The organism is Cohaesibacter sp. CAU 1516 (assembly GCF_005771485.1).
In the GTDB taxonomy this organism is placed as follows: domain Bacteria; phylum Pseudomonadota; class Alphaproteobacteria; order Rhizobiales; family Cohaesibacteraceae; genus Cohaesibacter; species Cohaesibacter intestini.
In genome coordinates, this window is sequence record NZ_VANT01000007.1 from 115,343 (window position 1) to 230,685 (window position 115,343).

A 115,343-nucleotide genomic window follows, 5' to 3' on the forward strand; every position below is an offset into this window, starting at 1 on the left:
GAACAGAAGGTCATGAGTTCTGCCGTTCCGATACTGCATTTGGAAGAGGTCGTTATTGATTTTCGCGGACGGAAAAAGACCTTTTCTACATCCAAGCTGCCACTATACGACGACCAGAACTGCATTATTGGTCTTGTCGGAATCTGTCGTGAGATCACAAATCAAAGGCAAATGTGATTGAGTTGCGCAGTCTAGCCCCATTATCGATGCGGACATGCGCAAGTCATTCTGTCAGTTGAGCGGCTACCTGCGTCGCTTACGGCCCATTGGGTCCAGACAAGCCTCGATGGATGCCGTTGCTATCGAGACGGAAGCAAGACTGCGGGGTGCCGCGTCGATAAACCCAACCGGCAGACGATCTTGATCAGGTGCCCTTGATCAGGCGCTTTGGCGAAGACTTCCAGCAGAGAGGTCGCCATTTTGAGACAAGAGTTCAATGAGGTGCTCTTGGGACAAGGGTTTTGAATAATAGAAGCCCTGGACCATATTGACCTGCAATTCGCGCAACAGCTTGAGTTCTTGCTCGGTTTCCACTCCTTCAACAATGCAGTCCAGTTCAATGTCTCTGGCAAGGTTGAGCAGCGATTTGACTATCGTGAAGTTACGGGCCTCGCGATTAAGATTGCTGACAAAGCTCTTGTCGATCTTGATCTTGGTCAGCGGCAGATGATGCAGGCGTGACAACGAGGAATGTCCAACCCCGAAATCATCCAGCGAGACGCCGCATCCAAGGTGTCGGAAGAGGCGCAAGTGCTCCTCGACCTTAGACGAATCTGTACCAAATGCGGTCTCGGTCACTTCCAGATTGATGCGTTGGGGTGCAATATCACTGCGAACAATCCGCTGATAGATCCACATCAGCAGGTCCTCATCCGAGACATCCTTGGCTGACAGGTTGACCGAAAGCTGCAAGGCGCTTGGCCAGTCTCTTGCCGCAGCAAGGCTCTTTTCGACAACGATTTTGGTGATATCGGCAACACAGCCGGATGTTTCGGCAACGGGAATGAACTCGGATGGCATTACGTTGCCCAGAGAGACGCTGTTCCATCGGGCAAGCGCTTCGACTGCGATGATGCGATCATGGACGATGTCGACAATGGGCTGGAAGACTGGCGTGATCTCGTCAGAGAGTCCTTCAGATTTCAACGCATGTTGAATCTGCGTGGTGCGCCGCTGTTGGCAATGCAGATATTCGGAGAAGATGGTGCATGTGCCGCGCTCGTTTCGCTTGCCTTGATACAGGGCGAAATCCGCCTTCTCGATGACATCTTGAAAGCTGTCCATGTCTGGATCGAAATGGGCAATCCCGACCGTTGCAGAAATGGCGACTTCACTGTTGTCGATATCGAATGGGCGTTGCATGACCGCGCAGATCTGCTCTCCGATAAGGTGGGAATCCCCATCGGAACAAGGCTCGCTGACAATGAACGAGAATTCATCCCCGCCAACGCGGAAAAAGTCCGTTCCGGGGAACTGAGACGCCAGAGTTTGAAGCCGCAGTCCGACCTGTTTGAGCAATAAGTCGCCCACCATGTGGCCATACATGTCATTGATTGGCTTGAAACCGTCCAGATCGATGGCTCCCACGGCGATGGAATTTCTGCTCTGACAAGCCTCCATGCATTGGCGCTCAAGGGCATTATAGAAGGCCCGACGATTGGCCAGATCGGTCAGGCTATCCCGGTTGGCCAACCGTTTGTTGACTTCAATCAGTTGCTTGGAACGGACTTCCTCTTCGACCATGTGGCAGAAATGGCGATAGCTCTGGCGCATCACGAACAACATGCCGGTGCAAACCAGAGTCACATTGACCGCTGCAGCTCTAAAAAAGACCGTGTCGGAAAAGAGAAAGAAACCCACAAAGGTACCATTCACCACAATGGAAACAATGAGCGCAGCCTGAGGCACAGAACCCAGGCAGAAGATGCAAGATATCACCGTCACGGCCATGTAGAAAGAGACGTGCGCCTTGTCCAGGACATCGCCATACTCAAATAGCATCAACGACCAGGTTGTGAAGGCAACGGAGATAATGACAGACAGTCTGATCACCGCTTGTACGCGCGAAATAGCCTGCTTCTTTGAGAGGGAAGCGGGATCAAGACGCAGCCAGTCAATGCTGCGAAAGACAACGATCACCGTGGCGATAACAAGCGGGTAAAGGGTCAACCAGTCAGGTGCAATGGACATATGAGTGATAGCAAGTGCCCAGCTGCTGATCAGGAGGATACCATACATCATGGGCAACTGCCCTGACAGCACCGTCAATTGCGCGCGCAACATGGCCAGATCCTTGTCTCCGGCAAGAAACCAGCTCTTAAGCTTCTGAATGGTGTTTGGCTTGGCCTGAGCCATACAATAGTCTCCGATCGGCGTTCTTTGTGGCGAAGCCTATCTGAGAAGATGAAATATTCGGTAAAGTTGGTATTCTCGGTCAATACCATACTAATCTACAGCTTCTGCGTCCAAGCGCCAGCCATTCGCACCAGCCTGACTTCCATCCCGAAGTGAACAGGCAATCCGCCTGCATACACCAGTATGCCATCAATTGCCTCGGCAGCATTTTCAGCGATCAGACGCTAGGTGGGAGACATTTGGCAGTCAAACACGCTGTGCGCCGTAAACTCTGATCGTGGGTAACCAGCCCCTTCGCTCGCGTGCAGCAGAGACCGGTTGCCGACTTTCCGTTGCTTCTACTCTTTTGCGTTCAGCGCCGCTTGATGGGCCTCTGCCAAGCTTTGATCCTCTGTGAAGGCATGTTGAAAGCTCGGCCGAGCAATGATGCGGTCGCGATAGCTGACAAAAGCAGGCCTTTCTGGCAAAAGACCGAACATCATTGTCCAATGAAAGGCCGATGCCCACTGTATGTCTGCGATACTGAAACGGTCCCCCAGAAGATAGGGGCCGTGCGACAGCGCCATTTCCACGACATCAAGCATCTGGTCATAAGTGCCATAGACAGACATTGTCTCCGGTCCGGGATCCCTTGATTGCGCTTTGTCAACCAGAGCAGGCTCAAAGCAGGCCGCATAAAAGAGCATCCAGCGCAAATAGCGCCCCCGATCCGTGTCGGAAATGGCCGGAGCGAGACCTGCCTGCGGGAACAGATCCCCCAGATAGATTGCAATAGCGATCTGCTCGGTAATGATCGTCTCACCATGCTTGATGGCAGGCACTTTGCCCAACGGATTTATCTTGAGATAGCCTGGCTCGCGGTGCTCGCCTGCCTTGAGGTTCATCACATGCAGCTTGTAGGGCGCGCCGAGTTCATCAAGAATGATACGGGTGGTGCTTGAGCGTGTCTGCGGGCAATGGAAAAGGGTCAAGCTTCTTTCGTCGGTCATATCGTGGTCTCGTTTTCTCTTGGTTTGAATGGTTTCTAGAAATCGAGAGGAAAATACGTCCGACTACCTGTCAAAAACTGTCAGGTATATTTAAGATAATTGGAGAAAAGGAGTTTTTCCATGCGCGCCAGCCGTCTCTTGAATATCCTGACCACGCTGCAGGCCTCTGGACACGTTACGGCAACAAGGCTGGCCGAGGAAAACGAGGTCTCGCTCAGAACCATCTATCGTGACATTGATGCACTGTCTGCCGCTGGTATTCCTGTTTATAGCGAGCGGGGGCCCGAGGGCGGCTACAAGCTGCTTGAAGGCTATCGCGTCCGTCTCAACGGGATGTCCTCGGAAGAGGCCGAGGCGCTCGCTTTTTCCGGCATGGCAGGCCCTGCTGCCATCCTTGGTCTTGGGTCCATATTGGCCGCCGCTCAAAACAAACTGATGGTGGCCTTACCGGAAAGCCTGCGCGAAGGGGCCGACCAAATGCGACAGCGTTTCCATCTGGATACGTCCGCTTGGCATCAAGAAACCGAAGAGCCTTTGAATATTCGCGAGATAGCCGCCGCCGTTTGGCGCAGCACGGTCATTCGGATGACCTATCGCAGTTGGCATGCCGAAAAGGACCGCACCGTCTGCCCTGTTGGCCTGATCTTGAAAAATGGCGCATGGTATGTGGCAGCGATGACAGAAGACATCGTTAAAACCTACCGGGTCAGCCGCATTTTGAAACTGGAGACAACATCACAAACCTTCACCCGTCCGCGCAATTTCAATCTGGAAGCCTATTGGCAAGAAAACGAAAAGCGCTTGGAAAGGGAGTTGCATCCGCATCAAGCCAAACTGCGTGTCTCCGCGCTTGGCCTACGCATTCTGAAAGGCATCAGCCCCTCCTACGTGCGTGAGCATATGGATATATCTCCCCCTGATGCCAAGGACTACCGAACAGTGAGCTTGCCGAGCAGTCGCCCGGAGCAGGCTGTCCACGAATTCTTGCGTCTTGGTGCCGAAATTGAGGTGCTGGAGCCCAGCGAATTACGACAAGCAATGGCGATTGTCGCAAGAGATATGGCAGCTCTTTATGAGGAATGACGGCCCAATCCGGTCACTCACAAGCGAATTCGGTCCTCAGATCCGCTTCCCATGCCCGCCATTCAAACAAAGCGCGGTGTTGAGCGCAAGCAGATCTCGGCAAACCTCAAGGCGAAAGCACGCCGCATTCACTTAAGACGATGTCGGCGCGTTCGCTCAAGGACACCTTTGGCAACACACTCACAGTGTGGCCTAAATCATCCAGCATTCGCGAGATGCGGTGATATTCCTGAACCGCCATATCAAAGTCATGTCTGCGCTCTGCATCACCGACGAAAAGCTCTTGCCATGGCGGTGCTATGAATACACGCTGCGCATAGGGTCGATAGTTGCCAAGGGTTTCCTTTGCTTTTTGGCCTCCGGAATGCTCCAGGGCGACGGCAGCATCGATCAATCCCCGATCGAAGAAAACAAGACCATCAAAGTGCCGAGCGGCTTCTAGGTCGGATATTGCCAGCGCAACAGCGCGCCGCGCAAATGCTTGCATATCCACCCATGGCAAAGCTCTGCCGTCTCCAGCCAGTTCATCCGCAACGATGCGTCGACCAGGCTCGGATATGGTCGCAAGTCCACGTTCAGCCAAAACGCTCAGAAGGGTTGATTTCCCTCCACCTGAACAGCCTGTCAGCAGGATGAATCTATCGCTCAACAATCTTGCCTTTCCATGCTCTGGGATTTGTCTTTCTTGCTGCACAGATCAGCAATGCTGCCTTCTCCACGCAAGCCATCAAGAGCGATGCGGATTTTGCTTCTGCGAAAGACTGCATACGGCCTGTCAAGTTGGGCTGTTGCTTCGGATCATTAAGGCAACGCCCGCAAGGAGTTGTTCAACCCGTTCTTGGCGTAACTTGTAAAATACCCAGTTTTTTACCTTCTTGCTCTCCACAAGCCCCGCCTCTTGCAGAATTCTCATGTGATTGGTCACTGTTGGCTGTTTGAGACCGATCTTTTCAGTAATGAAGCCGACGCAAACACCGTCATTGATCAAGTCACCATCGACCTGCGGCGGGAAATGGCGCTCAGGCTCTGCCAGCCAATGAAGGATGCGCAGGCGGTTCTCGTTTGCGACAGCACTGAGGTCACGTGCTATTGACTTTTGGTCACAATCTAAATAGTCATTCATCTATATACTCTGTTGGCTATGTAGGATTCTTATGTCATTAATCAAACAAACTTTCAACTTTATCCATTGCGATGTTTTCGCCAGCGAGCCGTATTCGGGCAACAGTCTTGCTGTGTTTCCCGAAAGCGAGGGGCTGAGCGGCGATCAAATGTTGACCATCACCCAAGAGCTGCGCCACTTTGAATCGATCTTTTTGAAACAAACGAATGGTCGGATATGCCCCCAAGTGTTTGATTTGTTCAAAGAACTTCTATTTGCAGGTCATCCCATCATTGGGGCGGCCTGTATATTGCACAAACAATCGGGCACGGATTCCGAACGGATCTGGACCCTTGAATTGCAAGCTGGGCGAAGTGTGCAAGTCACCACGGAATATCGAGATGGGCGCTATTTCGGCACTCTGGATCAAGGACGCCCCAAGATGTTGGGCACTGTTGAGGAGAGGGCGGAAATCGCTCAAGCCTTCAATCTTGGTGCGTTAGCCGATCTTCCTCTGGAGGTTATTTCCACTGGCCTGAAGTATTTGGTGGTGCCGGTTGACGGTGGATTGGCTGATGCGCACATTACGGTGCCGGATCTGGAGACAAAGCTGAACAGCTTCGGAGCGGAGTTTGCTTATCTCTTTGACGTGGGCACTTTTGAGGGGCGGCATTGGAACAATGACGGGATCATGGAAGATGTTGCAACTGGCAGTGCGGCAGGCGTCGTTGGTGCTTATGCTCTGAAGCATGGGCTTGCCCAACCAAGCGAAAGTGTCTTGCTTAAGCAAGGCCATTTTATGGGGCGGCCCAGTGCGCTCATCGTAACCCCATTTGGTACATCTGGAAATGTGGAACGGGTCACTGTCGCCGGAGAGGTCGCCTTTGTCGGACAGGGGGAGGTTATTGCACCATGAACCGGTTCGTCGTTCCCAACGCACTGTTTCCAGTCGTTTCAAGGAAAATGGTGCAATCGCTTGAGATCGGGAAAATAGGGGAGGGGCGGCATTGCCTCACATATAGTGTGTGCAGCGTTTCAAAGGACTAGACCGCCCTACGGCTTTGGAAGCTATGGTCTTGTTTTATTGGATGTAAATCTTGTTTTGAGTGCAGTTTTTTTGAACGAAATGTGAAGGTGCATGGCAAATTACTTGAAAAACAGTCGAGCCCATGGAGTGAATCCGCGACAAAGAAATCGCTAGCGACGCTTCGGGCGTCTTCGGACTGGTGTTTTTGCTTTTGGCTGTGTCTGCCCATCGCTTTCTTGGGCGAGCCGAAGAGACTTTAGCCTTGAGATTGTTTCTCTGGTCTTAAGGGTCTGAACCTCCAGGTCGCTCATGGGTTTCTTTGGGGGCTTCTGAATGGCGAAAAGACTTTCCTCCGCCTTGGATCTGGCAATGCTGATCATCCTATAGTCCTCGTTTGGGAAGATCGCACCTCTGGTGCAGTCTTCATCCTTGTTAGTCCGTCAGTTGTAGATTGACGGCTTGGCGTTTGCCGCAGGCGTTTTTTTGCAGGTCATAGGAAAGCTGCAAGCCGTCGATCAGGCTGTTCAAGCCTGCCTGCTCGATATCGGAGATATGAACGAGCGCTTCTTTCGAGCCGTTGTTCGGCGCGATAACACCCAAACCGGTCGTTGAGTTGTAGAATTTTACTGTGCCAATTGTCATGATTGATGCCCTTTTAAATCCGGCCCATATTTTGAGACAACCTGCAAAACACCCAAGAACGCAGGGATCTTGGGGTGGCAAGGTTTAAAAAATGGGAAAATTAAGCTGGACGGCAGAAAGAATTTCTGAAGCCGTCTTTCCGGATATACTGTATATATAGATATTATTTTATTTTGCAAGTCATGTAGATAAAAATGCATTTATCTTGACACGTCATGTTTGACTTGACCGATATGGGGAAGTTCTTTTTTTGGGGCAAAATACTACTTTTCGAATAGGCGACGCGATCGTGCGCGCCGCCGACTGACTTCTCTCATTTGCTCTGAATTCAGAAGCTACGGTTGTAACGCAGGTAACTATAGAGAGTGGTGGTATCGCCAAGACGCTCGACATCCAGATTGGCGCGGATTGAAGAGCCATCTGTCAGAGATACGGTATCAAGGCTCAGACTGCCGCCGCCACCACATTCGGAGGTATCCTCACGAGCCCATTTGTGCTGGCAAAGGACAGAGGGGCCGAAAGAGAGGGTTGCTGTTCGGCTGTCGGAAGACAGCGCGTTAAACGGGGTTTGAATTTGTGGTGTGAACTGAAGTCGGGCAATGGTCAAATTTTCCGTATTCAGATCCAAATCAGTGGTAGAACCAGAGGCGGTGGCGTCGAATTTGTCGCCGGATAGCCATACATGCGACAGGCTGGCGGAGACTTCCGGAATCAGGTTGAAGTCGTCATAACTGATCACACCAGACAAGGAACTGCCGATCAAAGCGGTTGTCGCCCAATAGGTGCCGTCAACATCTGTGGTGCCATTGCTCAGAGCCAAATCATTATGTTGGCGCCCGACTTGCACGAACATGTCGGCAAAGAAAGCCTGATGGATGCGTTTAACGGCATAGGCCCCGATATTGCCGCCGATGCTTGTCTGATCACCGGAGTAGGTACCGTCAACATCCGCTTTGCCCAGATCAACGCCAAGAAAATAGCCAAACAGCATATCTTCATCGATGCGATGTTCCCGCGCCAGACGACCCGATCCCATCAAGCTCTTTGAGCCGTCATCATCAAAAGAGAAGGTCAAGCCGCCGGAAACCACGAACCGCGCATGTGTCTCGCTGTCTTCATCTTCATAGATCGCCATCGCATGCGCGGCCATTGCCGACGGGGAGCTTCCGATCGAACCCTGATAGGCGAGTGGGCCAACATGGTTCAGTCCAGAAAGGCTTTTACCATTGACGTCGGCCGCGAACCGATTGCGCGCCTGAGACATGAAGCGGCTATTGATAAGGGATTGCTGGGTGAGGCTTGCAGTGACCTGATTTTCGATCACTGTTTCGGTGGAGGCTTTCTCGGTCTCACCCGCACTGCCGGGATTTACCAGAACTGAGACATAGGTTATGCCGCCAAAAATGTCCCACATATTTGTTCCGCCAGTAACGGCGGAACTGTTATATGTGACCGTCAGATCGCTATCGGCAATGCTGCAAGTGGTTGAGATTGCGCTTCGGAGTTTGCTGGCATCACCCCAAATCCAGTCAGTGGTATTTGTGCTGCCCGATGGGCAATCGTAACTGACTTTCCAGGCGTGCAAGGCCCAAGCGGGACTGCAGGCAAAAGAAAAGATGAGCCCCAAAATACATGCGATCACAGGAGCGGAAAAAGGTCTTCTTGAATTTGTCATTGATGCTGGCTTTGCTTGCAAATTGAGTCTTGACGATCAGCTTAAGATCTCGTTAACAATTCGCCATGTGACATTCTGGCTTTTCACAAGCAATTGAAATTAAAAGTAAATTTTAAGGCAATCTACTTATCCAATGGAACGCACTGAGGGTGCAGTGCTGAAATGCTGACATAAAAAACGTCGCTCAAAACTGGTCGGTAAGTATCATTTTTAACATTAGCTCCACCTAAGGATGGCAATCGTATTAACTGTGCGCTTTGATTGAATGCGCGAAGTACGAAGCGTCGGTTAAACTAATGAACCATGCCAGAATTCAAGAGCGAGCTAGTGGCTAATGATCAGGAGTAGTTGGATGAAGAATGTAATGGGGGCATGCGGTCACTTTATCAATAAATGGGCTCCGAGGCTGATTCCCAATACTTGGCTTCTGACATTGCTATGTGTGGCTTTGTCTTTTCATGCAGTTTACGCACAAGCGGATGAGTTGCCTAAGGCCGAAAAGGGTTGGGCATATTATTGCTCCGGTGAACGGTTGGATCCCTACTACGACAGCCCAAATGCGATCGTCATACTAAAATTGCGCATGGAAGACGTGCGGCATGACAAGAAAGCAATGCTCTATTGTGAGACCGACAAAGTGGATGAACGCTTCATTCTTGAGAGTTTGTTCTTGCCGGGAGACCGGCGAATTAGAGGCGCTATTTTGTTTAAGGTGCCAGTGATCATTGATGGTAAGGCTTACCAATTTGAAATGGTAACTGGATCAGGGCCAATGGCGAATTACCAACAGCAGGGAAAACTGAAAAGCTTCAATTTGAAGAAAAAAATTTGTGGCATTGCAAGCAAAGCCAATGAGTTAGGTTTATTCGTTGCAACATATAATGAAAACAGAATGGGATGCAATCGGATACCATTTACAGCATTTGGCTTTGTAAATTCAAAAGATAATCCTGTCGAGATTAGCTGCTTCGGTGATGGTAAGTGCTCTCACTATTTCTTTTATCGAGAATGGAGGTTTTATGTGCGAAAAGTGCCCCGCGATTTGCTTCCAAAGTGGCGCGATCTTCAGCAGCAATTTGTCAAAGCTGTCGAAGAAAGGGTTGTTCTCTATCTAGCTCCTGATGGATGTATAGGCTCATTCAATTGCGAAACGCTGTCTGGTCTCGTCTACAAGAACGCGAGCAATTAAAGGCAAGACAGCGGTCGGCTCTCTGGAAGCCGTTTGTCGCATCTTAGAACAGCCTCCGATTTCAATGACTGCTTTGGCCTCAAACCAGCTATTTCAAAAAAAATGCGGCATCGGGGCGCCCCAAAAAACCAATAACCCAATATCGATCAAAGGATACGAAGCTTCGACGCAACGGCTGGAAATGGGTGCACTAAGCCCCACTTCAACGGGTAGGATTGACATGCGATCAGACGTGCTTAGGCCTTCGGTCGACGGATGAGGCATATTGACACCGGCAATTGCAACCCAAAACTGACCCTTGCAGCAGGTGCATCGAAGGTCTTTAAAGAAACACAAGTGCCAAGGGTCGACAACCGAGCTGCAAGACATCACAGCTTACACAGTCCGGCTTCAAAATTTTATCATAAACGCGCTTTACCAGTCCGTTGTCAGTCTTATGGTCTTCGAACCCTATCAAGGAGCTTTCCCATGGCAAAATCCGGCGGTGTCGATCGCAACCACGATCAGAGTTTTGGGCCGAAGATTGCCTTTTTCGTGCTCCATGCCGGTGTGGTGGCTATTTGCTTCTGGCTGGCCTTTGGCCGCTTTGACTGGGCCGATCCATTCAGGGCAAAAGTGCTGGCAGCCTGTGCTTTATTCTACTTTCTGCGCCACATCCTGACGCTGTTTGTCTTGCTCAAACGCCGGGTGCTGATGGCCGAGGTTTTGGGGCTGGTCGTTTTTATGGCTGTGTTTGAAATCGGCTTTCTACTGCTCGGTGCAGGTGCGCTCTCTGGCTCCGCAACGCCGTTTGGCTGGCTGGACTGGGTTGGCGTAGTCATGGTCCTCATCGGCTCGTGGCTCAATAGCGGGTCCGAAGTTCAGCGCTGGCTTTGGAAAAGGCAGCCAACATCCAAAGGCAAATGCTACACCGAGGGTCTTTTCGCTTATTCCATGCATATCAACTATTTCGGCGACAGCGTCCTGTTTTCCGGCTGGGCGATTCTCGCCGCATCTATCTTCGCATGGCCCGTTCCAATCTTTATAACCGCAGCTTTTGTCTGGTTTCACATTCCAGCGTTGGATGCCTATCTTGAAGAACGATACGGAAAAGATTTCGAAACATACGCCCAAAAAACCGCGAAATTCGTCCCATTCCTTTATTGAATTCCAAGATGGCAGGCATTCCAATTGCCAACAGCTTTTGGGGCTCGGAGCGGACTTTTGCCGAGCAGCGGCTTCTCCATCTCCGGGTGACCGTGGAGCTTGGTGAGGAAAGCTGCCGAGACGGCCTCACGCAGGCTATCTTCCCAGATTGAGCATTCGCCTCATCAAGACAAGCACGGCCCGCCATGCAACCCATCGGGTGTGTTTCGCCCCCTTCTTGCCACGTGCATCCTGATGGCCATTGGGGTGCATTCCCCGTTTGCAGGCAGAAGGGAAGGAAGGATGCAAACGCAACTGGTTGCTCGCCGTGCGGGTGCCAAATGTCTGGAAAATACGCACAAAAATTAGGTGCTTCAAACGGGGCTCGACGTTGATGCCATTGGCCCCTTTTTTGACTCATGGTTCAGACCATGTATCCTTTCCTCGTAAAGCTGCACTGCGGTTTAGAAAAAAAGTGAGTGAGGACAGGAGCTTAGATGAAAGCTCCGGAACCTGCCTGATTTGCGCCCCGGCTAACAGAGGAGAGATAAATGTTCAAAAGAATAATGGCACCGGTCGATTTGGCTCATGTCGAGAGGCTTGGCACAGCTCTCGACTGTGCTGCCGATTTGGCAAAACACTGGGGCGTGCCGATTGTGTATGTGGGGGTCACGTCGTCCGCTCCCAGCAAATTGGCGCACAACCCAAAAGAGTTCGGCCAGAAGCTTGACGCATTTGCTAAGGCGGAGGCTGCCAAGCACGGCGTCGAAACGTCGGCGCATACTGCGATCGCGCATGACCCGGCAACCGAGATTGACGATGCGCTGATGCGTGCCATCAGCGACACCGAGTCCGATCTCGTCGTCATGGCTAGCCACGTGCCGAACGTCATGGACTATATCTGGCCGTCGAACGGCGGCAGTCTAGCGGAACATGCAAAATGCTCAGTGATGGTGGTGCGGCCATGACGCAGAGGATCAAATATCAAGAAATAAAGGGGAAGCCGAAATATGTCAGATAATACGAGCTTAGAGGAAACCTCGGGGATCCCCGCGCCAGAGGGCGCGTCTGATCTCATTGACACCGATTATGAGATCGGTCAGGACAATATCGAAACAAACATTGGCCCCTTTGGGCTGGACATTCACAACCCGGTCTTTCTGATTTCGGGGTTGAGTGTCGTGGCCTTTGTTGTCTATGCGTTGCTGGCCCCGCAGCAGGCGGCTGACTTCTTTGGCTGGCTCCGACCGGCACTGACATCCACCTTTGACGGCTTTTTCCTGTCGGCGGCGAACATTTTCGTTTTGTTCTGCCTCGCTTTGATTGTGTTGCCCGTCGGGTCCGTCCGTCTGGGTGGAGCCGACGCGGAACCCGATTACGGATATCTCGGCTGGTTTGCGATGCTCTTTGCTGCCGGTATGGGCATCGGGCTGATGTTCTTCGGTGTTTTGGAGCCGGCCTACTATTTCGGCACCCCTTGGGGGGACGCGCCATTGGGTGCCGTGCGCCCATTCACCGAGGATGGCACTCTGATACCGGAAAATGTGGAAGCTGCGAAGCGTATGGCGCTGGCCGCGACCTCATTCCACTGGGCATTGCACCCATGGGCCATCTATGCCGTCGTGGCGCTCGCATTGGCGTTGTTCAGCTTTAACAAAGGTCTGCCGCTTTCCATGCGCTCGGCCTTTTACCCGATCCTGGGGGAACGTGTCTGGGGCTGGTGGGGCCATGTGATCGACATCATCGCGGTCTTTGCCACACTCTTCGGTCTTGCGACCTCTCTTGGCCTGGGCGCACAACAGGCCAATGCCGGGCTGGAGTTTGTCTATGGTATTCCGAGCAGTGTAACCGTTCAGGTTATCCTCATCATCGGCATCACCTCCATTGCACTGGTCTCTGTCCTGCGAGGGCTTGACGGCGGGGTCAAGATTCTGTCCGAGATCAACATGGTGGTGGCAATCGCGCTCCTGCTTTTCGTTCTGTTCACCGCAGGGGCCGTTGGCATCTTTACCGATTTTGCTAAAACGCTCGTTGCCTATACAGAAGAGGTTGTGCCGCTATCCAATCCCTTCGGGCGTTCGGATGATGGTTTCCGCGAAGGCTGGACTGCCTTCTATTGGGCCTGGTGGATTTCCTGGTCACCATTCGTGGGCATGTTCATTGCCCGTGTTTCGCGTGGTCGGACGGTCCGTGAATTCGTCATCTGCGTGCTGATTATCCCGTCGATTGTCTGCATCTTCTGGATGTCTGTGTTTGGCGGAACTGCGATCAACGACATGATTGCTAATCTCGGCGACAGCGCGGTGAAGGCCAACGTGATCGATGCCTACAAACCGGAATTGTCACTGTTTGCAATGCTGGAAAGCCTTCCGCTTGCGGCAATCACCTCAACGGTCGGTATCGTGCTGGTGATCGTGTTCTTCGTCACCTCGTCGGATTCAGGCTCACTGGTGATCGACACGATCACGGCAGGTGGCAAGATCGATGCACCGGTGCCACAACGGGTCTTCTGGTGTACCTTCGAAGGGTTGGTCGCCATCGTCCTCTTGATCGGTGGCGGCTTGGGGTCGTTGCAGGCGATGGTCATTTCGACAGGTCTGCCCTTCACACTCGTTCTGCTGTTGATGTGTTGGTGTATCTTCAAAGGCCTCAGGCAGGAATATAAACACGTCTGATCTATTGAGCATTGAACAGGCGCGGTACCGCGCCTGTTCGCTTTTCTCCATCTCCCAAAATTGCCTTGTATGCATTGCTGAAGTGCCAGACATCTCGCAGTCCTCGCGGGTGCTGCCATCAACGCAGCGGAGAAACGCGGTCCGAGAGTCTATTGATCAATATCTGGGGCGACATGGCTGTTTTCAACAGGAGGCTAGAAATCTCCCATCCCGAAGGGACCGCCATGCAGGCGTGGCCTCGACAGGATTGAAGCACCCTTGTTGCCGTCGGATTTTGCCGGTCTTTTCAAGACGCTGCGATGGGCAATCAAGAGATCCTCTCTCCATCACGTGGACAAGCTCCCTTTTGCGTGTGGTAGAAATTTACAAGCAATAATAGAAACTCTCCCGATCATAAAAGAAATTTCCGCATTGACACTATTGGCTTATCAGTCCATTTTTACGTTGCGCAAACGGTAAACCACGAGTGAGCAAACGTTATCTCACCGCGATTTTTGCAATGCGCCGAAAGGTAGAGACCGTGGCTTCAGAAACAAGTCCAACCCCAGCAACGGTGATCCAACATGTCACCATCCGAGACGTCGCTGCGAAAGCCGGTGTCAGTGTGACGACTGCGTCGCGGGCACTGAATGGGACAGGGCGGATGTCGGAAGACACACGCTTGCGGGTGCAACAGATTGCCAAAGACCTGGACTATCGCCCGAACACCATGGCGCGAGGCCTCGTTCAGCAGCGGTCCTTCACCCTTGGTCTGCTCACCGATGACACCTATGGGCGATTTACCCTTCCGGTTGCTGCTGGTCTATCCTCGGCCATGACGGATCGAGGTGTATCGGTGTTTCTGAGCGCAGGCGAAAAAGAGCCAAAACGGATGCAGCTCAATTTGCGCGCCATGGAAGAGAAGAGGGTTGACGGTCTGGTGATCACCGGCAAGCGCATCGATCGCGCGTTGCCGGTTGACGTTTCTCGGCTCGGGATGCCGGTCGTCTATGTCTATTCCAAATGCCCGGACGGTTCGATCGGGTTCGTGCCTGATGATTTCAACGCCGCCAGAATCGCGACCCAACATTTGATCTCACTGGGACGACGCAAGATTGCGCATATCACTGGCATGTCGTCTTTTGAAGCTGCGCATCTGCGCGGTGCAGGATGGAAGGCCGCCCTTGAGGAGGCCGGGCTTGCGCCCCACTGCGAAGCCATCTTCGGCAACTGGACCGAAGAGCATGGTTACGAAACGGCTTACAGACTTTTTGAAACCGCTGCGGATCGACCCGATGCGATTTTTTGCGGAAACGACCAGATTGCAAGAGGCGTTGTCGATGCCTTTTCGCATATGGGGATCAAGGTCCCCGATGATGTAGCCATTGTCGGCTTCGACAATTGGGAAGTTTTTGCCAAAGCAACGCGCCCGCCGCTGACGACGGTGGATATGGGGCTCACCCGTTTGGGCAAGAGTGCAGGGTTAGCACTGCTCGACATGATTGAAGGCAAGCAAATCGATTCCGGTTTGAGAAAGCTGCCTTGTAGTCTGGTCGTGCGACAGTCCTGTGGAGGAACGGGGTCCGAGTAATCGGACAAGCAGACCCTGCAACGCTGATGACACGCCATGCAGGGTGAGGAACACACAAATTGCGCAAACGTTGTCTCAATAATCTGCTCAGCGAGGCAACTAACGAGGAGGAAGACAAGTGACTCTTAAAGCATTACTCGGTGGTGTTGCCATTGCCGCGCTCGCACTGCCCGGCCTGGCGCAGGCAGAAACCTTTTCTCTCTGGGTCCGTTCCGACGGATCGGAATTCATGCCAAAGCTCGTGGAAGCCTTCAACGCCAAGGGAGAAGACAAGGCCGAACTGCAAATCGTGCCCGTCAACGAACTGGTGCAGAAATATGCCATCGCTGCGGCTGGCGGATCCCAGCCGGACGCCCTGTCTCTCGATCTGATCTATACGCCGTCTTTTGCGATGGCCGGTCAGCTCAAGGACATGACCGCGTTTGCCAAAGGTCTGCCCTATTATGACAAGCTGTCCAAGGCGCATCTCAGCGTCGGCACCTACGACGGCAAGATCTACGGCATGCCTTTCTCGGCCGATGCCTCGGTTCTGATCTGGAACAAAAATCTCTTCAAGAAAGCCGGCCTTGATCCAGAAAAAGCGCCGACCAACTGGGAGGAAATCCGCAAGGATGCCGAAGCGGTTGCCGCGCTCGGTGATGAAACATACGGCTTCTATTTCTCCGGCAATTGCGGCGGCTGTAACATCTTCACCTTCACACCGTTGGTCTGGGCCTCGGGGGGCAATCTGTTCGAGGATCAGGGTGGAACCGCAACGGTGAAAACGCCGCAAATGAAAGACGCGATCGAGTTTTACCGTGGCATGGTCAAGGACGGACTGGTGCCTGCCGGATCACAGACCGATGCTGGTGTGAACTTCTTCGCAGCCTTTGCGGGCGGCAATATCGGCCTTGCTCCATCCGGGTCTTTTGCAATCGGCGCGCTCAACAACCAATATCCTGATCTTAAATATGGCGTGACCTATCTGCCGGGTAAAGACGGCGACTGGTCCTCCTTTGCCGGGGGTGACAACATCGTCGTATCAGCCGCGACCGACGATGAAAAAATGCCAGCCATTCAGGCCTTTATTGAATTTGCCTACTCGCCGGAAGGTCAGACGATACTTGCCAAAAATGGCTCGCTTCCGGTTCGCGCCGACGTTGCCGAGGTAGCACTTGACGGGCTTGATGCGCGGTATCTGATTGCCGCCAAGGCAATGGATCGTGGCCGGACACCCTACAGCCCGGTCTTCAACGACCTGATCAACTCTCAGAACGGGCCATGGGTTACCATGCTCAACAAGGCCTTCTTTGCTGACAGCAGCGAAGACGTCGATGAAGCCATGGACGACGCACAAGAAGAAATGCAGTCCATCATCGATAGCTCCCGGTAAGATCCTCCAAATCTACCGCTTGCAGCAACCGCCGACTGGGCTCCAGCTCCAGTCGGCGGGACTTGCAGACAACTGTTCTTAAGGATCAATCCATGACCGACAGTCTTACGGCAGGGCCAGAGACAGCTGTGCCCAAGGGACGCAAACGGCGCAGACTGGCCCAATGGAACGGGTTTTTGTTCGTGCTTCCGGCGTTGCTCCTCGTCATTATTTTCTTTCTTGTCCCGCTTGGCATGGCCGCCTGGATGTCCCTGCACAAATGGCCCTTGATGGGCTTTCCGCGCTGGATTGGCTTTGATAATTACGAACGCCTTCTGACCGACAAGAGTTTCTGGTCATCACTTTGGTTCACCATTCAATATACAGTGGTGATCACCATCGGTCTGCTGGGTGTCGCCATGGGGCTGGCACTGATCGTTCAGGGGCAGGGCAAGGCCGTTTCCCTGTACCGGACAATCTTCTTTCTGCCCGTCGTCACAGGCTTTGCCTCGGCTGCTTTGTTGTGGGTTTGGTTGTCAAATGTCGACACCGGTCTGTTTTCCCCCTTGGCCCAAAACATCGGTCTGACCACTGACAGGGTGAATATTCTCGCCAATTTCACCCCTGCCTTCTGGTCGGTGATTGCCATGGTCATCTGGAAGATGGCGGGTTTCTTCATGGTCATCCTGATGAGTGGCCTGCAATCCATTCCGACAGATTACATCGAGGCGGCCCGCATTGATGGCGCCAAGTGGCCACAAAGGTTCCGCTACATCATCATGCCGCTGATCCGCAAACCCTTTGCCCTTGCGCTGATCCTGTGCATCTCGGGGTCCATGCTGGCCTTTGACCAATTCTACATCATTCTCAATGGTGGACCGCAAAACAGCACGGTGACCGCGGTTTACAAGATCTTCAACGAGAGCTTCATTTCCTTCCGCCTTGGTTACGGAGCCGCCCTTTCGATGGTGTTGCTGTTGATCCTGTTGGTTCTCAGCATCATCCAACTGACCCTCCTGAGCGACAAGGAGGCAAAGAAATGAATGCAATGACCATGCAGCACAAACAGGCTCAAAAGGATGCTCCGGCACCCCGCAAAGGGCGCTATCGTTATCACAAGCTGCTGTTCCACGTCACAGCCACGCTGGTGTCGCTGCTGTTTCTCGCACCGCTTGTCTGGGTGGTGCTATCAAGCTTTCGCTCCCCGGTGGAGGCAACCACCCCGCCTTTGCCGCCATGGCCTCGGGATGGTTTCAGCATCGATAGCTATGACAGGCTGGAAAATTTCGGACAGTCGGTTCTTCATTATGCGGGCAACTCGCTGTTTGTGTCTGTCGGGACTTCCGTGCTGACCATCGTGGTTGCTCTGCTCGCGGGCTATGGCTTCTCGCGCTATCGGTTTCCCCTCAAAAACTTCATTTTTGTGCTGATCCTGTCGACGATGATGATCCCGTTTCAGTCAATCCTGACGCCCCTGTTCCTGTTGCTGGCAAAGCTTGGACTTCAGAACACCCTCATCGGGCTGGTCCTGATCTATACAACGCTGCAATTGCCTTTTTCCGTTTTCATGATGCGCAATGCGTTTGATGCGGTGCCAAAGGAAATCGAGGAAGCGGCCCGCGTGGATGGCGTGAAGGGCTGGCGGATGCTGGTTCAGGTGATGGGGCCTCTGGTTCTGCCCGGCATCGTCACCGTGGGATTGTTCGCCTTCCTCAATGCATGGAACGAGTTTCTTGCCGCGCTGGTGCTGCTCACTGACCAGAGCAAGTTCACCATGCCGGTTCTCATGACCGCCGTGCGCTATGGGCGTTTCGGCTCTGTCGACTGGGGGGCTGTTCAGGCTGGTGTCACCCTGATGATGATCCCCTGCATGATCCTCTTTCTCATTCTTCAAAGATCCTACATCCGGGGTCTTACGGCTGGCGCCGTCAAATAGGTTTCTTCCTGAGCAAGGACAAGAAAATGAAAACACAACAAACCAACACGACCACGGGCGTCATCCCTCCCAAGGCGAAATTCCGTCCGCTTGCGGTCAATCAGATTGACGTTGGGGGCTTTTTCGGCCCCAAGATTGACGTGATCGCCACCACAACAGCGAAGATCCTTTTGGATCGCTGCATGAAAGCCCGGATGTTGGAGCAGGTCGACCCGGATCTGCCCAATCCCGGCATTGTTATTCCGTTCCAGCACAACAACACCGTCACCACGCAAATGTTCTGGGACTCAGATTTCGGCAAGAGCATCGAGACAGCGGCTTACGCGCTCAATCGCCATCGCGATGCCGAACTGGAAGCACAGGTCGACGCCATTATTGACGCCTACGGCCGTTTGCAGGATGAGGACGGGTATCTCAATTCCTGGTATCAACGCATTGAACCGGGCAAGCGATGGACCAACCTTCGGGATCGGCATGAGCTTTACAATGCGGGCCATCTGATGGAGGGGGCAATCGCCTATTATCATGCGACGGGCAAACGCAAATTTCTCGATATCATGTGTCGCTATGCAAACTGTATCGACGCGACCTTTGGCCCTGAGGCGAGCAAAAAACGTGGCTATCCGGGGCATCCCGAACTGGAACTGGCTCTGGTCAAGCTCGGGCGCGTGACCGGTGAACAGCGCTATCTGGATCTGGCGAAATTCTTTGTCGATGTTCGCGGCGAGGAGCCGAACTATTTTGATGCTGAAGCCTATGCTCGGGGCGAAAGCCCAGAGGACTTTCATTTCTCGACACTGGAATATTGTCAGGCGCACAAGCCCGTGCGCGAGCAGCGCGAAGTGGTTGGCCACGCCGTGCGCGCCGCCTATCTCTATGCGGGCATGGCCGACGTGGCGACCGAATTTTCCGACGATAGTCTTGATCCGGCACTGAATGCTCTCTGGGAGCATTTGACCGAGCGAAATCTCTATGTCACAGGCGGCTTTGGGCCATCGAAAGACAATGAAGGGCTGACCTTCGATTATGATCTGCCCAACGATTCCGCCTATGCCGAAACCTGTGCTGCGGTGGCTCTTGTCTTCTGGGCCAGCCGCATGCTTGGCCGAGAGCCTGATGCGCGCTATTCCGACGTCATGGAGCGGGCGCTTTACAACAATGTGCTGGCCGGTCTGTCTGACAATGGCAGCCAGTTCTTCTACGACAACCCGCTGGAAAGCCATGGACACCATCATCGTTGGCAATGGCATCGTTGCCCCTGTTGCCCACCCAATGTGTCACGGCTTCTGGCCTCTATTGGCACCTATTTCTACGGGGTGTCCGATGATGAGATTGCCGTGCATCTCTATTGCCAAAACAAGACTGATCTTCAAGTCGCAGGCACGAGTCTGACCCTTACGCAAACCACAACCTATCCTGTCGATGGCCTTGTCGAGTTTGGCTTTCATCTCGACAAACCCACCCGCTTCACAGTGTCCCTGCGTGTTCCGGAATGGGCTGGCAGCCATTCTCTTTGCCTGAATGGTGCGCCAATCGAAGCCAAAGCGGACAAGGGCTATCTGCGGCTTGAGCGCATTTGGCAGACAGGCGACAAGCTGTCACTCGAGCTCGACATGCAGCCGCAAAAGCTCTTTGCCAACACACAGATCGCCCACGATCAGGGCCGTGTTGCCTTATTAAGGGGGCCGATCGTCTATTGTGTTGAAGGGGTAGATCATGACGCGCCTTTGAATTGCTATGTCGTCAAGGATACCGCTTCGATCCAAACCACCGGATCTGCATTTTGGCCCGACACGATGTTTCTCGATGTTGATGCGCTGGTTGAGTATCGCTTTGATGAAGCCCTCTACACCACCGCACCACCAGAGCGCAAATCCGCAAAACTCAACGCAATCCCCTATTATCTTTGGGATAATCGCGAGCCCGGCGAAATGCTTGTCTGGTTGCGTAGGGAGGCATGACCATGAATGAGCAAGTGAATCTGCATCACATACAGAAACAGGCTGGCGTGCGCCTGAAGCGGGTCAGCAAATCCTTCGGAACGGTTCAGGTCATCCGCGATGTGGATCTTGAAATTGAAGGCGGCGAATTCGTCGTCTTTGTCGGACCATCAGGATGCGGCAAATCCACGCTTCTGCGTTTGATTGCAGGGCTTGAGGAGGTGACGTGCGGGGATGTGTTGATCGCGGGCAAGGATGTGACGGAAGAAGATCCGTCTGATCGCGGGATTGCCATGGTCTTTCAGACATATGCTCTATATCCGCACATGACGGTCGCACAGAATATGGGCTTTGGCCTCAAGGTTGCCGGGCGTTCCAAATCGGACGTTGCGGCAAAGGTCCAGCAGGCTGCGGACGTGCTGCAACTGAACGACTATCTGGATCGACGACCGGGCCAGCTTTCGGGGGGACAGCGCCAACGCGTCGCCATCGGTCGCGCCATTGTCCGTGATCCGGATGTGTTTTTGTTCGACGAACCGCTCTCCAACCTCGATGCGGAGTTGCGCGTCGACATGCGCATTGAGATCGCCCGCCTTCACCAGAAACTGGGCAACACGATGATCTATGTGACCCATGACCAGACCGAAGCGATGACGCTGGCCGACAAGATCGTGGTTCTGCGTGATGGCCGCATCGAACAGGTTGGCTCGCCATCCGACTTGTATGACGATCCCGACAATATGTTTGTCGGAGGCTTTATCGGCAGTCCGAAGATGAATTTCCTCGACGGTATCATGCGCTCCGATGGCGTCGAAGTCGCAGGCATAGTGCTCGAAACGACCGCTTTGACCAACCGTCCCCCTGATGGGACACCCGTTTTTGTCGGCATTCGCCCAGAACATTGGCGTTTGTCGGAAGATGGCCAACCGCCAGTGCCCTTCCATGTCGGCTTCTCTGAATTCCTTGGCGGGGCAAGCTATCTCTACGGCAATATCGGTGAGAAGAGTTGCACAGTGAATGTGGAGAGAGGCGCCATCTCACCACGCGGTAGCATGCTGGGCCTCGGAGTGGACAAGAACCATATTTGTTTGTTTGATCAGGACGAACAGCGTATCCGTTAATGTCAGTTCTGCCACATCCGCCCAAGCGAATGTGGCAGGACCGAAAGCCCAAGACCTTTGCGTCTCACCCCTTCTGATCCCTTCAACGCGCCCTCACTGGAAGGCTGTGACAAACTTCTGGAGCGAACCAGAACGGCTCTTTGGATTTTCTCCCGGTGACTTGCTCAACCCGTTAACGCTGGGAAAACGGAGGGCCCAATAGGACAGACTGCAGGTCATCGAATTTCGCTCATTGCCATATTCCGGTGACAGTGGCAGCCTATCACCATCGAAACCGACATGCAGTCTCTGCATGCGGAGCGAACAGACAGGGCCATCATGACAGGGCAAAAAGCAACACAAAGGCAACGGAAGGCGACCCTTGCCCTTCTTGACGCAGTGGCCAAGGCACTTGATGCCGACATCGCCATTGAACTCTGGGATGGAACCAGAGTGTCTCTGGGCAGCAACCCGGCCCCTGACCTGATCATCCGGATTGCCGATCCGGGCGTTATCGCCTCGTTGCTGCGCCGCCCCGGCCTTGATCGCATCATCCGCCCCTATATCAAGGGTCTCATCGAGATCAAGGGTGGCACACTCTATGATGTGGGGCTGCTCTTCGCCTTCACCCCTTCGCGTAAACGCCTCAAGACAATATCAAAGAGCATCATCCTGTCTTTCCTCACTGCCTTCCTCTTCTCTCCCGGTGTCAAACTCGACGCCAGCCGGTCCTTTTCCGGAGACGAGAGTGACCATGGCAAAAGCCGACCCAAGAGCGACGAGACCGCGTTCATCCAGTTCCACTATGATGTCGGCAACGATTTCTACGAGCTGTTTCTTGATGAGCTGCGCCTCTATAGCTGCGCCTATTTCACCGATTGGAACAATTCGCTGGATCAGGCCCAGTGTGACAAGCTCGACATGATCTGCCGCAAGCTGCGCCTCAAACCGGGCGAACGGTTCCTCGATATTGGTTGCGGCTGGGGTGCCCTGATCTTCCATGCGGCCGAGACCTATGGCGTGCAGGCCCACGGCATCACCCTGTCCGAGGCCCAACTGGCCCATGTTCGTGAACAGATCAAGGCAAGGGGTCTTGAAGACCGCGTCAGTGTGGAGCTCAAGAATTATGTCGATCTGGAAGGCCCCTTTGACAAGATCGCCTCGGTTGGCATGATGGAGCATGTTGGGGAAGACAATCTCGACACCTATTGCGCCACCATCAACCGCCTTCTCGTCGACAAGGGGCTGTTTCTCAACCACGCCATATCCCGCAAGGCCAAGAAGGGGAAAAAGCGTTTTTCCTCGCGCCCCGAGCAGCGTGCGCTACAGAAATACATCTTTCCCGGTGGCGAACTGATCGATCTGGGCCGGACCATTGCCAGCCTTGAGCAAAACAAGTTCGAGGTGATGGATGTGGAAGGCTGGCGGGAGCATTATCAGCGAACCACAAAACTCTGGCTTGATCGACTGGAGGCCAACCGTGACAGGGCGGTGGCATTGGCGGGTGAGGAAGTCTATCGCATCTGGACCGCCTATCTGGCCGGGTCATCCCTTGCCTTCCTACGCGGCTCGGCCCGTCTCTATCAGGTACTTGTCAGCAAAAATCCCAAGGGCCCGGCTAATTTGCCGCCAAGCCGGGCCGATCTGTATCGTTGATCATGCGCAAGTCATTTGCGCTTATGCGCCTGATCTCTGGCTCAATCCGCTTTGCGAATGCCTCGGCGTCCTTCAGGCCATCAAGCCCTTACTGAGATTGCCCGCTTGGCTCGGTTGGCGTTGAAGTCGGTAATATTTTCCAGTCTGATGCGTAGCAGGAGGGGCTCGCCAGTATCAGGAGCGGCTCGCCAATGGTTGCCGTGAGCATAAACGCATAGACATTCACAGCCAACGCGTCCTCTAAAAGAGGTGTTTGACGCGCATCCAGGAATTGAGAATATGCTCTTCAAGGATGGAGCCAAGCCGGTCTCCGTCGCGTGCCTTCAAGGCATCTATCATATCCTGATGCTCGCTCACCGCATCGTCCCAGAAGTCAGTGTCCTGATTGCCCATGAAACGGATGCGCTTGAGGCGTGCCTGCAGATTCGCCTGCGTTTCAGACAATGCACCATTGCCAGCATACAATGACAGCTTCGAATGAAATTGCTGATTGAGCTTGTAATAGGGCATCCGGTCTCGTTTGTTCCAGAATTCAAGCATCTGCTCATGAATGGCGAGCAAATTGTCGATTTCTGCGTCCGATGCCTTCTGGCAAACGAGTCGCCCGGCGAGTTTCTCGATATGGGCCAGAAACTCGAGCATGTCCTGCACATCTTTGGCTGTGAACTCCCGAACAACGCACCCCTTGGAGCGTTGGGACACAACGAGTCCTTCTGCGGCAAGGGTGCGCAGCGCCTCGCGAAAGGGTGTGCGGGACACGCCCAATTCATTCGCCAGAGCAACTTCATCGATTCTCGAACCAGGTTTCAGATATCCCTCGATGATCATGTCGCGAATCTGGTTTGCCACTTGATCGTGTAATGCCAGCTTCTCAATGGCGACCGGTCTAGCCGAATGCACTGTCAGTTCTTGCAAAGCTTCCTCCAACGTAAGTTTGAGCAACCGGATTATAGCGAAAAAAAAATGAAAGGCGAGCCTTGCGTTACTCATACATTATGCATTATACATTACACAAGGGAGGAAATGGACGATCATCTCGGTGCCTGAAACTGGAAAGGCAAGATCCGTCCAAGGCTATGCAATCTGGCATTTGCCCTGTGTGACAACACAGGCTGTGGCGCGTTGCGATTAGGCGCATTCCCTTTGAAAGTTTAGGCAGACCGTCATCACAAGAGTCTCTGAAAGACTTGGTGTTGGCAGATCGCAAAGAAGGGCGAAACGCATGGACAAAGGATTGAGAGTGGCAATGGCGATCGGGGATGCTGGTGGCATCAGTCCCGAGCTGGCGGCAAAGATTGTTGCAGATCCCAGTGCCAATGCAGACGATCTGATGATCTTCGCTGACCGTCGCATTCTCGAACAGGGCGCCGCCATTGCTGGCGTCGAGATCAATATCCCCACTGTCACCATGGATCAGCTGGATGGCCCTCTGCCGGAAGGCAGCTTTCTGGTCGATTTGGCCAATTGTGACCCGGCCAGCATCAAGCAGGGTGAGGCCAGCTATGAAGGCGGTCTGGCATCGGTCCAGAATTTCCGCGCCGTGTTGCTGGCCGCCAATGCGGGCTATGCGGATATTGTTTTCTTCACGCCCTTCAACAAATCCGCCATGCGTCTGGCTCAGGCGGATTATGTCGACGAAATCGGCTTCATTGATGCGACGATCCATCCCAAGGAAAGCGGCCGTGAATTCAACGTGCTGGATGAAGTCTGGAATGCCCGGGTGACATCCCATATTCCGCTGAGCGCGGTTGCCAGCCGGATCACCGAGGACAGGGTCTTTGACAGCCTCTGCCTAACCGACAAAACCATGAAGGCTGCCGGCTACGAAGCCCCCAGGATTGGCGTTGCTGCCCTTAACCCCCATGCGGGCGACGGGCGCAATTTCGGCACCGAGGATGACGATATCATCCAGCCAGCCATCGAACGGGCGCAGGCCGCCAATATTCTGGCCACCGGGCCGGTGCCGTCAGACACGGTCTTTGTCCGGGCGACCCGCGGTGAGTTTGATGCGGTGATGACCATGTATCACGATCAGGGGCAGATCGCCATGAAACTGATCGGCTTTGATCGCGGGGTCACCCTCATCGCCAACTATCCGTTTCCAATCGTCACACCAGCGCATGGCACTGCCTATGACATAGCCGGCAAGGGCATTGCCGATCTTGGTGCAACGCGCAATGCGGTCAATCTTGGCCGGAAACTGGCTCTTATGGATCAGGGAGGATCCAGAAAAGCCAGTGGTGAGCCGCTATCCCAGCTTGTTTCCCAGGCACTTGATCCTGATCGGAAATGGGAAGCGGCGTAGAGAATTAACTTTTGAACCGCCGAACGCTGTTCGGTGTTGCAACCCAAGGGAGGAAGACCAATGAAACATTTTCTCGCGACTGCATCCGTGATTGCACTCGCCCTTGTGGGGGGGGCAGCCAATGCTGCCGAATTTCCCGCTGACACCATCGAAGTTGTCACCCATGCTGGCAATGGTGGCGGGACTGACGTCACAACCCGGATGATGATGATCAAGGCGCGCCGTGAACTGGGTGCGGACATGGTTGTCGTCAACAAAAAGGGTGGCGGCGGTGCTGTTGCCATGGATTATTATCTCGATCAGCCAGCGGACGGCAACTCGATTTTGACCTTCACGATCGGTCATTCGGCAACGATCGCCAAGAGCAAAACCAAGATGACCCTTGACGATATTCGTCCAATTGCCCGCGGGACTGACGATCCTCAGATCCTGATGGTCAAATGCGGTGCCTATGATAGTGCAGAAGCCTTTGTTGCGGCTCAGAAGGAAGCGCCCATCGCTTATGGTACGACGCATCTGGGCAACATCGATGACGTCTCCGCCTTCATGTTCACCATCAAGGGTGGCATGAAAACACCAAAAATCATTCCTTTCGACGGTGGTGCCGAGCTCGCAACCCAGCTGATCGCCGGGGCCGTTCAGTCTGCCGTTCTCAACTTGGCTGAGGCAAGTTCCCAGATCGAAGCTGGCGATATTTGTCCGCTTGTGGTTCTTGCCGACGAGCGCATGGCCGGTCTGCCAGATGTGACCACCGCCAAGGAAATGGGCATCGATGTCAGTTTCTCCACGGTGCGTGGTTTCGTCGTGCATAAGGATGTTCCGGATGATGTGGCAAAGAAAATCGAAGATTCTTTGCTGAAGGCAATGAAGAGCGGTGTCTATCAGGGCTATCTTGAATCGGTTGGCCTCGACAGCACCTCTGTTGCCGGTGCCGAAGTTTGGGGTAAACAGCTCAAAACAATGGATACCGACATGAGGACCGCCCTTAAGGAACTGGGTTTTATCGAGTAAACTGACAAGGGGCGCGATGATGCCTGTCCCCCAAGCCAAGTATCATCGCGCTCTGCTTCCCCGTTCCTGAACGGGCAGCTTCCGACATGCCGGTCAATCAGAGCAATGGCGCATCTGGACGCCCAACTGCGGTGTCTCCCTTTTGCTGTGCGCTGTGCCTTTTGGTTGCAGATAAAGTTCAAGAGGCTCCATCATGCAATCCGATCAAGGTCATCCCCGACCTTCACGTTACGGACTATCTCACTACGCTATTCCAACTGTTATCATCGCATTTTGTGCGTTGGCTTTCTGGCTTTCGACGCAATTCGATCGTGTTCCCCCCATTCTCAAACGCGGTATCCAGCCATCGGATTTCCCGCAGCTCATCATCGGCTTGATCATCCTGCTGTCTCTGTCCCTGTACATCTGGGACAAGGACAAGACGCCTGATCCCTTGTCGGGCATTGTCTGGAAGACGATTGCGTTGATGGTCGGCTTTGTGGCGATCGCTCAGATTGACCTGATGCTCGGGATCAGTCTGTTTGGCGGCTGTCTGACAATTCTGTGGGGTGAGCGTCGCCCTGCGATGATTGCGATTGTTGCAATCCTTGTCCCGCTCGGGGCGTTCTTCCTCTTTGATCTGGTCTTTGAGGTGCGGTTCCCGCGCGGCCTTCTGACGAACTTCTGGTACGGGTGATACTCATGGATGCTGCATTCAACGGTCTGCTAGCCTTGGCGGACGTCAATCTCCTGGGGCTCATTCTGCTCGCCACGCTGGGTGGCGTGTTGATCGGTGCATTACCCGGACTGAACGGGACCACTGGCGCCGCCTTGCTGCTGCCCTTTACCATCACGATGGAACCGATCGCGGCAATCGCCGTGCTGACGACGGTCTATTGTGCGGCCACATTTGCCGGTGCGATCACGGCCATTCTCATCAACACACCCGGCACCTCGGCCAGTGCCACGACCTGTCTGGATGGCTATCCTCTGGCCCAAAGGGGAGAGGCCGGGCGCGCTTTGGGAATGGCGGCGGTGTCCTCCACCATCGGTGGCGTGGTCTCCGTGATCTGTCTGATGTTGGCTGCCCCCCTTCTGGCCCGCGTCGCTTATAACTTTGCACCACCGGAATATTTCGCCCTGACCATGTTTGGCTTGTCCATGCTGGCAACCATTGGCAATGGCTCGCCGGTCAAGAATGTGCTGGCAGGGGCTACAGGGGTTCTGCTTGCCACCATTGGCATCGACCATTTGACGTCGATCGAACGCTTCACCTTTGGCCTTAACGAGTTGTCCGAAGGCATTGGCTTCGTCCCGATGATGATTGGCCTGTTCGGGATTTCGGAGCTGCTCTTCCAGGCTGAGAAGCTTCATGTCAAGCGTCGCCAGATCACCATGAAGGCCATTGAGCTGCCCACACGGGCCGACTATCGCAAGGTTTGGAAAGTCATTCTGCGCAGCACCGGTATCGGAACCTTCATTGGCATTCTGCCAGCCGAAGGGGCAACGGTGGCCTCGATGATTGGCTACAACGAAGCCAAGCGCTGGTCCAAGACCCCCGAGGAATTCGGCAAAGGCTCCATTGAAGGCATCGCTGGATCGGAAGCGGCAAACAATTCTGCCACCGGTGGAGCGATGGTGCCAACGCTGGCGCTCGGCATTCCGGGCAGCCCGACCGCTGCGGTTATTCTGGCTGGCCTGATGGTTCACGGTCTGCGTCCAGGGCCGACGCTCTTCACCGAGCAGGCTGACTTCGCCTTTGCCATCTTCTGGGCGATGCTTCTGGTCAATTGCCTGTTCTTCTTTGTCGGGCTCTGGGGTGCCAAGCTTTATGCACGCGTGACCCTGATCCCGATCAACATCCTCTGGCCGATTGTCTTCACTTTCTCGATCATCGGTGCCTATGCGCTTGATCAGTCCATGACAGATGTCTGGATCGCACTGGGCGCGGGCATCCTCGGTTTCTTCATGCGGCGCTACGGTTTCTCGGTCGTTCCGCTGGCTATCGGACTCATCCTTGGTGGCATGCTCGAAACCCGCTTCGGTCAATCAATGGTCATGCTGGACGAAAAATGGTGGCTGATCTTCTCGCGACCTTTGTCCCTGTTCTTCATTCTGCTGACCGCTTTGGCGCTCTTTGGCCCTGTGATTTTCGGTCGGAGGCGCAAGAAGAAGGCAGTTGCAGAGCCAATCGCCGAACCCGAAAGCACCACCTAACGAGGTGCCTTGGGCCTCGCCCAAGGCACACAACCAGACGCTTCAATCGCAAAGATCACGAGGATACTCATGGGCAGATACAGATGGACACGGGATAACTGGCCCATAGCGGCAGCGATGATCCCCTTTCCAAACAGGCTCGCCGACGGTCGGCTGGTTCAGGATATGCCTGCCGACCATTGGCAGGAGACGCTTGCCGAGGTGGCCGACGCAGGATTTTCAGAGCTGGACCCGACGGATTCCTGGTTGCGGATTGCCGATCTCGAACCCTCTCGGCTCGATGAGTTCCTCGGGGTTGCCCGATCTCTTAATCTCACGATCCCGGCCATTTCAACATCCCGTCGCAGTGTCATTGATCCGGTCAATGGTGACGATAATCTCGCCTATTGCCATCGGGTGATCGATACGGCGAGCAGCATCGGGGCAGGGGAGGTCAGCTTCGGCTTGTTTGGTCCCTTGACCGCAGCCCAGCAGAAGGCACTGTGGTTCTGGACCGTGGACGGCGAGAAGAATCCCGAAAATCCGGATATTTATGCGCTGGCCGTGGAGCGGATCCGGGAACTGGGAAAGCACGCGGCCGAGCAGGGCGTTGAGGTGTCTCTTGAGATGTATGAGGACACCTATATCGGGACGGCGGACGGGGCGGTCAGCTTCGTCGAAGCCGTCGATCTGCCCAATGTTGGCATCAACGCGGACATCGGCAATCTCATCCGCTTGCATCGGCCCATGGAGCATTGGCAGGACATGATGGCCAAGCTTGCGCCTTTTCTCAAATATTGGCACGTGAAGAACTATATTCGCGTCGAGGACCCGGTAACCGGTGCGTTTCTGTCCCATCCCGCACCGATGGAAGCAGGCACCATCAACTATCGTGCCGCGGTCAAGCTTGCATTGGAACACGGCTTCAAAAGCGCTTTCCTCTGTGAGCATTACGGTGGCGATGGCCTGACCATTGCCGCCCGCAACCGAGATTACCTTCGCAGCATTCTGCCCCGCACCTGAACGATCATCTGTCTGCTTCGCCACAACTGTCTGCTGACAGATGTGCTGCCTAACCGGATGACTGGCCATGCCAGATAAGACATTTGAGGAGGACAACCATGTCACTGACACAGGACCACCAAACCAAGAAGTTGATGAACGCGCCCGAAGACATCATTCCCGAAATGATTGAAGGCATGATTCTGGCACATCCCGATTTGTTGAAGCTTGAAGGGGCGACAGGGCGAGCGGTTGTCGCGGTCGATGGCCCACGCGATGGCAAGGTTGGTATCGTGGTGGGCGGTGGGTCAGGCCATGAGCCAGCATTTGCCGGCTATGTTGGTCGCGGGCTTGCCGATGCAGCGGCCGTGGGTAATGTCTTTGCCTCACCCTCACCGGAACATATCAAAGAGGCCGCCATGGCTGCGGATGGCGGAGCAGGGGTGGTTTTCCTTTATGGCAACTATACCGGTGATGTGCTCAATTTCGACATGGCTGCAGAGGAATGCGCAGAACTTGGCATTGACGCCCGCTCCGTTGCTGTGATCGATGATGTGGCCTCTGCGCCAAAGGAGAAAGCTGGTGAGCGTCGCGGCATAGCAGGTGATTTTTTTGTCTTCAAAATCGCCGGTGCCGCTGCCGATCAGGGCCGTTCACTTGATGAGGTGGTTGCCGCGGCAAACCGAGCCAACGCGGCGACCCTGTCGATGGGTGTGGCGCTTTCGGCCTGTTCCATGCCCCAGACCCTCAAGCCCAACTTCGACATCGGACCCGATGAGATGGAAATCGGCATGGGCGTCCATGGGGAGCCGGGGATGCGACGGGCAAAAGTCGGTCGGGCCGATGACGTGACCAATGAATTGATGGACCTGATCCTCAACGAAATGAAGCCAAAGGCAGGGGATGAAGTCGCAGTCCTTGTCAATGGCCTTGGTGCCACAGGGTTGATGGAGCTTTACGTGATCTATCGCCGGGTCGCCCAGATCCTGGCCGCTCAAGGGGTCACGATCCACTATTCATGGGTTGGCGAATATTGCACATCAATGGAAATGGCCGGGGCGTCCGTGACCTTGCTCAAACTGGATGAGGATCTGAAATCCCTTCTCGATCATCCTTGCCGGACCCCGGCTCTGACGGTTGGGGCGGCCCCACGTCCAATTGACGGAGCGAAGAGAACAGTGCGGACCTATGAGGGAACAAGCCGTGCCGATGCGGTCGATCGTGCATCACTCAAGTCGAGCGGTTCAATCTCGCCTAAAATTTTTCGTGTCATGATGCTGGCGGCCGGAGCCGCAATTGCACAAGAGCGGGATCGATTGAGTGAGTTGGACGGGGTCATTGGCGACGGAGACCACGGTGTGACCATGGATATCGGTTGGCGGGCCGTGATCAAGGCCCTTGATGTCGCGCCCGCAGACGACACCATCACACTGACATGCACAAAGGCAGCCAAGGCATTCCTTGATGCTGTCGGCGCATCCTCCGGTCCGCTCTATGCCGGTGCCTTCAACACCGCAGGCAAGACTGTGGTTGACCGGCTCAATCTGGATGGCGCCGCGATGGCCGCTTGGGTTGAAGGCATGCTCAACGGCATCCTCGGTCGGGGTGGTGCCAGTGCAGGCGACAAGACAATGATCGATGCATGGATGCCCGCCGCAGAAGCGGCCCGCAAGGCCGCAGGCACGACGGACGATCCGGCGATCGTGCTGAGGGCCGCATGCGATGGTGCCCGGATGGGGGCAGATGCAACGCGAGACATGGAGAGCCGGCGCGGTCGCTCCAAAAAACTCGGAATCCGGTCCGTTGGCCACATCGACCCTGGAGCAGAATCCGCCCATGTGATGCTCAAGGCAATGAGTGAGGCGCTTGAAAGCGCAGGCTAGATTCTGTTGACAGACCTGACTTGCAGGTCAGTAAAGGTCTGTATCGGGATGATTATGAAGTAACGATCCTGAACCGCTTGCTGTTAAGCGATGGGGAATGGATGATGTTCAACGCGTCACCCATTCCTATGAATCACAGACTGTTTGGCAGGTCTCGACTTGAGGCAGATATGCCAAGACAAAACAGACAGGAAAAAGCCAACTCGAAGAGTCTGTGTAGGATTTGAATGGCTTGGAGCCAACCATTTCTAGAATCGGGAAAGCGCCCTTCTGTCCTAAATTTAGCAGAATTATGGATATGTCTGAATAATATAAGGATATGGTAAATAAATATTTGAAATGAACATTATGCAGTATTGTCAAAAACAGTGTTAATCAGCCGAGATTTACGAACAATTAGGTAAAATACTTTAGTGTCTGGCGCATACTATTCGGACGGAGGAAGCGGATGTCCAAACCAGGCAAACAAGCAAAACATCAGTCGACCAACCGGTTGCATTCGGTTGGAACGAAAATTGGCGCTGGCATGGCGCTGCTCGCGGTTTTTGTGATCGCCATTGCCCTTGTGGGGGTACGCGGCATCGGATCTATCAGCGGCGCTCTTACCCAGACGACAGCGGCCACGGACATCCTCATTCATGTCAACACTGCGACCGGTTCGATCTCCGAGTTCATTCTCAATAAGCAACCGGATCGGATAGAGAATGCGGTCGAAAATCTCGACACAGCGCTTGGCCAGATCAGCTCCGAAAACAACCAAAGTGACGCTCAGATTGCCGCAGACATCAAGGCGATGAAAGAGGCAGTGCACCAATTGGGTAGCTCTCAGGCCGCCGTCGAGAAGGCATCCAGAGAACTCGTCGAAATCGTCGACAAACTCAACACCAGTTCCTCAAAGGCCGAACAAGCCAGTGCCGACGCCATCAATGCCGCTGAACGCGAAACGGGCAATGTCTTCGTCAATCTCGATCGTGCGCGCAAGATGCTCTACAGCGCCAGCAATGTGCGCTCCGCCGGTCTTGAGATTCATCAGGTGCTGACCGAGCAATTTTTCCTGACCCAGCAAGCCGTGGACAAAATCAAAGTGTCCTTCGAAGCTGTTCGCCCCTCCATCAAGTCGATGACGGATTTTGGCAGTGCCCCGAGCACTCAGAAACAGGTCAGCACCATCGTCACAGCCTTCTACAAGTTTGACAAGGCCGTGGCGCAGGATGGCCCATCAGCGGACTATTCCCTGCTCGTTGATAACGCCAAGATCATGGTCAAATACGCCTCTGAGCTGAACAATGTGCTGGCCGACGAAGTGGCCAAAGAGATGGCCATCAAGACCGAAAAAGACAATGACCGTTCCAAAGCCCGTGTGATTGGCGGCTTGGTGCACAATTTCTCGAATCTCATTCATTCAGCAACTCTGGCTGCGGATCGCTATCGGTTGGTACCGACCGAAGAGATGGCGGCCAAGGTTGAGGGAACGCTCAAAAAGGCCACCGGTTTTGCCAAAATTCTGGGCAAGAAAGGCCACGAAGACCTGCCCACGGGCCTTGAAAATCTGAAAGCGGCTTTCCAGTCCCTGCAGGATGCAACGGTCCAGTTTGACGAGACCACCAAGCGGGTTGTCGAAACCTCCCGGCTTGCAGCAGACCATGTCGAGCGCTACACCATCGAGGCGCAGAAGCTGGCAGAAACCCAAAGCAGCCGCAACATCACCCTGATGACAGCTGCAGGCGGGGTGGCAATTCTGCTCACCATCGCGGTCAGTTTTCTGTTGATCAAGCTGATTGCTCAGCCGATTATCAATATCACCGCCTCGATGTTGCGTCTGGCCGATGGCGATACGGACATTGATGTCAAACCGTCCAACCGGCGGGATGAAATCGGCACCATGCTGCATTCGGTGCGCATTTTCAGGGAAAACGCCCTTGAACGGGTGAAGCTGGAACAAGCCAAAGCTCAAGAGCAATCCGCCCAGATTGAACGGCAGAAGCATATCGAGGCGCTGATCAGCGGCTTCCATCGCTCCAGCCATGAACTGCTGGCCGCGGTCGGCTCCACGGCTGGCGATCTCAACAACACGGCGACTGCCCTGACTAATATTGCCAGAGATTCCACCAATCGCGCCGATGACACCCAAGGCTCGTCATCCGAGGTCAGCAACAATGTGCAGACTGTGGCCTCTGCTGCGGAAGAATTGTCGGCGTCGATCTCCGAGATCTCGGAACAGGTCAACAGAACGACCGAAGTGGTGAGACGGGCAGGCGAGCGCACGCAAGCCACCAATGAGAAGGTTGAAGGGCTCTCCTCGTCAGCCTTGCGTATCGGTGAGGTGGTCAGCCTTATTCAGGCCATCGCCGAGCAAACCAACCTACTCGCGCTCAATGCGACCATCGAGGCCGCACGTGCGGGCGAGGCTGGCAAGGGCTTTGCAGTCGTCGCCGCAGAAGTGAAAGAGCTGGCGAACCAGACCTCCAAGGCAACTGAGGAGATCTCCTCACAGATCAATGAAATCCAGTCTCTGACCGAAGAAACGGTCTCTGCGATTGCCGCCATCACCGAGACGATGGAGGAAGTTGACAAATATACCGCCACCATTGCCGCGTCGGTCAATCAACAGGGGGCAGCAACCAACGAGATTTCGTTGAGTGCCGGGCAGGCTGCAAGAGGCACGGCCAGCGTGTCGTCCAACATCACCGGCCTTGCTGAGGCGGTCAATGACACATCCCGTTCGGCGGATCAGGTTCTTCAGGCCTCAGCCGCTTTGGGTGAAAAAACCGAGACCTTGACGCAACAGGTAGAGACCTTCCTGAACGAGGTTGCCTCTGCATAGGCCTTGCCTGACGAAGTTACAGAACACTCAAAACACACAAACCGCGCAAAGCAATTTGCGCGGTTTGTTTTTGCCCGGATCGTCGAAACCAATCCAGCTCGGTGCACGGCAACTGACTACAAGATCCGGTCAGGATTTTGCTTCGTCTTTGTGAGAAGCGGGCGGCGAAGGGAACTCCTGGACCGAATTCTGAAATGGATTGATGCCTGAAGTGAGGATTGCGTCAGGACATGGAGCGAGCCTGTTGGCGCTTGCTGGAGTGAGAGCAAAAAAGGACCGCATTCTTGTCGGAATGCGGTCCTGATTGGTCTTCAGTTATGAAAGCCTGCTAGGAAGCCCTGCGCTCTGGGCCCTCATAACTTGTTTCATTGTTTACGCGCCTGTCGAGAGGCCCTTGTCGCAGACCGAGAATGAAGCTGGCGACTTCCTGCTGCAGGGTTGCTGCGTCTTTCGTCATCCGGTCGGCCGATTGCAGGACGAAGTCCGCTGCGTGGCCCGTTTCTTCTGCATTCTGGGACACATTGTTGATATTCTGCGCGACTTGCTCCGTGCCGGTATGGGCTTCTTCCACATTCCGGGCAATTTCTGCTGTCGCTGCATTTTGCTGTTCCGCAGCGGCGGCAACGGCAGCCGTGATTTCCTCCATCTCGCCAATCACTCGGGAGACATTGCCAAAGGTGGCGACAGCCTCTTGTGTTGCGGCTTGAATGGTTTGGATCTGAAGCGTGATGTCATCAATGGCCCTGGATGTTTGACCGGCAAGATCCTTGACTTCACCAGCTACGACGGCAAATCCCTTGCCGGCTTCGCCCGCTCTGGCCGCTTCGATGGTTGCATTCAAGGCGAGCATGTTTGTTTGCGCGGCAATGGCAGAAATGAGCTCCACCACTCGGCCGATCGTATCGGCTGCCACGGCCAGACTCTGGATTTTTTCCTCACCTTGCCGTGTCTCGTTGACGGCGTTGTTTGCCACGCGAGCGGAGCGTTCGATCTGGGTGCCGATTTCCTGAGAACTCGCGCTGAGCTCTTCCACTGCGGCGGAGACCGTTTGCACATTGACCGACGTTTCATGGCTGGCCGAAGCGACAATCGCGGCCCGCTCATTGGTGTTTGCGGCGCTATTGGTCATTTCAGTGGCCGTCGAGTTCATCTGATCGCCAGCCTCGGAGAGATTGGCGGCAATGATTTTCGTGGCATCTTCAAAGTGGGTCGTTTTCTCGGCAAAGTCATTGATGCGCATTTGCACACGCGAGATTGCACCATTCATTTGCCCCGCATAGGCATGAAAACTTCCATTCAGACCTTCGAGCTGGATACGGCGATAATATTTGTTCTGAGACAAGGCGTTCGAAGATGCCACCGCTTCACGCATGAAGGTATCAAAGCTATCAACCAGATAGTTCACCGATGTCATCAGAACACGAAGATCCCCAGCATCGAGATTCTCATTTGTCCGTTGCTCGAAATCACCATATCCAACACGCTTGGCGATGGTGGAGACATGGTTGATTGATTGGCTGGTTTTGTGGTTTTGCCACACACCAACCAGCAACAAGGCGCTAGAGAGGGCCAACAGGACCAATGAAAAAGCCGCTCCGCCCAGCCCGGTAATGAACGAACCGATTGCCGTCAGGTTCAGGCCCAAGGCAACCAGAACACTCCAACGCATTTTAGAGAGTGAGGATAAATTGATCATAGGTCGTCCTTTGCTCTTCCAGAATGCTGGCAAGATGGTTGCTGCTGTCCTGCAATCCGGCTTTCCGGTTGCTCTGGCGTGCTTCAAGTTCAAGCAAGTTGCCGTAAAGGGGTTCAATCACCTTGGTGAGAACTTCCCGGTTCGGTGCGCGACGGGCCGAATGATACCCGACCACGTCTCCATCTGCGCCAAAGGAAGGCGTGACATGCGCAAACACCCAATAATGGTCGCCATTGTTGGACATGTTCTTCACATAGGCGAAAATCTCGCGTTTGGCCTCAAGGGCACCCCACAAGAGTTTGAAAACAGCACGAGGCATTTCGGGATGGCGAACACAACTATGCGGTTTGCCGAGCAGCTCCTTGTTTCCATACCCGGCAATCGTTCGAAAGAGTTGATTACAATAGGTAATCCGTCCCTTTGTGTCAGTTTTACTGACCAGCATCTCGGCGGCGTCGAAATGACGCTCCACCCCCGTTGGTTTGATCTCTGATGCCATATTGACCCTCGCACGCATCGCAATAATATCTATGTAATAGTCATATAATTGAAAATTTAACAATCTAGAAATGCGTGTATTTACCAAGTGGAATTTCCACAACTTCTCCGTACAATTATGTATAGTTAAGGTTGTGTGAGTATAATCTTTGAAAGTATTTGTATATACTGGAAGGTATTGTCAAATAACACTGTTCAGCGAAGCTGCGTAAACGCGTTAAATATTCCGAAACCAACTGGATAGAAGGAAGGCGACTAGGCAAAAAGTATTAAGGCGACGTGCGCGCTTGGTAAGGTTGTACCGGCCCTGCCGCCAATTGGTCCACCAAACAGAGGATGCTGACAATCCGAATATCGCAACTGCCAGAGCCAGAAACTACCGCAACCGCATCGAGATGATTGAGCGGGTATCTCGGTTTTTTGCTTTTTGCATCGACCTCCTTCACCGGCACCGTTACACTGACGCTGGACGTCGATGAACACAAGCGCATGCATCAAGCAAAACAACCGGGCTTGCTGGGCGATGGTGCTCAAGCAAGAGACAAACTGAGCAACGGACATTCGCAACAATGTCAATTTCCAGTAGCCCAATCATTCCCTTTCGGTGGGACTTGTCGAAACGAGAACAGCTCGGGGACCTCGCCAATCATCCGAAGGCGGATATCCCGGACGGATATTATCAGGACGTGCGCGCGATATCCGCCAAGGTCATCGCATTTTCTGATGCGTGTGATCTGGTTTTTGTGGGCCGCTCACCTGAGCATCTGTTTGACTATCTCAATGGAAGCTTTCAGGATCTGGAGCAACGGCCCAGCCTGACATTGTTTCAATTTTCCAAAGCCCTTCAAAACCAGAGCTGGACGGCAAGGACCGGGCCGCCCGACTTCAAGCATCGGGAAGTGGTTGCGCTGCTTGATCACCTGATCGAGCTCAATATCGATCCGCTCAGCTTGACTGCCTCCAAACGAGCGCTGCGGTTTGTCGACTTTGTCAGCACGGGGGGCACGTTCCGAGACTTGCTTGCACTTTACAAAAGGCTCGCGGAACACCAGAAGGCAGACTGGAACATCGTTGAACGCAGGCTTGGTTTCATCGGCATCACAAACCGTAAAAAGAACTCGCCCAATACCTATCGCTGGCAGCAATCAGACGATTGGAAAGCGATGTCGGGCAAGGTCGGAGCAAAGAATGTCTCGGTGTCCTGGCCCTTCTGGGATCACTGCGCCAATCGATCTGAAAAGGTAACGCCATCCCATCACCGCGGCAGATGGTTGAAGCCGCAGGTCGAAACGCCCGAATATGGAGAGGCGATACAAAAGGCTTTGGCGCGTTCCGTCGACATTTACGAATTTGCCAACAGCGCTGAAGAGAGAAAGCTTCTCTCGCAGACTCTGTCATCGAGCCGCGAAATCCGTCATGCATGGCTGCGAAAACTGGCGCATGATCTGAAGTTCGGTTGATTGGAAGGGGGCACCGCGCCCTCAATCCACTGGTTCGTCAAGCAACATTCTCACCCGTTCGTCAATCTGATCGCACATTTGCGCACTGGAATAGCCCGCGCGGGCGCGAAACATGTAGCCTTGTCTCATATCAAACAACAATGCAGCCCGTTCCCGGCAAGGGAAGGTGGGTGACAAGGTGCCTTTCTCGACTTCTTTTTCAAACCGCGCGGTCAAGCGTGCTTCTGCATTCGTGATCGCAGCGCCGACCCGTTCAACCACCCCCTCGACATGCCCGGCAGAGGCAATGACGCTGGAGGCGAGAAAGCACCCCTTTGCGCCGCTTTGATGGCCAGTCGCTGAGTGGATGACCTCAGTCAGAAAGGCGCGCAGCGCCTTCTCGATATCATCTTCTTTCTCGATCGCGACGAGTGGAGCGCAAGCATCGGCCGCGCAATAGTGATCGATGGTTTTGAGATAGAGTGCGCGTTTGTCGCCAAAAGCCGCGTAGAGGCTGGGGCCCGTGATGCCCATCGCACCCGTCAGATCGCGCAAGGACGCGCCATCATAGCCCTTTTCCCAAAATACAGTCATGGCCTTCATCAAGGCCTCATCGCAGTCGAAGGTTCGCGGGCGACCAATTTTTTTTGTATCGTTCAATATATATTCCTTGACGATGATGTGGCTTTCGAATTATGTATTGATCAATATATATAGAAGGTGATCCGAAATGACTAGTAAAAAACTCACCGCCGGAGAGGTCTTTCCGGTGATCGATCTTCCTGTGCTTGACGGCAGTCGGCGCACATTGTCCAAACCTCGGCAGGGCTTTGACTGGATGCTGGTGCTGGTTTATCGCGGCAAGCATTGTCCAATCTGTACCACCTATCTCAGAGAGCTCAACGCGGTTCTGCCGGACTTGCATGCGCTAGGGGTGGATGTTGTTGCGGCCTCGGCGGATAGCAAGGAGCGAGCGATCGGCCACATGGCAGACGTGTCGCCCCAGTTTGACGTGGCCTATGAAATGACCATCACCCAGATGCAGGAGCTGGGGCTTTATGTCTCCGGTCCGCGCAACGGCATCGATGTCGAAGCGCCCTTTGCAGAGCCGGGCCTGTTCGTCATCGACGAAACTGGCCACACCCAAATCATCGACATTTCGAATGTTCCGTTTTCACGGCCCAGCCTGCCATTCATTGCCAAAGGCATTGGATTCCGGCGTGGTCCGATGAAAGACGCCCCCGTCAACGGCACATATGCCTGACTTTATAGGAGACATCATGACCGAGAAGACAAGCGCAGCCCTGCAGGACAAGGTGCAGGACCTGATGAAATATGGCGTCAGCGCCAACATGGAAGAGCTGGACAAAATCTACCACAAAGACATTGTGGTGATGGATCTGAGCATCGATGGACGACTGGTGACCCTTGAGAAACAGGGTTTCATGGCGCAACTGAAAGAAGCCTTCAAGGACAAGATACCGGAAGAGCATCTATGGGCCAAAATCCACAGCCTCACGGTCAATGGGGATCGCGGCCATGTTCTGATTTCGCGAAAAATTCCCGTCGGAGGGCCTAAAATGAAGATCGATCTGAGCATTGATTTTCTCTTCGAGGATGGCCGCTGGCAGGTAACCCGCGAAGTCAATTTCAGTCGCCCTGATACGGACGACCAAGTCGCGGCCTGACAATCTCAGGCTCGATCTTGCAAGCATATGACTGGCACTGGTCTCGGGCTGGCAGACATTCAGCCTGAGCCGTACCTGATCGCCGGTCCGTCCTGTGTGTATGGCGTCTTGATACAGGATGATCAACAGGCGTCAGGGTTTCAGACGCGGCGGGCATGGTCGCGATAGTGACTGGGTGTCATCCCGGCTTCCTTGACGAAACTGCGGGTGAAGTGGGAGGCATCACAAAAGCCGGTTTCCGTTGCAATCTCGGTGATGCTGGCCTCCGCGCGCCGCAGCAACATCCGGCTGTGGGACAAGCGCACTTTAAGGGCCGCTTCTGCCGGACTGAGACCCAGGGCCTCTGTGAAACGGCGCTCCAGCGTCCGGCGGCTCACCTTGAGCATTCGGGCAAGATCATCCATTCGCATCGGCGACGTCAGCCGCTGGCGCATCAGCAGCAGCGCCCGCCGCACCATCGGATCACTGGTGGCAAGCTCCAATGGCAAACCGGGTTGGGGCTTTTCCTCAGTCTGGGCCTCATCGATGATCATGATATGCAGGCTCTTTTGCGCCTCCGCCTTGCCCACATGGCGATCCACCAGAAAGGCAGCCAAATGGGCTGAGCTGACGCCGCCTGAGCAGGTCAGTCGATCCCGATCGACCACGAAAATCTGGTCGGATACCGGGGTCAGGCCACCAAACTGGTCGAGAAAATCCTCATGATGGAACCAGCTTACACAGCAGCGGTAGCCCTCCATCAGCCCGGCCTTGTGCAGAATGAAGGCACCGGTGCATATGCCGACCAGCGGAACCCCCTTGTCTCGTGCCTCACGCAGGAAAGCGAGATAGTCCGGCCCCAATTCTGCACCGGTCCCCAACAAGCCTCCCACTACGGCGATATAGTCATAGGCCTCCGGTTGCCGCAAGGGACCATCAGGTTGGACCTCGATTCCGGCGCTAGATCGCAACGCGCGACGGTCGGGGGATAGGATACGCCATTCACAGCGGATCGGGCGAGACCGGTCCCCTTCATCGGCGGCCAGACGCAAAACATCAACAAAGTTGGCAAAAGCCGACAGGGTGAAGCGCGGGGCTACGATCAGCCCGATACGCAAGCGAGGAATGACAGGACGGGATCCGGCATTGGACATGGCGCAGTCTTTTCATTTGGCAGATAGGGTTGGCGTAAAGATACAATAGCTTTGTCGCATTCATCCAATCAAGCCCATGGCCTGCGGATTTACCTTTTCTCAGTTGGCCTCAACACAATCACATGACAGCCAATCCGCGATCTCGACCCGCAATCCAAGGGCATGGCGCGGATTGCAACAACAGGGAGCCGCCGCACCATGACCCGATATTCCGCTTGGTCGGTTTTCAAGAATGCCTTGACAGGTCATAAGAACTGGCCCGAGCAATGGCCGGACAAAGAGCCGAAATCCAGCTACGACGTGGTGATTGTCGGTGCTGGTGGTCACGGTTTGGGCGCTGCCTATTATCTTGCCAAGGAACATGGCATCACCAACATTGCGGTCATTGACAAAGGCTGGCTTGGTGGCGGCAACACCGGACGCAACACCTCGATCATTCGCTCCAACTATCTCTATGACGAAAGCGCCAAGCTCTATGATCACGCGGTCGATCTGTGGGAAGATCTGAGCGAGGATCTGAATTACAACGTGATGTTCTCCCGCCGTGGCGTCCTGATGCTGGCCCATAATCAGCATGACATCCAGAGTTTCCAGCGGCATATCCATGCCAATCGCCTCAATGGCGTTGACAATCGCTGGGTCAGTGCCGAAGAAGCAAAACAGATTTGCCCGCCGCTCAATCTTGACCCCGATGCTCGCCATCCGGTGTTGGGCGCCGCTTTCCAGTCCCGTGCCGGCACAGCTCGTCATGACGCGGTGGCCTGGGGCTATGCCCGCGCGGCAGCCAAGCTTGGTGTCGACATCATCCAGAATTGCCCCGTCACCGCCATCCGCCGCGATGCCAATGGCGCGGTTGAAGGGGTGGAAACACCCAAAGGCTTCATCCGGGCGGGCCGGGTCGGCGTGTCGGTGGCAGGCACCACCACCCCCTTGATGGAAAGCGCGGGTGTTCGCCTGCCGCTTGAAAGCTTCCCGCTGCAGGCGCTGGTGTCCGAACCGGTCAAGCCGATCTTCCCTTGCGTGGTCATGTCAAACAGCGTGCATGCCTATATCAGCCAGTCCGACAAGGGGGAACTGGTCATCGGCTCAGGCACTGACCAATATACCAGCTACAGCCAACGCGGCGGCCTGCCGCTGATCGAACATACCATTGCGGCAATCTGCGAAATCTTCCCGGTCTTCAACCGCTTGCGGGTCATGCGCACATGGGCGGGCACCGTCGACGTGACGCCAGACCGCTCGCCAATCATCGGCAAGACGCCCGTCAAGGGTCTCTATGTCAATTGCGGCTGGGGCACCGGTGGCTTTAAGGCCACCCCCGGCTCGGCTCATCTCTTCGCCCATACGATTGCCAACGACGACCCGCACCCGATCAACGCCCCCTTCACGCTGGAGCGCTTCACCACCGGTCGCCTGATCGATGAAGCCGCCGCCGCCGCTGTGGCCCACTAAGGCGCATTGAGGACAAAACGATGCTGCATATTCATTGCCCCTATTGCAACGAAACCCTGCCAGAGGCCGAATTTGCCCATGCAGGGGAAGCCCATGTTGCGCGGCCGGAAACCCCCTCTGAGGTGAGTGACGAGGCATGGCGCGACTTTCTGTTCATCCGCGAAAATGTCCGTGGACTGACCTTTGAGCGCTGGCGCCATATTCATGGCTGCGGTCGCTTCTTCAATGCGGTGCGCCACACGGTCACCGATCGGTTCCTGACGACCTACAAGGCGGGTGAACCCCGCCCCGATCTCGACAAATTGCAGGAGGCGGACCAATGAGCGCCAGCCGCATTCCCGGCTATGGCCGGATTGACCCGGACCAGCCGATCGTCTTCACCTTTGATGGCAAATCCTATCGCGGTCGGGCAGGGGACAGCGTGGCCTCTGCGCTTCTGGCCAACGACGTCCATCTGATGGCCCGTTCCTTCAAATATCATCGCCCGCGCGGCGTGGTCACCGCAGGGTCCGAAGAGCCCAATGCGCTGATGTCGAGCAGCCGCGGCCCCGGTCGGACCGAACCGAACAGCCGCGCCACAATGCTTGAAATCTGGGATGGCCTGACCGTTGGCAGTCAGAATTGTTGGCCCAGTCTCGCCTTCGATGTTGGCGTGATCAATGACAAGATGGCGCGTTTCCTCGCGGCGGGCTTCTACTACAAAACCTTCATGAAACCGAAGTTTCTTTGGGAGCGGCTGTATGAACCTGTGATCCGGGCAGCTGCAGGGATTGGTGTGGCGCCCAAGGAAAAAGACCCCGATCATTATGCCTCCCGCAATTGGCATACTGATGTGCTGGTGGTTGGAGGAGGGCCAGCCGGTTTGGCCGCCGCCCGTAAGGCGGCTGAATCCGGGCTCGAGGTGATGCTGGTCGACGAGCATGCAGAACTTGGCGGCACACTGTTGAGCGAGCCTCAAGCCAAAATCAATGGCCAAGCTGCATGGGACTGGCTGGCAAAGGAACTCGAAGAACTTGCAGCCCTTGGCGTCAAGCTGATGAGCCGGACCACGGCGATTGGCTATTTCAACGACAATATGATGGGCCTCTGCCAGCGCCTGTCCGATCATCTGCAACAGCCCGACCCGGACCTGCCGCGCGAATGCATGTGGCGGGTGCGCGCCAGCCAGATCATTCTGGCGCAAGGGGCCATTGAGAAGCCTTTGGTCTTCCACGGTAATGATCGTCCCGGCGTGATGCTGGCCGGGGCTGCCCAGACCTATCTCAACCGATTTGGTGTGTTGGTGGGGCAAAAACCGGTCATCATGACCAGCCATGACAGCGCCTATTATGCGGCCTTTGATTTGGCAGATGCAGGCGCCGCCATTCAGGCGATCATCGATACGCGCGCCGAGATCCCTGCTGCGCTTGAAGCCCAAGCCGGGAGCCGCAATATCCGCCTGTGCAAAGGGCACGTCGTCACCGCCGTGGATGGCAAAAATCAGGTGGCTGGTGTGGCCTTCAACCCGCTGAAGGGTGACAGGGTCGGGGCCGCCGAACGCATTGCCTGCGATGCGGTTCTCATGTGCGGCGGCTGGACACCGTCTCTGCAACTCTTCTCCCATACGGGCGGCTCGATCCGCTGGGATGAGACCCGCGCTGTCTATCTGCCTGATCGAACCACACAGGACTGCCAGATCGCCGGGGCCTGTGGTGGCCATTGGGGTCTGCAAGCCGCTTTTGATGATGGCTTGGCCGCAGGGCAGCGTGCCGCCGGAGCGTTCGGTAAAGCCTCCGATAGCGACAGCCTGACCATCGAAGGCGACCGCATCGGCAGTGGCATCTCGCATCGCGAACTGCCCAACAATCTGGACAGCGTCAAGCAACGGGCTTTCGTCGATTTTCAGAGCGACGTCACCGCCAAGGATTTGCGTCTTGCGGTGCGTGAGGGGATGAAATCCGTCGAACATGTCAAGCGCTACACCACCGCTGGCATGGCGACCGATCAGGGCAAACTCTACAATCTCAACGGTTTGGCAATCATCGCCGATGCCCAGAACAAGAGCCAGCCTGAAATCGGTTTGACCACTTTCCGGCCGCCTTACACGCCGATCACATTTGGCACCTATGCAGGCCATCATGGTGGCAAGCATTTCGAAGTGACCCGCCGCACCCCCATCGACGGTTGGGCGGAGCAGAACGGAGCCATGTTCGAACCTGTCAGCCAGTGGCGTCGGGCATGGTATTTCCCCAAAGCGGGTGAAAGCATGGACGAAGCCGTGGCGCGGGAATGCAAGGCGACCCGCGCCTCGGTCGGCATGTTCGATGCCTCGACCCTTGGCAAGATCGAGGTCGTCGGTCCTGATGCGGTCGAGTTCATGAACCGGCTCTACACCAACCCATGGACCAAGCTGGCACCGGGCCGCTGTCGTTATGGCCTGTTGCTTGGCGATGACGGTTTTGTCCGCGACGATGGGGTCATCGGCCGGTTGGCCGAGGATCGCTTCCATGTCACCACCACAACCGGTGGGGCGGCCCGTGTGCTCAATATGATGGAAGATTATCTCCAGACCGAATGGGGCGACCTCAAGGTTTGGCTGACCTCGACGACTGAGCAATGGGCGACCATTGCCTTGAATGGCCCCAATGCCCGCAAGTTGCTCGCTCCGTTTGTCGAAGGTCTGGACATTGCCAACGAGGCCTTCCCGCACATGTCGGTGGGCGAATGCACGGTCGCCGGCTTCCCGGCGCGGCTCTTCCGCCTCAGCTTCACCGGCGAGTTGGGCTTTGAGGTCAATGTACCCGCCCAACATGGACTTGCCCTGTGGCAGACCCTGCATCAAGCCGGCAAGGCCCTTGATCTGTGCGTCTATGGCACTGAAACCATGCATGTCTTGAGGGCCGAAAAAGGCTTCATCATTGTCGGTCAGGATACCGATGGCACCGTCACTCCCTTTGATTTGGGTATGGGCTGGGCTGTCGCCAAGAAGAAACCGGACTTTGTCGGCATGCGCGGTCTGGCACGACCAGATCTTGTCGCCGAAGGCCGCAAGCAGTTGGTCGGCCTTCTGACCGATGACGCCGCAACCAAGCTCGAAGAGGGGGCACAGATCGTGCTGGATCCATCAGAGCCACTGCCCATGACCATGGTTGGCCATGTTACCTCCTCCTACCACAGCACCACAATCGGTCGTCCGATTGCCCTTGCTTTGTTGCAGGACGGGCGCAAGCGGATTGGCGAACAGGTCCATATCCCGATGCCGGACGGGGTGATCACCGCGACCGTCCGTGACACCCTTTTCTTTGACCCCGATGGCAGCCGCCAGAAAATGTAACAGGAGGCGATGATGCCCATTCTCCCGGACCCGTTACAGACGGGCAAATTGATCGAACAGGACGCACTCGCCATTGAAGTGCTGCCAGAGCTCCAAAGTCGCCTCTCCCTGCGTGTGGCAGGAGGAGACCGCGAAACGCTTGCGGCGGAGATCGACATCCCGCTGCCGGACCAGATCGGCCTTCAGGCGCCTCTGGATGGCGGTGCAATTGCCTGCCTTGGGCCAGATGAATGGATGATGACCCTGACGCGCGATCTTGCGGCCCTTGTGCAGACACGTGCAGGCACGGCCTCTGTGCCTCACGCACTTGTCGACATTTCATCGCGCGAGCTGACGCTGGTGATCTCCGGCTCTGATGCCAGGGAATTGCTGTCGGTCGGCTGCCCGCGCGATTTGCGCTCTTTCACTCCCGGCAAGGCCTGCCGAACCTTGTGCTTTGACGTTCCGGTCATTCTCTGGTGCGAAGCAAAGGATCGCTATCGCCTTGACGTCTGGCGCTCCTTTGCGCCCCATCTGGCGTCCCTGCTACTGCAGTCTGCCAGAGCAATAAAGGCTGAGAAAGATCTCTCGGTCTGATCTCGTTTCAAGGTCCCCACGAAACGAGAAAGCCGCCCTTCGGGGCGGCTTTGTTTTTGGCTCGGTGGTCAAGTTCAATCGCGCGGTGGGATGGTCCAGCCTTTTTTGACCGCCGGGCGGGCTTCGAACCGCTCGACATAGGCGACCACATTCTTGAAGTCATAAAAGCCAGTCACATCCGTCGCTTCATAGAATTTGACGATCGTTGCCAGCCATGGGGCAATGGCGATATCGGCGATCGAATAGGATCCGGCAATCCAGTCCTTGCCTTCCAGCTCTTTGTCGATGACTGCCAACAGACGCTTGGCTTCGTTGATATAGCGCTCGCGCGGGCGCGGATCCTCGATGTCCTTGCCAGCAAATTTGTAGAAAAAGCCCAACTGGCCAAGCATCGGCCCCAGACCGCCCATCTGGAACATCAGCCATTTGAGCACTTCAAGCCGGTTGCGTTCGTTGCTGCCAAAGAGCTTGCCGCTTTTCTCTGCGAGATAGATCAGGATCGCGCCGCTTTCAAACAGGCCAATCGGCTCGCCGTCCGGGCCGTTGGGATCGATGATCGCCGGGATCTTGTTGTTTGGATTGAGCGACAGGAAGGCGTCGCTTTTTACATCGGCGTCAGACAATGTGACTTTGTGGGCTTCGTAAGGCAGACCCATTTCCTCCAACGCGATGGAGACCTTCACGCCATTCGGTGTCGGGAAGGAATAAAGCTGGATGACATCGGGGTTGCTGGCGGGCCAACGCTTGGCAATAGGGAAAGCATCAAGGGATTTGGGATCGGACATGGGAGTGCTCCATACAGACAAAAGGGAAATCGGGCAAAGGAATGCGGACTCTGATGATATATTCAGAGACGACTGATTGGTCTATTCCCGAGATAAGTTTGCCGGAGTTGGAATGGGAGGGGGCTAAGTGATTTTATTTTGCAATTTTTCCCGCATGGGTAAAAAACTGTTTCAAATCAGGACAGCGTATGCACGCGCAGTCCAGCGCGCGCCCAAATGTTAAGGATTGGCTTCCGAGACCGTGCCGCAATCAGGTTGCAACAAGGGGAAGGTCGCAAAAACGATATCCCGTCAAACCCGCCCCTAGCGGGCGGGCTACAAATGGCAGGGCCTGTCAGAATAGAAAAGAGATCAGGCAGCCCGAGCGATCGGCTCGTTGCTTTCACTTCTTGTTTTCAAGGTCTTCATGGTAAGCGCCAGTAGGTCGAGATCAACCGTGTAGCTTTCGATCAACATATCGACAATCAGGCCTTGCTCAAAGCTCTCAAAGCCTGTCTCACCAATGGCTTTCTGAATGGCCGCCTCATCCAGTAGATGCGGCCTTACCTTATAGGAATGTACCATATCTTTCCCCAATTCCCGGCCTGCTATGCGGCCATGTTCCCGACACCATCTTTGAGCTATCCCCAACGATAAGCATGATGGGTGCGGAGCATTTGTCCCAAACTGTCCAGCCATCAGCGCCATCTCCCGGACGCAATCAAAAAGGCTGAAAACCACACTGTGGGCATGTTGATGCCATCCCCTTATGGTTAATGAGCATGGTTAACAAAGCGTAAATTTCTCCTGCTGTGCCTGTAAAAATACCGCTACAGACACGCAGCATGTCACTTGTTTCAGTTCGGGGTGAGGAGAGGGACCCATTGGGACGAATGGTATTGAATTCGCTTTTGTCCGAGGATCGTCCAGCCACAAGGAGTCGGTGTCACTTCCGGACATAAAAACCGGGCGTGATGCCATAGGCGTGGCGGAACTGCTTGATCAGATGGGCCTGATCACAATAGCCCAGATCGGATGCCACCCGGGCTGCATGCTGCCCCTGGCGCAGCCGGGTCTTGGCTTCTGCCAACCGCATGCTTCGATGCCATTTGGATGGCGTGGTGCCAACGGCTTTCGAGAACATCCGCAAAAAGGCGGTCTTGCTGAGATCAACCTCGTTGGCCAGAGCCTCAAGGCTCGGGGGGGTACTGAGATCGGCGCGTAGCCAGTTGAGCACATACTGCACGCGCCAGTCCTCGCTATGCGGGCTGGCTGCCAAACTGCGATCGGAATACCGGCTCGCACTGATCAACAGGATGCCATTGATCACCTCTTCCAGATCTCCCAGAGCATCATCACTCAGAACGGCATCAATGATCTTGGCGAAATATTCAAGTAGCTGCGGGTCATCGACGATCGCGCGGTCAAACACTATCTCACGGTCGGCATGGAGCGCTTGCTGAACATAAGCTTGATCCAGATAGATGCTACCGATCAACTCGGTGCCGGAGCCGGACTGTATTTGGCCCGGATTATACAGCGTCGTCGCATGCTGGGTCGCTTCCATGGCTCGGCCATCCAGCCTCAGCTTTTCATGCCCCTTGATGTTGCAGCTGAGAACAAACTCATCATGGGCGTGGGCGGCAAAGCTCTCATGCTCGGACCAGATTGCCGCTGCTTCATAGCGCGCCGTTTTGATCTGTTTGGTGATCATCAATGAAGACCTGGAAATAGTTATTTATACGAATGTGTCTTTGTTAACATGAGAGGGCATTTTCGTACAATATGACAAGACGCAGTTTCGCTACAGTCTCAAGCGTCTGCTGTTATTCGCGGTCGGACATTATGGTGCGCGCTTTGAAATTTCGATATTTCAATTGGTTATAGTGGGATCGGTGGCTGTTTTTAGAAGTAATGATGATGGTGGCCTCATCGGTTTGGTGCCTGATCTTGCCTTGAGTTGTTGCTGAGGGGACGCAACAATGACAAGGGGTTGGGTGCAATAGTCATTTCGAACCACGCCATTTTTCTGCCATCGGTTTCAAGACCGGTGGGCTGGCAAAGCACCATGCATGAGGCTTTGATAAGGGCGCTGCCCTTCTCAAAGATGAGAGAGACTGAGATCCGGGGTGGAAACGAGACCAGGGTTTAACCATGGTCGGCCGCTTTCGCGCGAAGGGCTTGCTGGTTCCGCATATTTGCCAGCACCTTGGCGTTCCATCTTGGAATAGTGGGGATTGCAGCGTCGGATTTGCTGGTTTTTGCGACGTGGCAATCCCCTTTTTTTGACCTGATACAGCTGCCGGGTCACACCTCCCAATCATAGCTTGCCGACAGACTTGTCCAGATGCGTCCTTGGATCGTTTGACTCGTAATCGTTAGTGTAATAAATCTTCGCGTGCTCATAGAACTAAAGTAGGATTCTGTGGGGCTCGCCCGAGTTCCGCCCCGAAATGGTCGGAGTTGCGCCCTGCGGCGTGTCTTGGCTTGTCCGGGTGGCCGGACCAGCATCAGATCTCATGCGCTTTCGACAAGCGGCAATCTGTTCCTGATGACCACCCCTTTGCTGACGCAGACACGCGCCAAAGATGAGCGCACCCTCCTTTCTGTGACACCACCGGAACCAAATAAATAGGTAAGAAATGTCTGAGACATCCGAAACATACGACACCGACTATGAAGTCGGGCAGGACAATATCAATGCCTTTGGCATGGATGTTCACAATCCGGTCTTCCTCATTTCCGCTATACTCATTCTTGCTTTTGTTGTTGGTACACTGGCTGCACCCACGGAAGCAAAACAGATTTTCGATGGCGCCAAGGGATGGTCGATCAACAATTTTGATTGGCTCTTCATGCTGGCGGGCAACGTGTTTGTGCTGTTCAGCCTGTTCCTGATCATTTCGCCGATGAGCAAGATCCGTATCGGCGGCAAGGATGCAAAGCCTGAATTCTCGGTGATGAGCTGGTTTGCCATGCTGTTCGCTGCCGGCATGGGTATCGGCTTGATGTTCTGGAGTGTTGCCGAGCCTGCTGCCTATTACACCGATTGGTGGGGTACGCCGCTCAATGCCGCAGCCAACACGCCTGAAGGGGCGCAGATGGCCATGGGGGCGACCATGTTCCACTGGGGCCTGCATCCATGGGCAATCTATGCTGTGGTGGGCCTGTCGCTCGCCTTCTTCACTTACAACAAGGATTTGCCACTGACCATTCGGTCTGCCTTCTACCCGTTGATCGGCGACCGCGCGTGGGGCTGGCCTGGCCATTTTGTCGACATTCTGGCCGTTGTTGCCACTTTGTTCGGTCTGGCGACCTCGCTGGGGCTGGGCGCGCAACAGGCCGCCAGTGGCCTGCATTTCCTGTTTGACATTCCAAACACCATCGTCACCCAGATCGTCATTGTCAGCGGTGTGACACTGGTAGCGCTTTGCTCGGTCACCTTGGGGCTGGACAAAGGGGTCAAGATCCTCAGCAACATCAATATGGGCATGGCGCTGCTGCTGTTGGTGTTTGTCTTCCTCTTCGGTCCAACTGTTGTCATCGTGACAAACATGTTCACCACCGGGTCAACCTACTTGGAAAACCTGATCCCGCTGAGCAACTGGATTGGCCGCTCCGATGACAAATTCTATCATGGCTGGACGGTCTTCTACTGGGCTTGGTGGATTTCCTGGTCACCTTTTGTCGGGATGTTCATCGCGCGCATTTCCAAGGGCCGCACGATCCGTCAGTTCCTCACTGCGGTGCTGCTGATCCCAACCCTGGTCACCCTTGTCTGGATGTCTGTCTTTGGGGGCAGCGCGCTTGACCAGATCCAGAATAATGTTGGTGAACTGGCCAACGGTCTGGGTGATGTGTCGCTCGCCATGTTCCACATGTTTGAAAATCTGCCTTTGACCGCAATGATTTCCTTCCTCGCCATTGTGCTGGTGTTGGTCTTCTTCGTCACCTCGTCTGACTCTGGCTCGCTGGTGATCGACAGTATCACGGCCGGTGGCAAAATCGATGCGCCAGTGCCACAGCGCGTCTTCTGGGCGCTGATCGAAGGCTGCATTGCTGCAGCTCTTCTTTACGGGGGCGGGGCCGATGCTTTGGGGGCCTTGCAGGCTGCCTCCATCTCTGCTGGCTTGCCGTTCATCATCGTGCTTCTGGTTATGTGCGTCAGCCTCTATATGGGCCTGCGCCATGAATGGAAGCATGCCGAAACCTGATCCCAGGGACCCGGTCTCTGGTCACTGATATTTGGCTCGCCGCGCTGATGCTCTTCCTGTCATCAGTGCGGCGAGTTTTTTGTATCTATGAGAAAAAATAATTTTCTTAATTATGCAAATATAGGAATTTACTTTTTTATATTCACTGCTATTCTGTGTTGAAACAGAGACAAAATGGACAGGCTGTCGTGCAAGGCACATCGCCAGAGCATGCAAGATTGTCTAGTTTAAGGGAGGATTGGTTATGTCTGCAATGAAACGCCTTGACGAGAAACTGGCGCGGATCGCAAAGGGAGCTTATCGGCCGGTCGACTTCATCATCGCAGATGCCAAGGATGCCGACATGGCCGCCGGGATCGCCGCCAATGGTCCCCGGCTCGATGATCAGGGCAAGCCAACAACCATGATGCGCCCGATGCAGGTCTATCGCGACGACATGATTGAGATGTGCCGTTCTGACCTCGTCGACATCATGCTCACATCCCAGTCTTCCTGCGAATATCTGACCCGCGAAGGGCATTTTTCCGGCAGCGAAATCACACCCGCTGTGCGTCTCAATGATGGCAGTGATATCTGGCTGATGCGGGGTGCCGATTACAAGCGTCTTCCATGCCAGCCTTTCCGCTCGGCGCGCCTGGACCGGGTCAAGCCAGTGGCGGATTTGGGCCTCTACGCCATCACCTTCTACAATGATCTGGAGAAAGACTATCGCACGCTGGAAAATTATGCCCGTTTCCGCGACGAAGCGTCGAGTGCTGGCGTGCGTCATTTCCTCGAAGTCTTCAATCCCCATTTCGACGTTGCCACCCCCGGCACTGACTTTGCCAGTTACAACAACGACGCCATTGTCCGCACCTTGGCTGGTGTGTCGAGCCTTGATCGCCCGATCTTTTTGAAAATGGCCTATAACGGCCCTCGGGCAATGGAGGAACTGGCCTCTTATGATCCGGGCAATCTGATCGTCGGCATCCTCGGTGGCGCTTTCTCGACCACCCGCGACACCCTCGAGATGATCAAACAGGCCGAGACCTATGGTGCACGGGTTGCCTTGTTCGGGCGGCGCATCTTCTTTGCGGAAAGCTCGACAGCCATCGTTCGCACCATGCGGTTGATGCTGGAGGAGGGGTTGACCTCGAAAGAGGCCACCAAGCTTTATTATGACGGGTTGCTGAAGGCTGGCATCAGCCCCAAACTTGCCCTTGAACAGGATATCGAACTGACGGATCCTGTCCTCAAGGCAGGCCTTTCCGATGCCACATAATCGTGCGATGGAACCGTTGGTTGACATCTTTCAGGCCTTGACCTCCGTTGCCCGCTCCGATGACAAGACCATGGCTCCGCTGGCCCAATGGGTGCTGGAACATCAGGATGTGTCGCGCCGACTGACCATTTCCGAGCTTGCTGCGCGCACGGAGGTCAGCGAGACAACCATCTTCCGCTTCTGCAAGCTGCTCGGTTTGACAGGCTACAAAGACTTGCGTCTGGCTCTGGCCGAAGGGCGTGGTTTGGCCCTTGGCTCTCAATTGGCTTCGCCTCAGGAAGAAGCCCATGCGCATTCCTACGGTGCCATTCTGCAAAAGGTGATCGAAGCCAATATCGAGCAATTGATGCGGACGCCGACAGTCCTCTCGCTTGATGCGCTGGAACAAGCCACCAACCGCCTGCTCAAGGCCAACCAGATCCAGATTGTCGGCTTTGGCAGCTCCGCCCCGATTGCCATTGATGCCTGTCGCCGGCTCCTGTCACTGGGGTTGCCTGCCATGGTGCATAGCGACCCGCATATTCTTGCGGTGGTGACCGCGCAGGGCAAACCCGGCACGGTTTTTCTGGGCATTTCCTGCTCAGGCCGGACCCGAGATCTGATTGATGCCTTCGAGACGGCAGGCGAGCGGGGGCTCGACCGGATTCTCATCACCAGCGATCCCGGATCTCCGGCCACCGAGGTTGCCGATCTGGTGTTGGTCTCAGCGGTGCGCAGAATGCCACCGGCGCTTGACATCATCGGCACCCGCGTGTCGCAACTGGCGATTATCGAGGCCATTTCTGTGGCCCTGTCAGAGCAAGACCCAGACGCCCACGCGATCCTCGAGGATACAAGGCAACTGGAGCGGGAAATCGCCAAGAAACGTACGGGTGAACAGACAAAATAGCGGTCGGAACGGTAGGCGGATTGGAAGCCTTCAGGCCATTATGCCTGATTTATGGGGAGGCAAGCGATGGAACGGCAGACACAGCGACAAGGGATCATTTGCGCTGGCAACTGGATCGTCGACATCGTGCATGAAATTGACCAATGGCCAAACAAGAGCGAACTGGCATTGATTGCGCGCGAGGATCGAGGCATCGGTGGTGGTGCCGCCAATGTCAGCTCGGCCTTGGCCCGCATGCAAGTCGGCTTTCCTCTGTTGCCATTCGGAGCGATAGGGAACGATGATCTGGGGGACTTTGTCGTTGAAAGCTGTCAGGCCCTCAATCTGCCGACCGACCGACTGATCCGTCGTGCCGACAAGCCAACGGCCCACACCCACGTCATGTCGGTGCCCGGCGACAGTCGCACCTTTTTCTATCAGGGCGGCGCCAATGACAGTCTGTCTGAAGCGGATTTCTCTGCCGGTTTCTTCGCTGGGTCGGACGCAAAAATCTTCTATCTGGGCTATCTGATGTTGCTTGAGCAGCTTGATGGAATGGAGGGCGACACCACCGGGGCCGCCCACATACTGGCCCGGGCCCGCGCCGCAGGATTGGTCACAGCAGTGGATCTGGTCTCTGCCAGCCGGGATGATTTTTCATGCATCGTGCGGCATGCTGCGCCCCATATCGACTATCTCATCATGAATGAGGTGGAAGCCTGCCGGGCGGGCGATCAGCCTCTCGAGGCGGGCGAGGTGCCATCGGATGCCACATTGCTGGCCGCAGCCGATAAAGTGATGGCGGTGGGCATTCACCGGGCAATCATCATCCATTGCCCCAAAAAGGCGGTCTGGATAGGCAGGGATGCGGAGCCGATCTTCCTCCGGCCCAAACCCCTGTCGCCAGACCAGATTCTCAGCCCGGTCGGGGCAGGGGATGCCTTTTGCGCCGGATTGCTCTACGGCATCCATCAGGGCTTTGCCCCCACCCGGACATTGGCCCTTGCCCATGTCACGGCGGTGTCCTCTATGAAAGGCATGACGGCAACGGAATCGATCCCCCCATTGCACAGTCTGCTGGCCGAACTGGCGTCGAATAGTGCAGAAGACTTTTCGCTCGTTTGACCGCAATTGTTGGATGGCAGGGTGCATGGATCACTTGTAACGTCGGCTCGCCTGAAAATAGGAAATTTTACTTATTTACGCTGCTTTCGGGTCGGCCTAGCCTCTTGATAGATCGTGTATATTAAGGGGGAGAAAAGCATGTCCAGACTTGCGAACATAGCGATCCTGATGGGGGCGCTATGTATAACAGGCACCGCACCTGCCGTCGCCGAGCAATCGCAGGCCTATTTCACGCAAGGGGTCCAGATCTGCCGCGACTTCGGCAATGACGGTTTCTTCGTTGTCGACCGTCTGGAAGAAAAAGGCTGGGTGAAAAGGCACGACGACTATTATGAAACGGATGTGATGTACACGCCCGGCAAGTCGGTATGGGTCATTCCACCCGAAGAGGGCGCATCGATGCCTGCCAGTTGCGTTGTCATCTCCGGTGCCGTCACCATCATGCAGGCGGAAGCCTCGGTCAATCTGGTGGTCTCCAACAGCAACGACAAACATCAGATTCTGTCCAATCAGGGCTGCACAGAGATTGATTTTTTCGGCTCGCAGAAAATCCGGATCTGGTCCGACGGGCAGGATGATTTCTGCAACGATCCCAACAGCGCCCGTGTCGAAGTGATCACATTGGTTGATCCGAATGTGGGACAATAGCCCACGCGGCACCGTGCGACAGGGTTCGTTTGGTAAAGATTGTTCGCCCCTGCCTTATGCCGGGGCGAACGCATTGTCAGGCCTTTATGGCAAAGTCATCGCGTCAATGGGTGACATAGCCAAGGCTCTCAGGCAGCCAGAGGGCAAGGCCCGGAAAAAGAATGACCAACCCCATGGCAATAGCCATGGAGAGCATGAACCAGCCAACCCATTTGACGGTAGACTCAATGCCGACATTGGCAATCTTGGTGGTGACCATCAGATTGACCGCAACGGGCGGCGTGAACTGACCGATGGCAATATTCATTGCCATCAGGATGCCGAACCATGTCGGGTTCCAGTCAAACCGCTCCATGACCGGCATCAGCAGCGGCAGCGTGATCAAATAGATGGATACCCCGTCCAGCACCATGCCCGCAAAGAGCAACAGCACCATCACCATGCCCAGAACAATATAGCCATTGTCTGATATGGTGAATAGAATGGCCGCGGCTTCGTCGAACGCGCCAAGCGTGCTGCCTGCCCAGGCGAAAATGCCCGCCAGCGAAATGATGATCATCACGGTTGCTGCGGTTTCTGCCGAATCTGCCAAACACTGATAGACATCGCGCAAGGTCATGTTGCGGTAGATCAGAGTCCCCATGATCAGGCCATAGAAGACCGCAACAACCGCCGCTTCGGTTGGTGTGAACAGACCGCTGCGCAAGCCGCCCAGAATGATCACAGGCGCCATCAACCCGGGAATGGCACCAACAAGGCTCTGCCAGAATGGAGGGCGATCATCAGTCTCCAATACCCCAAAGCCATGCTTGCGGCTGAGCAGGATGGTGGGAATGATGATGGCCATCCCTGCCATCAGGCCGGGGATCAGACCCGCCGCAAACAGGGCGCGCAGATCCATGCCGGGCACCATGATTGAATAGATGATGAGGGCAATCGAAGGCGGGATCAGAATGGCAGTCGAGGCCGAAGAGGCAATCACACCAGCCGAAAAGCTCTTGGGATAACCGGCCTTCATCATCGAAGGGATCATCACGGTGGCAACCGCGGCAGCATCCGCCGGGCCTGACCCGGACATGCCCCCCATCAGCAAACAGACAAGCACAGCCACAACGGCCAGTCCGCCGCGCCTTGGGCCAACGACGGCCGTAGCAAAGGTCACCAGTTTGGCAGCGACCCCGGAGCGCTCGAAGATCATCCCGGTCAGAATGAAGAGCGGAATGGCAATCAGCGGATATTTCGCGATGCCGTTATAGGTGTTGGTGCCAACCGTGGCCAAGGCATAGATATCAAGGCCCGTCAGGATGCCCAGCACGGCGGCAAGGCACAGGGATACCGCGATCGGCACCCCAGCCACCAGCAGGAAGGCAAGGCTGGCAAGCATGATGACATTGGGATCAAACATCATTCCCCCCGCCAGTCTTTGAGGGTGCGTTCGATGGCGCGATACAGGATCGCCACGCCAAGGATCGGCAACCAGATCGAATAGATCCAGCTGGGATAGCCCAGACCTGCGGACGTTTCTTCAAACTCCCACTGGTCATAAGCAAAATAGGCACCGTAATAGCAAATCAGGGAAAACACAGTGAGCGTGGCAAACAGCGAAATGGCTTCTGCCACATGACGCAGGCGCTTTGGCAGGCGATCAACAAAGAAAGTGATCCGCAAATGCCCCTTGGTGGCAAAGGCAAGGGCCGTGCCGATCAGGGTCATGAAGACAAGCAGAAACACCGAGAATTCCTCGGTGAAGGCAAAGCTTATATCCGTGACATAGCGTACTATCACGTTGGCAATGCTGATCAGACAGATGATTGCCATGGCACCGGCCGCCAAAGCTTGGTCAATGCGAAGCGTGCCAGACACTCTGGGGGACGCTTCGCGGTCGCTATTCAGACGCTCAGTCACTGTGTTTTCCCGTTTGGGGCTTATCGGTTGGCGATCGACTCTTCGGCCATTTTGACCAGATCAGCGCCAATTTTCTTGGTCCATGTAGCATAGACATCACGGGTCGCATCAACAAATTTCTGCCGCTCGTCTTCGGTCAGCTCGGTGATGGTCACTCCGTGGCCGATAATCTCTTTGGCAGCCGCTTCATCACCGCCACGAGAGGCTTCAATCCCAACCTTGCCAGCGTCAATCGCGGCCTGTTTGAGGATCGCCTGATCTTCTTCAGAGAAGCTCTTCCAAACGCGCTTGTTGACAGCAAACAGCAGGGGGTCATTCACATAGGACCAGCGGGTCATATACATCTGGCTGACCGTATGGATCTTGGCGATTTTGTAGACGGTCATCGGGTTTTCCTGACCGTCCACCGCCTTGGTGGTCAGTGCAGGCTTGGCATCGGCCCAGCTCATCTGGGTCGGGTTGGCTCCCAGTGCGGTGAAGATGTCCTGATAGAGCGGTGAGCCGACAACGCGAATCTTCAAACCCTTCAGATCGGCAGGGCTGCGCACTTCATGCTTCGAGTTGGTCAACTGACGGAAGCCATTCTCGGCCCATGCCAGCGGCACGGCACCTTTCTTGTCAACGGCCTTGAACAAAGCCTCTCCAACGGGGCCGTTGGTAAGGGCGTCAACCGCCTTATAGTCCGGCATCAGGAAGGGCAGCGAGAACAGATTGAGTTCCTTGACCTGTGGCGACCAGTTGATGGTCGAGCCAATGGCCATGTCGATGATGCCCTGACGCAAAGCTGTGAATTCTTTGGTCTGGTCGCCGGAAACCAGCTGGCTGCCGGAATAGATTTTCAGGTTGATGCGGCCATCCGTGCGCTCCTTGACCAGTTCGACCCATTTTTCGGCGGCAACACCCCATGGGAAAGGTGCCGGCAGAACCGTCGATACCTTATATTCTTTTTTGTAATCGGCCAGAGCCGGAGTGGCGATCAGGGCTGCAAGAGCCGCACAAGTCAACGCTTTCACGAATTTCATAATTGGTTTCCTCCGATAGCGGCACCTGTCAGCGCGGCACCTGCCTCATTCCACGGATTTTTGATTTCAAGCTGGGTGGGCGAAGGATTTGCTCACCCTGGAACAGAGTATTAATCGGGATAAAGAGCAAGAATCAACCATATATAAGGCCAATTTTGTAATTAAATATAAGGGGCTTAGGGTAAGTTCGTATATAAATCGCGGATCGCTGATAGTCTGTGCTCGCTTGATCACTGAATTTTTGCCAAACATCCGTCTTATGACTAGGTCTCAACAAAGATCAACAAGGACATGTGGACAGTGGGGCCCGCGAGAATACATGCTCTCCGACTCACAGTTTGTGTTTGTTTTTCCATTGCCAATCACCTTGGGTGCGTCATGCAACGCCATGGTTGCAATGGCCGTGGATTGACGCGAACCGGAACAGGGTAAGGGCGTGAGACCAGCAAGGGACTGCTTGATCAATTGTCATGATATTGATAAGGGAGTTAATCATGACAAATTGGATGCCAGACCCCGACCACTTGCAACGGCCAGTCTACAAGACACTTCAGAGCCTGATCATTGATGCGATTGACTCAGGTGACTTGCGCGCTGGCGAGCGCATGCCGACCCATCGAGAATTTGCCTACCAACTGAAGATTTCGGTCCAGACCGTATCGCGTACATATGACGCTTTATGCAAGCTGGGCTATCTGGTGGGGGAGGTTGGACGCGGGACCTATGTCCGCTATCGCGAAGGGTCGAACGCCTCGATGCCCTTTCTGCCAAACAGGCAGGAAGGTCTGGTCGATCTGTCCATGCTCAAGCCCGTAACCTCCGCCTTGCATTATGACACGATGCAGAAGGGCCTGAAGGAATTATCAAGGGGCTTCACGCGCGATCTGGTCCATTCCTTTCGGCCCGACGAGGCCTTTCGGGATCATCTTGCGCTTGCGTGCCGCTGGCTGAAATCTCATCATATCCACGCGGATCCTTACACTGCCATCTTCACCAATGGCGCGATTCCGGCCCTGACGGCGTCTATCATGAGCGCCGCACCGCCCGGCTCGACTATCTGTGCGGAGGATGTCAGCTTTCACAGCATTCGACCGCTTTGTGAATATCTTGGCATTTGCCTGCAAACGATTGGTATGGATGAACAGGGCATTCGGCCAGACGCGTTTGAGGCGGCCTGCCAGAATACCTCCCTTCGGGCCTTGATCATATCGCCCACCGTTGCCAATCCGCGCGCCTATGTCATGGGGAGCACAAGGCGACAGGAAATCATCGACATTGCCCGGCGACACGATGTGTTCATCATCGAGAATGATGTCTTGGGGACACTGATCAAGGGGGCTCCCGCGACGATGCATCAGCTCGACCCGGAGCGCGTATTCTACATCACGTCTTTCTCCAAAACGATTATGCCGGGGATGCGGATCGGGCTGCTTGTCACGCCGCCGTCCATGTATGTCGCCACCAAGAACAGACATCTCGTGACAAACTGGATGGCCAATCCATTGATGGTTGATTTGCTGACACACTGGTTTGAAAACGGGACTGCGGATCACCTGATTGATTGGCAGGCGCGCGCGCTGCATCGTCGTCAGAAGCTGGCCGACAAGCTGCTTGCCGGGCATTCCTTCTCGTCTCACAAATATGCGCCTCACATCTGGTTGCCCTTACCTAAGATATGGAACGAGCAAGAGTTTTTGGATCGGGCACGAAAGAAGAATGTCGCGCTTGCAGGCAGCCTGCCCTTCATCATGTCAGAGCATTCCAACGAAGGGGATCTGGAGACACTCAATGCTGTTCGCATTGCTCTGGGACCATGCGATGAAGATTTGCTGGCATATGCCTTAAAGGTGGTCGCGACGCTGTTGGCCTCGGATGACGAAAAGCCTCTGCCTATGTTTTGATCTGCCCTGCGCCAAACTTTTGCTCAGTTGCATATCGTTCCATCAAAGGCTCTGATTGCGCTCAAGTAAAATTGTCATGATTTAATGTTTCATTTGACCTGAAATTGTCTCTGTTTGATTGTGCGGGAAAAAGAAAACAATGATGCAATCATAAATGACAACGAGGGAAGCGATGAATACGCGATTTTTGAAGAATCTTGGCTCTGCGACATGTGCTGCTGCACTGCTGGCAGGTGTCTCCATGCTGCCAGGCGTGGCACAGGCCGACACCTGGAAATATGCCATTGAGGAAGCCATCAACGAAGTTCAGGGCGTTTATGCCACGAAATTCAAGGAAGAGATCGAGAAAAACTCCGATCACGAAGTTCAGATTTTCCCCTACGGCACGCTGGGTGAATCGGCTGATACGATGGAGCAGACCCAGGCGGGCATTCTGCAGTTCGTTGACCAGTCTCCAGGCTTCACCGGTGCGTTGATTCCAGAGGCACAGGTTTTCTTCGTGCCTTATCTGCTGCCAACGGACACCGACAAACTGAATGAATTCTTCCGCACCTCCAAAGCCATCAACGAAGATTTCGCCGAGCTTTATGCTGCTCAGGGGCTGGAACTGTTGAAAATGTTCCCTGAAGGCGAAGTCGCCATGACGACCAAGGAACCGGTCAAGAGCCGTGAAGATCTCAACGAGGTCAAGTTCCGCGTCATGACCAACCCGCTGTTGGTGGAGGCCTACAAGGCCTTTGGTGCCACGCCGACCCCGCTGCCTTGGGGTGAAGTTTATGGTGGTCTTCAGACCAACATCATTCAAGGTCAGGAAAACCCGACCAGCTTCATTGAATCCACCAAGCTTTATGAAGTGACCGATGTCATCACCTATGCCGGCCACAGCAACTTCACGACCGCTGTGATGGCGAACAAGGCCTTTTATGATGGCCTGAGTGATGCTGACAAAGAGCTCGTCCAGAATGCCGCCACGGTCGCGTTCGACTTTATTCTCGACTATCAGAAGGGCCTCGAAAAAGAGGCGCTTGACAAGATCAAGGCCGCCAAACCTTCGATTGTCGTGAATGTGCTGAGCGACGAAGAGCGGGCGCCGTTCAAGTCCGCAGCAGAGAAGGTTGAGGCCAAGTTCATCGAAATGACCGGTGACAGTGGCAAGGCCATTCTGGATCAGATGAAAGCTGATCTGAAAGCCGTTGAAGGGATGTAATCCTGCTCAAGGCGTTCATTCCGCCGGCGGTTGGTGCATGGGTGCTTGCTGACCGGCGGACTGCCCGCCGCAAGGGGAGGTCTTGTCATTCAGGACCCGCACCCTTTGTGCAGTGATCTACAGCTTTACACATGCGAAGAGCGGGACTGACTCCCGTTCTTTTCTCTTGGCCTCTGTCTTCGTCGGGAGTTTGCCATGTCTATGGATAATCAAACAGAGACAACTTTGCCCGGATTTCTCGGGTTGATCGACATTTCGATTGCCAGAATCGAGTCGGTGATGCTCGCGCTCGGCGTGATCCTCATGGCGACGAACACGGTGGCCAATGTCATTGGTCGGTTCGTTTTTCAAAATAGCCTTTTCTTCTCAGAGGAACTCAATCGCTTCCTCATCGTTCTGATCACATTTTCAGGCATTTCCTATGCCGCGCGTCAGGGTCGACATATCAGGATGTCGGCAATTTTCGACAAGTTGACCGGGCCTGTGCGCAAGGTGCTGATGATCATCATTGCGCTCTCGACAGCGGCAATCATGATTGCGCTCGCCTATTTTTCCTTTTCCTACATCCTGACCGTTGCCAAATCGGGACGGGTCTTGCCAGCACTGCAAATCCCCGTTCACTGGATTTATCTCTGGGTGCCCGTGGGACTGCTTCTCACCGGTCTGCAATATGTTCTGACCGTCATTCGCAACATCACATCGAAGGATATCTATCTTTCAAGTCAGGTGCTGGAAGGCTATTCCGATGACGAATTTGAAGTTTAGGAGCGGATCATGGCTTTAACGATGTTTTTTGTGATGCTTGCGCTGCTGCTCGTCGGATTTCCAATGATGATTCCGTTGATTGCAGGGGCCTCCATCGGCTTTTACTCGATGTTTGGCGGCTTTGACAAAATGGACTTCATGGTTCAGCAGTTCATGGCGGGCATCCGTCCTGCCTCGCTGATTGCGGTGCCAATGTTCATCCTTGCCGCAGACATCATGACGCGCGGGCAATCTGCCGGACGCCTCATCGACATGGTGATGAAATTTGTCGGCCACATCAAGGGTGGACTGGCGGTGACAACAGCAACCGCATGCACCCTGTTCGGCGCAGTCTCTGGCTCGACTCAGGCCACCGTGGTGGCAGTCGGATCACCCCTGCGCCCCCGTATGCTCAAGGCGGGTTACAAGGATTCCTTCATTCTGGCATTGATCGTCAATTCCAGTGATATCGCCTTTCTGATCCCCCCATCCATCGGCATGATCATCTATGGCGTTGTCTCCAACACCTCGATTGCCGAGTTGTTCATTGCCGGCATTGGGCCGGGGTTATTGATTCTGGTGCTCTTTTCGATCTACAGCATCATCTATGCCTACGTGAACAATGTGCCGACCGAACCCAAGGCGAGCTGGAAAGAGCGCTTTGAAGCGGTGCTTGGGGCAATTTGGCCGATGGGATTTCCGGTGATCATCGTGGGCGGCATCTATGGTGGCGTCTTCTCGCCGACCGAGGCCGCTGCGGTCTGCGTCTTTTATGCGGTCGTTCTGGAAATGATCGTCTTCCGGTCCCTCAACTTTGCCGACCTTTATGAAATTGCCAAGTCGACGGGGCTGATTACGGCAGTTGTTTTCATTCTGGTGGCCGCAGGCGCGTCTTTCTCATGGGTGATTTCTTTCGCCCAGATTCCGCAACAAATTCTCGCTGCGATCGGTATTTCCGAAATGGGGCCGATTGGCGTTTTGATCGTGATCTCGGTGGCCTTTTTCATTGGCTGCATGTTCGTTGATCCGATCGTGGTAATCTTGATTCTGGTGCCGATCTTCACCCCCGTAATCAAGGCAGTTGGCCTTGATCCTGTGCTGGTGGGGACCATCATCACCCTGCAGGTGGCGATCGGATCGGCAACGCCACCCTTCGGGTGCGATATATTCACGGCAATGGCGGTATTCAGAAGGCCTTATTTCGACGTAATCAAAGGCACGCCGCCCTTCATCTTCATGCTGGTCGGGGTGTCCGCGATGCTTATCATGTTTCCGCAGATTGCCCTGTTCTTGCGTGATATCGCGTTTCGCTGACAGGGAGAGATAGGCGAATGTTTGAAAAAATCATCGTGCCAATAGACGGTTCGCCATGTTCGTTAAATGCCTTGGAAAAGGCTGTTGAGTTGCAGAAACTCTGCGGACTGGACTGTATCCTCAAAATTCTGTGCGTCTATCGACATCAGGGCGCACAGGAAGCCTCGCTCTCAATGGTGCGCCCCAGCGCTCCGGAAGTGATCGACAAGGCGCTTTCGCAGAATGCCCGTGAAGTGGTGCAGGACGCCAAGGCCCGGGTTTACGAATTGGGTGGGCGGAATGTCACCGCCCATGTCAAACAGGGCCCCACCGCCCGCACGATCATGCGCTTTGCCTCGGATAATGGGGCGGACCTGATCGTCATGGGGGGGCGTGGTCTGGGTGATCTCGAAGCGCTCTTGCTGGGCAGTGTGTCGCACAAGGTGACGAGCCTTGCACACTGCCCTGTCATGATCATTCGTTGAGCGCACTCTGCAACACATTCAAAGACATGAAAAGACCCCTCGGCCATGGTGAAGCAACTCAATTTGACCCTGTCGCTGCGCAATAGAACCGTTCCTGCACGGATCGGACTGATCCTGCTGGAAACGGATCACACCACCGAGCTGGAATTTGCCAGACATATGCCGCACGATCTTGTCGGGGTCTATGCCAACCGGATCCCCTATGCCAATCCGACAACGCCGGACAATCTAAAGAGGATGACGCCGATGATTGGCGAGCGGGCAGCGCAAATTCTGCCCGAGGCCGATCTCGATGTGGTCTATTATGGCTGCACCTCGGCCTCCTTCGTCATTGGCGATGATCTGGTTGCAGAGAATATCCGCGCAGCCAAACCCACGTCGATCGTCGTGACGCCAACGCTTGCCGCGGTTGCTGCCTGTCAACATCTCGCCGTCTCAAACCTCGCTGTCCTGACCCCCTATCTTGCCGAGACGAGTGCGTTGCTCGACCCTTACATGGCGTCGAATGGCCTTTGCGTTGTTTCGCATGCCTGTCTGGGGATCGAGGATGATCGCATCATGGCTGCGCTTGATGACAAGAGCCTGATCAAGGCTGCCGAGGCGGCCGATCACCCTGAAGCCGACGCCCTGTTCATTTCCTGCACGGCACTCAGGGCAATAGAAGTGGTCCCCATCCTTGAAGCCCGCCTTGGCAAGCCGGTCATTACCTCCAATCAGGCGGCCATCTGGTATATTTTGCGGCATCTGGGGCTGCCACAGCCAACGCGCAACGCCTGTGATTTGTTCCGGACCCTGAGCGAGTTGGGTCAGCACTGAAACCACAAGATATGAGGTCACGGACATGGGGTCGGTCAATGTTGAAATTGCTGAGGCTGTGCGGGTTTCGCTGGCCGACATCTTACAGGCAAAGCGGCGCATCGCGCCCCATATCGTGAACACGCCGCTTGTGGCGTCCCGATCCCTGTCGAAACGGGTCGGGTCCGATGTCTATCTCAAGTTCGAGCATCGCCAGCATACGGGAAGCTTCAAGTTTCGCGGGGCGAGCAACGCGGTCCTTTCTCTTGGTGATGACCAGAAGGTCAAAGGCATTGCTGCGGTCTCAACCGGCAATCACGGGCGTGCATTGGCTCTGGCTGCCAAGCAGGCTGGCACCCGCTGTGTGGTCGCCATGTCCGAGTTGGTGCCACAGAACAAACGTGACGGCATTTCTGCTCTTGGAGCGGAGGTGGTCATTCATGGTCGCTCGCAAGATGAGGCACAAAAGGCGGTGGACCGCATGATCGCCGATGAGGGGATGGCGACGATCCCACCGTTCGATCATCCCGATGTCATTGCCGGGCAGGGCACCTTGGGCGTCGAAATCATCGAACAGCTGGCAGACATCGATACCGTGTTGGTGCAACTGTCAGGCGGCGGGCTGATTTCCGGTGTCGCAGCCGCCATCAAGGCGGTGTCTCCGACTACGCGGATTGTTGGCATCTCCATGCAGCGGGGCGCTGCGATGCATGCCAGTCTGGCGGCAGGCAAGCCGGTTGAAGTGGAAGAATTGCCAACGCTGGCCGATTCCCTTGGTGGCGGGATCGGACTGAACAATGCCTATACCTTCGCCATGACCCGCGCCTTGGTGGATGAGGTCGTCCTGCTCGATGAAGAGGAAATCGCCAGAGGCGTGCACCATGCCTATTGGCACGAGGAAGAAGTGGTTGAAGGGGCAGGCGCCGTCGGCATTGCAGCCTTGTTGGCAGGAAAGATCGCCGCTCCGGGCCGATGTGTGGCGATCCTGTCTGGCCGCAACATCGATATTGCCCAGCATCACAAACTGATATCCAACCAGCCCGTTGCGCGTTAGGGAGAGCTCAATGTCGATCCTGATTTTGAATGAAGACAATTTGCGCAAGGTCGTTCCCCTCGATCTGGAAAGCATCGCCTGTGTCCGAACCGCGATCGAGAGTCTGTCTTCCGGGCAAGTGGTCATGCCGCCCATCTTGTCGATGGAAATCCCCCAGCATAACGGCGAAGTGGATGTCAAAACCGCCTTCGTACCGGGTCTTGATGGCTTTGCGGTCAAGATCAGCCCGGGTTTCTTTGACAATCCCAAACTCGGTCTGCCAAGCCTCAATGGCCTGATGGTGCTGTTCTCCGCGAAAACCGGCATCGTTGATGCGGTGTTGCTGGACAATGGCTACCTCACCGATATCAGGACCGCCTGTGCGGGCGCTGTTGCAGCACAGGCGCTGTCTCGACCGGATTCGCATGTTGCCGCGATCTATGGCACCGGTCTTCAGGCGCGTTTGCAGCTCGAAGCCTTGTGCCTCGTCCGGCCGATTGACAGTGTGCGTATTTGGGGACGCTCATTCGATAAAGCGCAGGCGATGGCATCCGAAACCGTTAACCGGCTCGGTCTGGAAGCTGTCGCTTGTAAGGACGGGGCCGACGCCGCCAGCGGTGCTGACATTCTGGTCACCACGACCCCAGCAAAACAGCCTGTCCTGATGGCAGACTGGCTTGAGCAAGGCCAGCATGTGACGGCCATGGGATCTGATGCGGATTACAAGAACGAAATTGATCCCGCCTGTGTGACCAAAGCGGACCTCTATGTCGCTGATCGCGTGACCCAAACGCGCAAATTGGGCGAACTGCGCACAGCCATTGCCGGTGGCTTGGTGACCGAGCCGGAGGGCTTGCCGGAGCTTTCAGGTATTTTGGCCGGATCCAGAACCGGGCGCCAAAGCGACAAAGACATCACATTGTGCGATTTGACCGGCATGGGGGTGCAGGACACAGCCATTGCGACACTTGCCCATCAGCGTGCGGTCGAGCAGCAGATGGGAGCCGTTTTCTAGAACCAAAAAACGACGCATTCAACAAGACCAGAAGGAACTGAGCATGAGTATGGACCATGTGAAGCCAAGACTGTTTTTCAGTCAGGAAGAATATAACAGACGGCTGGCAAAAACGCGCAAGGCCATGGAGGCCAAAGGCGTTGATGTCATGATCTGTACCGAGCCTGCCAACATGGCGTGGCTTACCGGCTATGATGGCTGGTCCTTCTATGTGCATCAATGCGTCATTGTCACGATGGAAGGGCAACCAATCTGGTATGGCCGAACACAGGATGCCAATGGGGCCAAGCTGACCTCATATCTGGATCACGACAATATCCTGTTCTATCCGGACCATTATGTGCAGTCCACTGAGCGACACCCGATGGATCTTCTGTCTTCCATCCTGATCGACAAGGGGTTTGGCTCGGCAGCCATCGGTCTTGAAATGGACAATTACTATTTCACCGCTGCGGCCTACATGTCGCTGGTCAAGCATATGCCGAATGCGACCTTCAAGGATTGCAATGTGCTGGTGCACTGGCAACGCGCCGCCAAATCCGCGCCAGAGCTGGACATGATGCGCATTGCGGGCCGGATCGTTGAACAGATGCATGCCCGCATTCGCGATCATGCCCGCCCCGGTTTGCCCAAGCATGAGCTGGTTGCCGAAATCTATGATGCTTCGCTGCGCGGGGTGGACGGGATCGGTGGCGACTATGCGGCCATCGTGCCGTTGCTTCCCTCGGGGGCCGATGCGTCTGCTCCACATCTGACTTGGGACGAAAGACCCTTCAAACGGGGCGAAGGCACCTTCTTCGAAATTGCCGGTAGCTATCACCGCTATCACTGCCCGCTGTCGCGTACGATTTTCATGGGCAAACCGACCCAACAATTCCTTGATGCGGAAAAAGCCGTGCTCGAAGGCATGGAGGCCGGGCTTGAAATGGCCAAGGTGGGCAATGTTTGTGAAGACATCTCGAATGCCTTTTTCGCGGTTCTGAAAAAATACGGCATCGTCAAGGACAACCGGACCGGCTACCCGATCGGCCTTGCCTATCCACCTGATTGGGGCGAGCACACCATGAGCCTGCGGTCTGGAGACAGGACCGTTCTGGAAGAGGGCATGACCTTCCACTTCATGACCGGCCTCTGGCAGGATGGTTGGGGTCTTGAGATTACCGAGAGCATTGCGATTGGTGAGACGGGTCCTGAATGTCTGGCCAATGTCCCGCGTGAACTGGTCGTCATCGACTGATCAAAGCCTGTTGGGCCGATTGGCTGCATGGCGCATCCTGCCGCCAGCCAATCGGCCTCATCTCCTTTATGTCTGGAGGCAGATGTGCATCAAGTCCTGGAAAAAGCAAAAGAAATACTGGCAGTTCTGGTGGCCTTCAAGAGCCATTCCGGAGAGTCGAATCTCGATATGATCGGATATATCGAGGACCTGTTGGCCACAGATGGGGTCAAGGCCATGCTGTCTTATGATGAGACCGGCGAGAAGGCCAACCTGTTTGCGGTCATCGGTCCCGAGGTGGAAGGCGGCATTCTGCTGAATGGTCATACAGATGTCGTCCCCACCGAAGGGCAGGACTGGTCCAGTGACCCCTATACACTGATCGAGCGGGATGGGCGTCTTTTTGGCCGCGGCTCGGTCGACATGAAGGGCTTTCTGGCCTGCATGCTGGCCATGGTGCCGCATTTCAAACAGGTCAAGTTGTCCCGGCCCATTCTGATTTCTGTTTGCTATGACGAGGAAATCGGCGGATTTGGGGCGCCTGTTCTGGCCCGTGACATCATTGAACGTGGCCCCAAACCGGCGGTCGCCATCGTGGGGGAACCCACCCAAATGCATTTGGTGAACGGGCACAAGGCCGGCTATGAGTTGCGCACCGATTTTACCGGGTTTGCGGCCCATGCATCGGACCCGCGCAAAGGGGTGAGCGCCATTGAGGTGGCGGCGCGTTACGTCAACAAAATCATCGAACTGGCAGATCGCTGCTCCATCAATCCGGATCTGCAAACCCCGTTCGAGCCACCCTATACCTCGTTCAATGTCGGCAAGATCGAGGGTGGGGTCGCCAGAAACATCACGGCCAACCACTGTTCGATCGACTGGGAGCTGCGCCCCATACCCTCTGACGATGGTCGGGTGCTGCTGGCAGAGCTGCAATATTTCTGCGACACGGAGCTGTTGCCAGCGATGCGCGAGACCTATGCCGATGCCTCCATCGTGACCACGATCGAAGCCGACGTGCCACCACTCTGGGCAGATGAAGCCTCTGCTGCCGTCCAGTTTCTGCGCCGGGTGACGGGAATCAACATGAGTGAAGTGGTGTCATTCGGTACGGATGCGGGGCATTTTGAGCGGGCCGGCATCTCCTCGGTGGTCTTCGGGCCAGGGTCAATCGATCAGGCACACAAACCCGACGAATATATCGAACTATCTGAACTATCAAAATGTTTGTCATTCTTGCGTGATGTCGCCGCCGATCTGGAAGAGGTCGATTGAAGAGGGCTGCGGCAGCGGTGGGTGGAGCCGAAGAGGAATCGTCTGCCGATGCCGCACCAAGCCGAGAGTTGCTCTGAAAATCGCTGAGAATTTGGAGGCACATTCGGCCCCTGATCCCTCACACTGGGGGCCGAATGAGGAGAGATGACGATGTTAACCGCACATACAAGAAACAGGTCGGAGGCCCTTGGCGACTTGGCCAACTTGCGCCTCTTCAAGGAATTTTCCTACATCAATGGCGAGTGGGTGTCGCAATCGGGGAAGAATTCACTGCCGGTCTGTGATCCGGCTGATGGCACATTGTTGGGGACCATTCCCGCCTTGACGGCAGACCATAGCCGCAAGGCAGTGGACGCCGCACACAATGCCCTGTCTTCTTGGATGGCAAAGCTGCCACAGGAACGGGCGGCAATCTTGCGCAAATGGTTCGATCTGATCCTTGAGAACAAGGACGATCTGGCGCTTTTGATGACGTTGGAACAGGGCAAGCCGCTGTCCGAGGCCCGTGGCGAGATCGATTATGCAGCCAGCTTTGTCGAGTTTTATGCCGAAGAAGCCAAGCGTCCGAATATCGAAGGCATCACTTCGCATCTGCCTGACGGAGAAGTTGAGGTCTGGCGCGAGCCCATCGGTGTGGTCGCCCTGATCACGCCTTGGAACTTTCCTTGTGCGATGATCACACGCAAGGCGGCAGCCGCGCTTGCGGTTGGATGCACCTGTGTCGTGCATCCATCCAGAGAGACCCCATATTCCGCCACCGCTTTGGCCGAACTGGGAGAACAGGCAGGCTTCCCCGCCGGGATATTCAACATCGTGACGGGCAGCGCCGCAGAAGTGGTCGAGCCGTGGACAAAGGATGCCCGTGTGAGGGCGCTTTCCTTCACCGGGTCGACCGAAATCGGTCGTTTGCTCTATGGACAATCTGCCCAGACCATCAAGCATCTGGTGCTCGAACTTGGGGGCCACGCGCCCTTCATCGTCTTTGCCGATGCCGATCTTGACCGGGCTGTCGAGTGTGCCATATCGGCCAAATTTGCCACATCGGGACAGGACTGCCTCGGAGCGAACCGTTTTTATATCGAGCGCTCAATCTATGACGCATTTGCCGCCAAATTCGTTGCGGCAACAAAGGCATTGAGCATCGGGCGGGGACTGGATGATCCCGATATCGGACCTTTGATGAATGACAATGCCGTTAGCAAACAAAAAGAACATGTCGAGGATGCGTTGGCCAAGGGCGCGCGGCTCTTGTGCGGTGGTCAAGTCCATGCAATGGGGCCGCTTTTCTTCGAGCCGACGGTTCTGGGCGATGTGCCAAGAGATGCATTGATCTGTTCGCAGGAAACCTTCGGACCGGTTGCAGGCCTGATTCCGTTTGATGCCGAGGAAGATGTCATCGCACTGGCCAATGATAGCGAATATGGTCTGGTTGCCTATTTGCACACCAGCGATGTCAAACGCATCTACGCCGCCTCCAGAGCCCTGCAATATGGCATGGTGGCCGTCAACCGGACCAAGGTGACCGGCGCGCCGATCCCCTTCGGTGGCATGAAACAATCCGGTCTTGGGCGCGAAGGTGCGCGACAGGGCCTCGAGGAATTCACTGAAATCAAATATGTCTGCCGCGACTTCTCTTGAAAGCCGCGACGATCCGAACCTGCGTCCAAGGGCGCCGAAATTCCAGGAGAAAGAAATGCTACAAAATGATCAGTTGGCCGAATGGGACCGGGAAAACTTCTTCCACCCGTCCACGCCACTCGGCCAGTTCGCAAGAGGCGAGCTCAGCAATCGCATCGTGACCGGTGGCAAAGGGGTCTATATTGAAGACCGTGAAGGCAACAAGTTGCTCGATGCCTTTGCGGGCCTCTATTGTGTCAATATCGGGTACGGCCGTACCGAGGTCGCCGACGCCATTGCAGAACAGGCCAAGGAACTGGCCTATTATCACGCCTATGTCGGCCATGGCACCGAAGCCTCTATCACGCTCGCCAAGATGATCCTTGATCGTGCGCCCGATCACATGTCCAAGGTCTATTTCGGTCTGTCCGGATCGGATGCCAACGAGACCAACATCAAGCTCGTCTGGTACTATAACAACGTGCTCGATCGTCCGAAAAAGAAAAAGATCATTTCCCGCTGGCGTGGTTATCACGGGTCTGGCCTGATGACCGGCTCTCTCACCGGTCTTGAGCTGTTCCACAACAAGTTCGACCTGCCGCTAGACCAAGTCGTGCATACCGATGCGCCATATTATTTTCGTCGCGACGATCTTTCCCTGTCTGAAGCGGACTTCGTCAAGCAGTGTGCCGACAATCTCGATGCCTTGATCCAGAAAGAAGGCCCGGACACCGTCGCCGCTTTCATCGGTGAGCCTGTGCTGGGCACCGGCGGCATCGTGCCTCCACCGGCTGGCTATTGGGAAGCCATTCAGGCTGTCCTCAACAAATATGACATCCTGCTCATTGCCGACGAAGTGGTGACCGGCTTTGGTCGCCTTGGGTCGATGTTCGGCTCCGAACATTACGGCATCAAGCCAGATATCATCACCATCGCCAAGGGCTTGACCTCTGCCTATGCGCCACTGTCCGGCTCTATCGTTTCCGACAAGGTCTGGAAAGTGCTCGAAGCTGGCACCGACAAGCTCGGCGCCATCGGTCATGGTTGGACCTATTCCGCCCATCCCATCAGCGCGGCGGCTGGTGTTGCCAACCTCAAGCTCATTGACGAGCTGAACATCGTCTCCAATGCCAAGGAAACCGGCGCCTATTTCAATCAGAGCCTGAAAGACGCGCTCAGCGACATTTCCATCGTTGGCGATGTTCGTGGCGAAGGCATCATGGCCGCCGTCGAGTTCGTCAAGGACAAGGACAGCCGCACCTTCTTCGATCCGGCTGACAAGGTTGGCTATCAGGTGGCCGGTGCTCTGCTCGAGCGTTCCAAGGTCATTGGCCGTGCCATGCCTCAGGGCGATATCCTCGGCTTCGCGCCGCCGCTTTGCCTCACTCGCGAGGAATCCGACACCATTGTCGCGGCAGCCAAGGATGCCATTGAAAGTGTTGCTGCCAAGCTCTAGTCCGAGCAAGCAACGGTTTATGGCGGGTCCCATCGGCCCGCCATTTTTATTTCCGCCCTGTCATGCTAGGCATGAGAGACAAATCAGTTTGTGGAGAGCAGGATGATGCCCGTGCTGGGATTGAAACTAGATGATCGTGATATCGCCATTCTCGCCATCCTGCAAACCGAAGGGCGGATCACCAAGGCGGCCTTGGCCCAACGGGTCAACCTGTCCCCGACTCCCTGTTGGGAGCGGCTCAAGCGTCTGGAACAGGCCGGCATCATCGAAAGCTATGAAGCGCGCCTGTCGCTGAAGGCATTCGGTGCGCTTTCCATCATTCTGGTCGAGGTGGAGCTGGACAGCCATCGGGCGGAAGATTTCGACCGCTTCGAGGTGGCCGTGCAATCCTATCCTGAAATTCTTGAGTGCTGGGCTGTTGGCGGCGGCCTCGACTATATTCTCAAAATCGTCACCAAGGATGTCGATCACTATCAGCGGCTGATTGATCACATGTTGGAGGCCAACATCGGATTGCGGCGCTACTTCACCTATGTCGTCACCAAGCCGGTCAAAAGCACCGCCGCACTGCCACTGGACAAGTTGTTCTAGGGATGCAGCAACATATGTGGCTCAAGCCAACCGCACCTCAATGATGCAGTTGGCTTGCAAGGTCATGACCGCTGCCAAGGTGCCGCAATTACGCTGATTGCTTCTGGTCAAGATGCGGCAGGATGGCGTTCAGTTGCGCAATCGCCTCTTCGGGACCTTCACCAATGAACACCAGAAATTCTGCCGGGTCATCCTGACCGCGATAAGGCACCAGTTGTACGGAACTGGGCACATGCTGGCAGACCGTCAGGCTGTCATCATCATCAAGGCGCAACAGACCCTTGACCCGGAAAATGGTCGGCGGCAGGCCCAGAAGGAAATCCCTCAGCTGTTCTTTACTGATGCGGCCGGTCGGGCGCCACAATTGGCTGCGAATGCCATAATGGTGATGCGTGACACATTTCTCGCCATGGCCATCATGACTGCAGCCACAAGGCTCGATTTCCATGTTGGCCTCCCGGTGCTGACCCTCGAAATTGACGCCATAGAGTTCGCGGGGCGAAATGTCTCCTTCTCTCGTCTCATGCAGGGAGCAGTAGGGATTGAGCGCTCTGACTTCGTGCTTGAGATGATCAATCTGGCCACTTTCCACCAGATCGACTTTGTTGATCAGCACCGTATCCGCGACCCGGATCTGATCCTGCAGAATGGCATAGTTCGGCAGAGCGGCTCCGCCATTCAGCGCATCCAGCATGCATGTAACCGAACAGAATTCGAGCCTGTCTTGCAGCTCGGACAGTTCGGAAAGCAGGTTGGCGGGGTTTGCCAGACCGGTTGTCTCGACGATCAGGAAGTCAGGCTGATACTGGCTGCAGATCTGGTCGATCGCGACGGTAAGATTGTCGATCAACGTGCAACAGATGCAGCCTTCGTCAATCTCCTTGACCGCATAATGCTGTCCAAGCAGGCGGGCATCGAGCCCCCTTTCGCCAATTTCGTTCTGAATGACCGCGACAAACAGATTGCGCGAGGCTTGATAGTCGATGAAATGGGACAGGAAAGAGGTTTTCCCAGACCCCAGAAAACCGGTCAGAATGATCAGTTTGGGCAATTCTTCAATGCCCATGGTGCTCTTGTCCATCGAGTGACGGGCGCCCGGCACAAGCGGATTGTTCCATTTTGCCGCGTCAAAGTCCGTGCCGGGATCAGCATCCTTCCATTGACGCGCGTCGATGTCGGCCTCTGCGATGGGCACCAAGCCATCCTCGAGCATCCAGGTGAGCCGCAGAGCCTTCAACGGATTGTCGTCTTCCTCAACAAAGAGCTGTTTTCCATCTGCATGGTTGAGGCGCGTTGGATGGGGCGCGCATTGCAGCCTCAAGGCCGCTGGTGCGGCTTCAAAGACATAGGAAAAGGAGGTCGCGACCGTCTCAAAGAAAGGATAGGCGAGGGACCAGCAGGGCAGGTCCTGTTCCGCCCCTTGAGGCTCGACCAGCATCTGACGTCCCGCATCGGTATCGGCATAGATACCATCCATCGCCAGCACCCGGTCCCGCTCTGGCGCAACCAGCGACAGGGTCAGCTGCTTGTCCGGGGTGAAGCGCAGCTCCAAGTCAGCAATATGGAACAACGAGGCCATGTCCGGATATTGCGGAAAATCGCGCATCATTTCGCTATATTGGTCCCCATAGACCACTATGCCGGCGGAGAGGGAAATTTGATTGAGGATCTCTTCTTCGGGATCGGGAAAATAGAAGATCGAGAATGTCGCGATACCAGTGTCGTTCGCATCAATGCAGCCTTCCGGCTTGATGCCATAGATACCTGTCATGCCGTCTATTTTCGCCGTTTGGCTCATGGGGGCCTGAGGGCAAGCCCTCATCCCGCGCCAGCCAAGACGCTGACGGACACCAGGAATGAAATTCACCCGCATCATTGTGGCGCGTGGCAGGTGACTGGCGGCAAAGCTCGGCTCTGTCTGACAGTGTGGGGGTAACAGCTTGCTCAGTTCAATCATGGTGCTGGTCTCTGACGGATGGAAAGACAGACTGGAGGTGCAGGTCCTCAAACGGGTGGGTGTTTGATGGACCTGCAGGGGTTGGGTCGGCAATTTCGAAGAACCACCAATGAACTTGCCGACCCCGGGTGAAGGTGGCTAACCAAACTTGATCTGGTCGCCATTGCCCAGATAGGCGGTATCCTTGGAGCGATGCTTGGCTGTGCCACGCACCACTGGATAGCCTGCCTGAATGAACTTGTTGGCACAGACCAGACCAGTGCAGTGATTGCAGCCGATCACGTCGAAGTCATAATTCTTCAGCGAGATGACCAGATCGTCATATTTCGGATCCCAGTCATCGAATGGCGAGATGTGGAGCCCGCCATAAATGCCGTAGAAGTTATCCTTCTCATAGGCCAGTTCCGTATAGGCCGTTTCGGCAAACTGGATGATGCCCTGATGGCAGCAGCCGGTCACGGAAACCAGCCCCTTGTCCTTGACGTTGCAGTAGATGGACTGCTCACCAAAAACGCGGCAGATGATCGGAATCGGGAAGACATAGGTTGCAAGACCGGGAATGATCTTGTTCAAGCCATTCTTGACCTCGATCACTTTGCCCTTGTGGCCAGAATCCTTGATATACTGCTTGCCTTCTTCGTAGAAACCTTCCGGAATGTAGATGGTGATTTCCGGATCGTATTTCAGTGTGACTGGCAAGCCCCAGAAGTGGTCAAAATGCTCGTGGGAAATGATAAGGGCTTCGATTTCCTTGTTCTCGAGCATCTTGTCGATGCCTTCGCGTTTGAAGCTTTCGTCCATCCATTTGTATGACCAGCCACTGTCGAGCAGGAACTTGCGTTTGGTGCCATCCATTTCCTCGATATCCAGCAGGGCGGCATAGCCACCTGCATTGTCAGTGCTGACCGTGTTGGCGCTGATGACCTCCCAGGCTTTCTCCAGATCATGGGGCAAATAGGGCTTGATCTTGGCGATGCCCTCGGCATAGGAGCCTTTGCCCAGCCCCTTGCCGTTGCCGAAAGGTGGCCAGTTATAGTCATACTGGTTCACCAGAAGCCCGCCTGCTTTCTTGATGTCGCCCATCAGAATGGCATTTTCGAACCAGGAGGTTTCCGAGATGTTGGTGACATTGACGCTTTTCAGCACGCCGATGTCGTTCATTTTACGTTTCACCTGCGGCAGGAAGGATTCGCGTAAGGAGGAGTAGGAATAAAGTCCCATTGCTCCGAACAGGCCGAGACCGACGCCTGTGGTGGTCCCTTTCAGGAAGGTCCGACGATCAAATGACGTTGTCATTGTATATCTCCAAGTCGTTGGTCAATTAATAGAAGCTCGAGACGACTGCGTAGAATGCAGGCAGGATCGCAACCACGATGAAGTAGACGGCAACACCTGCCACGACACCGGCGCCAATGCCCCAGCCATAACCGCGTGCCGGTGCTTCGGCCGCGATGCGTGCGGCTGCTTCCGCATGCCCTTTGGCGATTTCATCATCGGTTTTGGGAACCATCTTCCACATCGGCCAATTATCCATGAACCAGTGATGGACCAGCATGATATTGACCAGCCAGATCATCGGAATCATCGGGAACTGCTGCGGATGGGAGAAGCCCTTCTGGGTACCCAGGAACAGGTGAGAGGTCTTGTAGTAGACGATGTAAAGGGCAACAGCGCCCACAAAGGAGATGAGTGTGCGAATGGCCACATTGGTTGGCATGGAATATTTGTTTGGCCAATTGTCGAAATAGAAGGCCAGCACAAGAGCGGGAACAAGCCAGAAAATGGCCATTTCACCCACATGCAACCAGCGCCAGTCCGGAGCCATTTCCCGACGGGTACCGCGCACGGCTTCGCCCCAGGTCAGTTCCTGCGCGAAATACAGGAAGAAGTTGATGCAAAGCGCGATGGCGATAATCCCGAAGAACAAGGCCATGCGGCGGGCCCAGTTATTCTTGATCAGATTGAACGGATAGCGCTGCCAGATGGTTTCCACCAGCCAGACGACCACCGTACAGCACATGATCCAGGCAATATGGAAGTTGCCAGAGACAGTATCAGCGAAGTTTTCCCAATAAGGAGGGGCGATAGAGGTGAAGCTCTGCCATGGCTGATACAGGATGCCCATATGGCTGTGCATCGTGACGAAATACACGATGGTGGACAGGAAGAAGGTCACCAGCAGAATGGTGATCCCGCGCACTGGCTGGGTGAGCTTGTCCCAAGGGGCATTTTCAAAGGCCACGACCCAGGCAGGCGAAAGCCATGAAGCGATGGCTGCGAACATCAGAATGGCCAGAGACGCATATTCGATCGCAAAGAAGGAGGTAATGCCTTCGAGTTTTTCAAGTTGTTCGGGGTTGAAATAGGCAAGTCCGTAATTGCCCAGCAATCCTTCAAAGAAGCCCTTGATCAGGGTGATAAGGATCAGCACAGATACCGCTGTGAGGACCACACCCTTGATAACAGGATGGGTTTGCTCAAGCCAGCTGCGTCTGAATGGCCAGAAATCAAAGATATATACCATCCAGATCATCATGATGAGCCACCAGCGGCAATACATGTAGCCCACATAAGGGGTATACATTCGCATCAGGCCTCGTGGGTCCTGAAAGATCCACCAGGTTGCATAAAAGAGAACTGAAACCAGCAAAAGGCTGACAAGGCCCGGTACTGGACCTGACATGCGCTTGGTCAGTTTGCGCTCCTCGAGGTAACCGACACCAAATCGTTCCATAAGTGTTGTCTCCTAGAACGTTCCCAGGAAGTTGGCCCGTGGTGGCGGGCGCTAGATGAAAACGTAGTCCTGTCGTTGTTGGTGGCAGTGTTGGGGCATGGTGACCAAGCGCTGCTGCCAGCAACTGTGTTTCCCTCGTTGGGGCCATGAGGGGGAAGGGGCGGCCCACTTGAGACAAAGCGGAGCCGTTGCCAAGGATGGATCGTCCCGGCTTCAACTTGTCTCAAGATTTTTAAGGCTTCAGATGGTCGCCAGCTTAAGGCGGCGGATTGGCCTGTTGGTCGGCCGCAATTACAGGGGACGTTGGTATGCCGCGCAATTTTGCCAATGCGTATGCCACATTGGAAATCTTGACCTTGATGGTCTGGCGGGACAGATCAGGATCCCTTGCTTTGATTGCCTTGAGCACCAGCACAAAGTCCGCAAACATCTTTTTGCGATCCTCTTCGGCAAAAGCGCTGAATTTGGGAAACAGGAAAGAGGAAGAAGCACAGATCTCGCAGGTGACATCATGCACAATGCGATTATCGAGCGAGCCGGCTATGATGGAGAAGAATTGCTGGGACTTCTCGCGCAATCCCGGCCAGTTCTTGTCCAGAATGGCCCGTCCGATCAGGCCTGTCACTTCTTCAAGGCGGGCAATGTCGTGTGCACTGATCACCCGCGCGGCATTGGCAAATACCGACGGCAGGAAAAGATAGGCAGCCTCAAGCTTCTCCATCAAGACAGGTGCTGCTTCATTCTCCGGTGTTTCTGCAGGTGTGTCTTCCTTGTCGGTCTCGGCAAGATAACAGCCGCTGCCCCGGCGGATCGTGACCACTCCTTTGGCTTCCAATTGTTTGAGGACCGAGCGCAGGGTGTTGCGGCTGACAGAAAATTCTTCGCACAAAAGACGCTCCGCAGGCAGTCGCTGACCAACATGCCAGCGGCCATCGGAAATCATCGCCATCAAGCTTTCATGTAGATTGTCCTGCCGGCTCGGTTGCGACAATGCTGCATTTGAAATTGGTAGAACCAATTTCGCCTCCTCCCTTAAAGTTGTTCCTATAATCTCTCTTTTTGGGGAGAAAATAAACGTTTTTATTGGTAGAACCAATTAGATGACACTGCTTCGCCGATGAGATTTTTCCCTTTCAGACTGTTGGAATGGTGCTACAATCAACGGTGGTTTCGGTGTGGATGACTGCCATCCGACCCGATCAATGTGAGCGCATCGGAGAAGACAATGGGCATCACTTCCAAATTGGACAAGCATTTGGCAGGATCTTCGATTTTGTTATGGAAGATCAATTTGTTAAAGCAGTCCCTGCATGTCACAATGCATGCTGGCTGGGCTGATTTTCCCCACGATGTCGCCAAGTTGATGAAAGATCCCGCTTACCGCGAAGCGATTGTAAGGAAAAGTGATCTTGAGGGCTTGGCAAAAGCCTTGTCTTCCCTGCGCCGCGGTTTGACAGCAAGAGTGGTCTTCCAGATCGGAAACAGCGACAATTCGACCCATTGGTGCCTGCTGGTCGGTAATCCCCAGCAAGGCGTGTTCGATGAGATCTACGGCTCACTTCTTTGCATCGATATGAAACTGATCGGACCGGGGCGCGCGGGAGCGCTGTTGGGGGAGGATGCAGGGCCTGCACAGCATCCGGTTTCAGATCAGCAACTGTCTTCCAGACATCTGGAGGCGCTGCAGAACCGTCTTGCCTCTGGCAACGGCCTAATCGACCGGTTGCAGGGGATTTGCAGTTGGGACAATTCCAATGCCTTCGACTCGCTGCTTTTCTCCGATGTGCAGCAGGCCGAGGACAAGGTGGTGGTCTATGGTGCGGGAGCTGCCTTTGCGGACCTGAAGGAAGGCGGAGCCTATCCGTATGAGGGCACGATTGCCGAGATGATCGTCTCGCTCAATCTTGACCACATGATCGCTGAAGATACGATGGAAAGCCTGAAGCCGATCGATTGGGCGCTGTTTGTTCCCCATGGCATCCGCTCTTATTTTGCCGTTCCGACATTTGCGGGGGGCACCATCCGAGGGGTGCTCATTTTCTGCTCGTCCAATGCCAACCAATTCTCCGAGGAACAGAAGGATTTCTTCGTCCAGATCGCCAATGTGGTTTTTTCAACGCAGAACCTTTTCAGCGAACGATAAAGGCAACGGAGCCGCGTCATCCTGTTATCCCCTGAGACGGTTAGCCTCAGGGGACCGGAGCGGTTATCAGACTGGGTCCGTCACGCTGTTAGCGAGAATGGATCGTCCAGAGGTCCTGCCAATATTGCAGCTTGGCAAAGTCCTTGTCCGTTGTCTCCGAATTGGTCACATGCAGCTGGTCAACAACCTTCGCGACACCTGAGCCTTCTTCTGCTGGCATGTCCGTGTTGATATTGGTGGCCATCTTGCCATCAATCAACTGCGGTCCCATGCCTTCCCCACGCATCATGTAATGCACAAACAGCTTGGCTGCATTTGGACTGTCCGTGCCACTGGCAATGACTGCCACACGCGGTGTCAACTGACCTGCCCATGGTTTCATGCCATCACAAATGGCCATCTGGTAGCCATACTTCTTGCGGAAAATTGCGGCACTGAGGAAGCCGAAATGCGGGTCTTTGAGGCCGGGTGAGCCGACAACCGGCCCCACTTCGCTGTCCTTGCGGGTGACGTTCGGTTGATTGGCGGCAAAGCGTTTGACCCATTCACTGGTTGCGCTTTCTGCATCCTTCGGCAGGTCCTCGTTGAAGTGAGCCCGATAGGCTTCGGCCATCAGGTCATCCTGATTGGTCTCGATCTGGTTGAACCAGAACATGGTCTCGTTGCGAAGCAGCGGATCGGGGATGCTGACGCGCCCCTTCCATTCTGGATCGGTCAATTGCCAGATATTCTTGATCGGGCAGCTGTCGCCATATGTCTCGGTATTGTAGGCCCAAACCCAAGGATTGAGGCTGGTGATGGCTGGCTTTTGATAGATTTTTGGTGTGGTTTCAAGCTGATCGGGTGGCATCCAGCTCACACCGGCTCCGTTGACCAACAGCTGAGAGGTGACCGAGGGAAGATTGCTCATGTTGAACACATCATGTGTGACATTTTTTGCAGCAAACTCACGTTGCAGGATCAGCTCCTGCTCCTGACCACCGAGCTTCACGCCGGTGGCTTCAAGGCCATAAAGCTCTGAGAAATTCTTTGCCATTGTCTTGATTTTGCCGGTTGCATCGACAACCACGATGGGCGGTTCCTTGCGGGCGGCCTCAATCAACGCCTCCAGCGAGAAATTCTCGTCGGAAATACCCAGTTCCGCTGCCATGGTTGGCAAACTGGCCATGGTCCCGCACATCAGCGCAAGAGCCAATCCCGTTTTGCGTGTTTTTCTCATTAGAACAGTCATGTCATTCCTCCTGGTTTTGACATTTGTGGATGGGGTCAGACGCGGTGATCCGATCACCGCCTGTATCGAAAATGTGCAGATCGCGCAGGCCGATCGCCATGTGAACGGACGCACCGATCGACAACGCGTCCACCTGGCGCTTCAAGGCGAACAGGCGCGTGCCATCGATGCTCAACTCGACAATCCAGTTGCCCCCGGTTGGAACCAGATCGAGAATTGTGGCCGAACAGCTGGCAAGCTCCTCAGGCACCGCCACGCCTTGGGCGAAAAGCTCAATGGTTTCAGGCCGAATGCCAACCGATCCAACCTTGGCAGGATCGAGCGGCGCATCCGCCCAGATCGCCTTGACCCAGTCATTGAGCAAGGGGTTTTTGGCGAGATCCGATGTTTCGAGAATGTTGATCGGCAGGGTGCCGACAAATTCGGCGACGAACCGGTTGGCGGGACGGTCATAAATGTCCTCAGGTGGCCCCACCTGCTGCAATCGACCCTCATTCATCACCGCAATGGTGGTTGCCAGTGTCATGGCTTCCCACTGGTCGTGGGTGACGAAGATGAAGGTCGACCCCAGTTCGGTATGGATCCGTTTTAGCTCGGCGCGCATATCAAGGCGCAGCTTGGCATCAAGATTAGATAGCGGTTCATCCAGAAGGATCACGTCCGGACTGACTGCAATCATTCTGGCAAGGGCGACGCGCTGTTGCTGGCCGCCCGAAACTTCCGAAGGGTATCGGTCTTTGAACTGGTAGATACCGAGTGTTTTGAGAACCTTCTCGATGATTGTCTGGCGTTCGGTCGCCGCGACCTTCTTGATCTTCAGGCCGAACTCGATATTTTCCTTTATCGACATGTGTGGCCAGAGGGCATAATTCTGGAAGACCATGCCCAGATTGCGCTTTTCAGCTGGGACAAATATGCCATCCTCGGTCGCATCAACCACCCGATTGCCAATCTGGATCTGACCTGATGTCAGATTTTCAAGGCCTGCGATCATCCGCAAAGTCGTCGATTTGCCGCAACCCGAAGGACCAAGAAGACAGAGAAATTCGGACTCGGGAATGTCCAGGTTCAAGTCTGCCACGGCCAAGGGGCCGCCCTTGCTGTAGGCCTTGTTGGCATTTTGAATGTTGATGTTGGTCATGTGATTATCCTCCAATGCCACTGGCTAAATTGCTCTTGCCGACCTTCTGGCCGATCCATGTGCCGACAAAGGCAACGATGCAGATCATGATCGAGACGGCATTGGCTGCTTGGGTGTAGCCGAAATCGACAAGGCGCACGGCGTAGGTTGTGAGAAGGTCTGTGCCGGGAACGGCCAGCAGGATCACCAGACTGAGCCCTTTGATGCCCGAGATGAAGGGCAACAGAATGCCGGAAACCAGAGCCCCGCGATGGATCGGCAAGACGATGGAGATCGCACGGCGCCACCAGCCTGCCCCGGTGATGCGAGCGGCTTCTTCCGGGTCCTTGCCCATCTGCATCATCGCCGCGATGCCGGCCCGTGAGGCAAAAGGCATCTGGCTGGCCAACAGGGCAACCACGAGAATGTATCCGGTGCCATAGAAGGACGGGATCGGACCACGCGGGACTGCGAACATGGAGAGATAGGCCGCTGCAAAGGCGATGCCGGGCACAAGATAAGGCAGGAAGGTCACCTGCTTGAGAAAGGCACCCAGAATGCGAAGGGGCGAGCGCGCCACGATGTAGCCCACCAGCAACCCGAGCAGGCCCGCTCCAATCGATGCAAAGCCCACCATCCATACGGTGTTCCAGGCCGCCATCCAGAAGTCAGGCGTGATCAGGATGCCCTGCGGCAAGGCCGTGGTCAGCAGATCCTTGCCAATCCAGAAATCGAGCGTGAAATTCTCCCGCGTGAAGACACCCGGCATGCGCATGATCGTTGTCAGGAACAAAGCCACCATCGGAACGACTGCGCCGATGAAGACAAAGCTGCTTGCAAAGCCGAAAGCTGGCCATTTCCATTTGCCCAGTTCGGTGGTGCGATGCAGAGACCCCTTCGAGCCAATCGTGACGAAGCGCTGGGCAGCCTTGAGCAGCTTCATGTCGATCAACACCGAAGTAGCCCCCAGAATGACGATTGCGCCAGCAATGATGGCCGACATGCCGCTTTGGCCGGTCGAGATGGTGCGCAGCAGAGAGGTTGCCAGCAAATCGAGTTTGACCGGTGCGCCGATAATGTAGGTGACACCCACATCCCCCAGACATTTGGCAAAGACCAGAGTGGAGGCCGATATGATCGAGGGCCGCAACAAGGGGAAAATGATCTTCCGGGCCACAACCAGCGGGCTGGCACCGAGGGTGCGGGCCGATTCCTCCATTTGGCTATCGAACTGGCGCAGCGCATTGCCCACCAGAAGAATGACAAAGGGGACATAGTGAAGCGACAGAATGACCGCAATGGGAAGGAAGCCATAGGCCAGCCAGTTGGGCGGTGTGAAGCCCAGGCTTTCAAACCAGCCCGGCAGGCCCCCCATGGTCCGGTTCTTGAAGATCGTCATCCATGCAAGGGCAAAGGTCCAGGACGGCACCATATAGGGCACGATCAGTGCGGTCGAAAACCAGCGCCGCCCCAACAGATCCGTGCGGCTGACCAGCCAGCCCAGCAAGCCTCCAACCAGCAGGGTGGCACAAATCACGATCAGCGAAATCAGGGCCGTATTGCCGAGGGGAATCCAGAAGATATATTGAGCAATTCGAGAGAAAAGCGCCCGCTCGATATAGTAGGTTGTCAACGCGCCTTCGGGCAGACCGGTTCGTATCTGATCGGCGAAGTCAACGGTGACAGCATCCCACAGCATGAGCAGAACAGGCGCCAGAATGAAATAGGCGGCGATGATGGCAAGAAGCAGTCCGAGCATTGCCGTCGGGTCGCCTGCCCAATTGCGTGAATGGTACCAAAGGCGCTTGGCTTTTCTCGCAAACCTCCCGGGTTTTGCAGTAGTCGCGTTGATTGCTGACACGGTATTTTCCTCAAAAAGAGTGAGCGGTAGCGTTCAGCGCTGGTAAGGCGCTGTTGAATTCGGCTGTGCAGGACGAAAAGAGGGGCTAGTCCGGTTTGAGTCTGGTCATCGAGACAATGGTTCGAACGGCTTCCCAATCTGTCTGGTAGTGAACCGGTATGAACCTATTATCCCCCTGAAATGCTTTCGACATTTGCTGCGGGAAGGTGAAGTTGAAGAAGCAGCTCTTCAGCTTTTCGGCCAGACCGGGTTTCAAATCATGGGCCAGAGCAAACGAGGAGGTCGGGAAGAGGGGACTTTTGTAGAGAATGCGAAAGTCATCTTTGTTGATGCGTCCCCGTTCTGCCATCCGAACAAAGACATCGGAGGCAACGGCCGCCATTTCATAATCCCCACCAAGAACGCCAAGGATTGATTGTGCATGCCCGCCTGACATGATCGGGTGGTAATCCTTGCCCGGCTCCAGACCATGCTGAGCGAAGTAGAATTTGGCCGCATGATTGCCGGAGTTCGAGCGCTTCGTTGTGTGGGCAATGCGCATGCCGGCCAGATCCTTGAGGGAATGGAACGGGCTGTCGGCCCTGACGATGGCAATCAGATGATAGCCGCGCATGCCCTCGGCCGTGCCCTTGGCGGCAAAGGGATGGGCCCCCGCCATGTTCACGGCCGCCACCGTTGCCCCGGTGGCAAAGCCCGCAAAGTGCAATCGACCATTGGCAAAGGCGCGCACCTGAGCGATTTCCGACTGCACTGGATAATAGACGATTTGGCGACCGACACATTTGGCAAGATGACGGGTAAAGGGTTTGAACAAGTCGGCATAGATGGCCGCATCTTCAATCGGGGTGTAGGCCCATACAAGGGTTTTGGGGTCCTTGAGGGCATTGGGGTCTGTTGGCATGTCGGCCAATAGGTCACAGTTGGCATCTGTGAAATTTGGCGCTAAATCTGCCTTGACGGTGCACGGCTCTTGCGCTGCCACGGGACCCACCCCGCCAAGCATCGCACAGGCAACCAAAACCAGACCGCACCAGATTTTGCGCAGGACTTCCACTCCCAATCTCCTCCCCAATCTCCTCCAAGATTGCCAATTGCATGGCCTTATGGAAATCACTATGCAACACAGTAGCTGTCAAAGTCCTGTCAGAAGGAGAATATGATGAAAGTCCTGGTCGTAGAGGATGCCGAGGATGTGGCCTTCGCCATTTGTGAAAGGCTCAAAACGCGCGGAAATCGGCCAGAACACTGCGCGCGCGGCGACGAAGCCATCGACATGATCAAGCTTGGGGACTATGACGCGGTCATTCTGGATGTCAACTTGCCCGGAGCCAATGGATTCGAAATTCTCGCCTCTCTGAGGGCAGAAAATATCGATACGCCGATCGTCGTTTTGACCGCAAGGGATCACATCGGTGACAAGGTCAACATGCTCGATCTGGGGGCCGATGATTATATGGTCAAGCCCTTTGCGCTGGAGGAGTTGGAGGCCAGATTGCGGGCCATTGCCCGGCGCAATGAAGGGCGTGCCAGCCCGGCCCTTGCCGTTGGCGATCTGAAACTGGACCAATCGGCACGCTCGATTTCATGCGATGGACAGCCGCTGGATCTGGGCTCGCGCGAGGTTCAGCTGCTGGAATATCTGATGCAGAAGCCCGATCAGACGGTTTCCAAGGAACAACTGGTTGCCAAACTGTTCGGTTATGACGAAACTGGCTCACCCAATGCCGTCGAACTTCTCGTTTCGCGCTTAAGAAAGAAGCTGGAAAAGTCGACCGTGAAAATTGTCACGCAACGAGGGGTCGGATATCAGTTGCAGACCTCGGACATGAAGTGATTTCAGTGCGATACTCGATCCAGAAACGCCTGCTCAAAAGCGCGATGCTTGTCCTGATCGCCGTCGGCGTGATCTCTGGATTCATCGTCCTTCAGCTCTCAAACACGGCGTCCGACGAGGCGCACGACAAGGTGCTGGGCGCGGCGGCTCTGACCATCGCGGAGACCATCAGTTTTGGCGAGTCCGGTGTAACCGTTGACCTGCCCTATGCCGCCTTTGCGATTTTGGGTACGTCTGGAAAGAACCGGATTTTCTATCGGGTGGTCGCGCCCGATGGCACCACAGTGACAGGAACACCGGTTCTGGGCATTGACCAGCCAGCCTTGAGCGTCAATGAAAGCCGCTTCTTCGACAGCCAGTATCGGGGCGAGAATATTCGTGTTGTGCAAATTGCCCATTTCTTTCAGGGCAGGCGGGGGGGCGGTTGGTTCAATGTGTTTGTTGGCGAAACCCGTGAAGCCCGCAATCAACTGGCCACGCGACTGGCGTCCTTCGCATTGCTTCCCGCCATTCTGGCGACCATTCTGGGCTTGGTTCTGATCAGTTTGGCCATTCGCAGTTCCTTTTCTCCCCTGCGTGCCATTGAAACCTCCATTCGTCACCGCAATCCCACCGATATGTCGGCGATTGACGTCGACGTGCCCCTTGAGGTTGAAACGCTGGTCGGGTCGATCAATCAGTTCATGGCAAGATTGGAAGCAACACTGGAAGGGCTGCGGCAAGTCACCGCGGATGCCGCCCATCAATTAAGAACACCTTTGGCTGCTGTCAGAGCGCTTTCAGAACTGGCGCTGGATCAGGATTTGCCTCCAACCATGCGCAATTACATGTCGCGTATCAACAAGAACGCCGTTTCTGCAACGCAGTTGGCAAGCCAGTTGATGACGGAGGCCCAGTTGCTCCATTCCCTCGAGACGGAGCAGTTCAAGCAGATCAATCTGACGCGTTTGACTCGCAAGGTGGCCGAGGCAACCATTGCCGAAATGCGGTTTCAGGCGGCGCTTCCAAACATCGTCTATCCGCAGGAAAATGACCCGGCCTGTCTTGTTGAAGGCAACGAGGCCGCAATGGGCGAACTCATCAAGAATCTTCTGGTCAACGCCATCCTGCATGGCGCAGGGCCGATCGATTTGTGCGTTTGGCAAGATGGTTCCCATGTGCGGCTGGCAGTGAAGGATCGGGGGCCGGGTATCCCGGAAACAATCAGGGAAACTTTGTTCGAGCGCTTTGTGAAAGATCCAGACAAACAAGCGGGCACAGGATTGGGTTTGGCGATCGTCAAACAGGTCGTTACAGCGAGTGGTGGCCGCGTGTGGCATCGCAAACGGGAAAAAGGCGGTCTGGTGATCGAATTGCAGTTTCCTGCCAGTCCTCTCAGCAACAAACTTGGGAAGGGCAGAAAATGACACGCACCTTGATGGCCTTCATGTTCAGTTTCCTCGCAATTTCGCTCCCCTGCAATGCGGAGCAACTGATCGGCGAGGTGCGTCTGGCTGGCACAATATCCCAGACGCGGATGCAGCCGGCCATTCAGGCCATGCAAGCCCATCCCGAAATGAATGGATTGCTTTATCAGCAAATGCGGGCCGGTGAAATCATCTCGAACTTCGCCAGCATGGGAAGCGCAAGCCAACCAATCGATCTGGCAGTGCTGCCGACGCCCGATTCCGGTGTATTTCTTGCCAATGAAGGGCATTTGAGGGAACTGCCAACCGGGCTCAATGCTGATCCGGGCGCAGATTGGCGCAGCGAAGTGATCACGCTCTTCTTTGATCCGTCCGTTATCGTCATGCGCAAGGGTCTTGCCTCTCCATCGGACCAACCGCAAGACCGCATGGAACTGGTTCGGTTTCTGGAAAAACACGCCAAGAGGCTCGAGGAACGGGTTGGCCTTGTCAATATCGGTCTCGACAGGCAGAGCTATGCCTATGCTGCACAGGACCAATTGAGATCGCCGATTTTCTGGCAGCTGGCACAAGCTTTCGGGCGACTGAATGCCCGGATCTACGGATCCAACGCCGAGCTTGTTCAGGCCATCGGAGAGGGAGAGATCGATCTGGCCTACAATGTGCCTCTGTCCGAGGTCGCATTTGCCAATCAGGACGATCTGGTCGTCCTGTTGCCCAAAGACTATATCATCTCGCTGCCATGGGTGATTGTGGCACCATCGAAGACGGACAATCCGCTGTTGCTGAACGTCCTGTCCGATTTGCAGTCGCAGGTCTCGCAAAAACGGTTTCCCAATAGGCGCTTTTGGCAGTTTTTTGAAGATGACAAGATCCCGCAAACCCAGAAGGTCAAGATTGGACCGGAACTGCTGGTTTTCCTCGATCCGCTCAAGAAAAACCGGATCCTCGATACCTGGTTCCAGATGGTCACCAACCAATAAGCAGGACGCTCGCTGGCTGTTTATGAGGGCGTTGTGGGGAGAGCAAGAAAAACAGCGACCTGTCGTGATCAGTGCGATCTGACGTCAATGTCCAAGGTCGCAAACAACTCTCTCTGTTCCGCGGTGATGCCGGAATCGGTCGCCAGAATATCGATCTGGTCAATTGTTGCGAAGGAGGCGGTTCTGACCTTGCCGATCTTCGTTGAATCCATGACCAGAATGTTGGACTCCGCGCGGGACATGGCCATCTGCTTTATTCTGACTTCAAAGAAGTTGGAGCAGGTCAACCCGTTCTGAAAATGCAGGCCGCCAGCAGAGATAAACGCCTTGTTGATCCCCATCTTTGCGAGCAGCTCAATCGACTCGTCACTGGCAAAGGACGCCGAAGCGGGATGATACTCCCCCCCCAGCAAAATGATTTTCGCATTGGGCATTCTGCAGACGATATCGGCGATATTGATCGAGTAGCAGATGATTGTGAGCGGGAGGATCGGCGCAAGATTCTTCGCCAGATAGGGCAGGGTCGTGCCGCAATCGATGAAGATGATGTCGCCCGGTTCGATCAGGCTCGCAGCACTGGCGCAGGCTTCGCGCTTGGCTTCGACATTGGTGAAATTTTCGCGCTGAAGAAAATAGTCGCGACTGGATGGCTGATCCATGCTGCTGACGATATAGCCGCCCAGAAACGAAAACTGGCCATCAGACCCCGCAATATCTCTACGGATTGTCATTTCCGACACATCAAGCAAGCTGGCAGCGTCCTTGAGATGCAAAGCCCGGCCATCTTCCAAGGACTTTGCGAGCTTTAGAAGACGCATCTGTTGTCGTGTTTGTGCCATCGTTTCTATCGAGATCCACTAATACGCACTGATCCTGCAGCAGTCCGCAGCATTAAGTCACATGGCTGTCTGCGTCAAAGTAACTTTCTTTTTGTGACTATTATAACATTTTTGACTTTACATACCGCCATTTTTGATGTCAATCTGTTATTAATATAACAAAAAAAGTTGCATGCATCACATAGATTAACAAATGATCAAGGGATGCTGGCAGCAATATGGGAGATTCTCAGCATGGCAAGCCTAGTGCCGAATCTGGAAACAGCCGATTTGGCTGGTTACATCGACCACACCATTCTGGCACCACAAGCCACGGTTCAGGATGTAGAGCGGCTGTGTCAGGAGGCCGTCGAACATGGTTTTTGTTCGATCTGCGTCAATCCGGTTCATGTGCCTTTGGTGGCCGAGAAGCTTGCCGGCAGCAAGGTGCTGACCTGTTCGGTCATCGGCTTTCCGCTCGGTGCCATTCCCACAGACCTCAAATGCGCGGAAACCCGTTGGGTCGTCTCCCAAGGCGCGCAGGAAGTGGACATGGTGATTGCGGTCGGCCATCTCAAATCCGGCAATGACGCTTATGTCCGGGACGATATTGCTGCGGTGAAAGAGGCCTGCGGCTCAGCGGCGCTAAAAGTCATCATCGAGACCTGTCTTCTGACAGATGACGAGAAAAAGCGCGCCTGTCAGCTGTCCAAGGAGGCGGGAGCCGACTTTGTCAAGACCTCGACCGGTTTCATGTCAGGCGGCGCCACGTTGGAGGATGTGGCGTTGATGCGTGCGACCGTTGGTCCGGATATGGGTGTGAAGGCATCGGGTGGCGTACGCACCCGGGAGGATGCCGTCAAAATGATCGAAGCTGGTGCCAATCGGCTTGGTGCAAGCTCTGGAGTTGCCATAGTTTCCGGCCAGTGATTTGGCCGGTTTTCATCGCACTTTGTTGGGTGGGGTGAAGGTGAAATATCGACAAGAGTAAAAACTGACAATCCATGGGAGGATTATATGAAGTCTCTTTTCTCATCTTTGTTCTTAGCAGCGGCGCTGGTGACCGCTCCGGCTCTGGCCGAAGGGCCCGTCGACACCAGTCAGGTTCGCAAAGACATCTATAAAGACGCAACCGGCAAGGAATATTCCATTGCCACAGTCGTGAAAGTGGACGGGATTGCCTGGTTCGACCGTATGCGGGATGGGGTCAAACAGTTTGGCGAGGAAACCGGCCATGACACCTGGATGCTTGGGCCAAGTCAGGCTGATGCCGCCGCTCAGGTTCAGATTGTCGAAAACCTGATTGCTCAGGGCGTTGATGCCATTGCCATTGTTCCCTTCTCTGTGGAAGCCGTCGAACCAGTCCTGAAAAAAGCCCGCGATCGCGGCATCGTTGTCATCGCGCATGAAGCCTCCAACATCAAGAATGCCGACTATGTTCTGGAAGCATTTGACAACCATGCCTATGGTGCCAAGCTGATGGAAGTCCTAGGCGGCTACATGAATGGCGAAGGCAAATATGCAGCAACGGTTGGCAGCTTGACCTCCAAGTCACAGAATGAATGGATCGATGGCGCCATCGATTACCAGAAGAAAAACTTCCCGAAAATGGAGTTGGCCACCAAACGTCTGGAAACCTATGACGATGCCAACACCGACTATAACAAGCTCAAAGAAACCCTGACCACCTATCCTGATCTCAAAGGGATCGTTGGCGGCCCAATGCCTACGTCTGCTGGCGCAGGCCGTCTGATCAACGAACGGGGTCTGAAAGACAAGCTCTTCTTTGCGGGCACAGGTCTTGTATCGGTTGCTGGCGAATATCTCGGCAATGGCGATATCCAGTATATCCAGTTCTGGGATCCAGCAGTTGCTGGCTATGCCATGAATGTTGTGGCTGTGATGGCTCTTGAGAAAAAGAATGCCGAAATCAAAGCCGGTCTCAATCTTGGTCTGCCAGGTTATACCGATCTGATCACGCCTGTCGAAGACAGCCCGAACCTGCTTTATGGTGCAGGCTGGGTCGGCGTGACCAAAGACAACATGTCTGAATATAACTTCTGATCCTGCAAGCCATTGGGCAGCGCCTGTCGCGCTGCCCTTTTTTTATCTTGTTTCCAATTCCTAACCGTTTGGGATGAGCATGTCTGAAGCGTTCATCGAACTGCGCAATATCGGGAAGCAATTTCTCGGTCTGCGAGCATTGGACGATGTTTCCCTGACCATCAACAAGGGTGAGATTCACTGTCTTGCCGGCGAAAATGGATCGGGAAAGTCCACTCTTATCAAAATCATATCAGGTGTTTACCAGCCATCTGATGGAGAGATCTTCATCGAGGGTGAAAAGGTCGAAAACCTGACACCCATCGAGTCGGTCAATCGTTCTATTCAGGTGATCTATCAGGATTTTTCGTTGTTCGGCAACTTGACCGTGGCGGAAAATCTGGCGCTCAACACCGAGCTCAGAAACAAAGTCAAGCTGGTGAATTGGGGACGGGTCCGCAAAATGGCAAAAGAGGCCATTGATCGGCTCGGGGTGTCCATTGATCTCGATGCCGAGGTGGCCAGTCTGCCAACATCATCCAAACAGTTGGTGGCCATTGCGCGCGCTTTGATGTCCGATGTCAAACTGATCATCATGGATGAACCGACCACTGCGCTGACGGGCAAAGAGGTTGAAACGCTATTCCAGATCGTACGCGATATTCAGAGCAAGGGCATCGCCATCCTGTTCGTCAGTCACAAGATGCGCGAAATGCTCGAAATCTCCGAACGGCTTACGGTGATCCGCAACGGCGCCAAAGTGGCGGAAGGGGACACCGAGGATTTCGACGAGGCGGCCGTCATTCGCCACATGACCGGACTCGATATCGAGATCCAGCCCTATCGCAAGCCAGCGGTGGGGAGCGATGAACAACCGCGTCTGGAAGTCGAAGGCCTGACACTGCCCGGCCTGTATGAGAATATCAATCTCACCATGTATCCCGGCGAGATTGTCGGCCTGTCCGGGTTGCTCGGCTCCGGGCGCACCGAACTGGCCTTGAGCCTGTTTGGCCTCTTGCCAACCCATGCCGGTAACATCAAAATTGATGGCCAGTCTGTCACCTTGCGCACGGTGCAGGATGCGATTGGTCATGGCATTGCCTATGTGCCAGAGGACCGCCTGACCGAGGGGTTGTTCCTGACGCAATCCATCACCCGCAACATTGTCGCCACCTCTCTGGATCGTCTGTCCAGCAAGGGTGTCATCGACATGAAGGCGGTGGAGAAGGAAACGGCCGACACCATTCAATCCATGCAGATCGCCACACCAAGTGCCGACAAAATGGTCGGCGAGCTATCCGGTGGCAATGCCCAACGTGTTGTTCTGGGACGCTGGCTGCTGACGGACGCAAAGGTTCTGATCCTCAATGGTCCTACCGTCGGGGTCGATGTCGGGTCCAAAGCCGAGATTCACAAGAAAATCAGGGAACTGGTGAAGGATCATGGATTGACGGTTTTGATGATTTCCGATGACGTTCTGGAACTGGCGCAGAATTGCAGCCGGGTCATTCTCATGCATCGCGGGCAATTTGTCGAACAGCTTGAAGGTGAGGGCATCAAGGAAGATGTCATCAGCGATAAGCTGAAGTCGTTTACGTGAGGGGGCGGCCATGAAACTTTTCAAACGATCCGAATTTGTGATTGCGGTCATCCTTCTCTTGTCCATGGTCGTGATCGGTCTCATCAATCCTGCCTTCTGGCAGTTGGACAATCTCTTCTCGCTGATGCGCAGCAACGTCATTATCGGCATCATGGCTCTCGGGGTTTTGGTGGTGATGATCTCGGGCGGCATTGACGTCTCTTTTCCCGCCTTTGCCGTTGCTGCCATGTATCTGACCGTCAAGGGCATGATCTTCTTTGGCCATGACGGGGTGATCATTCCGTTCATTGCTGCGGCGATGATGGGCATGCTGTTCGGCTGCCTGAATGCCTTCTTCGTTTACAAGTTCAAGATGATCCCGCTGATTGTGACATTGGGCACAGGCAGCATGGTCCGGGGCTTTCTGCTCGGCATTGTCGGAACAAGCATGATCAACATCAACAAGATGCCAGATGGCCTGATCGATTTTGCCAAAACGGAAGTCATTTCGATGACCAAGCCCGATGGCACCTATTTCGGTTTGACCGCGATGGTGCTGATCTATGTCGGGCTGGCGCTGCTGGTTCATTTCGTGTTGCGCTATACCATGATCGGACGCAGTGTCTATGCACTGGGTGGAGATTCCGAGGCGGCCAAACGCGTTGGCTTCGACGTGCGGCGTACCACCTTCTTCATCTACTGTTTTGCCGGCATGTTGGCAGGGTTCGGCGGCTTGCTGCACAGCGGCATGATCTGGCTGGCAAATCCGCGAGACTTTGTGGGATTGGAGCTTGATGTGATTGCCGCAGTCGTTCTGGGCGGGGCCAGTATCTTTGGCGGGCGTGGCTCGGTGCTCGGCACGATGCTGGGTGTCTTTATGCTCGTCATGGTCAAGAACAGCCTGATCATCATGAAGGTGGAAACCACCTGGCAACGTGTCGTGGTCGGCATCGTCATCGTCATTGCCACGGCGATGACCGCTTGGCGTGACCGCAAACGCAATGTGTGAGGAGTAAAGAGATGAAACCCTCTTTCGATTTTCGATCTCTGATCAATCGTGAAAACAATATCATGCAATTGATCATGATGACCGTTTTGATTTTCCTCATCATGACGGCTCTTAGTCCGGACAAGTTCCTGCGCTACTACAATTTTGAATCCATCACCTACCTGTTTCCAGAACTGGGACTGCTATCGATTGCCATGATGGTGGCCATGCTGACCGGCGGCATCGATCTGTCCGTCGTCGGGATTGCCAACCTGTCGGGGATCCTGTCCGGCGTGCTGTTCCATTACCTCATTCGTGATCTGGGAATGGAGGAAAGCAGCCTGATGGTTCTGGTCGGTGTCTGTTTGTCCCTGTGTGTGGGACTAACCGCAGGCATGCTGAACGGCTTTCTGATTACCAAGTTCAACATCACCCCGATTCTGGCCACGCTCGGCACAGGGCAGGTTTTTGTCGGACTGGCGCTGGTGCTGACCGGTGGTCCTGCGATCGTTGGCTTCCCCGAAGCCTGGGCGTTTCTGGGCAACGGCAAGATTATGGGGATCGCGGTGCCATTCCTGCTCTTCTTGCTGGTTGCAGGCGTTGTGGCTTTCCTTCTGACCCGCACCACCATTGGCGTCAATCTGATGCTGATTGGCTCCAATCCGCGAGCTGCCATCTTTGCCGGTCTGAAAAAGTCACGGATGATTTTCTACAGCTACATGCTGTCCGGGGTTCTGGCCAGCATGGCGGGGATCATCCTGTCCGGACGCACCAACGCGGCCAAGTCGGATTACGGAACGTCCTATTTGCTGCAGGCTGTTCTTATTGCGGTTTTGGGTGGCACCAATCCGGCAGGTGGCAAGGGGTCTGTCGCCGGGGTGTCCATCGCGGTGGTGGCATTGATGTTGCTCTCGAGCGGCTTCCAGATCCTGCGCTTCAGCAATCACCTCATCGACTTTATCTGGGGTGCATTCCTGCTGCTGGTGATTGCCATCAATGCCTACAAGAATCGCAATCGCTAACTGTCTCGTCACAGAATGAACTTGGAACCGATCCAGTGTCTTATGGCATTGGATCGGTGTCAGGGAGGAAAGAGAAATGAACTCGGTCAATATTATGTTGCGCAAAGTGGATTTTGCCGCACATGAACAAGTTGTCGCCACCTATGCAGGCATGACAGCGTCAACATTCAAGTATGATAGTGGTATCGAGGCCCTCAGACTGAGCAACGAGCGGGGCCATTTGGTCGTTCTGCCTTACTATGGCCAGATGATCTGGGATGCCGAGTTCGACGGTATCGATCTGACCATGAAGAACATGTTTTCAATGCCGCGCCCGGCATCTGACATTGCCGGGACGTATGGCTGCTTTGCCTTCCATTCCGGCCTGTTGCGCAATGGCTGTCCGTCGCCAAACGATAGCCATGCCTTGCATGGTGAAATGCCCGTCGCGGCGATGGACAAGGCCGGGCTCGAATGTGGTGAAGACGGGGAAGGGGCCTATTTGGCAGTGACCGGAGCGGTGGAATATGTGATGGGCTTTGGCGATCATTATCTGGCAATGCCACGGATCGTCCTGCGCCCCGATTCCACCCTGTTCGACATGGCCATGTCCGTCAAGAATCTGGGCGGGGCCCCCATGGACCTGATGTATATGTGCCACGTCAATTTTGCCTATTGTGAGGGGGCGAAGATCATTCAACCTGCGCCCTTCACCCCTGACCGCACCCAGGTGCGCACGGCGGTGCCCGGACATGTCCAGACGACCCCGGACTATCTGGCTTTCATCGATGCGCTGGCGAGCGATCCGTCCGGATTGGAAGTGCTGGACGAGCCGCAGCGTTACAATCCCGAACAGGTGCTTTACCTGCGCGAGGTCGGGGCAGATGCACATGGCAACACCGCCTGCATGATGCGGCGACGTGAGGGCGATGCCTTTCACATCGCCTATAGCAAGGAAGATTTCCCCCAGACGGTACGCTGGATCCTCGTCAATGACGATCAGCAGGTGGCCGCTTTTGCCTTGCCATCGACCTGTGAACCAGAGGGTTATCTGGCTGAGAAGAAAAAGGGCAATGTCCGTGAGCTCCCATCGGGCGAACAGGCCGATTTTACCGTCAGGCTTGGTTACATGACAAAGACGCAAGCCGATGGCGCCGAACAGCAGATCCGCGCTCTTTGAGCGGGGAGCCTTGCTGACAGACGCTTCGCTAAGAGAAGGAAAGGGATGACAATGGCCGGAAAAATCGCTGTCGTGGGCAGCAATATGGTGGATTTGATTACCTATGTGGACCGCATGCCCGGGCCGGGAGAGACTTTGGAAGCGCCGGATTTCTCTCTGGGATGCGGTGGCAAGGGGGCCAACCAGGCCGTTGCTGCCGCCCGATTGGGCAGTGATGTGATGATGGTCACCCGCGTCGGGGATGACATCTTTGCCGACAATACCATTCGCAATTTTGAACAGGTCGGCATCGATGCGCGTCATGTGGTGCGCGTCCCCGATACCTCATCTGGCGTCGCACCGATCTTTGTCGAGAAATCGGGAGAGAACAGCATTCTGATCGTCAAAGGGGCCAACAATGCATTGACCCCGGCGGAAGTCGACAAGGCTTCAGAGGATCTCAAACAATGCTCCCTCATTGTCATGCAGCTCGAAGTGCCACTGGAAACGATTTATCACGTGATTGCTTTTGGTGCGGAACATGGCATTCCGACCCTGCTCAACCCGGCGCCTGCCCAGCCGGATCTGGATGTTTCCCGCATCACCGGTGTGACCTATCTCGTCCCCAATGAGAGCGAGTTAGAGCTTTTGACCGGCATGAAAGTCAGCGATGCGCCCAGTGCAGAGGCTGCAGCCCGTAGCCTGATGGCCAAGGGCATCAAGACCGTCATAGTCACGCTGGGATCCAAAGGGGCCTTGTTGGTCACAGAGGAGGCCTGCAAACGGATCGAACCGGTCGCCGTGCAGCCCATGGACACGACAGGTGCGGGCGATGCCTTCATCGGCAGTTTCGCGCACTATTTCACCAAGGAATCCGATCTGGATCTGGCGCTGAAAATGGCCGCGCGCTATGCCGCTGACTCAATCACCCGTCCCGGCACACAGAAATCCTACGCTTCAATCGAAGCGTTTGAGGCTTTCTGCAGCAAGCTGGATGGATAGTCAGTTGGCTTGAAACAAGACGCGACCCGGCACTGGCAACCAGCCATGTTCGGGCCGCGTTTTATCGGCCATCCGTTGCCCTGATCCCGAGTGCAACATGCCCGAGGTGGGAAGCCATTCTAAGGATGCCGCCACCCGCTTTCTCTTCCCGGATAACAAGCTTGGTTCCTGCGAAGTCGCAACAATGGCGGCTCGCGGCATGTGGCGCTCCGTCGCAAGGCATGCTTGAATGGTCGTCAGAAACCGCATGCGCAATGCCGGTTTCCCTGCGAAAGCAGTATCAAGTGTTTCGACCTGTCTAGCAGACGTGGCTCCGAATGTCCCGCCGATGCCTGTCCGGTCAAAACAAGGGCCGGCAGTGCTTGGAGGGGATGACCATGACCGCAGCGAACCACACCATGCGAAGAAGTCAAGCTTCAGGCATTCTGTTGATGATTGCAGGCGTGGCCTGTCTGAGCGCCAACGACGCGATCGCCAAAACCCTGACCTCCGGCTATTCGCCGCTGCAAATCCTGTTTCTGCGCAATGTGATTGCCCTGCCATTCACCCTGCTCATTGCATTGGTTATGGGGGGACCATTGACCCTGCGGTCACAGCGGCCTGCAGCTCATCTGCTGCGTGGTGCGCTCTGGGTCGGCGCAACTATGATGTTCTTCACCAGCTTCATCTATCTCCCTCTGGCCGAGGCGACGGCGCTGATTTTCGTGGCGCCCTTCTTCATCACCATGATCTCGGCGCTGTTCCTCGGAGAGGCCGTCCGCTGGCGGCGCTGGCTGGCTGTCGCCACAGGGTTTCTCGGTGTCCTAATAATCATCCGGCCGGGGGGAGCAACCTTTCAGTTGATCTCCTTGCTTCCCGTCACGACGGCCCTTGTCTATGCCTTGTTGATGCTTAGTGCCCGCTGGGTTGACCCGCGTGAAAGTGTCTGGACGCTTCTGGTGTATCTGACCGGTGCCGGAGCATTGCTCAGTGCATTGATCGTGCCGCTGGTTTGGGTGCCAATCCGTTTGGAGGACCTCTGGTTCTTTGTGGGAATTGCGGTCTTCGGCACCGCCGGAATGACCATGATGACGCAGGCCTTTCGGCTCGCACCGGCTTCAATTGTCGCCCCGCTCGATTATACAGGCTTGCCCTGGGCAATGTTGTTCGGCTGGCTCATCTGGCGGGAGAGTCTCGATGCCATGACGATTTTCGGCGCGGCGATCATCATTGCAAGTGGTCTATTCTCGATCTTTCAGGACAGAAACCAAAACCGCGTTTGAAGGAGGCTTCGCCCCTGACAATATAACTGGCCGCGTTGAGTGCAAAGCCGGTGCTACATCTGTAGTCTGCGACAAAGGGCCTACGCATTTTAGAACTGATTGGGATTATTCTTGGCATAAAGCGGAGATCGTCAAATGGACACCCAATCAAACAGCGAAAACTGGATGGATTGGCATGCGAAAGCGCGGGTTATGTCCGCATCCATCTTCAAGCCCATACTGGCAGCAATTTTCATTCCCTGTTTTTTGCTGGCATCGCTTGTTGGTATCGTCAACGGATGGACATTCGGCCCGCTGGAGGGCGCAAAAATTTTCGCAATCCTCTGCGCAGTCTTTCTTGCCTTTTTCGCCTTTGTTCTTCTCATCCTTTTGGCAATCAAACCATCCATTCGGATGCGCTATGTTCTCGATGACACGGGTGTCTATGCCATGGAAGATGATGAAGTTGCGCGAGAATTGATTGCCGCAGGCGGGGCCTTCGGCGTGGCAACAGGCAACCTTACCTTGACGGCCACCCCTCTGGCGGCCAAGGCTGGAAAAAATGGTCACCTGTCGTGGGACAAGGTGGATAGTGTCTGGGAACGTCCAGTGCAAAATATGTTCATTCTGAAACGGCCGGGCTGGTGGCGCCCGGACTTCACGATCTTTGCGACGCAAGAGAATTATCGTCAGGTGAAAGACTTCATCAAACGGCACAAGGGGCGCACGAACAAAATATCACCAGCCATCGAAAGCGAGGCGTCACAATAGGGTGTCGCAATAAGGCGTTGGATGGGGCCACCCCGGAGGTGCCATTTCAAAGCAACAAAAAGCGCGGATATCCCTTTGCACTGGTTGCTCGGGACAATCCCAGTTCAATCCACCGAATGCAAAGCACCTGCGGTGATCGCCCGAGCGGCGCGCCCGGCTTCTTCGATATAGGCAGGATCGCGATGCACCAGCATCAGCGAGAAAGCGCCATCCATAATCAGATTGATCTGGCGTGCCGTGGCATCTGGCTGTCGCACCTGCGCCTGCGCAAGGCGTCCCGCAAGCCAGGCTTCGAATTTTTTCTTATGCGCCGCCCCCACCTGCATCGCCGGATGACCGGGCATGTTGGCAAGCTCCGCCGCCGTGCGCAGGAAACCGCAGCCTTTCCATTTGGGATGGCGCGATGATTGTGCCAGCGCGATGAAGATCGCCTCGACCTTATCCTCCACATTGCCATCTTCTGCATCGAACCATGTCTCAAAGAGCGCGAGGTTGGGTTGATCTCGTGCGGTGAGATAGGCTGTCACAAGGTCATCCTTGCTCTTGAAATGATAATAGAGCGTCTTCTTGGTGATGCCAGCCTTCTCCGCCACGGCGTCAACACTCACCGCGCGGATACCCTCCCGATAGAACAAGCGGTTGGCTGCATCGATGATCCGTTCGCGAGCCGGTTTTGAAGGTGAAGTCATGGGCGTGCACTCTCGCATTCTGTATGTATACTGACTAGTGAGTTTCCGTACAGCTTGCCGCTCGCTACCTTGCCAGTCAACCAGGAAAGGCAACCACGAAAGGCAACCACGAAAGGAGAGACGGCATGCAAAGCAACGACAACGTCAAATTCGAACAACGGGGCCGAATTGCTCTTTTGACACTCAATCGCCCCGAAAAACTGAATGCGATCAATTATGCGATGGCCGATCGGCTGCTTGCTCTATTCGATAAGATCGAGGCGGATGGCGCGATCCGAGCGGTTATTCTGACCGGTGCAGGCGAGCGGGCTTTTTCGGCAGGAGGGGACATTCATGAATTCTCCCGGAGCATCCGCAATGGAGCAGACGAGGCGGTGAGAGACTTTTGCCGACGCGGTCAGGCATTGACCGCTCGGCTGGAAACCTTCCCAAAGCCAGTCATCACCGCCGTCAACGGCATTGCTTATTGGGGTGGGTGTGAAATCACCGAAGCGGCTCATCTGGCCGTGGCATCGGAGCAGGCCGTCTTTGCCAAGCCGGAAATCAATATCGGCATTCCGCCCACCTTCGGTGGCACACAGCGTTTGCCACGCCTTGCCGGACGCAAGCGTGCACTCGAATTGTTGCTGACCGGTGAACCTTTCAGCCCGGATCGTGCCGTTGAGTTGGGGCTTGTAAACAGCATGGTGGCCCATGCAGACCTGCTGCCGGCTGCAATGGATCTTGCCAACCGGATCAACTGCCATTCGCCGCTCGCTACATCACGTATCCTTGCGGCTGTGACCCGGGGGATCAACACGACGATTGATGAAGGATTGCTGATCGAACGGGAGCAGTTTGCCCGCATGTGTGCGACACAGGATGTGCATGAAGGGCTTGAGGCATGGATTGAGCGACGCATACCAACCTATGCGGAACGATGAACCAAAATTGGCTGCGTGGCCGAAAGGAAGCCATCCTGCCACACATGCTATTGCCATCACATATCCGGCTTCAGGCATTTGTCCTGAAGCAGAAAGCCGGTATTGCACACAGCCCTGCGCAACGTGTCATCATGGCTGATGACGATCAGGGCGACGTGTTGTTTGGCAAGAACCGTCAACAGGGCCTGCCAGATTTGTCGCGCCGAGATGGCATCGAGCTGAGCCGTGATCTCATCGCAGATAAGCAGGCGCGTTGAGGGCAACAGCAGGCGGGCCAGTGAAACACGCGCCAGCTCCCCACCGGACAGCTCCCGCGCCAATCGCCCATGCCATTCGGGCCGAATGCCAAGGCCTTCAATAATTGAGTCGTCAAGTGCGCCGCCATTCTTGAGAATATCAGCGACAGACCAACGCGGATCAACCGCCATCTCTGGAGATTGGGGTGCCAGTTGGACCGGGGAGGGGCCATCAAATTCGGCAAGAGCCTCTCCGTTCCACAAGACCCTGCCTGCTTGCGGCTGAATTTGCCCGGCAAGAATGCGGCCCAATGTCGTTTTGCCGACCCCCGAGGGACCAGCAATGCCGATGCGGTCATTGGCCCCGATTTCGAGGCCCGCCTGATCCAGAATCAGCTGATCGCCAAATCGGTGGACCAGTCCTTCAGCCCTAAGCATACAAGACCCCTTCTTCTGTCAGATCAGCAAAGCCGTCCCAGCTTTGTGCCTGCCAAAGTGCCTTGGAGAAGGGATGGGCAAGCGTTCCCTTATGAAAGGCTTCGGTGTCTGCCACCTCGACCTGTTCCCCTTCTTTCAAGATAACCATCTGATGCGCAATCCCGGTTAGCCGCTGCAGATCATGACTGATCACAAGCACCGCCTTGCCACTCTCGGCAAGGGAGGCAAGAAGCGCCATGATGCGATCCGCAGCCTTTCCGTCCAAACCGGCGGTGGGTTCATCCGCGATGATGCATTCGGCCCCGGTTGCCAGCGCGGTCGCCAGCAGCACCCGTTTGGCCATGCCTCCGGAAAGCTCATGCGGCCATTGCTCGAGGCATTCGGGTGAAAGACCAAGATGGGAGAAAAGCGCAGCGACATCGCAATTATGTCCCGCAAGGCTTGCGAAACGAGCCACCTGTCGCCCCACCGGGCAGAGTGGGTCCAATGCATCCCTGCTTTGCGGTGCAAGGGCCAATGCGCCCTGTTTGGGCGGAGTGCCGTCAAATTCCATCTGCCCCGATCGTTCAGCATTATGTGGCAAGTTGCTGATCAGGGCTTCGGCGATCAGGCTCTTGCCGGCGCCGGACCCTCCGACAAGGCCGGTGAGACGACCGCGTGGCAAAGTGAAGGTGACATCCCTGATCGGTGCAAGACGCGACCCGTCATGCTGCCGAAAAAGAACGGACAGATTTTTAACCACCAGCATCAGGCCACTCCTTCATTCGGGTCAGAGGCACGGCGCAAGGATTCCCCGAAGATCTCGAAGGACAAGGCCACCAGCAAAAGCCCCAAACCGGGGAAGAAAGCCAGCCACCAGAGGCCGGATCCCAGCGCCCGGAGCGACTCGGACAGAATGACACCAATGGACGGCAGATGCGGCGGGACGCCGAGCCCGATAAAGGACAGCCCGGCCTCGTGCAATATGGCGTGCGGAAAAATCAGTACGAAACCCGCAATGATCTGTGGGATAAGGTGAGGCAACAAATGCTTCCGCGCAACCCATGTTGAATTGCGTCCCAACCCGCGGGATACCGCGACATAGTCTGATGCAAGCACGCGTTGGGTTTCATGACGCAACAGGCGGGCAAGACGTGGCCAGTGGGTCAGGCCGACCCCGAGAATAACACCTTGCACACCACCGCCTGCTGCATAGGCGACCAGCATCAACAGCACGAAATGCGGCAGGCCAAGAAACAGCTCGGTGGCAATGCCGACAATCCGGTCGGCGACGCGGTTGACACTCGCCATCAGACCCAAAATCACAGCCAACGCTGTCGAAACAAATCCGGCAAACAGCCCGATGCCGATCGATTGGCCAAGCGCCAGCAGTGTCCGCAACAGCATGTCGCGGCCCAGCAGGTCGGTACCGAAGATATGATCGAGCGACGGCGCGAGCATGCGCAGGGATGGGCTGACGCGCAGATCATCGGATGAGGCAAACAGCGAATAGGCAAACACGCCCAGCACCAGACTCAAGGCGATGAGTCCGCTCACGACGGCCTGGCGGCGAATGCGAGAGGCATGCTTTCGTCCTCCCGACCCGGCAGCGCAGCCCGGTTGCTCCGGCCATGCATCAAAGCGCGCTTTCTCGGTAAGATCCGTCACGATTTCCCCTCACGCGCTGTTTCAAAATCGGAAGATTGCAGCCGCGCCACGCTCTTGCGCTTTTGGCGTCTGCTCCCTGCCTGATCCCGCAGCCGTGGATCCAGAAGATGGGCGCAAATGTCTGCCAGCATGTTGCCAAGAAACACAACGGCCAGCGTCGCCAGAGCGACCCCCATCAACAGAGGCGCGTCGGCCCCTTTGGCTGCCCGCACCGTTGCTTCGCCCAAGCCCGGCCATGAGAAGATCGTCTCGGCCAAAACCGAGCCGCCGATCAACTCCCCGGCACCAGCCAAATGAATCGTGAGAGCTGGGCCCAGCGCATGGCGCAGACCGGGGCCCATCAGAAGGGACAGATTTCGAGCCCCATGGGCCTTGAGATGACGCGCTGCCGGTCCTTCCAGAAAGGCACGCGCGCGCGCGCGCGCGTGCAGGATCAGTGGCGCGATGCCAACGACCGAGACCGTGATGGCAGGCAAGATCAAGTGACGCAATCGGTCGCCCCACGTCACCTCGGCCGTTGTCAGGCCCGGAGAGGCGGAACAGCAAGCGGGCAACCAGCCAAGTTGGACGGAAAAGACAGCGATCAGAATCAATGCCAGCCAGAAGCCCGGACTGACAGCCAGCGTCACGGCAAACGCGCGAATGGCACGATCTGGCCAATGGCCTCTGGATGCAGCAGCAATCAGTCCCAAAGAGGTGCCGATCACGAGAGAGAAGAGGAAGGCGGCTCCAATCAGCGAAATGGAGGCAGGCCAGCGCGCCATGATCACATCAACGACCGGCGCGTTGAACAGCATGCTGTCCCCCAGATCGCCTTGGATGAAATGGGTGACCCAGCGCAGAAACTGCTCCGGAACCGGATCATTGAGGCCCCAGGACTGGGCGATGGCATCGCGCTGCTCCGGCCCGACCAGCGCAACCCGCGCCCCGACATAGGCCTGCACCGGATCAACCGGTGCAAGTCTGATGAGGGTGAAAAGCCCCACCATGGCCAGAGGCAGCAGCCAGACAAGGCGGATGGCGCGCTCCGCCAGCACCCTTGGAAGCCAATGATGCCAGCTCATTCGCATGTCCACTTCCAGCCCGGCAAGCCCTGTGTGATCGGATAGCCATGGCCGTGGGGCTCAATCTGAACCGGACCGATATCCAGACAGTCGCTGATCCAGTAGGAATGCTTGACATTGACCATCCAGGCCCAAGGCGCATCACCCTTGGCGCTGAACCCCGTTTTGCCGTCCCATTGGGCTGCCTTCCATTCAGCAAGTGAGGCCTCGAAGCTCGGAGCTGACTGGGCTGCATCCAAATGCGCATCGACCGTCGCATTGCGATATAGGCCGGTATTGTACCAGTCAACACCGGCATTGTTGCCATGATACAGGGCGTAGATTTCGGATGGATCATGCGCGCCCCATCCCAAAATCACTGCACTGGCATGCATTTCATTGCCAATGGCATCCCAGCTCAGGCCCCGTGGCTCTGCCACAATGCCAAAGGCGCGCATTTGTTCAGCCGCGCCCAGTGCCAAAGCCTGTCGCAGGGAGTCTGATGATGGATAGACAAGCGGGAAGCGGGCCTGTTGGCCATCCTTTTCGCGAATCCCGTCGCCATTTTCGTCCCGCCAGCCAGCGGCATCCAGCGTGGCTTTTGCCGCGTCCACGTCACCGCCCTCCAGATGGGCGTCCGGATTGTCCCAAGGCAGACCGTCAACAGGGCCGTAAGCTGGCGTGCCATGGCCATTCAGCGCCAAGGCCACCAGAGCCTCCCGGTCTAGCCCTTGGTTGATGGCGAAGCGAATGGCTCGGTCCGCGGTCACATCATTGCCGATCGGATGCCCTTTTTCGGTTTGACCACCAGAAGGAACGGTTGGAAATGCGATGCCGCGATTGTCGGCCGTATCGATATGCTTGACCGTCATGCCATTGGGGGCATGCGCCGCATCGAGCGGCGGCACGGCAACCAGATGCGCCGCGCCAGAGCGTGCCAAATTGAGCACCACGGCCTCTTCGCCAAAGACGAAGGTCACGCGCGGAAACGCGATTTTCTCGCCGTGCCAATAGGGATTGGGTTCGACAATCAATTGCTCGCCTTCCCGCCATTCAACCATCTTGAAGGGACCTGCTCCCAGCGGGTGACGCGCATAGTCATCCCCGTAGCCTTTTTGGGGCACGATCCCGAGCGCCACGAGTTGAGAGGCAAAGGTGATCTGCGGTTTGGTGAGTTCAAACTCGACCGTATCGGGGGTTGTTGCGCGGGCTTCCTTGAGGATCTTCATATCCGTCAGACCGCCAGCGTCCCTAGCCTTGTTGTAGGTGAAGGCAACGTCTTCGGCAGTCAGGGCGGAGCCATCGGAGAATTTTGCGTCTGTGCGAATGGTGACTGTCCAGATCAGGCGATCTTCGGAGAGGGCCCAACTTGTTGCCAGATCTCCAGTCATTTCAAAATTGGCATCAAGACGCAGCAGAGTTGCCTGAAAGAGTGGATTGCCATACCGCCCCCAGCCCATGATAGGATCAAACCCGGTTTCCGGCTCGCCGCCAACCGCCAGAACAAGCGGCGGAGGCGCAGCCGCGACCGAGTTGGCAGACAAGAGAGTGGCAAAAACAGCGGCAAGCAACATCGAACGGCGCATCCGAAACTCCATAGTATGATTTTTTTATGGATTTATCATACAATTTTTGTATACGAAAGTTTGAAATGCTCCGAGAAGCAAAACCTATTCTTATAGATTGGTCTCGTCGCCAAAACCTGCGCTTCCCTTTGTGGAAAGTTCAATCGAGACATGCCTTTCCCACCGGACAAATGCTTGGTGTCTGTGTGATGCAAGCGTGAATCGCGAAAGCGAAACGCCATCGTCGCAATGGGGGCGAACCGTCGTAAGCACCCATTGGCTTGTCTTCTCTACATGCAATTGCGCAAATGGATGGATCGGACCTTTCGGATTTGCCCCAGTAGGCCGGAGCTTCTATAACGTGTCGGGCAACCTTGTCGAAGCAGCCAAAATATCCATGTCCTATCCCCGTATTGTTTTCATGCGCCATGGCGAAACCGAATGGAACCTCGCCGGTCGCGCTCAAGGCCATCTTAACTCGCCCCTGACCGCAAAGGGTCAAGCGCAGGCCCAAAGGCTTGGCGAGATCCTCAAGCGTGAATTGATCACGCCAGAGGGCTATACCCAGATGGTCAGCCCCATCGGCCGGACCCTCGAAACCTCTGCCAACATCAAAAAGCATTTCCCGTTCGATCCAACGCCAATCGACTTGCTCAAGGAAATTGATCTCGGCAAGCTGAGCGGTCTGAAACGCGCAGAAATGGAAGAGCAGTTCCCCGATCATATGGCGGGAAAGCCTGACTATGACTGGTATTTCGGCGCCCCTGATGGTGAAACCATGGACGATATGCGCAAGCGCGCAACCCAATGGCTCGACAGCCTGATCGGCCCCACCATCGCCGTCGCCCATGGCCAAATTGGCAAAGTGATCCGCGGTGTTTATCTCGGACTGTCCGATGAACAGATCTTGCGCCTGCAAGAACCGCAAGGCGTGGTGCATCTGCTGGACCATGGCACTGAAACCATTTGGAGTTAGAAAAATATGTGTCATGGCGGGGCATTTCTGACAGGGCAGAGGGACCGAAAGCTTGGCTTGATCAAGCATCAGAGTTGACACCCGAGAGGTGGCCGCTGGTCCATGTCTGCAAGGGGTCGTGCTTGCAGGAAACGGTGTGTCGAAAGACCACATCATCAGTATATTGACTCGCCGGGGATCTGGGAGTGACTTGGGGGCCTGTATAATGCAAATTTCTGAAATCTGGAGGATCCAAATCTATGACCAAAACTGTTCTCATTAGCGGGGGCTCCAGAGGCATCGGGCGGGCCACTGCCCTGATCATGGCGGGCCAGGGATGGAACATCGCCTTCACCTATCGTGGGGATCATGACGCTGCGCAGCAGGCTGTGGAAGAGATCCGCGCAAAGGGCGCCGAAGCGATTGCCATTCAGGGGGATACGGTTCAGGAAGACCATGTGGTGCGGGCATTTGACGAGACGATCTCGACATTTGGCGGGCTGGATGCCGTCGTGGTCAATGCCGGTGTCGTTGCGCCGTCCATGCCGCTTGCCGAAATGTCCATTGAACGCCTGAAAACCATCTTTGACACCAACGTCTTGGGAGCGGTCCTGTTTGCCCGCGAAGCTGCAAGACGTTTGCCTGACCAGAAGACCGGAAAGGATGCTGCGATCGTGCTTGTATCCTCTGCTGCTGCTCGCCTTGGATCGCCGTTCGAATATGTCGATTATGCCGCCAGCAAAGGGGCGATCGACACATTGACGCTGGGTCTTTCCAAAGAGCTCGCAGGTCAGGGGATTCGCGTCAATGCCATCCGGCCGGGTCTGATTGAAACGGACTTGCATGCAAGCGGAGGCCAACCGGACAGAGCTGAACGATTGAGCAAAGCCATTCCCATAGCCAGACCCGGAACTGCGCACGAGGTAGGTTCGGCCATTGCCTGGCTATGCTCTGAAGAGGCTAGCTATTGCACAGGTGGCATCCTCGATGTGACCGGGGGACGATAACCCCGCGATTGGGATTCCAGCACGAACTGATACAAACTTGGGCCGTGATACCCGATATTGCTGATGGCAACAAAAGCATGGATATCGGGAACCCGGCCCAAATTCAGACCAATGCTCCCTCACTTCAGTCCCTGTTTCTTGCCGTTCAAAGGATAGCTGAGGACGTCAATCGGCTCTCCCTTTGCGATGTGACGGTCCAGAATGCGGTCGATATCCTGCTCGTCCACCCCGCCATAGATCGTGCCTTCCGGCCAGACCTGAATGACAGGTGCAAGGCTGCATGGACCAAGGCAACTGGTCTTGCAACTCATCATGCCAGCCCCTTTGTCCCTCAGTTTCAAGCGGTCCTGCTCAGACCGGACATGGTTGAACAGGGTGCTTGCGCCCGCATCATTGCAGGCCCCACCCATACAGACCAGAAGACGATATTTCTGATCGGGCACAACACTTCCTTTGGGAATTTTGACAGCCTCCTGCACCACATCGCTTTGCTCGGCTGACCGGACGAGCGCGTCTATCATCTCTCCGAGCTTATCTGTCTGAGTGATGGGCGGATGGGCAATCCTGATGCGCGGGAAGTCCGCACTTTTGCGCTGTGCGATCCAGCGATGCACCGATTTCTTGATCCAGCCCGGAAAAGCCGGCTCCATCGGGAAGATCAGCGAGATGATGACGACCTCTTCAGCCTTTTGGTCCGCGAGCTCTGTCAGGCGGGCACGCAAGGATGGTGTCCCAAGTTCCTGCAAGGCATAGGTAACGAGATAATGCGGATTTCTGGCAGCAATGGCGTCGCACAATCCTTGCATTTCCTCTCTGGGTTTTGCCGCCATGGCGGCCTTTGCGAGCAACAGAATGGCTGGTTTCATTGGGGATCCCCACTCTCGATCGGCAATACGTAAGGGTAGGACTGAACAGCGCCGACTAGGGCTTCGACCTGATAGGCATGGCGGATGTGATTGGGCGTCAGAACTGCCTGCCACGATCCAAGAGCCCGAATGCGTCCCTCGGCAAGCAACGCCAAGCGGGAGCAATAGCGTGCGGCGAGGGAGAGATCATGAACGGCGATGATGATTGTCATCTCGGTCTCGGCAGCAAGCGTGCGGATGAGGGACATCGTCTCCATCTGATATTTGAGATCCAGCGCCGAGGTTGGCTCATCGAGCAGCAGGATCTGAGGCTCCTGCACTAGAGCCCGGGCGATGGCAACACGTTGGCGTTCCCCACCCGAAAGGGTGGACACCTCAGAAAAAGCGTGATGGACCATGTTGACCCGCTCAAGAGCGGCAATCACCATCTCGCGATCCTGTGCGCCCAACTTGCCGGTCAAGTGTGGCGTGCGCCCCAACTGAACCAGATCGACCACGGATAGCGCCACATCATCCGGGATATGCTGGGGCACATAGGCAACATGGCGGGCATAATCGCGGCGTGAATAGGCCTCGATTGCCTTGCCCGCCACATCGATCTGACCGCTGTCAGGCGCTGCCAGCCGCGCCACACATTTGAGCAATGTGCTCTTGCCCGCTCCATTGGCCCCGAGCAGTCCGACGCATTCCCCCTTGTTCACGACAAGGGAAATCGCGTCAAGGATGGTGCGTTTGCCATAGGACAGAGTGAGTTTGTCTATGCGGATCATTGCATGGCCCTCCGGCGTTGTCTCAGGATCAAATGCACGAAGAGCGGCACGCCCACATAGGCCACGACAATGCCGACGGGGATGACAGCGGGTGAGAAGAGGGATCGGCCGATGGTATCGGCAACCAGCAGCAGAAAGGCCCCGACAATCATCGAGAAAGGCACCAGCCAACGATGGTCATTGCCGATCATCATCCGGGCAATGTGGGGCGAGACCAGCCCGATGAAGCCGATGACCCCGGTAAAGGCGATGATGCAGGCGGTGATCAACACCGAAAGCAGCGCCGTTACGAGGCGAACCCTTTTGAGATTGTAGCCGAGTGAGGCGGCGGTTTCTTCTCCGGCAGCCATGGCATTGAGCGCCCATGCCATCCGCCAGAAAATAGGCGCGGCAATCGCAAGCATCACAGCAGAGAAGCCTACCTCATCCCAGCTGGCGGCATTCAATGAGCCGAATGTCCAGTGAACGATCGCGGCTAGCTGCTCTTGCGTGGCAACAAATTGCAGGGTCGCGGTGAAGGCACTGAACAGATAGGTCAACCCGATACCTGCCAGAATGATCGTCGTTGCGGAGATGCCACTCAAACCGGCAATCCCCAGAACAATCCCGGCACACAGCATGGATGAGGCAAATGCGCCGCCAACCATCATGTAGGTGCCCAGTTCGGGCATTTGCAAAGCTCCCAACAGGATGGCCAGCGCCGCCCCGAAGGCCGCAGCGGGGGAAAGGCCCACGGTGAAGGGACTGACCAGCGGATTGCGCGTGATCCCCTGCATCATGACGCCCGCGACCGACAGCCCGGCACCGCCAACGAGGGCCATGGTGATGCGCGGCAGGCGCAGTTGCATCACGACCTTCTCCTGCAGAACGGACACTTCGGCAAACAGATTGGCGGGCAGGACGGGACCAAGAAGTATTTGAATGGCCTGAAGCAGTGAAATGTCATTGGCGCCAAGGGAAACCGCAAAGACCGACAGCAGAGCCAGCAGCAGCACGCCCGATAGGCAAATCAGGGAGGCACGGATGGTCCGGCGAGCATAGGCTCGCCGGATATCCCCCGATGGATCCTGAACGGATGACCCAGATGGGATGACCTCCGATGGAGAGAAGGCCCTGTTCATCACTGACCTGCTTCCCATTCGGAGACCTTGGCCCAGTAGCGTCCCGGATAGGCGACACCCTGAAAATCCTCCAGCCATGTTTTCATCACCGCATCTGGATCAACATCTTCGAAGCGGTCTGGATAAAGCCATTTGGCAATCGACAGCGCGCCAATCATCTTGGAACAACCTCCAGCCAGATAGTAGTTCATGTGGTAGGCATCACCATTCTTGATTGCCGGCAGTGCGTCAAAACCAGGACGTTCCTTTAGCGCTTCAAAGAAGGCCTGTGAGAAGCTTTCCGGGTGAAGCGGATAGGAGCCGGGCTGAAGCTTGATGATCATGTCCGGCTGTGCCTTGAGGATTGCTTCGGGGTCCACTTCATGATTGTGGACACTTCCGCGCTCTTTGGGCTGGGTTTCAATATCGACATGTTCAAAGATATTGCGTCCGCCAGCCGCTTCGATCATGTCATGCCAGCCGGAGCCACGCAGCACGGAACGATAGGGCGTTTTCTCCTCGAGATAGACCGTCTTGCGCTCTACGCCTTCAAGCCGTTTTTTCAACAGCGCCATGTTGCCAGTATAGAAGGCGTTGAGCTTGGCGGCCTTTTCCTCGGCGTCGAACATCTTGCCAAAGGCGGTAATGTTGGAGACATGCTTGAGGACATCCCAGCCGGTCAGTACCACAACAGGAATGTCGAAAGGCTCGAGCGTCTTGATGGCCTCCTGCCAACTGCCGTTGCGGGGGAAGATCACAACATCGGGGTCTTGTGCAATGATCGCCTCGTAATTTGGCTCTCGCTGCCCTTTCCCGACAAGCATATCCTCCTTGAGGTCCGGCCAGTAGGTGGGATCGCGCGTCACCCAACTGTCGACACCGACGATCACGTCCATGCCAGCCACCGCACGAATGAACTCAGCATTGTAGCGGTTGAAGACGACTGCGCGCTTCAATGGTTTGTCAAAGGTCAGCGTGCGACCGCTGTCATCGGTGATGTTGATAGGGGCTGCAGTTGCAACAGAATAAGCCGCAGCAAATGCCACAAAGAAGGCGATCGCGCGCGCCAGACGCGATAGGCCGGATAGCCAGATATTGGAAAGCAATGTCCCGTACTCCAGATGCGGCAAGGCAACCGAAGTCGGGCAAGTCTGATGCAATCAGATTCAATATGGCGAAGACGCAGAGACATGCGCATTGTCATGAGACCCTCCTCCAGGACACCCCGCCCGGGTTGAATGATTGAATGTCGGCAGGTCTCCTGGCTTACAGGTCATTGCGCTCCCCGGCCTTCCCAGATTGGTACAATCCAGTGGCCAGCTTGAGGGCGCTCTCTGTTTACAGTTGCGGGGACAGCTCCGGATTTGTGACAGGCTCATGCATCTGCCACGCACCGAATTCCCTTTTTATTCCGTTAAGGAAACCGACGAACAGATATATCCACTATGCGGCAGCAGCTGTCAATCGGGGATCTATCGCTTTGTCTGAAATCAGCCAGCGATCCCGGAAACCGCTATTCGAGATCGGCGCCCATGCGAACAGACAAGCGTTTCGCGATTCGTTTGACATTGGTAATCAGATTTTCACGGTCCGTCTCGTCGGCATCTTCAATCAGCAGACTGACGGCGATGCCGGCAATCGGCGTATTCTGAGAGTCCAGAACCGGGGCGCCGAAGCAAATGATGCCTTCTGCCACTTCCTGATTGTCGATGGAATATCCACGTTTGCGAATGGCCGCCAAATCCTCCAGCAGCCCATCAATCGACTGTTCGCTGAAAGGTGTGCGCGGTTCTGGCAACCCGTCTGCATAAAGGCGCTTGACTTCGAAATCACTCATCGAGCTGAGGAAGGCCTTTCCCGTTGCCGTGAAGGCTGCGGGAAGCCGCATTCCGGCACGAAATTCTATCAAAGAGTGACTAAATTCGGAATTGCGCGCGGCTATATATACAACTTCTGCTCCGTCTCTGACCGTCAATGTGATGGTCGCTCCAGGCATTTCGGTCTCGGTGTCCCAAATGGATGCAAACTCTGTTGCAACGTCAGATTGTCGATTGAAGGCATTGGACCAGCGCATGACATGGGGGCCCAACTGGTAGGCTTGATCGGACCGCTTGATCAGCAGATTTAGCTCCACAAGCGTTTGACAAAGCGTATGAACCGAGCTTTTCGCAAGATTCAGTTCCTGCGCCAGCTTCGACACGGTCGGGTGTGTCCGACTGCGAGCAACAAAATCCAGAATGCGCGACGCTCTTTCAACCGCAGGTACTAGTTTTGGTGTTGGATTGTCCATAATTCCTCGTCGTCTTTTTTTGAAGTTTCTTTTCTATCTTGACAAGCTTCCATACACCCGGATATGGTTTTGTACATAGAAAGACGTTCCATATACTGAACAATAAACATATATCAGAACATCTTTCAAGGCAAAAGTATTTGAATTTTGTCACATATTCACCGTGTGGTTGGGGAGGAGCGCATGGCCTTGAGTGTTAGAGACTGGGCGACCAGATTCAGTCAAGCCTCGGACAATGATGCCGCCATTGGCGCAATGGCTCGTCACTTTACCTGCACCTACCTGCTGGATATGGGCCTCGCCAAGGCGATCGTTCGTATGTTGGATGGCAAGGTGCATGAAATCAATATCAATCCCGGCCCTCTTGATTCCTACGATTTTGCCTTGCGTGCCAGCCCAGATACCTGGCGGGAATTTGCGCAGCCTATTCCCAACCCGATGTATCACGGCATTTGGTCTGCGAGCTTCCGGCGCGATCTCAAGCTGGAAGGCAACTTGCTTGTCCTAATGCAAAATCTTCGCAATTTCACCATTCAATTTGAGCTGTTGCGCAAAGTGGGCGTGCCTGTCTGAGCCAAACCGCATGCGGCGCCACCGCACACGGTCACGATACAAATTCTTTAGGGGGAACCTGATGGTCAAGCACTCTCCGGTTGTGGGTCGGTATGTAACCATCGATGTGGATGGCTGCGAATATAAGGTCTTCTATCTCCGCAACGGACAGGGGCAGCCTCTTGTCTGTCAGCACACGGCTGGTTGTCACAATCATCAATGGCGCGATCTGCTCGAAGATCCGGACATCACAGCCCGGTATGACGTCATCGCCTATGATCTGGCCCGACATGGCAAATCGGATCCGCCGACAAACAAGGAATGGTGGAAAGAGGAATACAAGCTCACGGCCGACCACTTTATGAAATTCATCCTCGCCTTTTGCGATGCGCTGGAGCTCGAAGATCCGATCTTTATGGGGTCGTCTTTCGGTGGCAATGTTGCGCTGCAGCTGGCCCTTCATCACCCCGACCGCTTTCGCGCCGTCATCCCGGTTGAGGCTGCCGAACATGCGCCGGGCTTCTTTCTGGAATGGTGGCGTCACCCCCATGTCAATGCCGCTCAGGTCTGCGCTTCTGGTGTGTGGGATCTGATGGCCCCGCAAAGCCCCGAGCAGGATCGCTGGGCAACTTGGCATTACTATACCCAAGGCTCGGAAGTGTTTCAGGGCGACCTCTATTTCTATTCGATAGACCATGATTTGCGAGGCCGCCTTGCCGAGATCGATACGGCCCGCTGCCCGGTCGTGATGATGACCGGCACCTATGATTATCTCACCCCACCGGAAGCAACCGAGAATACGGCACGTCAGATACCGGGGGGCATCTATATCGAAATGGAGGATATCGGGCATTTCCCGATGTCGGAAAATTATCCGCTCTTTGCGGTTTATCTCAAAGAAGCGCTGCGCGTGATCGAGAACCGAACCTGACGCTAGGGTCGGGAATGGAATGCAACAAATTTATTCGGGAACAGGCATATGAAGATCATTGAATTTGATGAAAAGGGTCAAAAGATTGCGACCGATGCCAGCGCGATCGGCCAGACAATCGGCTCCGACAGTCTGGCGGCACGACCGGCTTCGCAATCCAAGGCTTCAGCACGCAGAGGCGGAGAGTCTTCCGGCATCGAACTGCATATGTTTCAGACCGGAACGCTGCGCACGAAACTGAAATATATCAAGATGAATCAGGGCGAGGATGACTTTGAAATTCCCGTGCCATGGTTCCTGATCAAGCATCCAGCGGGCAATATCGTCATCGATGGCGGCAATGCAGTGGAAGCGGCCATCGACAAGCGCGGCCATTGGGGTGCTGTGGTGGATGCCTATGACCCCATCATGGACCGGTCCGAAAACTGTGTTGATCAGTTGCGTGCAGTGGGCGTCGATCCTGCCTCAATCCGCTATGTGTTGCAGTCGCATTTGCATCTGGATCATACCGGTGCGATTGGGCATTTTCCCAATGCCCAGATCATTTGCCAGCGCGCCGAATATGAATATGCCTTCAAGCCACAATGGTTCTCGGAAGGGGCTTATATTCGCGCCGATTTCGACCGCCCGGGTCTGAACTGGAAGTTTCTTGGAGGCGAATATACCGACAATTTCGACCTGTTCGGCGACGGCTCCGTCCGCATCATCTTTACGCCGGGCCACGCCCCCGGGCATCAGTCTTTCCTGATCACGTTGCCACGAACCGGGCCGGTGCTGCTGACCATCGATGCGGCTTATACGGTCGATCACTGGGAGAATAGGGCGTTGCCCGGACTGGTGCACTCATCAAGCGATGCAGCCAACTCGGTCGAGAAACTGCGGCGGATCGCAAGTGACACCAACGCAATGGTTGTGACCGGCCACGACCCGGACACCTGGCAAAGTTTTTTGAAGGCACCGAATGATTTTTACGACTGAGCAATAAGGCAAGGCTCGGCAAACGGGCATGGGGAAAGAGGAACATCCATGCTCATTTTAGGCGGGGATTTCTCCGTTTGGAACGACCCTGACAACGGCACTGGCCTCAGGGGTGAATTTAGGAGGAGACATAGATGAAATTGTTCAAGAAAGCTGTTGTGGCTTTGGGCCTTGTCGCATTTGGCGCCATGGCCGCACAGGCAGAAGGGGTTGATGAAATCAATCCCGATGTTGCCAAGCGCCTGTATAACAAGGATATGCTGGACCCGATGCAGCCTGTTGGCCCAAGCCCGCTGCGCGACTTCAAGGCGAAAAATCCACCACCATGGAAAATCGGTTATGCGTCTTCCTATGCGGGCAACACATGGCGCGCCAACGCTATGGAAGCTTTGCAGAAGGAAATCATTCCAAAATGGAAAGATCTGGGCCTGATCAGTGAAGTGGTCGTCACCCAATCCAACCTTAACGACTCAACTCAGATCCAGCAAATGCGCCAGCTGGTCGATCAGGGCGTTGATGCCATCTTTGTTTGTTGTTCAAACCCCACTGCGCTCAACCAGACCATCAAATATGCCTATGACAGGGGTGTGCCTGTTTTCTCGATGACCGGCTATCTGACCGCCCCGACCGCCGTCAA

General features: G+C 55.2%; 103 protein-coding genes and 1 riboswitch (2 of these 104 running past the window's edge). Of the genes, 66 read left to right on the plus strand and 37 right to left on the minus strand.

What is annotated here, in order from left to right:
• Positions 1–177 carry the final stretch of a PAS domain-containing protein gene (locus FDK21_RS16655; protein ID WP_171022132.1) on the plus strand. 339 nt of this gene lie to the left of the window's left edge, so only the last 177 of its 516 coding nucleotides appear in the window; its start codon lies beyond the left edge, outside the window; its stop codon occupies positions 175–177.
• Between the two features lie 201 nt (positions 178–378).
• Here FDK21_RS16655 and FDK21_RS16660 read toward each other — a convergent pair whose 3' ends face one another.
• Entirely contained in the window at positions 379–2,355 is a 1,977-nt protein-coding gene (locus FDK21_RS16660; protein ID WP_138149985.1) for an EAL domain-containing protein, read from the minus strand.
• Between the two features lie 338 nt (positions 2,356–2,693).
• Positions 2,694–3,344, minus strand: a complete 651-nt coding sequence (locus FDK21_RS16665; RefSeq protein WP_138149988.1) for a glutathione S-transferase family protein — start codon at positions 3,342–3,344, stop codon at positions 2,694–2,696.
• A 120-nt stretch (positions 3,345–3,464) separates the two neighbouring features.
• Between FDK21_RS16665 and FDK21_RS16670 the strand changes: the two genes are divergently transcribed.
• Positions 3,465–4,427 (plus strand): YafY family protein, encoded by a 963-nt coding sequence (locus FDK21_RS16670; RefSeq protein ID WP_138149990.1) that lies wholly within the window; start codon positions 3,465–3,467, stop codon positions 4,425–4,427.
• 106 nt (positions 4,428–4,533) lie between these two features.
• Here FDK21_RS16670 and FDK21_RS16675 read toward each other — a convergent pair whose 3' ends face one another.
• Entirely contained in the window at positions 4,534–5,079 is a 546-nt protein-coding gene (locus FDK21_RS16675) for an AAA family ATPase (protein ID WP_210238820.1), read from the minus strand.
• A 123-nt stretch (positions 5,080–5,202) separates the two neighbouring features.
• Entirely contained in the window at positions 5,203–5,550 is a 348-nt protein-coding gene (locus FDK21_RS16680; protein ID WP_138149994.1) for a metalloregulator ArsR/SmtB family transcription factor, read from the minus strand.
• 31 nt (positions 5,551–5,581) lie between these two features.
• On the opposite strand from FDK21_RS16680, the gene FDK21_RS16685 reads away from it, so the two are divergent.
• Positions 5,582–6,445, plus strand: coding sequence for a PhzF family phenazine biosynthesis protein (locus FDK21_RS16685; RefSeq protein WP_138149996.1), 864 nt, complete (start codon positions 5,582–5,584; stop codon positions 6,443–6,445).
• Between the two features lie 543 nt (positions 6,446–6,988).
• Here FDK21_RS16685 and FDK21_RS16690 read toward each other — a convergent pair.
• On the minus strand, positions 6,989–7,198 hold the full coding sequence (locus tag FDK21_RS16690; RefSeq protein ID WP_114011487.1) for a cold shock domain-containing protein: 210 nt from the start codon (positions 7,196–7,198) through the stop codon (positions 6,989–6,991).
• Positions 7,199–7,526: 328 nt separating this feature from the next.
• Complete coding sequence (locus tag FDK21_RS16695; protein ID WP_138149998.1) at positions 7,527–8,612, minus strand: autotransporter domain-containing protein; 1,086 nt, start codon at positions 8,610–8,612, stop codon at positions 7,527–7,529.
• A gap of 613 nt (positions 8,613–9,225) precedes the next feature.
• Between FDK21_RS16695 and FDK21_RS16700 the strand changes: the two genes are divergently transcribed.
• From FDK21_RS16700 to FDK21_RS16750, 11 genes are all read left to right on the plus strand, one after another.
• A complete protein-coding gene (locus tag FDK21_RS16700) occupies positions 9,226–10,062 on the plus strand; it encodes a hypothetical protein (RefSeq protein WP_138150000.1) in 837 nt (278 codons plus the stop codon).
• A 255-nt stretch (positions 10,063–10,317) separates the two neighbouring features.
• Entirely contained in the window at positions 10,318–11,208 is an 891-nt protein-coding gene (locus FDK21_RS16705; protein WP_210238821.1) for a DUF1295 domain-containing protein, read from the plus strand.
• Positions 11,209–11,738: 530 nt separating this feature from the next.
• The gene (locus tag FDK21_RS16710; protein WP_138150002.1) at positions 11,739–12,155 is read left to right on the plus strand and encodes a universal stress protein; all 417 of its coding nucleotides are present in this window, start codon (positions 11,739–11,741) and stop codon (positions 12,153–12,155) included.
• Between the two features lie 42 nt (positions 12,156–12,197).
• On the plus strand, positions 12,198–13,862 hold the full coding sequence (locus tag FDK21_RS16715; protein ID WP_138150004.1) for a BCCT family transporter: 1,665 nt from the start codon (positions 12,198–12,200) through the stop codon (positions 13,860–13,862).
• Between the two features lie 499 nt (positions 13,863–14,361).
• Positions 14,362–15,432, plus strand: a complete 1,071-nt coding sequence (locus FDK21_RS16720; protein WP_138150006.1) for a LacI family DNA-binding transcriptional regulator — start codon at positions 14,362–14,364, stop codon at positions 15,430–15,432.
• Between the two features lie 118 nt (positions 15,433–15,550).
• A complete protein-coding gene (locus FDK21_RS16725; RefSeq protein WP_138150008.1) occupies positions 15,551–16,804 on the plus strand; it encodes a sugar ABC transporter substrate-binding protein in 1,254 nt (417 codons plus the stop codon).
• 92 nt (positions 16,805–16,896) lie between these two features.
• A complete protein-coding gene (locus tag FDK21_RS16730; protein WP_138150010.1) occupies positions 16,897–17,826 on the plus strand; it encodes a sugar ABC transporter permease in 930 nt (309 codons plus the stop codon).
• Positions 17,823–18,719, plus strand: a complete 897-nt coding sequence (locus FDK21_RS16735; RefSeq protein WP_246657603.1) for a carbohydrate ABC transporter permease — start codon at positions 17,823–17,825, stop codon at positions 18,717–18,719. The genes FDK21_RS16730 and FDK21_RS16735 overlap by 4 nt, the downstream gene beginning before the upstream one ends.
• Before the next feature lie 26 nt (positions 18,720–18,745).
• Positions 18,746–20,680, plus strand: a complete 1,935-nt coding sequence (locus FDK21_RS16740) for a beta-L-arabinofuranosidase domain-containing protein (protein ID WP_138150012.1) — start codon at positions 18,746–18,748, stop codon at positions 20,678–20,680.
• A 2-nt stretch (positions 20,681–20,682) separates the two neighbouring features.
• Positions 20,683–21,780 carry a sn-glycerol-3-phosphate ABC transporter ATP-binding protein UgpC gene (gene ugpC, locus FDK21_RS16745; RefSeq protein ID WP_210238822.1) on the plus strand — a complete coding sequence of 366 codons (1,098 nt, stop codon included), beginning with the start codon at positions 20,683–20,685 and terminating at the stop codon, positions 21,778–21,780.
• Positions 21,781–22,098: 318 nt separating this feature from the next.
• Entirely contained in the window at positions 22,099–23,415 is a 1,317-nt protein-coding gene (locus FDK21_RS16750) for a class I SAM-dependent methyltransferase (protein ID WP_138150016.1), read from the plus strand.
• 240 nt (positions 23,416–23,655) lie between these two features.
• Here FDK21_RS16750 and FDK21_RS16755 read toward each other — a convergent pair whose 3' ends face one another.
• On the minus strand, positions 23,656–24,330 hold the full coding sequence (locus FDK21_RS16755; protein ID WP_246657604.1) for a GntR family transcriptional regulator: 675 nt from the start codon (positions 24,328–24,330) through the stop codon (positions 23,656–23,658).
• Between the two features lie 307 nt (positions 24,331–24,637).
• Between FDK21_RS16755 and FDK21_RS16760 the strand changes: the two genes are divergently transcribed.
• The 7 genes from FDK21_RS16760 (at position 24,638) to FDK21_RS16790 (ending at position 34,615) form a co-directional block, all read left to right on the plus strand.
• Positions 24,638–25,720, plus strand: coding sequence for a 4-hydroxythreonine-4-phosphate dehydrogenase PdxA (locus tag FDK21_RS16760; RefSeq protein ID WP_114011500.1), 1,083 nt, complete (start codon positions 24,638–24,640; stop codon positions 25,718–25,720).
• Positions 25,721–25,780: 60 nt separating this feature from the next.
• On the plus strand, positions 25,781–26,731 hold the full coding sequence (locus FDK21_RS16765) for a tripartite tricarboxylate transporter substrate-binding protein (protein WP_114011501.1): 951 nt from the start codon (positions 25,781–25,783) through the stop codon (positions 26,729–26,731).
• Between the two features lie 193 nt (positions 26,732–26,924).
• Positions 26,925–27,407 (plus strand): tripartite tricarboxylate transporter TctB family protein, encoded by a 483-nt coding sequence (locus FDK21_RS16770; protein ID WP_114011502.1) that lies wholly within the window; start codon positions 26,925–26,927, stop codon positions 27,405–27,407.
• Positions 27,408–27,412: 5 nt separating this feature from the next.
• Positions 27,413–28,927 carry a tripartite tricarboxylate transporter permease gene (locus FDK21_RS16775; protein WP_114011503.1) on the plus strand — a complete coding sequence of 505 codons (1,515 nt, stop codon included), beginning with the start codon at positions 27,413–27,415 and terminating at the stop codon, positions 28,925–28,927.
• 69 nt (positions 28,928–28,996) lie between these two features.
• Complete coding sequence (locus FDK21_RS16780) at positions 28,997–29,929, plus strand: sugar phosphate isomerase/epimerase family protein (protein WP_138150020.1); 933 nt, start codon at positions 28,997–28,999, stop codon at positions 29,927–29,929.
• A gap of 98 nt (positions 29,930–30,027) precedes the next feature.
• Positions 30,028–31,791 (plus strand): dihydroxyacetone kinase subunit DhaL, encoded by a 1,764-nt coding sequence (dhaL, locus tag FDK21_RS16785; protein WP_138150022.1) that lies wholly within the window; start codon positions 30,028–30,030, stop codon positions 31,789–31,791.
• A gap of 448 nt (positions 31,792–32,239) precedes the next feature.
• Positions 32,240–34,615: a HAMP domain-containing methyl-accepting chemotaxis protein gene (locus FDK21_RS16790; protein WP_138150024.1), complete on the plus strand. Its 2,376-nt coding sequence runs from the start codon at positions 32,240–32,242 to the stop codon at positions 34,613–34,615.
• A 328-nt stretch (positions 34,616–34,943) separates the two neighbouring features.
• Here FDK21_RS16790 and FDK21_RS21045 read toward each other — a convergent pair whose 3' ends face one another.
• Positions 34,944–36,311, minus strand: coding sequence for a methyl-accepting chemotaxis protein (locus tag FDK21_RS21045; RefSeq protein WP_171022133.1), 1,368 nt, complete (start codon positions 36,309–36,311; stop codon positions 34,944–34,946).
• Entirely contained in the window at positions 36,286–36,810 is a 525-nt protein-coding gene (locus FDK21_RS16800; RefSeq protein ID WP_138150200.1) for a PAS domain-containing protein, read from the minus strand. The genes FDK21_RS21045 and FDK21_RS16800 overlap by 26 nt, the downstream gene beginning before the upstream one ends.
• Before the next feature lie 568 nt (positions 36,811–37,378).
• Here FDK21_RS16800 and FDK21_RS16805 point away from each other — a divergent pair.
• Positions 37,379–38,269: a hypothetical protein gene (locus tag FDK21_RS16805; RefSeq protein ID WP_138150026.1), complete on the plus strand. Its 891-nt coding sequence runs from the start codon at positions 37,379–37,381 to the stop codon at positions 38,267–38,269.
• A 21-nt stretch (positions 38,270–38,290) separates the two neighbouring features.
• Here the strand turns inward: FDK21_RS16805 and FDK21_RS16810 are convergent, their stop codons facing one another.
• The gene (locus FDK21_RS16810; RefSeq protein WP_246657605.1) at positions 38,291–38,842 is read right to left on the minus strand and encodes a TetR/AcrR family transcriptional regulator; all 552 of its coding nucleotides are present in this window, start codon (positions 38,840–38,842) and stop codon (positions 38,291–38,293) included.
• Between the two features lie 136 nt (positions 38,843–38,978).
• Here FDK21_RS16810 and FDK21_RS16815 point away from each other — a divergent pair, with 136 nt between their 5' ends.
• Complete coding sequence (locus tag FDK21_RS16815; RefSeq protein WP_138150030.1) at positions 38,979–39,512, plus strand: peroxiredoxin-like family protein; 534 nt, start codon at positions 38,979–38,981, stop codon at positions 39,510–39,512.
• Positions 39,513–39,528: 16 nt separating this feature from the next.
• Entirely contained in the window at positions 39,529–39,936 is a 408-nt protein-coding gene (locus tag FDK21_RS16820) for a nuclear transport factor 2 family protein (protein ID WP_138150032.1), read from the plus strand.
• A 140-nt stretch (positions 39,937–40,076) separates the two neighbouring features.
• Here the strand turns inward: FDK21_RS16820 and FDK21_RS16825 are convergent, their stop codons facing one another.
• Positions 40,077–41,069, minus strand: coding sequence for a GlxA family transcriptional regulator (locus FDK21_RS16825; protein ID WP_138150034.1), 993 nt, complete (start codon positions 41,067–41,069; stop codon positions 40,077–40,079).
• A 198-nt stretch (positions 41,070–41,267) separates the two neighbouring features.
• On the opposite strand from FDK21_RS16825, the gene FDK21_RS16830 reads away from it, so the two are divergent.
• The 4 genes from FDK21_RS16830 to FDK21_RS16845 are packed head-to-tail and all read left to right on the plus strand — an operon-like array spanning position 41,268 to position 46,410.
• Positions 41,268–42,521, plus strand: coding sequence for a sarcosine oxidase subunit beta family protein (locus FDK21_RS16830; protein WP_138150036.1), 1,254 nt, complete (start codon positions 41,268–41,270; stop codon positions 42,519–42,521).
• Positions 42,522–42,541: 20 nt separating this feature from the next.
• Entirely contained in the window at positions 42,542–42,844 is a 303-nt protein-coding gene (locus FDK21_RS16835; RefSeq protein ID WP_138150038.1) for a sarcosine oxidase subunit delta, read from the plus strand.
• Positions 42,841–45,834 (plus strand): sarcosine oxidase subunit alpha, encoded by a 2,994-nt coding sequence (locus FDK21_RS16840; RefSeq protein ID WP_138150040.1) that lies wholly within the window; start codon positions 42,841–42,843, stop codon positions 45,832–45,834. The genes FDK21_RS16835 and FDK21_RS16840 overlap by 4 nt, the downstream gene beginning before the upstream one ends.
• Positions 45,835–45,846: 12 nt before the next feature.
• Positions 45,847–46,410, plus strand: a complete 564-nt coding sequence (locus tag FDK21_RS16845) for a sarcosine oxidase subunit gamma family protein (RefSeq protein ID WP_171022134.1) — start codon at positions 45,847–45,849, stop codon at positions 46,408–46,410.
• Positions 46,411–46,484: 74 nt separating this feature from the next.
• Here the strand turns inward: FDK21_RS16845 and FDK21_RS16850 are convergent, their stop codons facing one another.
• From FDK21_RS16850 to FDK21_RS16860, 3 genes are all read right to left on the minus strand, one after another.
• Entirely contained in the window at positions 46,485–47,195 is a 711-nt protein-coding gene (locus tag FDK21_RS16850; RefSeq protein ID WP_138150044.1) for a glutathione S-transferase N-terminal domain-containing protein, read from the minus strand.
• Between the two features lie 351 nt (positions 47,196–47,546).
• On the minus strand, positions 47,547–47,759 hold the full coding sequence (locus tag FDK21_RS16855; protein ID WP_138150046.1) for a hypothetical protein: 213 nt from the start codon (positions 47,757–47,759) through the stop codon (positions 47,547–47,549).
• Positions 47,760–48,120: 361 nt separating this feature from the next.
• Entirely contained in the window at positions 48,121–48,888 is a 768-nt protein-coding gene (locus tag FDK21_RS16860) for an AraC family transcriptional regulator (RefSeq protein ID WP_138150048.1), read from the minus strand.
• Between the two features lie 928 nt (positions 48,889–49,816).
• Here FDK21_RS16860 and FDK21_RS16865 point away from each other — a divergent pair.
• From FDK21_RS16865 to FDK21_RS16885, 5 genes are all read left to right on the plus strand, one after another.
• Positions 49,817–51,388 carry a BCCT family transporter gene (locus FDK21_RS16865; RefSeq protein WP_114011518.1) on the plus strand — a complete coding sequence of 524 codons (1,572 nt, stop codon included), beginning with the start codon at positions 49,817–49,819 and terminating at the stop codon, positions 51,386–51,388.
• 244 nt (positions 51,389–51,632) lie between these two features.
• On the plus strand, positions 51,633–52,649 hold the full coding sequence (locus FDK21_RS16870) for a hypothetical protein (RefSeq protein ID WP_210238823.1): 1,017 nt from the start codon (positions 51,633–51,635) through the stop codon (positions 52,647–52,649).
• Complete coding sequence (locus FDK21_RS16875) at positions 52,639–53,538, plus strand: MurR/RpiR family transcriptional regulator (protein WP_138150049.1); 900 nt, start codon at positions 52,639–52,641, stop codon at positions 53,536–53,538. Before FDK21_RS16870 ends, FDK21_RS16875 begins: the two co-directional genes overlap by 11 nt.
• 66 nt (positions 53,539–53,604) lie before the next feature.
• Positions 53,605–54,642: a carbohydrate kinase family protein gene (locus FDK21_RS16880; RefSeq protein ID WP_171022135.1), complete on the plus strand. Its 1,038-nt coding sequence runs from the start codon at positions 53,605–53,607 to the stop codon at positions 54,640–54,642.
• 138 nt (positions 54,643–54,780) lie between these two features.
• A complete protein-coding gene (locus FDK21_RS16885; RefSeq protein ID WP_138150053.1) occupies positions 54,781–55,290 on the plus strand; it encodes a hypothetical protein in 510 nt (169 codons plus the stop codon).
• A gap of 103 nt (positions 55,291–55,393) precedes the next feature.
• On the opposite strand, the gene FDK21_RS16890 is transcribed toward FDK21_RS16885, so the two are convergent.
• From FDK21_RS16890 to FDK21_RS16900, 3 genes are read right to left on the minus strand one after another with little or no spacing between them, the layout of a single operon-like run.
• Positions 55,394–56,695 (minus strand): TRAP transporter large permease, encoded by a 1,302-nt coding sequence (locus tag FDK21_RS16890; RefSeq protein ID WP_210238824.1) that lies wholly within the window; start codon positions 56,693–56,695, stop codon positions 55,394–55,396.
• Entirely contained in the window at positions 56,695–57,195 is a 501-nt protein-coding gene (locus tag FDK21_RS16895; protein WP_198663077.1) for a TRAP transporter small permease, read from the minus strand. Before FDK21_RS16895 ends, FDK21_RS16890 begins: the two co-directional genes overlap by 1 nt.
• Positions 57,196–57,215: 20 nt before the next feature.
• The gene (locus FDK21_RS16900) at positions 57,216–58,217 is read right to left on the minus strand and encodes a DctP family TRAP transporter solute-binding subunit (RefSeq protein WP_138150057.1); all 1,002 of its coding nucleotides are present in this window, start codon (positions 58,215–58,217) and stop codon (positions 57,216–57,218) included.
• 494 nt (positions 58,218–58,711) lie between these two features.
• Between FDK21_RS16900 and FDK21_RS16905 the strand changes: the two genes are divergently transcribed.
• The 13 genes from FDK21_RS16905 to FDK21_RS16965 all read left to right on the plus strand — a co-directional run bounded on the left by FDK21_RS16905 (position 58,712) and on the right by FDK21_RS16965 (position 72,845).
• Positions 58,712–60,118, plus strand: a complete 1,407-nt coding sequence (locus FDK21_RS16905) for a PLP-dependent aminotransferase family protein (RefSeq protein WP_171022136.1) — start codon at positions 58,712–58,714, stop codon at positions 60,116–60,118.
• A 172-nt stretch (positions 60,119–60,290) separates the two neighbouring features.
• Positions 60,291–61,325: a TRAP transporter substrate-binding protein DctP gene (dctP, locus tag FDK21_RS16910; protein ID WP_114011525.1), complete on the plus strand. Its 1,035-nt coding sequence runs from the start codon at positions 60,291–60,293 to the stop codon at positions 61,323–61,325.
• A 195-nt stretch (positions 61,326–61,520) separates the two neighbouring features.
• Positions 61,521–62,090 carry a TRAP transporter small permease gene (locus tag FDK21_RS16915; RefSeq protein ID WP_138150061.1) on the plus strand — a complete coding sequence of 190 codons (570 nt, stop codon included), beginning with the start codon at positions 61,521–61,523 and terminating at the stop codon, positions 62,088–62,090.
• Positions 62,091–62,099: 9 nt separating this feature from the next.
• Positions 62,100–63,383, plus strand: a complete 1,284-nt coding sequence (locus FDK21_RS16920) for a TRAP transporter large permease (protein ID WP_114011527.1) — start codon at positions 62,100–62,102, stop codon at positions 63,381–63,383.
• Positions 63,384–63,400: 17 nt separating this feature from the next.
• Positions 63,401–63,847, plus strand: a complete 447-nt coding sequence (locus FDK21_RS16925) for a universal stress protein (RefSeq protein ID WP_114011528.1) — start codon at positions 63,401–63,403, stop codon at positions 63,845–63,847.
• A gap of 45 nt (positions 63,848–63,892) precedes the next feature.
• Entirely contained in the window at positions 63,893–64,663 is a 771-nt protein-coding gene (locus FDK21_RS16930; protein WP_138150063.1) for an aspartate/glutamate racemase family protein, read from the plus strand.
• A gap of 25 nt (positions 64,664–64,688) precedes the next feature.
• Complete coding sequence (gene eutB, locus FDK21_RS16935) at positions 64,689–65,696, plus strand: hydroxyectoine utilization dehydratase EutB (protein ID WP_138150066.1); 1,008 nt, start codon at positions 64,689–64,691, stop codon at positions 65,694–65,696.
• A 10-nt stretch (positions 65,697–65,706) separates the two neighbouring features.
• Positions 65,707–66,690: an ectoine utilization protein EutC gene (gene eutC / locus FDK21_RS16940; RefSeq protein WP_138150068.1), complete on the plus strand. Its 984-nt coding sequence runs from the start codon at positions 65,707–65,709 to the stop codon at positions 66,688–66,690.
• A gap of 49 nt (positions 66,691–66,739) precedes the next feature.
• On the plus strand, positions 66,740–67,927 hold the full coding sequence (gene doeA / locus FDK21_RS16945) for an ectoine hydrolase DoeA (RefSeq protein ID WP_138150207.1): 1,188 nt from the start codon (positions 66,740–66,742) through the stop codon (positions 67,925–67,927).
• An 84-nt stretch (positions 67,928–68,011) separates the two neighbouring features.
• Positions 68,012–69,181, plus strand: coding sequence for an acetylornithine deacetylase (gene argE / locus FDK21_RS16950; RefSeq protein ID WP_171022137.1), 1,170 nt, complete (start codon positions 68,012–68,014; stop codon positions 69,179–69,181).
• Between the two features lie 144 nt (positions 69,182–69,325).
• Positions 69,326–70,819 (plus strand): NAD-dependent succinate-semialdehyde dehydrogenase, encoded by a 1,494-nt coding sequence (locus FDK21_RS16955; RefSeq protein WP_114011534.1) that lies wholly within the window; start codon positions 69,326–69,328, stop codon positions 70,817–70,819.
• Between the two features lie 55 nt (positions 70,820–70,874).
• A complete protein-coding gene (locus FDK21_RS16960) occupies positions 70,875–72,254 on the plus strand; it encodes an aspartate aminotransferase family protein (protein WP_138150072.1) in 1,380 nt (459 codons plus the stop codon).
• Between the two features lie 105 nt (positions 72,255–72,359).
• Entirely contained in the window at positions 72,360–72,845 is a 486-nt protein-coding gene (locus FDK21_RS16965; protein ID WP_138150210.1) for an Lrp/AsnC family transcriptional regulator, read from the plus strand.
• 88 nt (positions 72,846–72,933) lie between these two features.
• Here FDK21_RS16965 and FDK21_RS16970 read toward each other — a convergent pair whose 3' ends face one another.
• From FDK21_RS16970 to FDK21_RS16985, 4 genes are all read right to left on the minus strand, one after another.
• Entirely contained in the window at positions 72,934–74,802 is a 1,869-nt protein-coding gene (locus FDK21_RS16970; protein WP_138150075.1) for a CobW family GTP-binding protein, read from the minus strand.
• Between the two features lie 138 nt (positions 74,803–74,940).
• On the minus strand, positions 74,941–76,098 hold the full coding sequence (locus tag FDK21_RS16975) for an MBL fold metallo-hydrolase (RefSeq protein ID WP_114011536.1): 1,158 nt from the start codon (positions 76,096–76,098) through the stop codon (positions 74,941–74,943).
• 25 nt (positions 76,099–76,123) lie between these two features.
• Positions 76,124–77,536, minus strand: a complete 1,413-nt coding sequence (locus FDK21_RS16980; RefSeq protein WP_114011537.1) for a hypothetical protein — start codon at positions 77,534–77,536, stop codon at positions 76,124–76,126.
• A 256-nt stretch (positions 77,537–77,792) separates the two neighbouring features.
• The gene (locus FDK21_RS16985; protein ID WP_348639250.1) at positions 77,793–78,632 is read right to left on the minus strand and encodes a GntR family transcriptional regulator; all 840 of its coding nucleotides are present in this window, start codon (positions 78,630–78,632) and stop codon (positions 77,793–77,795) included.
• Between the two features lie 195 nt (positions 78,633–78,827).
• Here FDK21_RS16985 and FDK21_RS16990 point away from each other — a divergent pair, with 195 nt between their 5' ends.
• Positions 78,828–79,679, plus strand: a complete 852-nt coding sequence (locus tag FDK21_RS16990) for a GAF domain-containing protein (protein ID WP_138150079.1) — start codon at positions 78,828–78,830, stop codon at positions 79,677–79,679.
• A gap of 88 nt (positions 79,680–79,767) precedes the next feature.
• Here FDK21_RS16990 and FDK21_RS16995 read toward each other — a convergent pair whose 3' ends face one another.
• From FDK21_RS16995 to phnD, 4 genes are all read right to left on the minus strand, one after another.
• A complete protein-coding gene (locus FDK21_RS16995; protein ID WP_114011540.1) occupies positions 79,768–80,910 on the minus strand; it encodes an ABC transporter substrate-binding protein in 1,143 nt (380 codons plus the stop codon).
• A 1-nt stretch (position 80,911) separates the two neighbouring features.
• Positions 80,912–82,051: an ABC transporter ATP-binding protein gene (locus FDK21_RS17000; RefSeq protein WP_138150081.1), complete on the minus strand. Its 1,140-nt coding sequence runs from the start codon at positions 82,049–82,051 to the stop codon at positions 80,912–80,914.
• Between the two features lie 4 nt (positions 82,052–82,055).
• On the minus strand, positions 82,056–83,789 hold the full coding sequence (locus tag FDK21_RS17005) for an iron ABC transporter permease (RefSeq protein ID WP_138150083.1): 1,734 nt from the start codon (positions 83,787–83,789) through the stop codon (positions 82,056–82,058).
• 187 nt (positions 83,790–83,976) lie between these two features.
• Entirely contained in the window at positions 83,977–84,945 is a 969-nt protein-coding gene (phnD, locus tag FDK21_RS17010; protein ID WP_246657606.1) for a phosphate/phosphite/phosphonate ABC transporter substrate-binding protein, read from the minus strand.
• Between the two features lie 105 nt (positions 84,946–85,050).
• Between phnD and FDK21_RS17015 the strand changes: the two genes are divergently transcribed.
• Genes FDK21_RS17015 through FDK21_RS17025 form a run of 3 tightly spaced genes read left to right on the plus strand, consistent with a single transcriptional unit; the run spans position 85,051 to position 88,114 of the window.
• A complete protein-coding gene (locus tag FDK21_RS17015; protein ID WP_114011543.1) occupies positions 85,051–85,725 on the plus strand; it encodes a response regulator transcription factor in 675 nt (224 codons plus the stop codon).
• Positions 85,722–87,131, plus strand: coding sequence for a sensor histidine kinase (locus FDK21_RS17020; protein WP_138150085.1), 1,410 nt, complete (start codon positions 85,722–85,724; stop codon positions 87,129–87,131). Before FDK21_RS17015 ends, FDK21_RS17020 begins: the two co-directional genes overlap by 4 nt.
• Complete coding sequence (locus FDK21_RS17025; protein ID WP_138150087.1) at positions 87,128–88,114, plus strand: ABC transporter substrate-binding protein; 987 nt, start codon at positions 87,128–87,130, stop codon at positions 88,112–88,114. The genes FDK21_RS17020 and FDK21_RS17025 overlap by 4 nt, the downstream gene beginning before the upstream one ends.
• Before the next feature lie 68 nt (positions 88,115–88,182).
• Here the strand turns inward: FDK21_RS17025 and FDK21_RS17030 are convergent, their stop codons facing one another.
• Positions 88,183–88,932, minus strand: coding sequence for a DeoR/GlpR family DNA-binding transcription regulator (locus tag FDK21_RS17030; RefSeq protein ID WP_245418560.1), 750 nt, complete (start codon positions 88,930–88,932; stop codon positions 88,183–88,185).
• Between the two features lie 255 nt (positions 88,933–89,187).
• Between FDK21_RS17030 and deoC the strand changes: the two genes are divergently transcribed.
• The 9 genes from deoC to FDK21_RS17075 all read left to right on the plus strand — a co-directional run bounded on the left by deoC (position 89,188) and on the right by FDK21_RS17075 (position 98,716).
• Complete coding sequence (gene deoC / locus FDK21_RS17035) at positions 89,188–89,862, plus strand: deoxyribose-phosphate aldolase (RefSeq protein ID WP_114011606.1); 675 nt, start codon at positions 89,188–89,190, stop codon at positions 89,860–89,862.
• An 87-nt stretch (positions 89,863–89,949) separates the two neighbouring features.
• Positions 89,950–90,996, plus strand: coding sequence for an autoinducer 2 ABC transporter substrate-binding protein (locus tag FDK21_RS17040; RefSeq protein WP_138150089.1), 1,047 nt, complete (start codon positions 89,950–89,952; stop codon positions 90,994–90,996).
• A 79-nt stretch (positions 90,997–91,075) separates the two neighbouring features.
• Positions 91,076–92,575 carry a sugar ABC transporter ATP-binding protein gene (locus tag FDK21_RS17045; RefSeq protein WP_138150091.1) on the plus strand — a complete coding sequence of 500 codons (1,500 nt, stop codon included), beginning with the start codon at positions 91,076–91,078 and terminating at the stop codon, positions 92,573–92,575.
• Between the two features lie 10 nt (positions 92,576–92,585).
• Positions 92,586–93,563 (plus strand): ABC transporter permease, encoded by a 978-nt coding sequence (locus FDK21_RS17050; protein ID WP_138150093.1) that lies wholly within the window; start codon positions 92,586–92,588, stop codon positions 93,561–93,563.
• Positions 93,564–93,574: 11 nt separating this feature from the next.
• Positions 93,575–94,564, plus strand: a complete 990-nt coding sequence (locus FDK21_RS17055; protein ID WP_114011550.1) for an ABC transporter permease — start codon at positions 93,575–93,577, stop codon at positions 94,562–94,564.
• Between the two features lie 76 nt (positions 94,565–94,640).
• Positions 94,641–95,723, plus strand: a complete 1,083-nt coding sequence (locus FDK21_RS17060; RefSeq protein ID WP_138150095.1) for an aldose 1-epimerase family protein — start codon at positions 94,641–94,643, stop codon at positions 95,721–95,723.
• 51 nt (positions 95,724–95,774) lie between these two features.
• Positions 95,775–96,704, plus strand: a complete 930-nt coding sequence (rbsK, locus tag FDK21_RS17065) for a ribokinase (protein ID WP_138150097.1) — start codon at positions 95,775–95,777, stop codon at positions 96,702–96,704.
• A gap of 377 nt (positions 96,705–97,081) precedes the next feature.
• Positions 97,082–97,966, plus strand: a complete 885-nt coding sequence (locus tag FDK21_RS17070; protein WP_138150100.1) for a DMT family transporter — start codon at positions 97,082–97,084, stop codon at positions 97,964–97,966.
• 135 nt (positions 97,967–98,101) lie between these two features.
• Complete coding sequence (locus FDK21_RS17075; protein ID WP_138150104.1) at positions 98,102–98,716, plus strand: hypothetical protein; 615 nt, start codon at positions 98,102–98,104, stop codon at positions 98,714–98,716.
• Between the two features lie 104 nt (positions 98,717–98,820).
• Here FDK21_RS17075 and FDK21_RS17080 read toward each other — a convergent pair whose 3' ends face one another.
• Positions 98,821–99,405: a TetR/AcrR family transcriptional regulator gene (locus tag FDK21_RS17080; RefSeq protein ID WP_138150106.1), complete on the minus strand. Its 585-nt coding sequence runs from the start codon at positions 99,403–99,405 to the stop codon at positions 98,821–98,823.
• Between the two features lie 125 nt (positions 99,406–99,530).
• On the opposite strand from FDK21_RS17080, the gene FDK21_RS17085 reads away from it, so the two are divergent.
• Positions 99,531–100,328, plus strand: a complete 798-nt coding sequence (locus tag FDK21_RS17085; RefSeq protein WP_138150109.1) for a crotonase/enoyl-CoA hydratase family protein — start codon at positions 99,531–99,533, stop codon at positions 100,326–100,328.
• 56 nt (positions 100,329–100,384) lie between these two features.
• Here the strand turns inward: FDK21_RS17085 and FDK21_RS17090 are convergent, their stop codons facing one another.
• From FDK21_RS17090 to FDK21_RS17110, 5 genes are read right to left on the minus strand one after another with little or no spacing between them, the layout of a single operon-like run.
• On the minus strand, positions 100,385–101,002 hold the full coding sequence (locus tag FDK21_RS17090; RefSeq protein ID WP_138150112.1) for an ATP-binding cassette domain-containing protein: 618 nt from the start codon (positions 101,000–101,002) through the stop codon (positions 100,385–100,387).
• A complete protein-coding gene (locus FDK21_RS17095; protein ID WP_138150115.1) occupies positions 100,995–101,750 on the minus strand; it encodes an ATP-binding cassette domain-containing protein in 756 nt (251 codons plus the stop codon). Before FDK21_RS17095 ends, FDK21_RS17090 begins: the two co-directional genes overlap by 8 nt.
• Positions 101,750–102,649, minus strand: coding sequence for an ABC transporter permease (locus FDK21_RS17100; protein WP_210238826.1), 900 nt, complete (start codon positions 102,647–102,649; stop codon positions 101,750–101,752). Before FDK21_RS17100 ends, FDK21_RS17095 begins: the two co-directional genes overlap by 1 nt.
• The gene (locus tag FDK21_RS17105; RefSeq protein ID WP_210238827.1) at positions 102,646–103,713 is read right to left on the minus strand and encodes an ABC transporter permease; all 1,068 of its coding nucleotides are present in this window, start codon (positions 103,711–103,713) and stop codon (positions 102,646–102,648) included. Before FDK21_RS17105 ends, FDK21_RS17100 begins: the two co-directional genes overlap by 4 nt.
• A complete protein-coding gene (locus FDK21_RS17110; protein WP_138150121.1) occupies positions 103,710–105,278 on the minus strand; it encodes an ABC transporter substrate-binding protein in 1,569 nt (522 codons plus the stop codon). The genes FDK21_RS17105 and FDK21_RS17110 overlap by 4 nt, the downstream gene beginning before the upstream one ends.
• 376 nt (positions 105,279–105,654) lie before the next feature.
• Between FDK21_RS17110 and FDK21_RS17115 the strand changes: the two genes are divergently transcribed.
• Together FDK21_RS17115 and FDK21_RS17120 are read left to right on the plus strand one after the other, a co-directional pair.
• On the plus strand, positions 105,655–106,233 hold the full coding sequence (locus FDK21_RS17115) for a histidine phosphatase family protein (RefSeq protein WP_138150124.1): 579 nt from the start codon (positions 105,655–105,657) through the stop codon (positions 106,231–106,233).
• Between the two features lie 239 nt (positions 106,234–106,472).
• Positions 106,473–107,219 (plus strand): SDR family oxidoreductase, encoded by a 747-nt coding sequence (locus tag FDK21_RS17120; RefSeq protein WP_114011561.1) that lies wholly within the window; start codon positions 106,473–106,475, stop codon positions 107,217–107,219.
• A gap of 119 nt (positions 107,220–107,338) precedes the next feature.
• On the opposite strand, the gene FDK21_RS17125 is transcribed toward FDK21_RS17120, so the two are convergent.
• The 5 genes from FDK21_RS17125 to FDK21_RS17145 form a co-directional block, all read right to left on the minus strand.
• On the minus strand, positions 107,339–108,085 hold the full coding sequence (locus FDK21_RS17125; protein WP_138150127.1) for a (2Fe-2S) ferredoxin domain-containing protein: 747 nt from the start codon (positions 108,083–108,085) through the stop codon (positions 107,339–107,341).
• Positions 108,082–108,855 carry an ABC transporter ATP-binding protein gene (locus FDK21_RS17130; RefSeq protein ID WP_138150130.1) on the minus strand — a complete coding sequence of 258 codons (774 nt, stop codon included), beginning with the start codon at positions 108,853–108,855 and terminating at the stop codon, positions 108,082–108,084. Before FDK21_RS17130 ends, FDK21_RS17125 begins: the two co-directional genes overlap by 4 nt.
• Positions 108,852–109,976 (minus strand): iron ABC transporter permease, encoded by a 1,125-nt coding sequence (locus FDK21_RS17135; protein ID WP_138150133.1) that lies wholly within the window; start codon positions 109,974–109,976, stop codon positions 108,852–108,854. The genes FDK21_RS17130 and FDK21_RS17135 overlap by 4 nt, the downstream gene beginning before the upstream one ends.
• On the minus strand, positions 109,976–111,061 hold the full coding sequence (locus tag FDK21_RS17140; RefSeq protein WP_246657607.1) for an ABC transporter substrate-binding protein: 1,086 nt from the start codon (positions 111,059–111,061) through the stop codon (positions 109,976–109,978). The genes FDK21_RS17135 and FDK21_RS17140 overlap by 1 nt, the downstream gene beginning before the upstream one ends.
• Before the next feature lie 127 nt (positions 111,062–111,188).
• Positions 111,189–111,398: riboswitch (cobalamin riboswitch) on the minus strand.
• 70 nt (positions 111,399–111,468) lie between these two features.
• On the minus strand, positions 111,469–112,245 hold the full coding sequence (locus tag FDK21_RS17145; RefSeq protein ID WP_114011566.1) for an IclR family transcriptional regulator: 777 nt from the start codon (positions 112,243–112,245) through the stop codon (positions 111,469–111,471).
• A gap of 183 nt (positions 112,246–112,428) precedes the next feature.
• Between FDK21_RS17145 and FDK21_RS17150 the strand changes: the two genes are divergently transcribed.
• The 4 genes from FDK21_RS17150 to FDK21_RS17165 all read left to right on the plus strand — a co-directional run.
• Positions 112,429–112,818 carry a hypothetical protein gene (locus FDK21_RS17150; RefSeq protein ID WP_114011567.1) on the plus strand — a complete coding sequence of 130 codons (390 nt, stop codon included), beginning with the start codon at positions 112,429–112,431 and terminating at the stop codon, positions 112,816–112,818.
• A 61-nt stretch (positions 112,819–112,879) separates the two neighbouring features.
• Entirely contained in the window at positions 112,880–113,728 is an 849-nt protein-coding gene (locus tag FDK21_RS17155) for an alpha/beta hydrolase (RefSeq protein WP_114011568.1), read from the plus strand.
• Positions 113,729–113,935: 207 nt separating this feature from the next.
• Positions 113,936–114,706, plus strand: coding sequence for an N-acyl homoserine lactonase AttM (gene attM, locus FDK21_RS17160; protein WP_114011609.1), 771 nt, complete (start codon positions 113,936–113,938; stop codon positions 114,704–114,706).
• A 134-nt stretch (positions 114,707–114,840) separates the two neighbouring features.
• A protein-coding gene (locus FDK21_RS17165; protein ID WP_114011569.1) for an ABC transporter substrate-binding protein crosses the window boundary here: on the plus strand, positions 114,841–115,343 show its 5' portion. Its footprint extends 667 nt past the window's final position; 503 of the gene's 1,170 nt are visible here — the first part of the coding sequence; the start codon lies at positions 114,841–114,843; its stop codon lies beyond the right edge, outside the window.

Bases quoted from the DNA above. Each gene is read 5' to 3' on its own strand.
- FDK21_RS16970 (WP_138150075.1), bottom strand. From the start codon at position 74,802: ATGATTGAACTGAGCAAGCTGTTACCCCCACACTGTCAGACAGAGCCG.
- FDK21_RS17115 (WP_138150124.1), top strand. From the start codon at position 105,655: ATGTCCTATCCCCGTATTGTTTTCATGCGCCATGGCGAAACCGAATGG.
- FDK21_RS16685 (WP_138149996.1), top strand. From the start codon at position 5,582: ATGTCATTAATCAAACAAACTTTCAACTTTATCCATTGCGATGTTTTC.
- FDK21_RS21045 (WP_171022133.1), bottom strand. From the start codon at position 36,311: ATGATCAATTTATCCTCACTCTCTAAAATGCGTTGGAGTGTTCTGGTT.
- FDK21_RS16930 (WP_138150063.1), top strand. From the start codon at position 63,893: ATGGTGAAGCAACTCAATTTGACCCTGTCGCTGCGCAATAGAACCGTT.
- eutB (WP_138150066.1), top strand. From the start codon at position 64,689: ATGGGGTCGGTCAATGTTGAAATTGCTGAGGCTGTGCGGGTTTCGCTG.
- FDK21_RS17125 (WP_138150127.1), bottom strand. From the start codon at position 108,085: ATGAAACCAGCCATTCTGTTGCTCGCAAAGGCCGCCATGGCGGCAAAA.
- ugpC (WP_210238822.1), top strand. From the start codon at position 20,683: ATGAATGAGCAAGTGAATCTGCATCACATACAGAAACAGGCTGGCGTG.
- FDK21_RS16760 (WP_114011500.1), top strand. From the start codon at position 24,638: ATGGACAAAGGATTGAGAGTGGCAATGGCGATCGGGGATGCTGGTGGC.
- FDK21_RS16780 (WP_138150020.1), top strand. From the start codon at position 28,997: ATGGGCAGATACAGATGGACACGGGATAACTGGCCCATAGCGGCAGCG.
- FDK21_RS17080 (WP_138150106.1), bottom strand. From the start codon at position 99,405: ATGACTTCACCTTCAAAACCGGCTCGCGAACGGATCATCGATGCAGCC.
- FDK21_RS16750 (WP_138150016.1), top strand. From the start codon at position 22,099: ATGACAGGGCAAAAAGCAACACAAAGGCAACGGAAGGCGACCCTTGCC.
- FDK21_RS17155 (WP_114011568.1), top strand. From the start codon at position 112,880: ATGGTCAAGCACTCTCCGGTTGTGGGTCGGTATGTAACCATCGATGTG.
- FDK21_RS16665 (WP_138149988.1), bottom strand. From the start codon at position 3,344: ATGACCGACGAAAGAAGCTTGACCCTTTTCCATTGCCCGCAGACACGC.
- FDK21_RS17075 (WP_138150104.1), top strand. From the start codon at position 98,102: ATGGACACCCAATCAAACAGCGAAAACTGGATGGATTGGCATGCGAAA.
- FDK21_RS16975 (WP_114011536.1), bottom strand. From the start codon at position 76,098: ATGACAACGTCATTTGATCGTCGGACCTTCCTGAAAGGGACCACCACA.
- FDK21_RS17040 (WP_138150089.1), top strand. From the start codon at position 89,950: ATGAAGTCTCTTTTCTCATCTTTGTTCTTAGCAGCGGCGCTGGTGACC.
- FDK21_RS16775 (WP_114011503.1), top strand. From the start codon at position 27,413: ATGGATGCTGCATTCAACGGTCTGCTAGCCTTGGCGGACGTCAATCTC.
- FDK21_RS17005 (WP_138150083.1), bottom strand. From the start codon at position 83,789: ATGCTCGGACTGCTTCTTGCCATCATCGCCGCCTATTTCATTCTGGCG.
- FDK21_RS16835 (WP_138150038.1), top strand. From the start codon at position 42,542: ATGCTGCATATTCATTGCCCCTATTGCAACGAAACCCTGCCAGAGGCC.
- FDK21_RS16925 (WP_114011528.1), top strand. From the start codon at position 63,401: ATGTTTGAAAAAATCATCGTGCCAATAGACGGTTCGCCATGTTCGTTA.
- FDK21_RS16980 (WP_114011537.1), bottom strand. From the start codon at position 77,536: ATGGAACGATTTGGTGTCGGTTACCTCGAGGAGCGCAAACTGACCAAG.
- FDK21_RS16995 (WP_114011540.1), bottom strand. From the start codon at position 80,910: ATGACTGTTCTAATGAGAAAAACACGCAAAACGGGATTGGCTCTTGCG.
- FDK21_RS17105 (WP_210238827.1), bottom strand. From the start codon at position 103,713: ATGAGCTGGCATCATTGGCTTCCAAGGGTGCTGGCGGAGCGCGCCATC.
- FDK21_RS16850 (WP_138150044.1), bottom strand. From the start codon at position 47,195: ATGTCCGATCCCAAATCCCTTGATGCTTTCCCTATTGCCAAGCGTTGG.
- attM (WP_114011609.1), top strand. From the start codon at position 113,936: ATGTTTCAGACCGGAACGCTGCGCACGAAACTGAAATATATCAAGATG.
- FDK21_RS16875 (WP_138150049.1), top strand. From the start codon at position 52,639: ATGCCACATAATCGTGCGATGGAACCGTTGGTTGACATCTTTCAGGCC.
- FDK21_RS16735 (WP_246657603.1), top strand. From the start codon at position 17,823: ATGAATGCAATGACCATGCAGCACAAACAGGCTCAAAAGGATGCTCCG.
- FDK21_RS17060 (WP_138150095.1), top strand. From the start codon at position 94,641: ATGAACTCGGTCAATATTATGTTGCGCAAAGTGGATTTTGCCGCACAT.
- FDK21_RS17085 (WP_138150109.1), top strand. From the start codon at position 99,531: ATGCAAAGCAACGACAACGTCAAATTCGAACAACGGGGCCGAATTGCT.
- FDK21_RS16690 (WP_114011487.1), bottom strand. From the start codon at position 7,198: ATGACAATTGGCACAGTAAAATTCTACAACTCAACGACCGGTTTGGGT.
- FDK21_RS16815 (WP_138150030.1), top strand. From the start codon at position 38,979: ATGACTAGTAAAAAACTCACCGCCGGAGAGGTCTTTCCGGTGATCGAT.
- FDK21_RS17030 (WP_245418560.1), bottom strand. From the start codon at position 88,932: ATGCGTCTTCTAAAGCTCGCAAAGTCCTTGGAAGATGGCCGGGCTTTG.
- FDK21_RS16660 (WP_138149985.1), bottom strand. From the start codon at position 2,355: ATGGCTCAGGCCAAGCCAAACACCATTCAGAAGCTTAAGAGCTGGTTT.
- FDK21_RS17130 (WP_138150130.1), bottom strand. From the start codon at position 108,855: ATGATCCGCATAGACAAACTCACTCTGTCCTATGGCAAACGCACCATC.
- doeA (WP_138150207.1), top strand. From the start codon at position 66,740: ATGGACCATGTGAAGCCAAGACTGTTTTTCAGTCAGGAAGAATATAAC.
- FDK21_RS16805 (WP_138150026.1), top strand. From the start codon at position 37,379: ATGTCAATTTCCAGTAGCCCAATCATTCCCTTTCGGTGGGACTTGTCG.
- FDK21_RS16680 (WP_138149994.1), bottom strand. From the start codon at position 5,550: ATGAATGACTATTTAGATTGTGACCAAAAGTCAATAGCACGTGACCTC.
- FDK21_RS16730 (WP_138150010.1), top strand. From the start codon at position 16,897: ATGACCGACAGTCTTACGGCAGGGCCAGAGACAGCTGTGCCCAAGGGA.
- FDK21_RS17000 (WP_138150081.1), bottom strand. From the start codon at position 82,051: ATGACCAACATCAACATTCAAAATGCCAACAAGGCCTACAGCAAGGGC.
- FDK21_RS16905 (WP_171022136.1), top strand. From the start codon at position 58,712: ATGACAAATTGGATGCCAGACCCCGACCACTTGCAACGGCCAGTCTAC.
- FDK21_RS16920 (WP_114011527.1), top strand. From the start codon at position 62,100: ATGGCTTTAACGATGTTTTTTGTGATGCTTGCGCTGCTGCTCGTCGGA.
- FDK21_RS17135 (WP_138150133.1), bottom strand. From the start codon at position 109,976: ATGAACAGGGCCTTCTCTCCATCGGAGGTCATCCCATCTGGGTCATCC.
- FDK21_RS17025 (WP_138150087.1), top strand. From the start codon at position 87,128: ATGACACGCACCTTGATGGCCTTCATGTTCAGTTTCCTCGCAATTTCG.
- FDK21_RS16870 (WP_210238823.1), top strand. From the start codon at position 51,633: ATGTCTGCAATGAAACGCCTTGACGAGAAACTGGCGCGGATCGCAAAG.
- FDK21_RS16670 (WP_138149990.1), top strand. From the start codon at position 3,465: ATGCGCGCCAGCCGTCTCTTGAATATCCTGACCACGCTGCAGGCCTCT.
- FDK21_RS16865 (WP_114011518.1), top strand. From the start codon at position 49,817: ATGTCTGAGACATCCGAAACATACGACACCGACTATGAAGTCGGGCAG.
- FDK21_RS16800 (WP_138150200.1), bottom strand. From the start codon at position 36,810: ATGGCATCAGAGATCAAACCAACGGGGGTGGAGCGTCATTTCGACGCC.
- FDK21_RS16705 (WP_210238821.1), top strand. From the start codon at position 10,318: ATGAGGCATATTGACACCGGCAATTGCAACCCAAAACTGACCCTTGCA.
- FDK21_RS16770 (WP_114011502.1), top strand. From the start codon at position 26,925: ATGCAATCCGATCAAGGTCATCCCCGACCTTCACGTTACGGACTATCT.
- deoC (WP_114011606.1), top strand. From the start codon at position 89,188: ATGGCAAGCCTAGTGCCGAATCTGGAAACAGCCGATTTGGCTGGTTAC.
- FDK21_RS16885 (WP_138150053.1), top strand. From the start codon at position 54,781: ATGTCCAGACTTGCGAACATAGCGATCCTGATGGGGGCGCTATGTATA.
- FDK21_RS17070 (WP_138150100.1), top strand. From the start codon at position 97,082: ATGACCGCAGCGAACCACACCATGCGAAGAAGTCAAGCTTCAGGCATT.
- FDK21_RS16700 (WP_138150000.1), top strand. From the start codon at position 9,226: ATGAAGAATGTAATGGGGGCATGCGGTCACTTTATCAATAAATGGGCT.
- FDK21_RS16915 (WP_138150061.1), top strand. From the start codon at position 61,521: ATGTCTATGGATAATCAAACAGAGACAACTTTGCCCGGATTTCTCGGG.
- FDK21_RS16860 (WP_138150048.1), bottom strand. From the start codon at position 48,888: ATGATCACCAAACAGATCAAAACGGCGCGCTATGAAGCAGCGGCAATC.
- FDK21_RS16830 (WP_138150036.1), top strand. From the start codon at position 41,268: ATGACCCGATATTCCGCTTGGTCGGTTTTCAAGAATGCCTTGACAGGT.
- eutC (WP_138150068.1), top strand. From the start codon at position 65,707: ATGTCGATCCTGATTTTGAATGAAGACAATTTGCGCAAGGTCGTTCCC.
- FDK21_RS16880 (WP_171022135.1), top strand. From the start codon at position 53,605: ATGGAACGGCAGACACAGCGACAAGGGATCATTTGCGCTGGCAACTGG.
- rbsK (WP_138150097.1), top strand. From the start codon at position 95,775: ATGGCCGGAAAAATCGCTGTCGTGGGCAGCAATATGGTGGATTTGATT.
- FDK21_RS17050 (WP_138150093.1), top strand. From the start codon at position 92,586: ATGAAACTTTTCAAACGATCCGAATTTGTGATTGCGGTCATCCTTCTC.
- FDK21_RS16810 (WP_246657605.1), bottom strand. From the start codon at position 38,842: ATGACTGTATTTTGGGAAAAGGGCTATGATGGCGCGTCCTTGCGCGAT.
- FDK21_RS16720 (WP_138150006.1), top strand. From the start codon at position 14,362: ATGCGCCGAAAGGTAGAGACCGTGGCTTCAGAAACAAGTCCAACCCCA.
- FDK21_RS16710 (WP_138150002.1), top strand. From the start codon at position 11,739: ATGTTCAAAAGAATAATGGCACCGGTCGATTTGGCTCATGTCGAGAGG.
- dctP (WP_114011525.1), top strand. From the start codon at position 60,291: ATGAATACGCGATTTTTGAAGAATCTTGGCTCTGCGACATGTGCTGCT.
- FDK21_RS17045 (WP_138150091.1), top strand. From the start codon at position 91,076: ATGTCTGAAGCGTTCATCGAACTGCGCAATATCGGGAAGCAATTTCTC.
- FDK21_RS16820 (WP_138150032.1), top strand. From the start codon at position 39,529: ATGACCGAGAAGACAAGCGCAGCCCTGCAGGACAAGGTGCAGGACCTG.
- FDK21_RS16845 (WP_171022134.1), top strand. From the start codon at position 45,847: ATGCCCATTCTCCCGGACCCGTTACAGACGGGCAAATTGATCGAACAG.
- dhaL (WP_138150022.1), top strand. From the start codon at position 30,028: ATGTCACTGACACAGGACCACCAAACCAAGAAGTTGATGAACGCGCCC.
- FDK21_RS17090 (WP_138150112.1), bottom strand. From the start codon at position 101,002: ATGCTTAGGGCTGAAGGACTGGTCCACCGATTTGGCGATCAGCTGATT.
- FDK21_RS16740 (WP_138150012.1), top strand. From the start codon at position 18,746: ATGAAAACACAACAAACCAACACGACCACGGGCGTCATCCCTCCCAAG.
- FDK21_RS16825 (WP_138150034.1), bottom strand. From the start codon at position 41,069: ATGTCCAATGCCGGATCCCGTCCTGTCATTCCTCGCTTGCGTATCGGG.
- FDK21_RS16790 (WP_138150024.1), top strand. From the start codon at position 32,240: ATGTCCAAACCAGGCAAACAAGCAAAACATCAGTCGACCAACCGGTTG.
- FDK21_RS16890 (WP_210238824.1), bottom strand. From the start codon at position 56,695: ATGTTTGATCCCAATGTCATCATGCTTGCCAGCCTTGCCTTCCTGCTG.
- FDK21_RS17015 (WP_114011543.1), top strand. From the start codon at position 85,051: ATGAAAGTCCTGGTCGTAGAGGATGCCGAGGATGTGGCCTTCGCCATT.
- FDK21_RS16960 (WP_138150072.1), top strand. From the start codon at position 70,875: ATGCTACAAAATGATCAGTTGGCCGAATGGGACCGGGAAAACTTCTTC.
- FDK21_RS16965 (WP_138150210.1), top strand. From the start codon at position 72,360: ATGCCCGTGCTGGGATTGAAACTAGATGATCGTGATATCGCCATTCTC.
- FDK21_RS16840 (WP_138150040.1), top strand. From the start codon at position 42,841: ATGAGCGCCAGCCGCATTCCCGGCTATGGCCGGATTGACCCGGACCAG.
- FDK21_RS16900 (WP_138150057.1), bottom strand. From the start codon at position 58,217: ATGAAATTCGTGAAAGCGTTGACTTGTGCGGCTCTTGCAGCCCTGATC.
- FDK21_RS17055 (WP_114011550.1), top strand. From the start codon at position 93,575: ATGAAACCCTCTTTCGATTTTCGATCTCTGATCAATCGTGAAAACAAT.
- FDK21_RS17095 (WP_138150115.1), bottom strand. From the start codon at position 101,750: ATGCTGGTGGTTAAAAATCTGTCCGTTCTTTTTCGGCAGCATGACGGG.
- FDK21_RS17110 (WP_138150121.1), bottom strand. From the start codon at position 105,278: ATGCGCCGTTCGATGTTGCTTGCCGCTGTTTTTGCCACTCTCTTGTCT.
- FDK21_RS17145 (WP_114011566.1), bottom strand. From the start codon at position 112,245: ATGGACAATCCAACACCAAAACTAGTACCTGCGGTTGAAAGAGCGTCG.
- FDK21_RS16955 (WP_114011534.1), top strand. From the start codon at position 69,326: ATGACGATGTTAACCGCACATACAAGAAACAGGTCGGAGGCCCTTGGC.
- FDK21_RS16695 (WP_138149998.1), bottom strand. From the start codon at position 8,612: ATGTGGGACATTTTTGGCGGCATAACCTATGTCTCAGTTCTGGTAAAT.
- FDK21_RS16855 (WP_138150046.1), bottom strand. From the start codon at position 47,759: ATGGTACATTCCTATAAGGTAAGGCCGCATCTACTGGATGAGGCGGCC.
- FDK21_RS17150 (WP_114011567.1), top strand. From the start codon at position 112,429: ATGGCCTTGAGTGTTAGAGACTGGGCGACCAGATTCAGTCAAGCCTCG.
- FDK21_RS16715 (WP_138150004.1), top strand. From the start codon at position 12,198: ATGTCAGATAATACGAGCTTAGAGGAAACCTCGGGGATCCCCGCGCCA.
- FDK21_RS17120 (WP_114011561.1), top strand. From the start codon at position 106,473: ATGACCAAAACTGTTCTCATTAGCGGGGGCTCCAGAGGCATCGGGCGG.
- FDK21_RS16765 (WP_114011501.1), top strand. From the start codon at position 25,781: ATGAAACATTTTCTCGCGACTGCATCCGTGATTGCACTCGCCCTTGTG.